This window comes from Pantoea anthophila, from assembly GCF_026104315.1.
Classification (GTDB): domain Bacteria; phylum Pseudomonadota; class Gammaproteobacteria; order Enterobacterales; family Enterobacteriaceae; genus Pantoea; species Pantoea anthophila.
Map to the genome: position 1 here is coordinate 2,063,092 of NZ_CP110473.1, position 113,125 is coordinate 2,176,216.

At 57.7% G+C, this 113,125-nt stretch carries 108 protein-coding genes and 3 tRNA genes (2 of these 111 running past the window's edge); 64 read left to right on the plus strand and 47 right to left on the minus strand.

Features of this window, described 5'->3' with window-relative positions:
- The 3 genes in view from OJ965_RS12130 to OJ965_RS12140 are tightly spaced (at most 2 nt apart) and all read left to right on the plus strand, a layout consistent with a single transcriptional unit that may run on beyond the window.
- On the plus strand, positions 1 to 836 hold the 3' portion of the coding sequence (locus tag OJ965_RS12130; protein ID WP_265135917.1) for an SrfA family protein. It extends 586 nt beyond the left edge of the window; the window shows 836 of its 1,422 coding nt (coding positions 587–1,422); its start codon lies beyond the left edge, outside the window; the stop codon is at positions 834 to 836.
- A 2-nt stretch (positions 837 to 838) separates the two neighbouring features.
- Positions 839 to 3,802 carry a virulence factor SrfB gene (locus tag OJ965_RS12135; protein ID WP_265135919.1) on the plus strand — a complete coding sequence of 988 codons (2,964 nt, stop codon included), beginning with the start codon at positions 839 to 841 and terminating at the stop codon, positions 3,800 to 3,802.
- Positions 3,799 to 6,162: a virulence factor SrfC family protein gene (locus OJ965_RS12140; RefSeq protein WP_265135921.1), complete on the plus strand. Its 2,364-nt coding sequence runs from the start codon at positions 3,799 to 3,801 to the stop codon at positions 6,160 to 6,162. The genes OJ965_RS12135 and OJ965_RS12140 overlap by 4 nt, the downstream gene beginning before the upstream one ends.
- Before the next feature lie 89 nt (positions 6,163 to 6,251).
- Here the strand turns inward: OJ965_RS12140 and OJ965_RS12145 are convergent, their stop codons facing one another.
- The 3 genes from OJ965_RS12145 to OJ965_RS12155 all read right to left on the minus strand — a co-directional run bounded on the left by OJ965_RS12145 (position 6,252) and on the right by OJ965_RS12155 (position 7,377).
- Complete coding sequence (locus OJ965_RS12145; RefSeq protein ID WP_009090295.1) at positions 6,252 to 6,515, minus strand: barstar family protein; 264 nt, start codon at positions 6,513 to 6,515, stop codon at positions 6,252 to 6,254.
- On the minus strand, positions 6,515 to 6,949 hold the full coding sequence (locus OJ965_RS12150) for a ribonuclease domain-containing protein (RefSeq protein ID WP_009090297.1): 435 nt from the start codon (positions 6,947 to 6,949) through the stop codon (positions 6,515 to 6,517). Before OJ965_RS12150 ends, OJ965_RS12145 begins: the two co-directional genes overlap by 1 nt.
- Positions 6,950 to 7,035: 86 nt before the next feature.
- Positions 7,036 to 7,377, minus strand: a complete 342-nt coding sequence (locus tag OJ965_RS12155; RefSeq protein ID WP_009090299.1) for a helix-turn-helix domain-containing protein — start codon at positions 7,375 to 7,377, stop codon at positions 7,036 to 7,038.
- 301 nt (positions 7,378 to 7,678) lie between these two features.
- Between OJ965_RS12155 and OJ965_RS12160 the strand changes: the two genes are divergently transcribed.
- Both OJ965_RS12160 and oqxB read left to right on the plus strand, forming a co-directional pair.
- Positions 7,679 to 8,833, plus strand: a complete 1,155-nt coding sequence (locus OJ965_RS12160) for an efflux RND transporter periplasmic adaptor subunit (protein WP_265135960.1) — start codon at positions 7,679 to 7,681, stop codon at positions 8,831 to 8,833.
- Between the two features lie 12 nt (positions 8,834 to 8,845).
- The gene (oqxB, locus tag OJ965_RS12165) at positions 8,846 to 11,998 is read left to right on the plus strand and encodes a multidrug efflux RND transporter permease subunit OqxB (protein ID WP_154928142.1); all 3,153 of its coding nucleotides are present in this window, start codon (positions 8,846 to 8,848) and stop codon (positions 11,996 to 11,998) included.
- A 144-nt stretch (positions 11,999 to 12,142) separates the two neighbouring features.
- Here the strand turns inward: oqxB and OJ965_RS12170 are convergent, their stop codons facing one another.
- From OJ965_RS12170 to OJ965_RS12185, 4 genes are all read right to left on the minus strand, one after another.
- Positions 12,143 to 12,442, minus strand: a complete 300-nt coding sequence (locus tag OJ965_RS12170; protein ID WP_111208458.1) for a contact-dependent growth inhibition system immunity protein — start codon at positions 12,440 to 12,442, stop codon at positions 12,143 to 12,145.
- An 8-nt stretch (positions 12,443 to 12,450) separates the two neighbouring features.
- Positions 12,451 to 13,269, minus strand: a complete 819-nt coding sequence (locus OJ965_RS12175; protein WP_111208459.1) for an RNase A-like domain-containing protein — start codon at positions 13,267 to 13,269, stop codon at positions 12,451 to 12,453.
- Between the two features lie 256 nt (positions 13,270 to 13,525).
- Positions 13,526 to 14,020, minus strand: coding sequence for an RrF2 family transcriptional regulator (locus tag OJ965_RS12180; RefSeq protein ID WP_046101782.1), 495 nt, complete (start codon positions 14,018 to 14,020; stop codon positions 13,526 to 13,528).
- 207 nt (positions 14,021 to 14,227) lie between these two features.
- Positions 14,228 to 15,412, minus strand: coding sequence for an MFS transporter (locus tag OJ965_RS12185; protein WP_265135964.1), 1,185 nt, complete (start codon positions 15,410 to 15,412; stop codon positions 14,228 to 14,230).
- A gap of 199 nt (positions 15,413 to 15,611) precedes the next feature.
- Here OJ965_RS12185 and tus point away from each other — a divergent pair, with 199 nt between their 5' ends.
- Positions 15,612 to 16,541, plus strand: a complete 930-nt coding sequence (gene tus / locus OJ965_RS12190; RefSeq protein WP_058958386.1) for a DNA replication terminus site-binding protein — start codon at positions 15,612 to 15,614, stop codon at positions 16,539 to 16,541.
- 39 nt (positions 16,542 to 16,580) lie between these two features.
- Here the strand turns inward: tus and fumC are convergent, their stop codons facing one another.
- On the minus strand, positions 16,581 to 17,978 hold the full coding sequence (gene fumC / locus OJ965_RS12195; RefSeq protein ID WP_009090312.1) for a class II fumarate hydratase: 1,398 nt from the start codon (positions 17,976 to 17,978) through the stop codon (positions 16,581 to 16,583).
- Between the two features lie 197 nt (positions 17,979 to 18,175).
- Here fumC and manA point away from each other — a divergent pair, with 197 nt between their 5' ends.
- The 3 genes from manA to add all read left to right on the plus strand — a co-directional run bounded on the left by manA (position 18,176) and on the right by add (position 22,167).
- Positions 18,176 to 19,351 carry a mannose-6-phosphate isomerase gene (manA, locus tag OJ965_RS12200; protein WP_265135969.1) on the plus strand — a complete coding sequence of 392 codons (1,176 nt, stop codon included), beginning with the start codon at positions 18,176 to 18,178 and terminating at the stop codon, positions 19,349 to 19,351.
- A gap of 131 nt (positions 19,352 to 19,482) precedes the next feature.
- Complete coding sequence (locus tag OJ965_RS12205; RefSeq protein ID WP_046101779.1) at positions 19,483 to 20,982, plus strand: YdgA family protein; 1,500 nt, start codon at positions 19,483 to 19,485, stop codon at positions 20,980 to 20,982.
- Positions 20,983 to 21,171: 189 nt separating this feature from the next.
- Positions 21,172 to 22,167, plus strand: coding sequence for an adenosine deaminase (gene add / locus OJ965_RS12210; protein WP_265135972.1), 996 nt, complete (start codon positions 21,172 to 21,174; stop codon positions 22,165 to 22,167).
- Between the two features lie 70 nt (positions 22,168 to 22,237).
- On the opposite strand, the gene OJ965_RS12215 is transcribed toward add, so the two are convergent.
- From OJ965_RS12215 to OJ965_RS12235, 5 genes are all read right to left on the minus strand, one after another.
- The gene (locus OJ965_RS12215) at positions 22,238 to 23,284 is read right to left on the minus strand and encodes an oxidoreductase (protein WP_009090319.1); all 1,047 of its coding nucleotides are present in this window, start codon (positions 23,282 to 23,284) and stop codon (positions 22,238 to 22,240) included.
- 79 nt (positions 23,285 to 23,363) lie between these two features.
- Positions 23,364 to 24,281 (minus strand): arabinose operon transcriptional regulator AraC, encoded by a 918-nt coding sequence (gene araC / locus OJ965_RS12220; RefSeq protein ID WP_265135976.1) that lies wholly within the window; start codon positions 24,279 to 24,281, stop codon positions 23,364 to 23,366.
- A 76-nt stretch (positions 24,282 to 24,357) separates the two neighbouring features.
- A complete protein-coding gene (gene araH, locus OJ965_RS12225) occupies positions 24,358 to 25,341 on the minus strand; it encodes an L-arabinose ABC transporter permease AraH (protein ID WP_009090322.1) in 984 nt (327 codons plus the stop codon).
- Between the two features lie 12 nt (positions 25,342 to 25,353).
- Positions 25,354 to 26,874: an L-arabinose ABC transporter ATP-binding protein AraG gene (araG, locus tag OJ965_RS12230; protein WP_058958391.1), complete on the minus strand. Its 1,521-nt coding sequence runs from the start codon at positions 26,872 to 26,874 to the stop codon at positions 25,354 to 25,356.
- A gap of 99 nt (positions 26,875 to 26,973) precedes the next feature.
- A complete protein-coding gene (locus OJ965_RS12235; RefSeq protein ID WP_009090326.1) occupies positions 26,974 to 27,957 on the minus strand; it encodes an arabinose ABC transporter substrate-binding protein in 984 nt (327 codons plus the stop codon).
- A gap of 365 nt (positions 27,958 to 28,322) precedes the next feature.
- Here OJ965_RS12235 and OJ965_RS12240 point away from each other — a divergent pair, with 365 nt between their 5' ends.
- The 3 genes from OJ965_RS12240 to OJ965_RS12250 all read left to right on the plus strand — a co-directional run bounded on the left by OJ965_RS12240 (position 28,323) and on the right by OJ965_RS12250 (position 33,166).
- Positions 28,323 to 30,026 carry a ribulokinase gene (locus tag OJ965_RS12240; RefSeq protein ID WP_265135981.1) on the plus strand — a complete coding sequence of 568 codons (1,704 nt, stop codon included), beginning with the start codon at positions 28,323 to 28,325 and terminating at the stop codon, positions 30,024 to 30,026.
- 202 nt (positions 30,027 to 30,228) lie between these two features.
- Positions 30,229 to 31,728, plus strand: a complete 1,500-nt coding sequence (gene araA, locus OJ965_RS12245) for an L-arabinose isomerase (RefSeq protein WP_265135983.1) — start codon at positions 30,229 to 30,231, stop codon at positions 31,726 to 31,728.
- Between the two features lie 1,174 nt (positions 31,729 to 32,902).
- Positions 32,903 to 33,166, plus strand: coding sequence for a GNAT family N-acetyltransferase (locus tag OJ965_RS12250; RefSeq protein WP_338117908.1), 264 nt, complete (start codon positions 32,903 to 32,905; stop codon positions 33,164 to 33,166).
- 30 nt (positions 33,167 to 33,196) lie between these two features.
- On the opposite strand, the gene yjfF is transcribed toward OJ965_RS12250, so the two are convergent.
- From yjfF to ytfQ, 4 genes are all read right to left on the minus strand, one after another.
- Positions 33,197 to 34,183, minus strand: coding sequence for a galactofuranose ABC transporter, permease protein YjfF (yjfF, locus tag OJ965_RS12255; protein WP_265135985.1), 987 nt, complete (start codon positions 34,181 to 34,183; stop codon positions 33,197 to 33,199).
- On the minus strand, positions 34,180 to 35,196 hold the full coding sequence (gene ytfT, locus OJ965_RS12260) for a galactofuranose ABC transporter, ATP-binding protein YtfT (protein WP_009090336.1): 1,017 nt from the start codon (positions 35,194 to 35,196) through the stop codon (positions 34,180 to 34,182). The genes yjfF and ytfT overlap by 4 nt, the downstream gene beginning before the upstream one ends.
- The gene (locus OJ965_RS12265; RefSeq protein WP_009090337.1) at positions 35,189 to 36,709 is read right to left on the minus strand and encodes a sugar ABC transporter ATP-binding protein; all 1,521 of its coding nucleotides are present in this window, start codon (positions 36,707 to 36,709) and stop codon (positions 35,189 to 35,191) included. Before OJ965_RS12265 ends, ytfT begins: the two co-directional genes overlap by 8 nt.
- A gap of 63 nt (positions 36,710 to 36,772) precedes the next feature.
- The gene (gene ytfQ, locus OJ965_RS12270) at positions 36,773 to 37,729 is read right to left on the minus strand and encodes a galactofuranose ABC transporter, galactofuranose-binding protein YtfQ (protein WP_046101772.1); all 957 of its coding nucleotides are present in this window, start codon (positions 37,727 to 37,729) and stop codon (positions 36,773 to 36,775) included.
- Positions 37,730 to 38,415: 686 nt separating this feature from the next.
- On the opposite strand from ytfQ, the gene ydgT reads away from it, so the two are divergent.
- From ydgT to OJ965_RS12320, 10 genes are all read left to right on the plus strand, one after another.
- The gene (gene ydgT / locus OJ965_RS12275) at positions 38,416 to 38,631 is read left to right on the plus strand and encodes a transcription modulator YdgT (protein ID WP_046101771.1); all 216 of its coding nucleotides are present in this window, start codon (positions 38,416 to 38,418) and stop codon (positions 38,629 to 38,631) included.
- Positions 38,632 to 38,740: 109 nt separating this feature from the next.
- Positions 38,741 to 39,184 (plus strand): DUF2569 domain-containing protein, encoded by a 444-nt coding sequence (locus OJ965_RS12280; RefSeq protein ID WP_009090340.1) that lies wholly within the window; start codon positions 38,741 to 38,743, stop codon positions 39,182 to 39,184.
- Between the two features lie 123 nt (positions 39,185 to 39,307).
- Complete coding sequence (rsxA, locus tag OJ965_RS12285; RefSeq protein ID WP_003853423.1) at positions 39,308 to 39,889, plus strand: electron transport complex subunit RsxA; 582 nt, start codon at positions 39,308 to 39,310, stop codon at positions 39,887 to 39,889.
- Positions 39,889 to 40,467 (plus strand): electron transport complex subunit RsxB, encoded by a 579-nt coding sequence (gene rsxB / locus OJ965_RS12290; protein ID WP_009090345.1) that lies wholly within the window; start codon positions 39,889 to 39,891, stop codon positions 40,465 to 40,467. Before rsxA ends, rsxB begins: the two co-directional genes overlap by 1 nt.
- On the plus strand, positions 40,460 to 43,081 hold the full coding sequence (gene rsxC / locus OJ965_RS12295; protein WP_265136012.1) for an electron transport complex subunit RsxC: 2,622 nt from the start codon (positions 40,460 to 40,462) through the stop codon (positions 43,079 to 43,081). The genes rsxB and rsxC overlap by 8 nt, the downstream gene beginning before the upstream one ends.
- Positions 43,082 to 44,140, plus strand: coding sequence for an electron transport complex subunit RsxD (rsxD, locus tag OJ965_RS12300; RefSeq protein ID WP_265136014.1), 1,059 nt, complete (start codon positions 43,082 to 43,084; stop codon positions 44,138 to 44,140).
- A 3-nt stretch (positions 44,141 to 44,143) separates the two neighbouring features.
- Complete coding sequence (gene rsxG / locus OJ965_RS12305) at positions 44,144 to 44,776, plus strand: electron transport complex subunit RsxG (protein ID WP_058956538.1); 633 nt, start codon at positions 44,144 to 44,146, stop codon at positions 44,774 to 44,776.
- Entirely contained in the window at positions 44,769 to 45,473 is a 705-nt protein-coding gene (locus OJ965_RS12310) for an electron transport complex subunit E (protein WP_265136019.1), read from the plus strand. The genes rsxG and OJ965_RS12310 overlap by 8 nt, the downstream gene beginning before the upstream one ends.
- A complete protein-coding gene (gene nth, locus OJ965_RS12315) occupies positions 45,470 to 46,102 on the plus strand; it encodes an endonuclease III (RefSeq protein WP_009090357.1) in 633 nt (210 codons plus the stop codon). The genes OJ965_RS12310 and nth overlap by 4 nt, the downstream gene beginning before the upstream one ends.
- Positions 46,103 to 46,264: 162 nt before the next feature.
- Positions 46,265 to 46,996, plus strand: coding sequence for an HPP family protein (locus tag OJ965_RS12320; protein ID WP_009090358.1), 732 nt, complete (start codon positions 46,265 to 46,267; stop codon positions 46,994 to 46,996).
- 55 nt (positions 46,997 to 47,051) lie between these two features.
- Here OJ965_RS12320 and OJ965_RS12325 read toward each other — a convergent pair whose 3' ends face one another.
- Complete coding sequence (locus tag OJ965_RS12325; RefSeq protein WP_046101764.1) at positions 47,052 to 47,747, minus strand: CTP synthase C-terminal region-related (seleno)protein; 696 nt, start codon at positions 47,745 to 47,747, stop codon at positions 47,052 to 47,054.
- Between the two features lie 578 nt (positions 47,748 to 48,325).
- On the opposite strand from OJ965_RS12325, the gene dtpA reads away from it, so the two are divergent.
- Both dtpA and gstA read left to right on the plus strand, forming a co-directional pair.
- On the plus strand, positions 48,326 to 49,822 hold the full coding sequence (gene dtpA / locus OJ965_RS12330; protein WP_009090360.1) for a dipeptide/tripeptide permease DtpA: 1,497 nt from the start codon (positions 48,326 to 48,328) through the stop codon (positions 49,820 to 49,822).
- A 147-nt stretch (positions 49,823 to 49,969) separates the two neighbouring features.
- Positions 49,970 to 50,575 carry a glutathione transferase GstA gene (gene gstA, locus OJ965_RS12335; RefSeq protein WP_009090361.1) on the plus strand — a complete coding sequence of 202 codons (606 nt, stop codon included), beginning with the start codon at positions 49,970 to 49,972 and terminating at the stop codon, positions 50,573 to 50,575.
- Between the two features lie 32 nt (positions 50,576 to 50,607).
- On the opposite strand, the gene pdxY is transcribed toward gstA, so the two are convergent.
- From pdxY to OJ965_RS12355, 4 genes are all read right to left on the minus strand, one after another.
- Positions 50,608 to 51,468: a pyridoxal kinase PdxY gene (gene pdxY, locus OJ965_RS12340; protein ID WP_009090363.1), complete on the minus strand. Its 861-nt coding sequence runs from the start codon at positions 51,466 to 51,468 to the stop codon at positions 50,608 to 50,610.
- A 56-nt stretch (positions 51,469 to 51,524) separates the two neighbouring features.
- Entirely contained in the window at positions 51,525 to 52,799 is a 1,275-nt protein-coding gene (gene tyrS, locus OJ965_RS12345) for a tyrosine--tRNA ligase (protein ID WP_009090365.1), read from the minus strand.
- 140 nt (positions 52,800 to 52,939) lie between these two features.
- Positions 52,940 to 53,596, minus strand: coding sequence for a pyridoxamine 5'-phosphate oxidase (pdxH, locus tag OJ965_RS12350; protein WP_009090367.1), 657 nt, complete (start codon positions 53,594 to 53,596; stop codon positions 52,940 to 52,942).
- A gap of 25 nt (positions 53,597 to 53,621) precedes the next feature.
- On the minus strand, positions 53,622 to 53,936 hold the full coding sequence (locus OJ965_RS12355) for an MliC family protein (RefSeq protein ID WP_009090369.1): 315 nt from the start codon (positions 53,934 to 53,936) through the stop codon (positions 53,622 to 53,624).
- Between the two features lie 189 nt (positions 53,937 to 54,125).
- Between OJ965_RS12355 and OJ965_RS12360 the strand changes: the two genes are divergently transcribed.
- From OJ965_RS12360 to ycgZ, 5 genes are all read left to right on the plus strand, one after another.
- Entirely contained in the window at positions 54,126 to 54,329 is a 204-nt protein-coding gene (locus OJ965_RS12360) for a hypothetical protein (protein ID WP_009090370.1), read from the plus strand.
- 384 nt (positions 54,330 to 54,713) lie between these two features.
- The gene (locus OJ965_RS12365; protein WP_009090372.1) at positions 54,714 to 54,947 is read left to right on the plus strand and encodes a YgdI/YgdR family lipoprotein; all 234 of its coding nucleotides are present in this window, start codon (positions 54,714 to 54,716) and stop codon (positions 54,945 to 54,947) included.
- 15 nt (positions 54,948 to 54,962) lie between these two features.
- Entirely contained in the window at positions 54,963 to 55,193 is a 231-nt protein-coding gene (locus OJ965_RS12370; protein WP_009090374.1) for a YgdI/YgdR family lipoprotein, read from the plus strand.
- Between the two features lie 378 nt (positions 55,194 to 55,571).
- Complete coding sequence (locus OJ965_RS12375) at positions 55,572 to 55,844, plus strand: hypothetical protein (protein ID WP_009090376.1); 273 nt, start codon at positions 55,572 to 55,574, stop codon at positions 55,842 to 55,844.
- A 225-nt stretch (positions 55,845 to 56,069) separates the two neighbouring features.
- Positions 56,070 to 56,309 (plus strand): regulatory protein YcgZ, encoded by a 240-nt coding sequence (gene ycgZ, locus OJ965_RS12380; protein ID WP_009090377.1) that lies wholly within the window; start codon positions 56,070 to 56,072, stop codon positions 56,307 to 56,309.
- A gap of 74 nt (positions 56,310 to 56,383) precedes the next feature.
- Here ycgZ and OJ965_RS12385 read toward each other — a convergent pair whose 3' ends face one another.
- Positions 56,384 to 56,998: a TetR/AcrR family transcriptional regulator gene (locus OJ965_RS12385; protein WP_058956544.1), complete on the minus strand. Its 615-nt coding sequence runs from the start codon at positions 56,996 to 56,998 to the stop codon at positions 56,384 to 56,386.
- 197 nt (positions 56,999 to 57,195) lie between these two features.
- Positions 57,196 to 58,437: an MFS transporter gene (locus tag OJ965_RS12390; protein WP_420874786.1), complete on the minus strand. Its 1,242-nt coding sequence runs from the start codon at positions 58,435 to 58,437 to the stop codon at positions 57,196 to 57,198.
- A 346-nt stretch (positions 58,438 to 58,783) separates the two neighbouring features.
- Here OJ965_RS12390 and OJ965_RS12395 point away from each other — a divergent pair, with 346 nt between their 5' ends.
- Positions 58,784 to 59,665, plus strand: a complete 882-nt coding sequence (locus tag OJ965_RS12395; protein WP_265136034.1) for a LysR family transcriptional regulator — start codon at positions 58,784 to 58,786, stop codon at positions 59,663 to 59,665.
- Between the two features lie 120 nt (positions 59,666 to 59,785).
- Here OJ965_RS12395 and umuC read toward each other — a convergent pair whose 3' ends face one another.
- From umuC to OJ965_RS12410, 3 genes are all read right to left on the minus strand, one after another.
- Complete coding sequence (gene umuC / locus OJ965_RS12400) at positions 59,786 to 61,054, minus strand: translesion error-prone DNA polymerase V subunit UmuC (RefSeq protein ID WP_046101759.1); 1,269 nt, start codon at positions 61,052 to 61,054, stop codon at positions 59,786 to 59,788.
- Between the two features lie 2 nt (positions 61,055 to 61,056).
- On the minus strand, positions 61,057 to 61,476 hold the full coding sequence (gene umuD, locus OJ965_RS12405; RefSeq protein ID WP_009090412.1) for a translesion error-prone DNA polymerase V autoproteolytic subunit: 420 nt from the start codon (positions 61,474 to 61,476) through the stop codon (positions 61,057 to 61,059).
- A 651-nt stretch (positions 61,477 to 62,127) separates the two neighbouring features.
- Positions 62,128 to 62,352, minus strand: a complete 225-nt coding sequence (locus OJ965_RS12410; protein ID WP_009090413.1) for a hypothetical protein — start codon at positions 62,350 to 62,352, stop codon at positions 62,128 to 62,130.
- Positions 62,353 to 62,903: 551 nt separating this feature from the next.
- On the opposite strand from OJ965_RS12410, the gene OJ965_RS12415 reads away from it, so the two are divergent.
- The 3 genes from OJ965_RS12415 (at position 62,904) to OJ965_RS12425 (ending at position 65,222) form a co-directional block, all read left to right on the plus strand.
- On the plus strand, positions 62,904 to 63,161 hold the full coding sequence (locus OJ965_RS12415; RefSeq protein WP_033736266.1) for a biofilm development regulator YmgB/AriR family protein: 258 nt from the start codon (positions 62,904 to 62,906) through the stop codon (positions 63,159 to 63,161).
- Positions 63,162 to 63,438: 277 nt separating this feature from the next.
- Positions 63,439 to 64,287 carry a manganese catalase family protein gene (locus tag OJ965_RS12420; RefSeq protein WP_009090415.1) on the plus strand — a complete coding sequence of 283 codons (849 nt, stop codon included), beginning with the start codon at positions 63,439 to 63,441 and terminating at the stop codon, positions 64,285 to 64,287.
- 71 nt (positions 64,288 to 64,358) lie between these two features.
- Complete coding sequence (locus OJ965_RS12425) at positions 64,359 to 65,222, plus strand: SDR family oxidoreductase (protein WP_265136040.1); 864 nt, start codon at positions 64,359 to 64,361, stop codon at positions 65,220 to 65,222.
- Here OJ965_RS12425 and OJ965_RS12430 read toward each other — a convergent pair.
- Positions 65,219 to 66,223: an apurinic/apyrimidinic endonuclease family protein gene (locus OJ965_RS12430; RefSeq protein WP_265136042.1), complete on the minus strand. Its 1,005-nt coding sequence runs from the start codon at positions 66,221 to 66,223 to the stop codon at positions 65,219 to 65,221. The genes OJ965_RS12425 and OJ965_RS12430 overlap by 4 nt on opposite strands.
- Before the next feature lie 102 nt (positions 66,224 to 66,325).
- On the opposite strand from OJ965_RS12430, the gene OJ965_RS12435 reads away from it, so the two are divergent.
- Positions 66,326 to 66,691: an MmcQ/YjbR family DNA-binding protein gene (locus tag OJ965_RS12435; RefSeq protein WP_009090418.1), complete on the plus strand. Its 366-nt coding sequence runs from the start codon at positions 66,326 to 66,328 to the stop codon at positions 66,689 to 66,691.
- Positions 66,692 to 66,770: 79 nt separating this feature from the next.
- On the opposite strand, the gene zinT is transcribed toward OJ965_RS12435, so the two are convergent.
- Positions 66,771 to 67,421, minus strand: a complete 651-nt coding sequence (gene zinT, locus OJ965_RS12440; protein ID WP_420874787.1) for a metal-binding protein ZinT — start codon at positions 67,419 to 67,421, stop codon at positions 66,771 to 66,773.
- A 386-nt stretch (positions 67,422 to 67,807) separates the two neighbouring features.
- Here zinT and katE point away from each other — a divergent pair, with 386 nt between their 5' ends.
- Complete coding sequence (gene katE, locus OJ965_RS12445; protein ID WP_140028490.1) at positions 67,808 to 70,072, plus strand: catalase HPII; 2,265 nt, start codon at positions 67,808 to 67,810, stop codon at positions 70,070 to 70,072.
- Positions 70,073 to 70,157: 85 nt separating this feature from the next.
- Here katE and OJ965_RS12450 read toward each other — a convergent pair whose 3' ends face one another.
- Positions 70,158 to 71,816: a methyl-accepting chemotaxis protein gene (locus OJ965_RS12450; protein WP_009090421.1), complete on the minus strand. Its 1,659-nt coding sequence runs from the start codon at positions 71,814 to 71,816 to the stop codon at positions 70,158 to 70,160.
- Between the two features lie 214 nt (positions 71,817 to 72,030).
- On the opposite strand from OJ965_RS12450, the gene OJ965_RS12455 reads away from it, so the two are divergent.
- Positions 72,031 to 73,287: a mechanosensitive ion channel family protein gene (locus tag OJ965_RS12455; protein WP_009090423.1), complete on the plus strand. Its 1,257-nt coding sequence runs from the start codon at positions 72,031 to 72,033 to the stop codon at positions 73,285 to 73,287.
- Positions 73,288 to 73,323: 36 nt separating this feature from the next.
- Here OJ965_RS12455 and OJ965_RS12460 read toward each other — a convergent pair whose 3' ends face one another.
- Positions 73,324 to 73,617 carry a hypothetical protein gene (locus OJ965_RS12460; RefSeq protein WP_009090426.1) on the minus strand — a complete coding sequence of 98 codons (294 nt, stop codon included), beginning with the start codon at positions 73,615 to 73,617 and terminating at the stop codon, positions 73,324 to 73,326.
- Positions 73,618 to 74,030: 413 nt separating this feature from the next.
- Between OJ965_RS12460 and treZ the strand changes: the two genes are divergently transcribed.
- The 4 genes from treZ to budC all read left to right on the plus strand — a co-directional run bounded on the left by treZ (position 74,031) and on the right by budC (position 81,351).
- The gene (gene treZ, locus OJ965_RS12465; RefSeq protein ID WP_140028487.1) at positions 74,031 to 75,815 is read left to right on the plus strand and encodes a malto-oligosyltrehalose trehalohydrolase; all 1,785 of its coding nucleotides are present in this window, start codon (positions 74,031 to 74,033) and stop codon (positions 75,813 to 75,815) included.
- Positions 75,812 to 78,340, plus strand: coding sequence for a malto-oligosyltrehalose synthase (gene treY / locus OJ965_RS12470; RefSeq protein ID WP_265136052.1), 2,529 nt, complete (start codon positions 75,812 to 75,814; stop codon positions 78,338 to 78,340). Before treZ ends, treY begins: the two co-directional genes overlap by 4 nt.
- Positions 78,341 to 78,390: 50 nt before the next feature.
- Positions 78,391 to 80,466, plus strand: coding sequence for a glycogen debranching protein GlgX (gene glgX, locus OJ965_RS12475; protein WP_058956644.1), 2,076 nt, complete (start codon positions 78,391 to 78,393; stop codon positions 80,464 to 80,466).
- A gap of 120 nt (positions 80,467 to 80,586) precedes the next feature.
- Positions 80,587 to 81,351 (plus strand): meso-2,3-butanediol dehydrogenase, encoded by a 765-nt coding sequence (gene budC, locus OJ965_RS12480; RefSeq protein WP_154928127.1) that lies wholly within the window; start codon positions 80,587 to 80,589, stop codon positions 81,349 to 81,351.
- A 99-nt stretch (positions 81,352 to 81,450) separates the two neighbouring features.
- Here the strand turns inward: budC and OJ965_RS12485 are convergent, their stop codons facing one another.
- On the minus strand, positions 81,451 to 81,723 hold the full coding sequence (locus OJ965_RS12485; protein ID WP_009090436.1) for a hypothetical protein: 273 nt from the start codon (positions 81,721 to 81,723) through the stop codon (positions 81,451 to 81,453).
- Positions 81,724 to 82,104: 381 nt separating this feature from the next.
- Between OJ965_RS12485 and OJ965_RS12490 the strand changes: the two genes are divergently transcribed.
- The 3 genes from OJ965_RS12490 to OJ965_RS12500 are packed head-to-tail and all read left to right on the plus strand — an operon-like array spanning position 82,105 to position 83,966.
- On the plus strand, positions 82,105 to 82,263 hold the full coding sequence (locus OJ965_RS12490) for a hypothetical protein (protein ID WP_265136058.1): 159 nt from the start codon (positions 82,105 to 82,107) through the stop codon (positions 82,261 to 82,263).
- Positions 82,264 to 82,266: 3 nt separating this feature from the next.
- Positions 82,267 to 82,806 carry a TetR/AcrR family transcriptional regulator gene (locus OJ965_RS12495; protein ID WP_046101747.1) on the plus strand — a complete coding sequence of 180 codons (540 nt, stop codon included), beginning with the start codon at positions 82,267 to 82,269 and terminating at the stop codon, positions 82,804 to 82,806.
- Positions 82,806 to 83,966 (plus strand): MFS transporter, encoded by a 1,161-nt coding sequence (locus tag OJ965_RS12500; RefSeq protein WP_154928126.1) that lies wholly within the window; start codon positions 82,806 to 82,808, stop codon positions 83,964 to 83,966. Before OJ965_RS12495 ends, OJ965_RS12500 begins: the two co-directional genes overlap by 1 nt.
- 96 nt (positions 83,967 to 84,062) lie before the next feature.
- Here OJ965_RS12500 and OJ965_RS12505 read toward each other — a convergent pair whose 3' ends face one another.
- Positions 84,063 to 84,299, minus strand: coding sequence for a hypothetical protein (locus OJ965_RS12505; RefSeq protein ID WP_009090441.1), 237 nt, complete (start codon positions 84,297 to 84,299; stop codon positions 84,063 to 84,065).
- 296 nt (positions 84,300 to 84,595) lie between these two features.
- Between OJ965_RS12505 and OJ965_RS12510 the strand changes: the two genes are divergently transcribed.
- The 3 genes from OJ965_RS12510 (at position 84,596) to OJ965_RS12520 (ending at position 86,890) form a co-directional block, all read left to right on the plus strand.
- Complete coding sequence (locus tag OJ965_RS12510) at positions 84,596 to 85,117, plus strand: GNAT family N-acetyltransferase (RefSeq protein WP_009090443.1); 522 nt, start codon at positions 84,596 to 84,598, stop codon at positions 85,115 to 85,117.
- 100 nt (positions 85,118 to 85,217) lie between these two features.
- Positions 85,218 to 86,429 (plus strand): diguanylate phosphodiesterase, encoded by a 1,212-nt coding sequence (locus tag OJ965_RS12515; RefSeq protein ID WP_009090445.1) that lies wholly within the window; start codon positions 85,218 to 85,220, stop codon positions 86,427 to 86,429.
- A 227-nt stretch (positions 86,430 to 86,656) separates the two neighbouring features.
- Positions 86,657 to 86,890 (plus strand): DUF4060 family protein, encoded by a 234-nt coding sequence (locus OJ965_RS12520; RefSeq protein ID WP_009090450.1) that lies wholly within the window; start codon positions 86,657 to 86,659, stop codon positions 86,888 to 86,890.
- 46 nt (positions 86,891 to 86,936) lie between these two features.
- Here OJ965_RS12520 and anmK read toward each other — a convergent pair whose 3' ends face one another.
- Positions 86,937 to 88,058 (minus strand): anhydro-N-acetylmuramic acid kinase, encoded by a 1,122-nt coding sequence (gene anmK, locus OJ965_RS12525; RefSeq protein WP_046101745.1) that lies wholly within the window; start codon positions 88,056 to 88,058, stop codon positions 86,937 to 86,939.
- 282 nt (positions 88,059 to 88,340) lie between these two features.
- Here anmK and slyB point away from each other — a divergent pair, with 282 nt between their 5' ends.
- Complete coding sequence (gene slyB / locus OJ965_RS12530; protein ID WP_009090452.1) at positions 88,341 to 88,808, plus strand: outer membrane lipoprotein SlyB; 468 nt, start codon at positions 88,341 to 88,343, stop codon at positions 88,806 to 88,808.
- A 36-nt stretch (positions 88,809 to 88,844) separates the two neighbouring features.
- Here the strand turns inward: slyB and slyA are convergent, their stop codons facing one another.
- The gene (slyA, locus tag OJ965_RS12535; protein ID WP_009090453.1) at positions 88,845 to 89,282 is read right to left on the minus strand and encodes a transcriptional regulator SlyA; all 438 of its coding nucleotides are present in this window, start codon (positions 89,280 to 89,282) and stop codon (positions 88,845 to 88,847) included.
- Between the two features lie 150 nt (positions 89,283 to 89,432).
- On the opposite strand from slyA, the gene OJ965_RS12540 reads away from it, so the two are divergent.
- The 3 genes from OJ965_RS12540 to OJ965_RS12550 are packed head-to-tail and all read left to right on the plus strand — an operon-like array spanning position 89,433 to position 92,529.
- A complete protein-coding gene (locus OJ965_RS12540) occupies positions 89,433 to 89,669 on the plus strand; it encodes a DUF1656 domain-containing protein (RefSeq protein WP_046101744.1) in 237 nt (78 codons plus the stop codon).
- 5 nt (positions 89,670 to 89,674) lie between these two features.
- Positions 89,675 to 90,532, plus strand: a complete 858-nt coding sequence (locus OJ965_RS12545; protein ID WP_154928124.1) for an efflux RND transporter periplasmic adaptor subunit — start codon at positions 89,675 to 89,677, stop codon at positions 90,530 to 90,532.
- Entirely contained in the window at positions 90,529 to 92,529 is a 2,001-nt protein-coding gene (locus OJ965_RS12550; RefSeq protein ID WP_265136071.1) for an FUSC family protein, read from the plus strand. The genes OJ965_RS12545 and OJ965_RS12550 overlap by 4 nt, the downstream gene beginning before the upstream one ends.
- On the opposite strand, the gene OJ965_RS12555 is transcribed toward OJ965_RS12550, so the two are convergent.
- The 4 genes from OJ965_RS12555 to OJ965_RS12570 form a co-directional block, all read right to left on the minus strand.
- Positions 92,530 to 92,997 (minus strand): hypothetical protein, encoded by a 468-nt coding sequence (locus OJ965_RS12555; RefSeq protein ID WP_154928122.1) that lies wholly within the window; start codon positions 92,995 to 92,997, stop codon positions 92,530 to 92,532. It abuts the gene before it with no gap.
- A gap of 130 nt (positions 92,998 to 93,127) precedes the next feature.
- Positions 93,128 to 93,646 carry a superoxide dismutase [Cu-Zn] SodC gene (sodC, locus tag OJ965_RS12560; protein ID WP_265136074.1) on the minus strand — a complete coding sequence of 173 codons (519 nt, stop codon included), beginning with the start codon at positions 93,644 to 93,646 and terminating at the stop codon, positions 93,128 to 93,130.
- Positions 93,647 to 93,729: 83 nt separating this feature from the next.
- A complete protein-coding gene (locus tag OJ965_RS12565; protein ID WP_111207411.1) occupies positions 93,730 to 94,626 on the minus strand; it encodes an aldo/keto reductase in 897 nt (298 codons plus the stop codon).
- A gap of 68 nt (positions 94,627 to 94,694) precedes the next feature.
- Complete coding sequence (locus OJ965_RS12570) at positions 94,695 to 94,934, minus strand: DUF1289 domain-containing protein (protein WP_009090473.1); 240 nt, start codon at positions 94,932 to 94,934, stop codon at positions 94,695 to 94,697.
- A gap of 174 nt (positions 94,935 to 95,108) precedes the next feature.
- Here OJ965_RS12570 and OJ965_RS12575 point away from each other — a divergent pair, with 174 nt between their 5' ends.
- The 4 genes from OJ965_RS12575 (at position 95,109) to rnt (ending at position 98,165) form a co-directional block, all read left to right on the plus strand.
- Positions 95,109 to 95,705, plus strand: coding sequence for a TetR/AcrR family transcriptional regulator (locus OJ965_RS12575; protein WP_033736271.1), 597 nt, complete (start codon positions 95,109 to 95,111; stop codon positions 95,703 to 95,705).
- Between the two features lie 50 nt (positions 95,706 to 95,755).
- Positions 95,756 to 96,853: an alkene reductase gene (nemA, locus tag OJ965_RS12580; protein WP_265136079.1), complete on the plus strand. Its 1,098-nt coding sequence runs from the start codon at positions 95,756 to 95,758 to the stop codon at positions 96,851 to 96,853.
- A 116-nt stretch (positions 96,854 to 96,969) separates the two neighbouring features.
- The gene (gene gloA, locus OJ965_RS12585; protein WP_009090478.1) at positions 96,970 to 97,377 is read left to right on the plus strand and encodes a lactoylglutathione lyase; all 408 of its coding nucleotides are present in this window, start codon (positions 96,970 to 96,972) and stop codon (positions 97,375 to 97,377) included.
- A gap of 119 nt (positions 97,378 to 97,496) precedes the next feature.
- Complete coding sequence (gene rnt, locus OJ965_RS12590; protein WP_265136082.1) at positions 97,497 to 98,165, plus strand: ribonuclease T; 669 nt, start codon at positions 97,497 to 97,499, stop codon at positions 98,163 to 98,165.
- Positions 98,166 to 98,208: 43 nt separating this feature from the next.
- On the opposite strand, the gene OJ965_RS12595 is transcribed toward rnt, so the two are convergent.
- Entirely contained in the window at positions 98,209 to 98,544 is a 336-nt protein-coding gene (locus OJ965_RS12595; RefSeq protein ID WP_179291196.1) for a Grx4 family monothiol glutaredoxin, read from the minus strand.
- Between the two features lie 365 nt (positions 98,545 to 98,909).
- Here OJ965_RS12595 and OJ965_RS12600 point away from each other — a divergent pair, with 365 nt between their 5' ends.
- Positions 98,910 to 99,698, plus strand: a complete 789-nt coding sequence (locus OJ965_RS12600) for a C40 family peptidase (RefSeq protein ID WP_058956560.1) — start codon at positions 98,910 to 98,912, stop codon at positions 99,696 to 99,698.
- 47 nt (positions 99,699 to 99,745) lie between these two features.
- Here OJ965_RS12600 and cydH read toward each other — a convergent pair whose 3' ends face one another.
- Positions 99,746 to 99,835 (minus strand): cytochrome bd-I oxidase subunit CydH, encoded by a 90-nt coding sequence (gene cydH / locus OJ965_RS12605; RefSeq protein WP_122983609.1) that lies wholly within the window; start codon positions 99,833 to 99,835, stop codon positions 99,746 to 99,748.
- A 281-nt stretch (positions 99,836 to 100,116) separates the two neighbouring features.
- Between cydH and purR the strand changes: the two genes are divergently transcribed.
- Complete coding sequence (purR, locus tag OJ965_RS12610) at positions 100,117 to 101,142, plus strand: HTH-type transcriptional repressor PurR (protein WP_009090485.1); 1,026 nt, start codon at positions 100,117 to 100,119, stop codon at positions 101,140 to 101,142.
- Here the strand turns inward: purR and punR are convergent.
- Positions 101,139 to 102,044, minus strand: coding sequence for a DNA-binding transcriptional activator PunR (punR, locus tag OJ965_RS12615; RefSeq protein ID WP_140925201.1), 906 nt, complete (start codon positions 102,042 to 102,044; stop codon positions 101,139 to 101,141). The two genes, purR and punR, sit on opposite strands and share 4 nt — an antisense overlap.
- A 106-nt stretch (positions 102,045 to 102,150) precedes the next feature.
- On the opposite strand from punR, the gene punC reads away from it, so the two are divergent.
- Together punC and cfa are read left to right on the plus strand one after the other, a co-directional pair.
- Positions 102,151 to 103,353 (plus strand): purine nucleoside transporter PunC, encoded by a 1,203-nt coding sequence (gene punC, locus OJ965_RS12620; RefSeq protein WP_265136086.1) that lies wholly within the window; start codon positions 102,151 to 102,153, stop codon positions 103,351 to 103,353.
- Positions 103,354 to 103,661: 308 nt separating this feature from the next.
- A complete protein-coding gene (cfa, locus tag OJ965_RS12625; protein ID WP_009090488.1) occupies positions 103,662 to 104,810 on the plus strand; it encodes a cyclopropane fatty acyl phospholipid synthase in 1,149 nt (382 codons plus the stop codon).
- Positions 104,811 to 105,038: 228 nt separating this feature from the next.
- Here cfa and OJ965_RS12630 read toward each other — a convergent pair whose 3' ends face one another.
- Positions 105,039 to 105,698: a riboflavin synthase gene (locus OJ965_RS12630; RefSeq protein WP_009090489.1), complete on the minus strand. Its 660-nt coding sequence runs from the start codon at positions 105,696 to 105,698 to the stop codon at positions 105,039 to 105,041.
- A gap of 208 nt (positions 105,699 to 105,906) precedes the next feature.
- Here OJ965_RS12630 and OJ965_RS12635 point away from each other — a divergent pair, with 208 nt between their 5' ends.
- The 6 genes from OJ965_RS12635 to OJ965_RS12660 all read left to right on the plus strand — a co-directional run bounded on the left by OJ965_RS12635 (position 105,907) and on the right by OJ965_RS12660 (position 109,982).
- A complete protein-coding gene (locus OJ965_RS12635) occupies positions 105,907 to 107,280 on the plus strand; it encodes an MATE family efflux transporter (RefSeq protein WP_046101733.1) in 1,374 nt (457 codons plus the stop codon).
- 153 nt (positions 107,281 to 107,433) lie between these two features.
- Positions 107,434 to 107,510, plus strand: a tRNA-Val gene (locus OJ965_RS12640).
- Positions 107,511 to 107,513: 3 nt separating this feature from the next.
- Positions 107,514 to 107,590: transfer RNA gene (locus OJ965_RS12645), tRNA-Val, on the plus strand.
- A gap of 11 nt (positions 107,591 to 107,601) precedes the next feature.
- A tRNA-Val gene (locus tag OJ965_RS12650) sits at positions 107,602 to 107,678 on the plus strand.
- Positions 107,679 to 108,029: 351 nt separating this feature from the next.
- Positions 108,030 to 109,442: a pyruvate kinase PykF gene (gene pykF / locus OJ965_RS12655; RefSeq protein ID WP_009090491.1), complete on the plus strand. Its 1,413-nt coding sequence runs from the start codon at positions 108,030 to 108,032 to the stop codon at positions 109,440 to 109,442.
- Between the two features lie 303 nt (positions 109,443 to 109,745).
- Positions 109,746 to 109,982 carry a major outer membrane lipoprotein gene (locus OJ965_RS12660; RefSeq protein WP_009090492.1) on the plus strand — a complete coding sequence of 79 codons (237 nt, stop codon included), beginning with the start codon at positions 109,746 to 109,748 and terminating at the stop codon, positions 109,980 to 109,982.
- A gap of 76 nt (positions 109,983 to 110,058) precedes the next feature.
- On the opposite strand, the gene OJ965_RS12665 is transcribed toward OJ965_RS12660, so the two are convergent.
- The 4 genes in view from OJ965_RS12665 to sufD are tightly spaced (at most 56 nt apart) and all read right to left on the minus strand, a layout consistent with a single transcriptional unit that may run on beyond the window.
- Positions 110,059 to 111,084 (minus strand): L,D-transpeptidase family protein, encoded by a 1,026-nt coding sequence (locus tag OJ965_RS12665; protein WP_265136096.1) that lies wholly within the window; start codon positions 111,082 to 111,084, stop codon positions 110,059 to 110,061.
- A gap of 56 nt (positions 111,085 to 111,140) precedes the next feature.
- Positions 111,141 to 111,557 (minus strand): cysteine desulfuration protein SufE, encoded by a 417-nt coding sequence (sufE, locus tag OJ965_RS12670; RefSeq protein WP_009090494.1) that lies wholly within the window; start codon positions 111,555 to 111,557, stop codon positions 111,141 to 111,143.
- 21 nt (positions 111,558 to 111,578) lie between these two features.
- Positions 111,579 to 112,802 carry a cysteine desulfurase SufS gene (gene sufS, locus OJ965_RS12675; RefSeq protein WP_265139275.1) on the minus strand — a complete coding sequence of 408 codons (1,224 nt, stop codon included), beginning with the start codon at positions 112,800 to 112,802 and terminating at the stop codon, positions 111,579 to 111,581.
- Positions 112,802 to 113,125, minus strand: the 3' end of a protein-coding gene (gene sufD / locus OJ965_RS12680; RefSeq protein ID WP_046101731.1) for a Fe-S cluster assembly protein SufD. 957 nt of this gene lie beyond the right edge of the window; the window shows 324 of its 1,281 coding nt (coding positions 958–1,281); the start codon falls outside the window, past its right edge; it ends in the stop codon at positions 112,802 to 112,804. Before sufD ends, sufS begins: the two co-directional genes overlap by 1 nt.

Sequence of the window (113,125 nt, forward strand, 5' to 3'; positions counted from 1 at the left end):
AACCTGAGATCCTGCCTGAACCGGAACCCCAGCCTGCTGCGCCTGTCGACACTCAGCCCGTTGCGCCTCTCCCGGCGCGTCGCCGTTTCCGCGTCTGGTATCTGCTCCCACCGGTCGCGATTGCCGCCGCCGTCATGGTGGCCGTGCTGCTGCATCGTCAACCCTCTGAGTCCACCCCGGTGGCAACGGCGAAGCCAGCGGCGACCCCGGCGACGGTGCCTGCTCCCGCCACGCCGGCAGTCACGGCGAGCCAGCCTCCGGTGGCTGCTGCACCGACCGAGACCGCCAGCGCGCCCGCGGTGACGACGCCGGCCACCCTCACCCCGCCAGCGGTGACGGCCACGGCTGAAGCGCGCCCGGACACACAGCCGCAGACAGCGGCCAGCACCACAGAGACGCCGCCTGCCGCCGCGTCTGCTACCCTTGCCAGTGAAGCGACCCCGACGGTACCGGCGAAGCCAGACGATCTGATTGTGACGCCGGATGCGGTGCGTGACGGGCAGGTGCAGGTGATCGATGGCCGCTGGCGGGTCACCATCAACCAGATGCCGACGCCAACCGGTAAGCCACCTGTAATGCGCTTCCAGTTTAAGAATGGTAAAGGCAGCGTGCAGGTCACCCAGGGTAATACCAGCTGTAAAGCCGATGTCAGCGCCGCCATGACCAGCGCCGGTAATCTGGTGATTGAGAGCCGCTACACCGCGAAGTGCCAGAACAATTCGCGCTACCGTATGCCGCTGCTTGTCTGCCACGCCAGCATTGGCGCCGCGCAGTGCGAAGCGCAGTTTGCTGAAGACCGGGTCTTCCCGATGACGATTAAGCGTGAGAGTAAATAACGATGCTGGCTCCCCTGATCGATGACAAACAAAAAATTTCGCTGATTGAAAACAGCGGCGTGCAGTTCCTGGATTTTGGCCTGCAACTCTCAGATACCCCGGCGCGCCGTCAGTTTGTGCGCCAGACGGCCAACGGCCCGCTGCTGCGCCTGAACGTCGATGGCAACAGCGGAAAATTCCTGCTCTATCCGGAAGATGGCGGCGCTGCCGAAGTGGTGCGCCCGGAATCCGATATCGCGCTGGCGGACTCCCTGACGCTGCTGTCAGCCTGCTGGCTGCCGCTGCCCATGCTGCGCTGCGCCAGCGGACGTCGTTTTATCGGTGGCCCTGAAAACTGGGCGCGGATGCGTCTGGTTGCCCTGCCCGCACCGGACGCGGCGGGCAATACCCATCGCGTTACCCTTGCCTTTGATACCCGCTGCGTGGCGGAAGAGGATGGCGGCGAGCAGCTGGGCCTTACCCCGGCGGATGCGCAGAATGGGGTCACCTTTGCCCTCGCCTGGCACAACTACGAGCTGGGCGACTTTCTCGATCTGACCTGGGTCGATGGCTGGCTGCGCGAATCCTTTACCGACCTCGTCAGCGACCGCCGCGAGCAGGCGATCAAACAGGCGCTGCGTGAATTTGAGTATCAGGCGCACTACCTGAATCTGCTGGAGCTGCTGGGCCAGCAGCTCGACCTCAGCGAGATCCACATTCAGGCCGCCACACTGCAGACCCCGGCGGTTAACGTCGATATCATCCTTGATGTGGGCAACTCCCACACCTGCGGCATCCTGGTGGAAGATCACCCGGAAGAGAGCAACGGCCTGAAGCAGACCTATGAATTGCAGCTGCGCGACCTCTCTCAGCCGCATCAGGTTTACAACGAGCTGTTTGACAGCCGTCTGGAATTTGCCGAAACCCGCTTTGGTAAAGCGAACTTTTCGCTGGAGAGCGGGCGCGAACAGGCGTTTATGTGGCCGTCGCTGACGCGTGTCGGTCGTGAGGCGAGCCGTCTGGCCCTGCAGCGTGCGGGACTGGAAGGCAGCACCGGCCTCTCCAGCCCGCGCCGTTATCTGTGGGATGAGGCACGCTATCAGCCGGGCTGGCGCTTTAATACGCCAGGCGAGCAGGCGGAACCGCTGGCTTATGGCGCCCCCTTTACCACGCTGCTGAACGATGAAGGCCAGCCGCTGTCGACGCTGGCGCCGGACGATCGTCTGCCGGTCTTTTCACCGCACTACAGCCGCAGTTCGCTGATGACCTTTATGCTCTGTGAGCTGCTGGCTCAGGCGCTGATGCAGATGAACAGCGCGGCTCAGCGTCAGCGTATGCCCCAGAGTCACGCGCCGCGTCAGCTGCGCCATGTGATCCTGACGCTGCCGTCCGCGATGCCCAAGCCGGAGCGTGAAATCTTCCGTCGCCGGATGCAGGAGGCGCTGGCGCTGGTCTGGAAAGCCGAAGGCTGGCTCGCGGATGAGGATGACCTGGCACCGGCCGTCCCTCGTCAGAACCCGAAACCTTTGCCGGATGTGCAGATGGAGTGGGATGAAGCCACCTGTGGTCAGATGGTCTGGCTGTTCAATGAGACGCAGGTCAACTTTGCCGGTCGCGCTGAAGACTTTTTCAGCAGCATGGCGCGTCCGGATCGGCCACGCGATGAGGGCGAACTGCCAGGTAAAAGCCTGCGCATCGCCTCGATTGACATCGGCGGCGGCACCACCGACCTGGCGATTACCCAGTATCGTCTGGATGATGGTCAGGGCAACAACGTTAAAATCACGCCGCGCCTGCTGTTTCGCGAAGGCTTTAAGGTGGCGGGCGACGACATCCTGCTGGATGTGATTCAGCTGTGGATCTTACCGGCGCTGCAGCAGCACCTGCAGAAAGCGGGCCTGACGCTGGCGGAACCGCTGATGAATAAGCTGTTTGGTCACGACAGCCGCATGGACGGTCAGGCCACGCTGCGTCAGCAGGTTACGCTGCAGCTGTTTATTCCACTGGCGCAGGCGGTGCTGGAACGCTACGAGAACTGGGATCCGCTGGAGAGCCACGCGGAAATCAACGCCCTGTTCGGCGAACTGGTTGAGCAGACGCCTGGCGAGGCGGTACTTGCCTTTGTCAACGGCGAGATCCAGCGTGAGCTGGGCGGCAACAGCCGCTTTGATCTGCTGCATGTGCCGCTGGTCGTGAGCCTCGCGCAGCTGCACGGCGAGTTTATGCAGCACCGGATGGCCATCATCCCGGCGCTGCGCTCCATGTGTGAGGTGGTCTCGCTCTACCAGTGCGATGTGCTGCTGCTGACCGGGCGTCCGTCACGCTTCCCTGGCATTCAGGCGCTGGTGCGCCATCTGCAGCCGCTGCCGGGCAGCCGCATTCTGTCACTGGAAGGCTATCACACCAGCGACTGGTATCCGTTTAACAAGCATGGCCGCATCGACAACCCGAAATCGACCGCCGCCGTCGGCGCGATGCTCTGCCTGCTGGCGCTGGATCTGCGCCTCAGCAGCTTCTGGTTCCGCGCGGGCGATTTTGAACCTTACTCGACCATCCGCTATCTGGGTATGCTGGATGAAAACCAGGCCCTGACGGATGAGAATCTCTGCTACAGCGACATTGACCTCGACGATCCCGGCTTTGCGCTGGACCGGAAACGCAGTTTCCGTATCCGGGGTAACGTCTGTCTGGGCTTCCGCCAGCTCGATAACGACCGCTGGCCCGCCTCACCGCTTTACAGCCTGACGCTGAACGACCCGACGCTGGCGCGTAAAGTGGCGGGCGAAAGCGTGCTGCGCATCCGCCTGGCGGTCAAAGCCGGCCCCGGTGCGTCCGGCCCGGAAAACCTGGTGCTGAGCGATGCGCAGCTGGATGATGGCACCCGAGTGCCGCTGGAGCAGTTGAGTCTGAAGCTGAATACCCTGTCGGCGACCGGCAACGCCAATGCGCAATACTGGATTGACAGCGGGAGCGTGTGTAAACGATGAAAGCCCTGAAACCCCGCCAGCCTCAGACGCTGGCAAAACGTCTGGGCCTGTTACAGGACGCCCTGAACAACAGTCTGGAATGGATTGAGAACAGCCGTGAGCAGTCGCCGCGTCTGGCGCTGGAGGCGGAAACGCTGACGCTGCAACTGCGTCAGGCACGCGTGCAGACCCAGGCGCTGGCTCAGCAGGTCGCCCGTCCGGTGACGCTGGCACTGTTTGGTCAGTCGCAGGCCGGCAAAGCCTGGCTGCTTAACGAGATGGTGGCCGATGCACAGGGCCAGCTGGTGACCCGCATGGGCGACAAACAGCTCTACTGGTTCCAGCATGTCAATCCCGGCAACCTGGATTTTGCTACCGCCACCCGCTTCAGCCATCAGCGCGAGCCGCTCTCGACTGAGTGGCCGGTTGAACTGACCCTGCTGAATGACGCGGAAGTTATCCGTCTGATACTCGCCTGTTCCGCTGCGGGCACACCCGACGTGGCGCAGATCGACAGCGGGCTGCAGCGTCTGCAGCGCCATCGCCTCGCCTCGCCGCTGGCCGGTCTGGACAGTGATGCGCTGGTCACGCTCTGGTCCTGGTGCCGTCGCCGTCCGCACTACGATGCGCGCCTGGATCGCCACTTCTGGCCACAGGCGGTTGAACTGGCGCCCTGGCTGAGCGTCGACGACCGGGTGCAGCTGTTCTCCCTGCTCTGGCCCGCTGAACCGGCGCTGAGCGAGATGCTGCGCACGCTGCTGCATCTGCGCCATCAGCTGCGTAACAGCAGCCGGGTGCTCGCCCCCTTAAGCCTGCTGGTCGATAATGCTCTGCTGCCTGCTGGCCAGCTGATTGTGCCAGCCAGCGAACAGGATCAGCAGCAGCCGGTGGAAGTCTGCCCGCTGAACGGTAACCGAATTGGCAAGGCCCAGCGCGTCCCGCTGGGCCTGCTGGCCCTGCTGACGCTGGAAGTGCTGGTGCCGCTGAGCTCCACTCCGCGCACCGCGCTCTATGATGATGCTGATATGCTGGAGCTGCCCGCGCCCGGTCACGCCAGTGATGTGGCGACCCAGGAAGATCGTCAGCGCCTGCAGCAGCAGGATCCGCTGCGCGCACAGCTGCTGGAACAGAAACGCGCCCTGCTGCCGGGCTTTTATGCCGCGCGACAGGCGATCGATCTGCTGCTGGTCTGCACGGCGGCCAGCCAGCGTCAGGATGCAGATCGGGTCAGCGAAACGCTACGCGAATGGCAGCGCCAGCAGCCTGCTCAGGAAGCCGCAGAGAAACCGCGCCTCATCTGGGCCATCACCCCTTTCGACGCCCGTCATCAGCAGATTAATGTGGATGAGGCGGTGCAGCGGCAGATGGGACAGCCCGGTCAGCACTGGGGTTCCATGCTGGCCCTGGATCGCGCGGGCGTCGATCGCATGGCGAGCTGGCTGCAGGATGAGATGCAGCCTGACGCCCGCCGCGACATGCTGCTGGCACAGCTCGCGCAGATTCAGCACACCGTCGTAGAGCGGCGTTTACTGCCGTGGACCGAGGCGGGTGCCAGCCCGGAACAGGCGGCACGCAAGCAGAACATCGCCGACACGCTGCTGAAATGTTTACAGCATCGCACCGGCCTGCATGGCGAGCTGCTGGAGCGTCTGCAGCCGCCGCGTGAAGCACTGCGTCAGCTGTGGCTCAATCAGGCGACCCTGCCGGGCAGCAAACCGGCCCATCAGGCACCGGAGAATCAGTTCGGCATCGGGTTTGAATTTGACCTGTTCAGTGACACACCCGCTGACGTACCGGTTCAGCCGCGTCAGAGCCTGCACAGCAGCCAGCAGTTTCCGCGCCAGGTGCTGCTGCTGTGGCTGGATCACCTGCGTCAGCTGCCGGAAAACCGCAGCCTGCTGGCGTTGCTTAACGTGGATAAGGCGACGATGGAGTGGCTGGTAGAAGAGCTGATCACCGCCGGGTTCCGCACCGATATTGCGCAAAAACTGCAGCAGGCGCTGCACGAACCTGACACGCAAAGCGTGACGCACGAATCCCGCGCCGACCGGCAGGTGACGCGGGCGATGACGGTGCTGGGCGATTTTGTGGCCTGGCTCGGCTTTTTACAGCGCCCGGAATCAGAACGTCCCGCCAGCCGCGTCAACCGTGGTCAGGTGATTTTCTCGCGCCCGCCCGCTCCCAGCGTCAGCTTCGGTGCCGGTCAGCGCCTGACCCGACTCTCTGCGGCACCGGCTAATCACACCGCCTATTACATCTACGACTGGCTGGTGGGACTGAATCAGGTGATCGTTGAGAACAACGGCTATACCGGCGGTGGCGATCTGCCTCTGGCGGCCCGTGAGGCACTGATTGCGCTGCTGAAGCCGCTGCGCACGTAATCGATAATCGGGTGCAGTTCGCCTCTGTGCGGCTGCCCCCGCTTCCCGGCCGACCTGAGACTGAAACGGCAATAAAAAACGTTGCCGGCTTACTCCACGATCAGGTGCAGTTCGCCTTCCAGCGACTGCGCCGCCTCTTCCAGCAGCGCCAGTACCGGCGCTAAATCAGCCTGATGCGCCGCGTAATGCTGCAACCGCAGTGTGGCAGGCAGCGCCATGCCGCCCGTCAGCCAGTCCCACAACGCATCCAGGTTATGACCAAAGGTCGGCGGACAGCCGCTCTGCCCGGCAAACTCGCGATAAAAAGCCGCGCGCGTGGTGAGTTCGCGCAGATCAAAGTTCAGTTCAAGCATCAGGGCACCTGTCTGAAGCTGCGGTAGTGATCGGTGGAGAGAAATACCAGCCCGTCAGAGGAGTAGACCAGACGATCGGCGTCGCGATGTCCGCAGCGGTAATTCACATCCGCTTCATACCACTGGCGACCCGCACGCGGGGGCAGCCGCTTTTCGCGGTTAGCAAAACGGTCACCGCCGATGGCCCTGCCAGGCAGAACCTCACACAGGTTACCTTTAGCCGGATTCCAGCCGCGTTGCCGCGCTTCGTTTTTGGTCAGGTAGTAGTCAGGTAACTGCTGATGCTGCAGCACCCAGCGCGCCACGGTGTGGGCATCGGTCAGGGTGGCGATATCGGCCTGAGCCGGCGCAGAAACGGTGTTGAGATAAGGTTTAAGGCCGTAAAAGCAGGCCGCGAGGACAAAGAAAAGTCCAATCCAGAGTTTTTTTGACATGATGGCATCCGTGACGACAGGATGCAGATGATACCAGTTTTGCGCCCGGAGGAAAGCGCGGGCCAGACAGGCTGGCCCTGGCGAAGTTATGCAGCGTGCGAATCACCGCTGTGACGACGCCATGCACCCGGTGCCACACCATACTGGCGTTTAAAGCTGCGGTTGAAAGACTGCTGAGAGTCAAAGCCCAGTGAAATCGCGACGTTCAGAATCGGTTCATCGGTGCTGGTCAGGCGATCGGCAGACTTTTTCAGCTTCTTCACCCGGATGTACTCACCCAATGGATAGCCGGTGTGCTCTTTGAACATGCGCTGCAGGTGCCACTTGGAGTAGCCCGCGCGCTCTGAAACGGTATCCAGGTCCAGACGTGCTTCGATGTTGTTATCAATCCAGTCGATTAAATCGTGAATAAAGGCGTCACTCATCATTCCAGTCTCTCCTGTCGCTGTAGCGAAAAGTATTAGTATCAGTTGCAGTTACACTTAAGGGTGGCTGACTATGCCATTTAATGCAAGTTTTATTGGTACATTAAATGCCGCACTTTTTTCAGGGTTTTTCCCGGATTGCTCAGGCTTTCATCGCCCCGTACTAAACCGCACATAAAGTGTATCTGTTATTCTTGCAGTTGCCCGCGACGCAAGCCTACACTCCCTGCGATTAATTGCAATCTTAAAAGTTGCAAATATTGGCCTGCAGGTCGTCTTTTCTATTTATCGCGGAATAACAACAATGATTACGAACCGGGTTCGTCAGGGGTTGACCCTGTCAGGGATGGTCATATTTATCAGCCTGCTTAGCGGCTGTGATAAGGGTGTGGCGCAGAGCGCCCCGCCGCCACCGCCTGAAGTAAGCGCCGCACCGGTGCTCATCAAGCCGGTGAGCCAGTGGGACAACTTTAATGGTCGCGTTGAAGCGGTGCAGAGCGTGCAGCTGCGTCCGCGCGTCTCTGGCTACATCGAGTCAGTGAACTATCGCGAAGGGGATGAGGTTAAAAAAGGTCAGGTGCTCTTCACCATCGACGACCGGAGTTACCGTGCGGCGCTGGAACAGGCCCGGGCGGAGCTGGCCCGGGCGCGCAGCCAGGCGAGTCTGGCGCGCAGCGAATCGGGTCGCAGCGAGAAGCTGATTGGCACCCAGGCGATTTCGCGTGAGGTGTGGGAACAGCGTCGCGCTGCCGCCAGTCAGGCGCAGGCGGATGTACTGGCCGCCGAAGCCGCTGTCGATATGGCGCAGCTGAACCTGGACTTTACCCGCGTCACCGCGCCGATTGACGGTCGCGCCAGCCGCGCCATGATCACCCCCGGCAATCTGGTGACCGCCGGTGACAGCGCCAGTGTGTTGACCACGCTGGTATCGCAGCAGCAGATGTATGTCTATTTCGACGTCGATGAAAACACCTTCCTGCACTATCAGGCGATGGCGCGTCAGGGCCAGCAGCGTCATGCGCTGCCGGTTGAGATTGCGCTGGTCGGCGATCAGGGTTTCCCGCATCAGGGCAAGGTCGATTTCCTGGATAACCAGCTGACCGCCAGCACCGGCACCATTCGTATGCGCGCCCTGCTCGACAATCAGGCGCGTCAGTTTACGCCCGGTCTGTTTGCCCGCGTGCGTCTGCCAGGCAGCGCGCAGTTCGAGGCCATGCTGATCGATGATAAGGCGGTGCTGACCGACCAGGATCGCAAATATGTCTACGTGGTGGATGGGGAAGGCAAAGCTCAGCGGCGCGATATTCAGCCCGGCGCGATGGTGGAAGGTCTGCGCATCGTCAAAGCGGGTCTGCAATCGGGCGACCGGGTGATCGTCGCCGGACTGCAGAAAGTGTTTATGCCCGGCATGCCGGTCACTGCTCAGCAGGTCGCCATGCGTGCGGCAGCCGCTCACTAATTCGAGGCCGCTATGGACTTTTCCCGCTTTTTTATCGACCGGCCTATTTTTGCGGCGGTGCTGTCAATCCTGATCTTCGTGACCGGGGTGATTGCTATCCCGCTGCTGCCGATCAGCGAATATCCCGACGTGGTGCCACCCAGCGTGCAGGTGCGCGCCGAGTATCCTGGCGCTAACCCGAAAGTGATTGCAGATTCCGTGGCGACGCCGCTGGAAGAGGCGATCAACGGCGTCGAAAACATGATGTACATGAAATCTGTGGCCGGTTCTGACGGCGTGCTGGTGACGACCGTCACCTTCCGTCCCGGCACCGATCCCGATCAGGCGCAGGTTCAGGTGCAGAACCGCGTCGCGCAGGCTGAAGCGCGTCTGCCGGAAGATGTGCGGCGTCTGGGTGTCACCACCCAGAAGATGTCGCCGACCCTGACGCTGGTCGTCCACATGTTCTCACCCAACAATACCTACGATTCACTCTACCTGCGTAACTACGCCACCCTGAAGGTGAAAGATGAGCTGGCCCGCCTGCCGGGCGTCGGTCAGATCCAGATCTTTGGCGCGGGCGAATATGCGATGCGCGTCTGGCTGGACCCGAACAAGGTGGCGGCGCGTGGCTTAACCGCCTCAGACGTAGTGACCGCGATGCAGGAGCAGAACGTGCAGGTTTCTGCCGGTCAGCTCGGCGCCGAGCCGCTGAAAAAGCAGAGCGATTTTCTGCTGTCGATCAACACGCAGGGACGGCTGGAGAGCGAACAGCAGTTTGGCGACATTATCCTGAAAACCTCAGAAGATGGTTCGCTGGTGCGCCTGCGTGATGTGGCGCGTATTGAGATGGGGTCCGGCAGTTACGCCCTGCGCTCACAGCTGAACAACAAAGATGCGGTCGGTATCGGTATCTTCCAGGCTCCGGGTGCCAACGCCATCGATCTCTCCAATGCGGTGCGCGCCAAAATGGATGAGCTGGCAACCCGTTTCCCCAATGATGTGAAATGGGCGGCTCCTTACGATCCGACGGTGTTTGTTCGTGACTCGATCAAAGCGGTGGTGCAGACCCTGCTGGAAGCGGTGATCCTGGTGGTGCTGGTCGTCATTCTGTTCCTGCAGACCTGGCGCGCCTCCATCATTCCCCTGCTGGCGGTGCCGGTGTCGGTGGTCGGAACATTCAGCGTGCTCTATCTGCTCGGCTTCTCGCTCAATACCCTGAGCCTGTTCGGGCTGGTGCTGGCGATCGGGATCGTGGTGGATGACGCCATTGTGGTGGTGGAGAACGTTGAGCGTAACATCGAGATGGGCCTGTCGCCGCGCGCGGCAGCCCATCAGGCGATGCGTGAGGTCTCCGGCCCGATTATCGCCATTGCGCTTGTGCTCTGTGCCGTATTTGTGCCGATGGCGTTCCTTTCCGGCGTGACCGGGCAGTTCTATAAGCAGTTCGCCACCACTATCGCGATCTCCACGGTCATCTCCGCCATTAACTCCCTGACGCTCTCTCCGGCGCTGGCGGCGATGCTGCTGAAAGATCACCACGCGCCGAAAGACCGGCTGACGCGGATTATTGATGCGCTGTTTGGCTGGCTGTTCCGGCCCTTCAACCGCTTCTTCCAGCGCAGCGCACATGGCTATGAGTCGCTGGTTGGCCGGACGCTGCGTCGGCGTGGCGCGGTGTTCGCAGTTTACCTGCTGCTGCTGGCCGGTGCCGGATTTATGTTCCACACCGTGCCGGGCGGCTTTATTCCGACTCAGGATAAGCTCTACCTGATTGGTGGCGTGAAGATGCCGGAAGGCTCCTCGCTGGCGCGCACCGATGAAGTGATCCGTAAGATGAGCGAAATCGGGATGCAGACCGAAGGCGTCGCCTATGCGGTGGCGTTCCCCGGCCTGAATGCCCTGCAGTTCACCAATACGCCTAACAGCGGCACGGTGTTCTTCGGCCTGAAACCGTTCAGCGAGCGTAAGCACACCGCGGCGGAGATTAACGCGGAAATAAATGCTAAGATTGCCCAAATCCAGCAGGGCTTTGGCTTCTCGATTATGCCACCGCCGATTCTGGGGCTGGGTCAGGGCTCAGGCTATTCGCTCTATGTGCAGGACCGCGCGGGTCTGGGTTACGGTGCGTTGCAGACGGCGGTTAATACGCTGTCGGGCAGCATCATGCAGACGCCGGGGATGCACTTCCCTATCTCCTCCTATCAGGCCAATGTGCCACAGCTGGATGTGCAGGTGGATCGGGATAAAGCCAAAGCGCAGGGGGTGTCACTGACGGCGCTGTTCAGCACGCTGCAGACCTATCTCGGCTCCTCCTACGTGAATGACTTTAACCGCTTTGGCCGCACCTGGCGGGTGATGGCGCAGGCCGACGGCGAATTCCGCGACAGCGTCGAGGATATCGCTAACCTGCGCACCCGCAACGACCGCGGAGAGATGGTGCCGATTGGCAGCATGGTCAACATCACCACCACCTACGGCCCCGATCCGGTGATCCGCTACAACGGCTACCCGGCGGCCGATCTGATTGGCGATGCCGATCCGCGCGTGCTCTCTTCAGCGCAGGCGATGCGTCAGCTGGAAACGATGTCCGGTCAGCTGTTACCTAACGGCATGAACATCGAGTGGACCGACCTGAGTTATCAGCAGTCAACGCAGGGCAATACCGCACTGATTGTCTTCCCGATGGCGGTACTGCTGGCCTTCCTGGTGCTGGCCGCGCTGTATGAGAGCTGGACGCTGCCGCTGGCGGTGATTCTGATTGTGCCGATGACCCTGCTCTCTGCCCTGTTTGGCGTCTGGCTGACCGGTGGAGATAATAACGTGTTTGTTCAGGTCGGACTGGTGGTGCTGATGGGGCTGGCCTGTAAGAACGCGATACTGATTGTCGAGTTTGCGCGCGAGCTGGAGATTCAGGGCAAAGGCATTGTAGAGGCGGCGCTGGAAGCCTGTCGTCTGCGTCTGCGTCCGATTGTGATGACCTCCATCGCCTTTATCGCCGGTACGGTGCCGCTGATTCTGGGTGAAGGCGCGGGCGCAGAGGTGCGCGGCGTGACCGGTATTACCGTCTTCTCCGGGATGCTCGGCGTGACGCTGTTCGGCCTGTTCCTGACGCCGGTGTTCTACGTCGCACTGCGTAAGCTGGTGACGCGCCGGTCAGGTGATGCCGAAACCGTGACGGCGTAAACTCTCAACGTTAAAAGGGGCGATCGGATGATCGCCCCTTTTTTTGTCCGTCATTCACAGACCAGTGCAGCACTGCCACACGAATCAACGCTGCCCTGATACCAGGCAAAAGCTCCGGTTAACGTCATGAAACGCCGTTTACCTTTAACGTTGAAGTCTTGCACTCAGATAATTTTTTATCTTTTCCAGGAAGCTTCGTTCGGTTTCTCCCCAGGGTTCAGGATTGAACTCTCCCTGGCTGATGGATTCAAACGTCTCAGTAAGTGATTGTTCATTCAGCGACAGCAAATACTCTGCCTCCAGACATACTTTTTCCGCTGTTTTTGGGTTCTCAGTTTCTAAATAACTGTCCAGCACTTCTTCGACCGTTTCCCCAAACAAATCATAATCCTGACCAAAAAACACCCGAATGAGGGTTCCAATATTTTTATAGCTTGTATTCATTGATAGCCTCAAAAGGACGGATATGCAGTCAGAAGATAATAGGGTTTGCCGTTAAACATTTTACGGTGCAAAACAATCCTGACAGCATAAGCTTCCAGACGGGTTGTACTACTCTGCCTGAAACCATAACCGACTACGGTCCGGGCCTGCCAGGTTAATTCCATTATGCTTTCGCTTTTGGCTGCAGCCCAATACATGATCTTCCAGCGGTTCGCTTTCAAGCCAGCGCTGATGAATCGTTCTGCTTGCTCTATATTAACAAACGAGCTCGCAAGAGGTGTCTTTGGACTTCGTGCAAGACGTGCGAGTAAATCTGCTTCAGGAATGTTTACATGCTTAGCGATAGTATGTCCGCCAGCCTTAATACCTCTGACGGCTTCATGCTCCGCCAGCTTTAACTTACCGAATCGGACAGAGGCGACGCGTGCTGCGCCGGCAGCAAACGCAAACGCCATAGGTACAGAAATATCTACAGTTAAACCTATATTCATTGCAGTCTTATCATCAGCGCCAAGCTTTTGAGCCGTCGCTGATGCAACCTGGAAAGTTGCTGTACGCGTATTTCTGCCAGTCAGTATCTGATTAGCAGCCGCATTAATACTATCAAGGCTGTGTGCACCAACAACAACACATGCCGCTTTTGTCAATCCAGATGGATCTGGCGCGATACACAGCGCGGTTGCTCCGGTTAATTCCAGCGTTCCTAATGCAAGATTCAGCCCACCATACAATCGGTTACTGAGCGTTTCTCCTTCAGTTACCGTTTTATCCGAAATAACAGCGGTGAGCTGAACCGGGGACATCATGATTTTTATGCCATCATCCATAATGAAACCTCATTTGACCATTAGATACACAGCCAGATTGTATCGATCTTTCAGGTTTCAGATCCAACCAAAGTCAGAAAACATATTGACATGAAACTTTTCATAAATGATTTCGGATGACGGGTAAAAATAATATTTTATAATTTTCATAACCTTAAATTATTGATCGTGAAGAACGGTGTCAGGCAGAGAGCTATCAGCTTTAAGTATTTTTGAGGCAGGCATCACTATTTACTGGCATAAAAAAAGCCGCTCATCAGCGGCTTTTTTTGCAGAGATCGTCAATCTCTTCGGGTTCAGGTTCCGGTACGGCGGTGCAGTTACTGGTATCGCGCTTTTTCAACTCATTCAGCGCATCGGCGACGGTGCGTTTTGCCAGCACATCCAGTGACGCCTGCTCGGCTTCATCGGCTATCGATTTAAAGTACCAGCAGAGGTTAGCACTGACCAGACAGCGCGGAGCGACGTCGGGACGCGCAGCCCAGATTTTTTTATCCTCAATGACGGAGACATAGATATCCTTGAGGGTAATCTCCGCAGCCGGACGGCCCAGATGAATCGAGCCGGTACGGCCCAGCGTGGAGACGATAATGCCATCACGGGTCAGCGGGACCATCAATTTTCGTATGAAACTGGGATTCGCTTCCAGCCCGTAGGCCAGAATCGCGCTGGTAGAGCGTTTTCCCATTTGCTCCGCCATCGCTACGCTCAGAACCATTTGCAAAGCTGTCGGGAAGCGGTAATCAAGCATTTATTTATCCTGAGTTGCGGTGCATCTTCTTGTTTTATTGCCGCATAAATGAACAATCAATGAGTAATAAATATAACAAACACTGTTGCTTTTTTGAAGCAAACCGGCAGTCACAAGGCACGTATTCACCAAAGGCAGAGGCCCGATAGCACAAGCTGCTTAGCCTGTTCACTGCCCTGTTCCGGCGGAATCTGAAGCCGGACGCCTTCACGCAGAACGGGTCGATGCCGCCGGTAATTGCTGCTTCAGTGCTATCACCAGTACCACGTTAAAGATTGCCAGGCCGCAAAGCAACCACAGCGTCGCCGTAGCGCCCATACTTTCAAAGACATATCCACCAATCAGCGGCGTCAGTGCCTGCCCCATCAATGCCGGGCGCGCCATTTTACCCATCACGATGGCGTAAGACTCTGGTTTGACCATCGCCAGCGGTAAAGTTCCACGCACGATGGCACGTAAGCCATTTCCTGCGCCATAAAGCACCATACTCAGCAGCGCCATCTGCGGCATTAATGCCAGCAACAGCAGGCCCAGCGCCACCAGCCCGACAGAAAAAAAGGCGGTACGGATAGGATGGCTGCGTTTAAAAGCGACATCGACAATACGGGAGCCCACCTGACACGGGCCGATCACGGCGCTGATCGCCAGCGCCGAAGCCAGCGTGTGACCACTCGCCTGCAACAGCGTAATAAGCTGCACGGAAACGGCGGTCATGATCACTGAAGCCAGAGTAAAAATGGCGCAGAGCAGCCAGAACAGCGCTGGCGCGATCTCTGCCGTAGCTGGCTGCGCCGGACGCTTTTTTAATGACCGGGTGAGATGACCGGCAGGCAAGGCAAACAGATAAGCAGGCAGCACGCATGCCACCATCAGCGCAGCAACGATCAGCGAGGCGTCACGCCAGCCAAAACCGTGGATAAGCAGAGCCGTTCCCGGCCAGGCCAGCGTGGTGCAGAAACCGGAAATCAGCGTGATGCCGGTAATGGCAGCCCGAGCCTGACCGCCATAGCAGGTGCCCAGCGTGGCAAACAGTGCATCATACAGGCCCATCGCCATACCCACGCCGATAATGACCCAGGCAAACAGAAACAGTGGCAACGCGTGGCTGAGCGCCATGATGACCAGCCCCACCGCCATCACCAGCCCACTGAGTGCCAGCAGGAGACGGCCACCGGTACGGGCTATTATTCTGCCTGCCAGCGGTGACAGCAGCCCCGACACCAGAATCCCGAGTGACAGCGCACCATAAATCCACTGCTGGGACCAGCCCGTCTCAGCCGCGATGGGATTCGCCATCACCGCCATCAGGTAGAACGATCCTCCCCAGGAAAGTATCTGCACACAGCCCAGGGTAAAAATGGCGGCGATGCCCGGTTTAATGTTCTGATTCACATCGACTCTCTTCGTTAGCAGGCAAACCGTTTTATAGCATGTTCCGCAGGCAGCCTGCATGCATCACGCACTTCTGACCTGATGACCGGCAGTTCGCACGTTTTTGTATAGCAGATTTAAATTATGTTGTAACTATAAACACTTGCAACTGCCGCTGGCTTCTGCCACATTGTGGACGTTGTAACTATGGAGGCCCATCATGACGCGCTACGACTTAGTGGCTGATATGCATCAATGTGTTAACGACCTGGAGCAGGCGCTGGGTGAACTGCGGGAGCAGCTCGAAGCGCAGCCGCTGCTGATCGCCCGCGTTTTCAGCCTGCCGCCGGTGGTGAAAGGTCGCGAGCATGACGCGATAACCCGCATTGCCGTTGAGCAGCATCTGGGCGACAGCGCGCGGAAGATGGCGCTCGACCACTACTGCCGCCTCTTTATGCAGCATCAGTCAGAGCAACTGAGTACCAAGGCCGCCGTGCGTCTGCCCGGTGCCCTCTGCATTGAATGCGATGCAGAACGGGAAGCGGAGATTGGCGCGCTGGTCGATCTCATTAACCAGCTGAAAGCCCGGCTGGAGCAGCTGATTACGGTGGAGTCCGGCCTGCCGAGTGAGGCGCGATTCGAGTTCGTTCACCAGCATCTGCGCGGGCTGATTACCCTGAATGCCTATCGCACCATCACCCTGCTCAGCGCCCCGGACAGTCTGCGGTTTGGCTGGGCCAACAAACACATCATCAAAAATCTTAAGCGCGAAGAGGTCATTGCCCAGCTGGAAAAAAGCCTGAAGGCGGGACGCGCGCAGGCCCCGTGGTCGCGCGAACAGTGGGCGGAGAAAGTGCAGGAGGAGCTGGCCAGCGTGCGCGCCCTGCCCGCTTCAGCCCGCCTGAAGATCAAGCGTCCGGTTAAAGTCCAGCCCGTGGCGCGCGTCTGGCGCGCAGAGGAGAAAAAGCAGACTCAGCTGGCCTGCCCGTCACCGATTCTGGTGATCTGCCGCGATCGCAGTCAGGTTCCGGTACTGGGCGAGTTGCTCAACTATGACGCCGATAACATTACCTATCGTCATAAACCGGCCGCTGAGCCGCTCAATCTGCTGATCCCCCGGCTGCACCTCTGGGTTGACTGCCCGGTTTAACAGAGAGGCCGGAACGAACCGGCCTCATCGCGCATCACGTTACGACTTCATGCTGCCAACCATCTCTTCCGGCCGCACCCAGGCGTCAAACTCCTCTTCGGTGAGATAGCCGAGCTTCAGCGCTGAGCCTTTCAGGGTCAGCCCCTCTTTATGCGCCTTTTTGGCAATTTCGGCCGCTTTGTCATACCCGATATGGGTATTGAGCGCGGTCACCAGCATCAGTGACTCGTTGAGCAGCTGATCGATTCGCTCGCGCACCGGTTCAATGCCGATCGCACAGTGATGGTTGAAGCTGTCCATGCCATCCGCCAGCAGGCGAATCGACTGCAGGAAGTTATGGATAACCATCGGACGGAAAACGTTCAGCTCGAAGTTACCGGATGCGCCGCCCATGTTGATCGCGACGTCATTCCCCATCACCTGACAGCAGAGCATGGTCATCGCTTCGCACTGCGTCGGGTTCACTTTGCCCGGCATAATTGAGCTGCCAGGTTCATTTTCCGGAATAGCGATTTCACCGATGCCGCAGCGCGGGCCGGATGAGAGCCAGCGAACGTCGTTGGCGATTTTCATCAGGGACGCGGCCAGACCTTTCAGCGCGCCGTGCGCATGCACCAGCGCATCACAGGTGGCCAGTGCCTCAAACTTGTTAGGGGCCGTAACAAACGGCTGCTGCGTCAGTTCGGCCAGCGCCTTCGCCACGCGCACCGCATATTCCGGGTGCGTGTTGAGGCCAGTGCCGACGGCGGTTCCGCCCAGCGCCAGTTCTGCCACGTGCGGAATGCTCTGCTCGATATGCTTCAGGTTGTGCTCCAGCATCGCTACCCAGCCCGAGATCTCCTGCCCCAGGGTCAGCGGCGTGGCATCCTGCAGATGGGTACGGCCAATCTTAACGATATCTTTGAAGGCATCGGACTTCTGGCTCAGGGTAGCTTTCAGCACGTGGATCTGCGGGATCAGCTGTTCACGCAGGGCGATCACGGCGGCAACGTGCATGGCGGTCGGGAAAACGTCGTTGGAGCTCTGGCTCTTGTTCACATCATCATTGGGATGGACCAGGCGCGACATCCCCCGCTCCCCGCCGAGGATCTCACTGGCGCGGTTCGCCAGCACTTCATTCATGTTCATATTGGTCTGGGTGCCGGACCCGGTCTGCCAGATTGCCAGCGGGAACTCATCACCATGTTTGTCAGCCAGCACCTCATCTGCCGCGCTGACAATCGCGTCTGCGCGATCAGCAGGCAGCAGCCCCAGATCCCGGTTAACGCTTGCCGCGGCGCGCTTGGTCAGCGCCAGAGCATGAACCAGTGCCGTCGGCATCTTTTCTGTTGAAATGCGAAAGTGTTCCAGCGAGCGCTGCGTCTGCGCGCCCCACAGTTTGTCTGCCGGTACGTCGATGGGACCCATTGAATCTTTCTCAATGCGGTTGGCTGCCATGAATACGTCTCCTTAGCTTTGGTTTTAAAAATGACCGCCCGGCCGCGCTTTGTGTCTGGCACCAGGGCGTTCAGGATAGTAATACACAATAATTTAACATTATCAGAGCTTAGCGTCCTTTTGCGCTGGATATGTATTTTTACCGGCGGTTTCTGCTTTAATACCGGCAATCATTTCGCGTGAGAAAGGGTTAAACGATGCAAAAAATGAACAACTCGCTGCAGAATTACGCGTGGGGCAGTAAAACGGCGCTGACGGCGCTCTACGGTATCGCGAATCCTGAAGGTCTGCCGATGGCGGAACTCTGGATGGGTGCACACCCTAAAAGCCCCTCTGCCGTCATGGATCAGGGCCGCGAACGTTCGCTGCGCGACGTGATTGATGCTGCGCCTGACGCCATGCTGGGCGAGGCGGTGGCACAGCGTTTTGGTGAGTTACCCTTCCTGTTCAAGGTGCTGTGCGCCGACCAGCCGCTCTCCATTCAGGTTCATCCCAGCAAACACGCCGCGGAAGCGGGCTTCGCCCGTGAGAATACGGCGGGTATTCCACTGACGGCCGCCGAGCGCAATTACAAAGATGCTAACCATAAGCCGGAGCTGGTCTTTGCGCTGACCCCGTTTCAGGCGATGAACGGTTTTCGTCCAATGACGGAGATGGTTTCCCTGCTGGAGCCGGTGGCGGGCGCACATCCGCAGATTGCCCACTTCCTGCAGCATCCCGACAGGGAGACGCTGGCCACCCTCTTCCGGACGCTGCTCTCTCTGGAGGGGGACGCCAAATCGCTGGCGCTGGGCGTGCTGAAATCCGCACTTGACGCTCAACAGGGTGAGCCCTGGCAGACCATCCGCGTTATCGCGGGGGAATACCCGGACGACAGCGGACTGTTTTCCCCGCTGCTGCTGAATGTGATTACCCTGCAGCCGGGCGAAGCGATGTTCCTCTATGCCGAAACTCCGCATGCCTATCTTAACGGCGTGGCGCTGGAGGTGATGGCGAACTCGGATAACGTATTACGCGCCGGGTTGACCCCGAAATATATCGATATTGCTGAGCTGATGGCGAACCTGAAATTTGAGGAGAAGCCTGCCAGCTCGCTACTGACCCAGCCGGTGAAGCAGGGTAACGCGCTGCGCTTCCCAATCCCGGTGGAAGATTTTGCCTTTGCCATTCATACCCTGAGTACAGAACCGCAGCCGCTGGCGCAGCAGAGCGCCGCGGTGCTGTTCTGTATTGAAGGTCAGGCCGTGATCGCCAGCCAGGCACAGCAGCTGACCCTGAAGCCGGGCGAATCATGCTTTATTGCGGCCAGCGAATCGCCGGTTACGGTCGCCGGAACGGGCCGGCTGGCACGGGTATTTAACGAGTTAGGGTGAAGCGGCTGACGGCATCGCGGTTAACTGCTATTATTTCAATCTATTAGCGCTAAACGCCTGCGGGCGTTTTTCTTCGGTCGTCGGGGTTAACCTGCGGCATAAGCGGACTCAAGGATAAGGACGAATCAGCAATGAAAAAGACCAATGTTGCCGTAGGTGTCATCATCGCACTGGGCGTGATCTGGACAGGCGCGGCATGGTTCACCGGCAAGCAAATCGAAAGTCACAGGGATGAGCTGGTACAGAATGCCAATGCTCAGCTGAATGCTTATGCCCCAAACAGCCGACTGAAGATCAGCTATCAGGATTACCAGCGCGGCGTGTTCAGCAGTAAAGTAAACCTGGTGGTGCAGGCTGACTCACAGACGGAAGATAATCCCCTGCTGAAGCCGGGTCAGAGCGTTATCCTGAATGAAACCATCGACCATGGCCCCTTCCCGTTCGCTCAGCTTAAGCACTTCAATCTGATCCCGAGCATGGCGTCGGTGCATACCGAACTGGCTAACACCGATGCGGTGAAGAAGCTGTTTGAGCTGACCGGCAATAAGTCGCTGATTAATGCAGACACCCGCATTGGCTACAGCGGTGCTACCGATACGGCGCTGCGCATACTGCCCGTGGATTATCAGAATGCACAAACCGGTGAGCGTCTGGCGACCAATGGCGGAACCTTCAATGTCAGCGCGGACAACAAGGGCGATAAAGTCTCGCTGGACAGTGACGTCGATAGCCTGGCACTGACCACTAAAAATGAGATGGGCCAGCCGGTTCTGTTTACCGTCAATGGACTGAAACTGAGCGGGAATACGCATCTCAGCCCGGAAGGCGTACGGATTGGTGACCAGGCGGTGGATATTGAGAAGGTCAATGCCAGCATCAACGGTCAGGACGCTCTGACACTTCACAGGATGAAAGGCAGCTCCTCTTTCGATAACAGCAACGGCAAGATTGGCGGCAATATCGATTATAAAGTGGAAAGCGTGCAGCTCCAGAAGCAGGACTTTGGTCAGGCGGCGCTGAAGATGAAGCTGTCACAGTTTGATGCGCAGGCGGTGAAGGCCTTCTCCGATCGTTACAATGCGCAGATGCAGACGTTGCTGAATCAGCCGGGGATTACCGAGGACCCGATGCGTTATCAGGCGGGCGTCCATCAGATTCTGATGAGCAATCTGCCCCTGCTGCTGAAGGGCTCGCCCTCTGTCAGCATCGCGCCACTGAGCTGGAAAAATGATAAAGGCGAGAGCACCTTTAACCTGACGGCGAATTTCAACGATCCGTCGACCGTGACCGGCGAAGCGCAGAGTCTCAGCGCGATGGTGGATCGGGTGCTGAAAACCCTGGACAGCAAGCTGACCATCAATATGCCAATGGCGACTGAAACCATGCATAAAGTGGGTCTGGCCGAAGGTTATCAGGCGGATGACGCGCAGAAGCTGGCCGATCAGCAGGTGAAAGGTCTGGCAGCCATGGGGCAGATGTTCCGTCTTACGCAGCAGCAGGATAACAATATCGTGACCAGCCTGCAGTACGCTAACGGCCAGGTGAACATGAACGGCGATAAGATGACGCTGGAACAGTTCCTCTCCCGCTATATGCTGGGCATGCCAACCAGCGAAGGGATGCCACAGTAATTTTCTGAGCCCCTCTGAGGCGACCTTCGGGTCGCCTTTTTTATGCCTGAAGGCCGCGGCCCCCCTGTTTAACGCCGGTAGTGCGTAATTAAGCAGCATCCGGTGCCGCTGTTGCGCAAATAACTGGCGTGGTTGCGCAAGATATTTTTATAATGCTCTGCACTTCACCGACAACTCAGCGAGTGCGCCATGATCGATTCTAAAATTCCTCTGACTGACATTCATCGCCACCTTGATGGCAACATTCGTGCACAAACCATTCTCGATTTAGGCCGCCAGTTTAACCTTGCCCTGCCCGCCTCAACGCTGGAGACCCTGCGCCCGCATGTGCAGGTTGGCGAGAATGAACCCGATCTGGTGAGCTTTCTGCAAAAGCTCGACTGGGGCGTGAAAGTGCTGGGGGACCTGGATGCCTGCCGCCGGATTGCGCAGGAGAATGTGGAAGATGCGGCCCGTGCAGGCATTCATTATGCGGAACTGCGCTTCTCGCCAGGTTATATGGCGATGACCCACAATCTGCCGATTGCCGGCGTGGTTGAAGCGGTGATCGACGGCGTGCGTGCAGGCCGTCAGCAGCATGATGTTGATGTGCGCCTGATTGGCATCATGAGCCGCACCTTTGGCGAGGAGGCCTGCCTGAGTGAACTGGACGGTCTGCTGGCCCATCGCGATCACATCACGGCGGTCGATCTGGCGGGTGATGAGCTGGGCTTTCCGGGCAGTGAGTTTCTGAGCCACTTTAATCAGGCGCGCGACGCCGGTTTCCGCGTCACGGTGCATGCCGGTGAAGCGGCCGGCCCGGAGAGCATCTGGCAGGCGATTCGGGAGCTGGGCGCGGAGCGTATCGGCCACGGCGTGAAAGCCATTGAAGATCGCGCGCTGATGGATTTCCTCGCGGAGCATCATATCGGCATTGAATCCTGCCTGACCTCCAACATTCAGACCAGCACCGTGTCGTCACTGGCACAGCATCCGCTGAAGACGTTCCTGGAGCATGGCATTCTGGCGACCATCAACACCGATGACCCGGCGGTTCAGGGGATCGAGCTCGCCCACGAGTATCATCATGCCGCCCCGGCAGCGGGACTGAGCGCCGCACAGATCCGTAAGGCGCAGGAAAACGGTCTGACGATTGCGTTCCTCAGCGAAGCAGAGAAAGCGGCTATCCGCGCCCGCGTGCAGTAATCTGCCTGTAAGCCATAAAAAACGGGCCGGAAATCCGGCCCGTTTTCAGTGCTGCGTCACAAGCTGCGGATCAGACGCGCTTCAGCGACATCGTCTGGCGCTTCTCGGCGGATTGCAGCCCCAGTTCGATCAACTCCATCACCTGAATCGCCTCTTCCGCCGTGACCGGATTGTTTCCGCGTCCGGCAATCGCATCCCGGATGCCCGCATAATAGGCCGGATAATTTCCCGGCTGAGTCAGCTGGGTGGTTTCCGTCAGAGCATCGCCCTCGACCAGCGTCAGAGTGCCATCGCGCATGTCGTAGCCCCAATCCTCCTGTGGCGGGAAGTTCCCCGACTTCAGACGATCTTCCTGCGGGTCCAGACCATATTTGATGTAACTGCCTTGCGTGCCGTGAACGGTATAGCGGGCGGATTCCGCTGCCACCAGCATGCTGGCGTGTAACACCACCCGACGCTGCGGATAGGTCAGCGTGGCGTGGAAATAGTCTGTGGTCTGCGCGCCCGGACGCATCTCCGCCAGGTCAACGTTGATGGCGACCGGCGGACCAAACAGCTGCAGCGCCTGATCCAGCAGGTGAGGCCCCAGGTCATACCAGATGCCGCTGCCTGCGCCTTTCATTTCGCGCCAGCGGTTGCGCACTTCCAGACGGAAGCGGTCAAAGTGCGACTCGAAGTAGCGCACCTCGCCCAGCGTGCCTGCCTCCAGCAGGGATTTCAGCGTAAGAAAGTCGCTGTCCCAGCGGCGGTTGTGGAACACGGAGAGCAGCAGCCCTTTGGCTTTCGCCAGCGCATCCAGCTCGCGCGCCTGTGACAACGTCACGGTAAAGGGCTTATCGACGACGACATGCTTACCGGCATTCAGCGCCGCTTTCGCCAGTGGAAAATGCGTGTCGTTCGGGGTAGGAATCACAATTAACTGCAGGGTCGGGTCGTCCAGCAGTGCCTGAGGATCGGACACGACCTGAACGGCGGGCCAGTCGGCGTGGACTTTGCTGGCGTCGCTACTGGAGATGGCGGCCAGCTCAACGTCCGGCGTTCCCGCGATCAGCGGGGCGTGAAACGTTTTACTGGCAAAGCCGTAGCCGATCAGACCAACACGTAATTTATCGCTCATTTTGGTTCCTCGTTGTCGCTAACCTGATTGATTTAAGACCATTAACCAGGTGAGAACAAGGCGGAATTCCCCGAAAAAACTAAGAGATAGCACTTCGGGCCAGCGGCCAGGCGGTCTGAGCGGCCAGACTGTCGTGTGCATCCTGATTGCGACGGCGGAAATCGCTGGGACTGACGCCGACCCGCTTGCGGAATACCCGGGAAAAGTAAAGCTGGTCGTCGTAGCCCACTTCGCGGCCAACCGAAGCGATTGGCTCCTGGGTGGTCTGCAGCAGCAGTTTTGCACGGATGACCCGCTGATCTTCACGCCAGCGCAGCAGGTTAACGCCCATCTGCTCGCGGAACAGGTGCGCCAGCCGCGACGGTGACAGACAGACGTGGCGCGCCACCTCATCTATCCTGACCTCGCTGGCGAGATGATTGGTGACATACTGGCAGGCTTCAATGACGCGCGGATCGCGGATTAACTGATGGCTGCGCGGATCTTCTTCTACCGCACGCAGCAGCAGCCGTTCCAGCAGGTTCATCGCCAGCTCTTCAGCAAAGCGGCGGCCGGAGTTATGTGTCTGTTCGATACTGGCAAACAGGCGGTCGAACTCACCGCGCAGCGATTCCGGCAGCAGCAGGCGGCCGACGCCCTCCTGCTCATCCTGCCAGCGCAGCCAGTCGTGCCAGTAGGCGCGTGGACGGAAGTAAACCCAGCGATGGAACCACTGCGGGCTGTCCGGTGCGCGGCCATAATAGTGGGCGGTCTTAGGCTGAAACAGCAGCATTTCGCCGGGCTCGCAGTCAAAGGCCCGCTCGCCATCAAACACCCGCCCTTTTCCTTTAATGGTGAGATTCAGAATGTAACCTTTCATGCCGTGCGGACGATCGATAAAGAAGTCGAGCGGTCCTTCTGCGGTGATGGGCGTCAGCCCTGCCACCAGCCAGGCATTGAATGAATAGCCGGGCAACAGGGGGTTTTGCTGCCCGGCCGGTAATTCGCGGTGATACATAGCGTCCTCACTCAGTCTGTTATTGTTCAGATAACCCGCAGAGACGTCAGCGTCTGCGGGCCAACGGCTCGCGCAATCAGGCTTTTTTCTGTTTGTAACGGTCGAATATCACCGCAGCTAACAGTATCAGACCGCGCACCACATACTGTGAGAATGGCGAGATATTCAGTAAATTCATCGCATTCTCAACGGTGCCCAGGATCAGGACGCCTGCCACCACGTAGGAGATTTTACCGATGCCGCCCTTCAGCGATACGCCACCCAGAACACAGGCGGAGATCACCACCAGCTCATAGCCGATGGAGGTCATGGGCTGGCCGCTGGTCATACGCGACGCCAGGATGATGCCCGCCGCCGCCGACACCAGGCCGGAGAGAACAAAGATAATGATGCGGGTCCGCACCACCGGCACACCCGCCAGCCGCGCCGCCTCTTCATTGCCACCGATCGCCAGGGTGTTGCGGCCAAAGGTGGTTTTGTTGAGCAGGAAGCCGAAGATCAGCATCGTGGCCAGGGTCAGCCAGATCGGGGCCGGCACGCCAAACCAGTTCGCAAAGCCCAGTTCAAAGAAGCGCTCATCTTCAATGCCGACCGCCTTGCCGTCAGAGAAGATGTAGGCCAGACCGCGCACGATCTGCATGGTGGCCAGCGTGGTGATCAGCGCATTGATTTTAAGACGGGCAATCACAAAGCCGTTGATAAAGCCGGTGATCATGCCGAGCACCAGACCGGCGGCAACGCCAATCCACAGGCTTTCGGTCATGTTGATCACCACCGCGGTAACCACACCTGCGCAGGCGATCACCGAGGCGACCGAGAGATCAAAATCGCCGGAAGCCAGGCAGAAGAGCATGCCGCAGGCGACCATGCCCGACATCGACATCGCCAGGCCCAGGCCTTTCATATTGATAAACGAGCCGAAGTTCGGCACAAAGATCGCACAGACAATAAACAGCAGTGCAAATACCACCAGCATGCCGAAGTTGTCCCAGATGCGACCTAACTGCAGGCCGCCGCGTGATGCAGGCTGCGGCGTATTTGAGGTCGTGGATGAAGCCATGATGATCTCCTGTCAGGCCACGGCGGCCGCTTGAGTGGTTTTGGGCATGGCCAGGCTCAGCGTCTGCTGCTCCGTGGCGTCGTCGTGCAGCAGTTCACCGGCGATAGCACCTTCGCGCATCACCACAATCCGGTCGGCCAGGCCCATCACCTCCGGCAGGTCACTGGAGGCGAACAGCACCGCAATGCCCCGGTTCGCCAGCTGATAAATCAGGTTGTAGATTTCATGCTTGGCGCCGACATCGATACCGCGCGTCGGCTCATCGAGCAGGATCACTTTCATCTCCTCGGAGAGCCAGCGCCCCAGGATCGCCTTCTGCTGGTTGCCGCCGGAAAGGTTCATGATCAGCTGATCGGCGCTGGGCGTTTTAATGTTGAGTGAGCGGATATGGCTGTCGGCGTTTTTACTTTCCCAGCCATTTTTAATCAGGCATCCGGCGGTCAGGTTGTGGCGACGGGCGCTGATGTTGATATTGTCACGCACCGAGTGCACCGGAATGATGCCTTCGGCTTTGCGATCCTCCGGACAGAGCATGATCCCCGCCCGGATGGCGTCGATCGGCTCGCGCAGCGGCAGCGGTTTGCCATCCAGGATCACCTGACCCCCGCGCAGACGGGTGCCGCCAAACAAGCCTTTCAGCAGTTCGCTGCGTCCCGCGCCGACCAGACCAAACAGCCCGACAATTTCCCCGGCATGGACTTTCAGTGAAATCGGTGTCCGCACGCCCTTCGCTTCGACCCGATCCAGCTCCAGCCGCACCGCCCCCACAGGCCGTGGCGCATAGCCATAGATATCGCCAAGGTTACGGCCCACCATCGCCTGCACCAGATCGTCGTGATGGGTATTGGCCATATCCGTAAAGGTGCGCACATACCGGCCATCTTTGAAGACGGTGATGGCGTCGCTGAGGGCAAAAATTTCCTCCATGCGATGCGATACATAGAGCACCACCCTGCCCTCCTGGCGGAGCTGGCGGATGACGCGGAACAGGTTGTCGATTTCACGCGCCGACAGTGAACTGGTCGGCTCATCAAAGGCGATAATGCGCGCGTTGCGCGCCAGCGCTTTGGCAATCTCCACCATCTGCCACTGTCCCAGCGACAGATATTTCAGCGGCATATCGGGGTCGATATCCATGCCGAGGTTTTTCAGTTGCAGGCCGGCTTCATAACGCATCAGCCGGCGGTTGACCAGCCCATGTTTGTGCGGGATCTGACCGAGATAGATGTTCTCCGCCACGCTCATTTCCGGCACCAGATGGAGCTCCTGGTAAATAATGGCCACGCCCGCATCCAGCGCATCGGTAGTGCGCTGAAAGTTCATCGGCTGGCCTTTGATCCGAATCTCACCGCCGCTCGGCTGATAACTGCCGCTGAGTATTTTTAACAGCGTCGATTTGCCTGCGCCGTTCTCGCCCATCAGCGCATGGACTTCACCGCCCCGGCAGTCGAAGGAGATATCCTGCAGCGCTTTCACGCCAGGAAAGGTTTTACTGATGCCATGAAACGACAGAAAAGCTGAATCAGTGTTCATGTTTATCCTCACTCTTGCACGTCGCCGGCCTGTGCGGGCGGGCGACGTGAAGCAGGCTATGCAGGATGCCAGGCGGCGAAACGCCTGGCAGGCTCAGGGTTACATCAGTCCTTTTTTCGCCAGTTCAGTTTTGAAGTTGTCACGGGTGATCAGCACCACATCGGTGACCTCAGTGAATTTCGCTGGCTCTTCGCCTTTGCTCACCCAGTTGTAGAGCATCTGGCTGCTCTTATAACCATGGATATCCGGGCTTGGCAGCAGCGAGCCGTAGAAGCCGGTCGCTTTGTCTTTCGACAGTTCACTGACCGCATCCACGCCGTTAATACCGATGCCGATGACGTCAGCCGCTTTAAAGCCCTGACCTTCCGTCGCGCGCACGCCGCCCAGCACGGTGTTGTCGTTCATGCCAACAATCAGCCAGTGTTTGACCTCAGGATGCTGCACCAGCAGGGAGTTACCGGCGTCAAAGGCGCCAGGGATGTCGTTGGATTTGGTCGGAACCTGATAGATCTGAGCGGCCGGGAAGCCCGCAGCTTTGATGGCGTCCATCGATCCACCGGTACGACGGCGTGCGGTATCCAGTTCGTTGGCGGTAATCGCCATCACGCCGGTGGTTTTCACATCCCAGCCGCGCTTCTGCATCTCTTTATAAAGCTCCTGCCCCTGACGCTCGCCGATTTTGGTGGCGGCCATCATCACCAGCGGCACGGTATCCATCGGTTTGCCTTTGGCGGTCACAAACTGATCGTCCACGGCAATGACTTTCAGGCCGTAGCCCCGCGCTTTCGCCATGATGGCGGAGCCCAGCTTGGGATCGGGCGTACAGATAACGAAGCCTTTCGCGCCGTTTGCGGCAAGGCTGTCGATAGCATTCAGGGTTTTTTCACCATCCGGGACGGCAATTTTGATGACGTCGAAGCCGAGATCTTTGCCGGCTTTATCGGCAAATTTCCACTCCGTCTGGAACCAGGGTTCTTCTGGTTGCTTGACTAAAAAACCCAGCTTCATGGTCTCGGCGATAGCGGATTGTGACATAACCGCTGCCAGGCCGATGGCCGCGAATGCTTTAGTGAATTTATGCATGATGCTCTCCGGTACCAGGTTATTTTTCGCTGCTCATAACGAATCGGTGTAAGCGCTACCAGTTGGTCTTGTTTTGAGGGTACAGCCATAAATCAGTGCGTTAGGTTGCTATGTGTTGTCAGCCTGTCCAGACGCTGGGCTAGTTTTAGCGGTATTGGCGGAGAAAAATGTAGAGCGGTATCACATCTTAAAATCACGACAAAATGATCCATATATTCAGCAAATTTAACCGGAGCTTAACTTTTGCAATGGATCACAAAATCACTGCCGATGGCAGGAAAGTGCATATTGTCAGCCAGCCATGACTAACTGTTCCGGCGCGCCGAACCCAGGATACAGGAGTTAACTAACTACAGGAGATTCCGATGCGTGCTGGAGCCATCACCCTTGGGCTGGACTTTGGTAGTGATTCGGTGCGTGCGCTGGCCGTCGATTGTCACAGCGGCAGCGAGCTGCAGAGTGCGGTGTGCAGCTACCCGCGCTGGCAGCAGGGTCTGTACAGCGATCCGCACACCAATCGTTTTCGTCACCATCCACAGGATTACATCGACGCCATGGAGCAGGCGCTGCTCGGCGTACTGAACGCCCTGAGCGAAGATCAGCGCAACGCCGTCGTCGGCATTGGCGTCGACAGCACCGGTTCGACCCCGGCGCCCATCGATCGCGACGGCAATGTACTGGCGCTGCGCCCGGAGTTCGCTGACAACCCCAACGCGATGTTTGTGCTGTGGAAAGATCACACTGCAATAGAAGAAGCGGAAGAGATCAATCAGCTCTGTCACAGCGGCCGTTTCACGGATTACAGCCGCTATATCGGCGGCATCTACTCCTCTGAATGGTTCTGGGCAAAGATTCTGCACGTGTCGCGGGAAGATGCGGCGGTGCGTGACGCGGCGGTCTCCTGGGTGGAGCTGTGCGACTGGGTGCCTGCCCTGTTAAGCGGCACGACCGCGCCCGACAGGCTGCGCCGTGGCCGCTGTGCAGCCGGGCATAAAGCCCTGTGGCATGGCGACTGGAACGGCCTGCCGGATGTTGATTTCCTTAACGCGCTGGACCCGCTGTTAACGCAACAGCTGGACTCGCCTCTCTTCACTGAGACCTGGACCGCCGATCTGCCGGTCGGCACGCTCAGCCCGGAATGGGCGCAGCGTCTGGGGCTGACGCAGACCGTCACGCTCTCCGGTGGCGCGTTTGACTGCCATATGGGCGCGGTCGGAGGCGGTGCCAGACCTTACACCCTGGTGAAAGTGATCGGCACATCAACCTGCGACATCCTGATCGCTGACAGCGAAAAGGTCGGCGATCGCGATATTAAAGGCATCTGTGGTCAGGTGGATGGCAGCGTGATACCGGGAGCGATTGGGCTGGAGGCGGGTCAGTCCGCCTTTGGTGATATCTACGCCTGGTTCAGCCGGTTACTGGGCTGGCCGCTGCAACAGGCGGCTGAGCGTCACCCTGAGCTGAAACCTCAGCTGGCGGAGATGCAAAAGAGTCTGATTAAAGATCTGACCGATGCCTGGGCTGCTAATCCGCAGCTCGACCATCTGCCGGTGGTGCTGGACTGGTTCAACGGTCGCCGCACGCCGAATGCCAATCAGCGCCTGAAAGGGGTGATTACCGATCTGAATCTGGGTACCGATGCCCCGGCGCTGTTTGGCGGTCTGGTCGCGGCGACGGCATTTGGTGCGCGCGCCATTATGGAGTGCTTCGAGCAGCAGCAGATCCCCGTCGAGAGCATTCTGACGCTGGGCGGCATCGCGCGGAAATCTCCGGCGATTATGCAGGCCTGCTGTGACGTGATGAACCGGCCACTGGATATTGTCGCCTCTGATGAGTGCTGTGCGCTGGGTGCGGCCATTTTCGCCGCCGTCGCTGCCGGAGTTCACGCCAGCGTTGCCGAGGCGCAGCAGGTGATGGCCAGCCCGATCGCCGTCACGCTGCAACCCGATCCGGCGCGTGTCGCCCGCTATCAACAACTCTATCAACGCTATCAACAATGGTGCGTAACGGCTGAACCGCAGTACGCCGCCCGCCCCGCTTCCGCTACGAGCCTGGACCAGCAGGCGTAATTGTTGCAGGCAGTCTGTACCCGGACAGCGCGGAACAAGCAGGGGTACACGGAGTACGTGAGGATTACTCGCTCTGCTCGCCCCTTCAGGGCCGCACTTCAGGGCGTTCAGGTTGCTAAAGCAGCCTGTGTGAGCACTGCCCGGGTTCAGACTGACAAATAAATTAGCCTATTAGGTAGGCGCAAAGTAAAGGAGTGGTTTTATGGAACAGTCAAACAGCTACAGCGTGTGGTTTGTCATCGGCACGCAGCACCTCTACGGGCCGGAAACGTTACGCCAGGTTGAACAGCATGCGCGTCAGGTCGTCGAGGGCCTGAATCAGTCCGGGTTACCGCTGCGCCTTGAGCTTAAGCCGCTGGTGAAATCACCGGATGAAGCGCTGTCCCTGTGTCGCGACGCTAACTATGACCAGCAGTGCGCCGGCATCATTACCTGGCTGCACACGTTCTCTCCGGCCAAAATGTGGATTGGCGGCCTGAGCGTGCTGAATAAGCCTCTGCTGCAATTTCACACCCAGTTCAATGCGGAGATCCCGTGGGACAGCATGGACATGGATTTTATGAACCTGAACCAGACGGCGCACGGCGGTCGTGAGTTCGGTTTTATCGGTGCCCGCATGGGTCTGCAGCACAGCGTGGTGACCGGACACTGGCAGGATAGCGCCAGCCAGCAGCGTCTGGGCAACTGGATGCGTGCGGCCCTGGCGAAACAGACCAGTCAGCAGCTGAAAGTGGCGCGTTTTGGCGACAACATGCGTGAAGTGGCCGTGACCGAAGGCGATAAGGTCGCCGCACAGATTCAGTTCGGCTATTCGGTGAATGGCTGGGGCGTGGGCGATCTGGTTGAGGTGATCAATGGCGTCAGCGATGGCGATGTGAATGCGCTGATCGACGAGTATGAAAGCCTCTACCGCTTTTCCGATGTCGCCGCCGCCGGTGGTGAAAAGCGGCAGAACGTGCTGGATGCGGCTCGTATCGAGCTGGGTCTGAAGCAGTTCCTTGAAGCGGAAGGCTGCCACGCCTTTACCACCAACTTCCAGACCCTGCATGGCATGACCCAGTTACCGGGTCTGGCGGTGCAGCGTTTGATGGGTCAGGGGTATGGTTTTGCGGGTGAAGGCGACTGGAAGACCGCTGCGCTGCTGCGTATTTTCAAGGTACTGGCTGGCGATCGCAAAGGTGGCACCTCATTTATGGAGGATTACACCTATCACTTCTCACCCGGCAACGACCTGGTGCTCGGCTCGCATATGCTGGAGGTCTGTCCGTCGATCGCCATTGAAGAGAAACCGCTGATCGATGTGCAGTTCCTGGGCATTGGTAATAAAGCCGACCCGGCGAGGATGATCTTCTCCACCCCGGCCGGTCGTGCGATTAATGCCAGCGTGATCGATATGGGCGACCGTTTCCGTCTGCTGGTGAATGTGGTCGATGCGATTGAACAGCCGAAACCACTGCCGAAATTGCCGGTTGCCCGTGCACTCTGGAAAGCGCAGCCGTCACTGGCGACCGCATCCGAAGCGTGGATTCTCGGGGGTGGCGCACACCATACGGTGTTCAGCCAGGCGCTGACGCTCGACGACATGTATCTGTACGGCGAGATGAACGATATCGAGGTGCTGGTGATTGATGAGCACACCCGCCTGCCTGCGTTTAAAGACGCGCTGCGCTGGAACGAGGCGTACTACCGGTTAAAACGTTAATGAGTGATTCCTGACGCTTTGCATCTCTTTAAAAGAGAGATGCAGGGGCCGGAAGTCGCCGTATGTCAAAAACCAGTGCTATTCAGTCGGGAATGGCGGGCGTTCCGTAAAGTCGCCGTAAATACATCCCTGTAGGCTCGGCCGCCGGACGACTCGCCTCATCCCTGAGGCTCGCCCGCAAGCGGGCCAACGCTTCGCATTGTTCAAAAACGCTCCGGGCGTTTTTGTCCATGCGGCGGACGCTTTACTCCACTACCCGCCATCCCCTCCTTTTTTCAGTTCCTGAGCGAATTATTTAAAAGCCAGGGTCATCTGGCGAGTAAGCCAAACCTCATATGTTGGATACTTAAGTTCACTACTCGTCATCCCCTCACGCAACGCAATTCCGCACGAATTTTGTACAGCAATGATCAAGCCCGACCGGGAAGGAATGGTATGCCTGAAGAGCAAAGCGTCCGCGCCAGGGATAGCGCGGCCGATTCGCATGGATGCGGGAACCCTTTGCGATCAGGCATACCTTTCCTGACCTTTCACCTGCTACCAACAGCGACGCCTTTTTTGTGCAATTAGCACACAAGCCCGTGCTTTTCAGTCGGGAATGACGGGCGTTCCGTAAAGTCGCCGTAAATACCTCCCTGTAGGCTCGGCCGCCGCATCCATGCGGCGGACGCTTTACTTCACTGCCCGCCCCCCCCCTTTTTGTAGCGCCTGAGCGAATGTTCAGGCACTCAGTGCATCAACAACTGTGAATAAAACACCGAGTCAGATCCGCCTCCGACCCGTTCCTCCTGCCTCACATTCCGATCGATTTTATTACAGCAATGATTAAGCCCGACCGGGAAGGAATGGTATGCCTGAAGAGCAAAGCGTCCGCGCCAGGGATGGCGCGGCCGATCCGCATGGATGCGGGAACCCTTTGCGATCAGGCATACCTTTCCTGACCTTTCACCTGTTACCAACAGCGACACCTTTTTTGTGCAACAAACGCACAATCCCGTGCTTTTCAGTCGGAAATAATGGGCGCTCCGTAAAGTCGCCGTAAATACCTCCCTGTAGGCTCGGCCGCCGCATCCATGCGGCGGACGCTTTACTCCACTGCCCATCATTCCCTCCTTTATGTGGTATTTGAGCTTGTCTTTAAAAGCTAAATACCAGGGCCGCATTCTGTAGCGTTATTCGTTATGAACTGGATGACATTGCGGCAAGGGAATACTGGCTGGGTAAGGTTGTGACAGACAAAAAATTCCGCGGCCAGGGCGTGGCAAAGGCGCTGATTCAGCGGGTGATTGCACGCGCCAGACAACAGCAGATCGGTGAACTCTGGCTCTATACCCCCGATCAGCAGGCGTACTATCAGCGTTCAGGATGGCAGGCGGTGGAGCAGCGGCACATAGCCGGAGAAGAGGTGACCGTGATGGTGCTTAAACTTGCGCAGTAACGGGCGGCTCCTGTGAACCGCCCTCTCATCTCAGGAACTCAATCGCTTAACCGGCGCGTTCTGCTGACGATCCCAGATCACCGTCAGTAACCGCTGCAGGGCGATAAAGGCAAACAGCAGAATCCCGATGGCGATTTTGGTCCACCAGGAACTCAGCGTGCCGTCGAAATTTATCCATGTCTGAATCAGCCCCTGAATCAACACACCAAACAGCGTGCCTAACACCGTGCCGACACCGCCTGACAACAGCGTGCCGCCAATCACTACCGACGCGATCGCATCCAGCTCTACCCCCAGCCCGGCCAGCGCATAGCCTGCTGAGGTATAGATTGAAAACACAATCCCGGCCAGCGTGGCCAGCGTGGTGGAAAGCATATAGATCTTAATGGTGGTGGCGCGCGTCGACACCCCCATCAGCTGCGCCGATGTCAGATTGCCGCCGATGGCGTAAACCCGATTACCAAAGCGGGTGCGGTGCGCCAGAATAATCCCGCCCACCACCACCAGCAGCATAATCACCGCCAGCAGACTCAGCCGCCCGCCGCCCGGTATTTTCCACGCCAGACCCGACAGCGTCGTATAAAACGGATGATCGATGGGAATCGAATTCTCGGACACCAGATAGCTGCATCCGCGCAGGAAAAACATCCCTGCTAACGTAATAATAAAAGCCGGGATCTTCAGCGCATCGATCAGCCAGCCCATCATGGCACCAAACAGCGCCCCCAGCGCCAGAATCAGCGCAAACGCCAGCAGCGGATTGAGATAAAAATCGCCAATTGCGCGCGCCAGAAATACGCCGGTAAAGGCGATCACTGCGCCGACCGACAGATCGATACCCCCCGATAAAATCACGAAGGTCATTCCCACCGCGATAATGCCCAGAAACGCATTGTCGGTCAGAATGTTGCAAATCACCCGGGTTGAGGCAAAGCCCGGAAACTGCGTCAGGCAAAACAGGTAACCCGCCACAAACACCAGCAAGGTGATCATCAGCGGAAGATGACGTTTGATCATGTCGGCCGTCTCCGTTTCAACATCGCAATAAATCGCGGTGACTGCAGCAACAGCACGCACATCACCACCACCGCTTTCACCACCTGGTTCAGCTCAGGCGGGAAACCGGAGAGCAGAATCCCGGTATTCATCGACTGAATGATCAGCGCCCCAATCAGCGACAGCACCAGATTAAAGCGACCGCCCATCAGCGAGGCTCCGCCGATCACCACGGCCAGAATCGCATCCAGCTCCAGCCATAAACCGGCGTTGTTCGCATCCGCTCCGCGAATATCGGCCGCCACAATCAGCCCCGCCACGGCGGCACAGACACCGCTGATCGCGTAGGTCGACATCACCACCAGCCAGCCTGTCACCCCGGCATTGCGGGCCGCGCGCAGGTTGATCCCGACCGCTTCGATGAACAGACCCAGCGCGGTCTTGCGCGTCAGTAGCCACACCGCCAGCGCCACCACCAGCGTAATCCAGACCGGCACCGGCAACATCCACAGTGCGCCGTTGCCAAACCAGCCCAGACTGTCGCTGTCGAAGGTCACAATCTGCCCCTGGGTAATCAACTGGGCGATACCCCGTCCGGCCACCATCAGGATCAGCGTGGCGACAAACGGCTGGATGCGCAGCAACGCCACGAGCACCCCGTTCCACACGCCGCAGGCCAGCCCGGTTCCCAATGTGGCAAGGATGATAAACGGCACCCCGTGACCGGCTACGGTCAGCGTCGCGGCGGTTGCGCCGGCTATCGCCATCACCGCACCCACGGAAAGATCGATGCCGCCGGTTGCGATCACCAGCGTCATACCAATCGCCAGCAAGGCGACGGGCGCCGCGCGGTTCAGGATATCGATCGGGCTGCCGAACAGACGACCCTCCTGCAGATGCACGGCAAAAAAGTTATTCGCCACCAGACTATCAATCAACAGCACCAGCAGCAGCGCCGCAATCTGCGGCATCCCCTGCGGCAGCTTCAGCTTGCGACGCGGCGTTTTTTCAGAAGTCATAGGAGACTCAAGCATGTTTTACTCCTCCGTCAGCGATGGCATTGACAATCGACGCGACCGAAAGCTGCTCCAGGGGGATTTCTGCCACCTGCTTCAGATCGCGCATGATCAACACCCGATCGGCATAGCCCACCAGCTCTTCGAGTTCAGAGGAGATCACCAGCAGCGCCAGACCGTCGGCGCACAGGGATTCGATTAAACGGATAATCTCGGCGTGCGCGCCCACATCAATGCCGCGCGTCGGCTCGTCGAGGATCAAAAACTGCGGTTTCGTCACCAGCCAGCGCGACAGCAGCACCTTCTGCTGGTTGCCGCCCGATAACAGCTCTACCGGCTGCTCCGCGTGCGGTGTGCGGATGCCCAGACTTTTAATGAAACGATCAGCAATCGCCTGCTGCTCGCGCTTTTTAATCGGGCGTAGCCAGCCACGCTGCGCCTGCAACGCCAGGATAATGTTTTCGCGAACCGAGGCCGCGCCAATAATCCCGTCGGTCTTCCGATCCTCCGGGCAAAAACCCATTCCCAGCTGTGAGGCTCTGGCCGGGTTGGTAATGCGCTGCACCTTACCTTTGATCTTCGCCGTGCCGCGATCGGCGCGCCGGATGCCAAACAGCACTTCAGCGGTTTCGGTGCGTCCGGATCCTAACAGCCCCGCCAGCCCGACCACTTCGCCAGGGCGGACCGCCAGGTTAAAGGGTTCAATGGTGCCTTTTCTGCCGTAATCTTCAAACGAGACGACCGGCTGATTGCTGCGCAGCGTACTGCCCTGCCGTTGCAGCGCCGTCTCCAGCAGTTCGCGTCCCAGCATCAGCTTGATCAGCTCAATCTGCGGCAGCGTGGCGGTGTCGCGGGTGGCAATAAACTGCCCGTTGCGCAGCACGGTAATCCGATCGGTAATGCGGTACACCTGGTCCAGAAAGTGGGTAACAAAAATCAGGCTCATCCCGCGGGCTTTCAGCTGCGCCATCAGGGTAAAAAGCATCTCCACCTCGCTGGCGTCCAGGCTGGCCGTTGGCTCATCCAGGATCAGCACCTGCGCCGAGAGATCGACCGCCCGACAGATCGCGATAATCTGCTGCATCGCCACCGAATAGTGGCCCAGCGGACGGGTGACATCGAGCGAAAAACCGTAATTGCGCATCAGCGCATCGGCATCACGCACCATCCGGCGGCGATCGATCATACCGAAACGCCGGGGTTCGCGGCCAATATAGAGATTATCCGCCACCGACATGTTCGGCAGCATATTCACTTCCTGATAGACGGTGCCAATGCCCATCTCCTGCGCCTGCGCGGTGTTGTGCGGCGTAATCGCCTCGCCATTCAGGACGATGGTGCCGGCATCCCGGCTGTAGACGCCGGTCAGCACTTTGATCAGGGTCGATTTACCGGCACCGTTCTCACCCAGCAGCGCCATGATCTCCCCTTTGCGGATATCAAAGGAGACGTTGTTCAGTGCTTTGACGCCGGGAAACCCTTTGCTGACGCCGCTGATGGACAGCAGCGGTGCTTCATTTTGCGTGGTCATTCTGCTCACTCCGCCTGGTCATAAAAAACCGCCCCACAGGGCGGTCTGCGGCTGGTCTGCGGATCAGTAGCCCATGCCTTTTTTCCTCTCCAGCTCCTTCTCAGCGTCAGCAGGCAGGAAAAGTTTCGACTCGGTCTTGATCACTTTTGGCGGCAGCGTGCCATCTTTTTTGAATTTCTCCAGCGCATCAAACGCCGGGCCAGCCATGTTCGGCGTCAGCTCCACGTTGGCATTTGCCTCACCCGCCAGCATCGCTTTGTAGATATCCGGCACCCCGTCAATCGAGCCGGTCAGGATATCTTTGCCCGGTTTCAGACCCGCCTCTTTAATGGCCTGAATGGCACCGATCGCCATATCATCGTTGTGCGCATAGACCATGCAGATATTCTTGCCGTTGTTCTCCGCCTTGATGAAGCTCTCCATCACCTCTTTACCTTTACTGCGGGTAAAGTCACCGGACTGAGAACGGATCACTTTAATGTTTGGATGGTTGCTGATCGCTTCAGCAAAGCCTTTTTTGCGATCGATCGCGACGCTGGCCCCGACGGTGCCCTGCAGCTCCACCACGTTACACTGCTTGTCGCCGACGGTTTTCACCAGCCAGTCACCGATCAGCTTGCCCTCCAGCACGTTATCCGCCGTAACCACCGCCTGATAAAGCGACTTGTCTTTCACAACGATGGCCCGGTCCAGCAGATAGACCGGAATTTTGGCGTCTTTGGCTTCTTCCAGCACCGGTTCCCAGCCCGTCTGCACCACTGGCGCGATGAAGATGGCATCCACGCCCTGCGCGATGAATGAACGTACGGCCTTGATCTGATTCTCCTGCTTCTGCTGTCCGTCGGCGATTTTCAGGGTGATGCCGCGTTTTTTCGCTTCGCTTTTCGCCACATTGGTTTCCGCCGAGCGCCAGCCAGATTCTGAACCGACCTGCGAGAAGCCGACCGTCATGTCTGCCGCGAGCACCGGGCCGGTTAATGCGGCGCTGACCAGCGTGGTCAGAAGTAAACGTTTCCACATAGTTTTCATTCCTCTGAAGGGCGTTTGCTGTTTAGGGTAGAGAGCACGCTTAGCCTGGACTAAAAAAGGGTGCATAATGGCGACGCGCCTCACAAAACAGAGCAATTTAAAGGAGTTACGTGTAACGAGAGGGGGTTACTGGCCGTGGCGTTATGGAGAGAACTGCTGAGAAATAAAAACTTTGCGGTTAAATAATTGTAATAAACAGAATCGCTTATGTGTAATGGCGCTGGAAACGATTACAGCCAGGCGTACAAAACGGGTTATGACGCTGAGCCGCAACAAAAAACAGGTTTTGTGACTGCCCGCACAGTCGCCTGCTGACACCGTCCGGGAGCGAAACGTTTCTCTGACGGCAGCGAAGAGATTCAGGATAATGCTGGAGTAAAAAACCACGAAAAAAAGCCACTGACAGGGGATTCGCGCCGGGAGCGCAAAAACCGGCTTTTATCGTGGCAGGCAAAGCGGTTTTTTGCCGCTTCTGCCGTTGAGGATGAAACATTCACGCGCAGCCAGAGACGGGATAATGGCTCAGGACAGTGGTAAAAAAATAAAACTACGAATTTTCATTACGTTTACGGTGCGTTAGTCTGATTTTCACCTTTTCTTACCTGCCCGATCTGGACAGGCAAGGCCCGCCCCCTATACTGAGCACTCCTTTGTTACTTCTATCTGTTATGGCAATGATGACTGCGCACGATTACCTGCTTAAATTCCGCAAAGTAAATAATTCAGACAGTCTGGAAAAGCTTTTCGACCACCTCAACTACTCACTGACGAATGATATCGAGATCATCAACATGTATCGGGCTGCCGACCATCGGCGTGCTGAGCTGGTCTCCGGCGGACGCCTGTACGATCTCGGCTGTGTCCCGAAAACAGTGTGGCGTTACGTGGTCTGACTTTCTGCTGTTAACCGCTCTTTTACCCCCTGACCTGTCCGGATGGGCGAGCCCTTCCGGACATGTTATCCTGCTGCGCTTCGACTCTCCGAGACAGGAATAACTCCCGATGAATGAACAGGTTGCTGCGCCACGTATTGGCGGCTGGCTTTTGCTGCCGCTGGCCTGGCTGATAATGACTCTGTTAACCACCGTTCTGGTGCTGGCGATGTATCTCACCCCGCTGTTCAATGCTGAATGGCGTGTGGCGCTGTTTTCGCACGGCAGCACGCTCTTCTCCTACTGGGCCATTTCCCTGCTCACGGCCGTAGCGGTCTGGGCCTACAGCCTCTGGATCAGCTGGCTGTTCTTCAAGCGATCGCATCGCCTGCCACGTCACTACCTGCTCTGGCTGCTGATTACGGTGCTGTTAGCGCTGAAAACCTTTGCGTTCACGCCGGTTGCCGACAGCCGTGCGCTGCAGACGCTGCTGTTGTCGCTGCTGGCCGCGGCGGTTTTCGCGCCCTATTTCAAACGTTCAAAACGGGTGAAAGCGACCTTCATTGCGCCGTAACGCTGTGAGTTATGTCAGGAATTTAATTCTGAGTGCGGTCTGCCGCTCTGCCGATGGCGCGGGTGTTGAGATACGCCGCGCTATCAATGATAATAAGCCGCTTTCTGGCTCCCAGGCGAAAAAATGACCGATTATCTGCTTCTCTTTGTTGGCACCGTGCTGGTGAATAACTTCGTTTTAGTGAAGTTTCTCGGCCTCTGTCCTTTTATGGGCGTTTCCAAAAAACTGGAAACGGCGATTGGCATGGGCCTCGCCACGACTTTCGTGATCACGCTGGCCTCGATCTGCGCCTGGCTGGTCAACCATCTGATCCTTCTGCCGCTGGATCTGGTCTATCTGCGTACCATGGCCTATATCCTGGTGATCGCCGTCGTTGTGCAGTTCACCGAGATGGTGGTGCGTAAAACCAGCCCGTCGCTCTATCGTCTGCTGGGGATCTTTCTGCCGCTGATCACCACCAACTGTGCGGTGCTGGGCGTGCCCCTGCTGAGCGTCAACCTCAACCACACCTTTATGCAGGCCGCGCTCTATGGCTTCAGCGCCTCTATCGGCTTCTCGCTGGTCATGGTGCTGTTCGCCGGTATGCGTGAGCGTCTGGTGCTGGCCAATGTTCCCGCCCCGTTTAAAGGTAACTCCATTGCCCTGATTACCGCGGGCCTGATGGCACTGGCCTTTATGGGCTTCAGCGGGCTGGTGAAATTCTGATGACCGCGATCTGGATTGCTATTGCTGTACTGAGTGCGCTGAGCCTGGTGTTCGGCGGCCTGCTGGGTTACGCCTCGCGCCGCTTTGAGGTGGAAGAAGATCCCATTGTTGAGCAGATAGATGCCGTTCTGCCGCAGAGCCAGTGTGGCCAGTGCGGCTATCCTGGCTGCCGTCCCTATGCCGATGCGGTCGGTAACAACGGTGAAGCGATCAACAAGTGCGCGCCGGGCGGTGAGCAGACCATGCTCAAGCTGGCGGCCCTGCTTAACGTTGAACCGCAGCCCATCGATGGCGACGAAACGGCGAAAGAGCCGGTGCGCACCGTGGCCTTTATTGATGAAGCCAACTGTATTGGCTGCACCAAATGTATTCAGGCCTGTCCGGTGGATGCGATTGTCGGGGCCACCCGCGCCATGCACACCGTGCTGAGCGATGTCTGCACCGGCTGCGATCTCTGTGTCGCCCCCTGCCCGACTGACTGCATCGAAATGCGTCCGGTTGCCACCACGCCAGCTAACTGGAAGTGGGATTTGAATACCATTCCTGTACGGGTGATCCCGGTAGAAACTCATGCTTAATCTGTTTAACTTCCTGAAAAAAGAGAAGGTCTGGGATTTTCAGGGCGGCATTCATCCGCCCGAAATGAAAACCCAGTCCAACGGCACGCCGCTGAGCGAACTGCCCCTGCCGGACCGTTTCGTTATTCCGTTAAAACAGCATATCGGCCATGAAGGCGAGATCTGCGTGGCGCCTGGCGATAAAGTGCTGCGCGGTCAGCCGCTGACGTTTGGAACCGGCCGTATGCTGCCGGTTCATGCGCCCACCTCCGGGGTGATTGATGCGATTGGCCAGCACATGACCGCGCATCCTTCCGGTCTGTCCGAACTCTGCATCTTTATGACGCCCGATGGCGAAGATCGCTGGGTGCCGCTCGATCCCCTGCCTGACTATCGCCAGCATCCGCGCGCCGATATTGTGCAGCGCATTCACGATGCGGGTGTGGCGGGCCTGGGTGGCGCGGGCTTCCCGACCGCCACGAAACTGAAAGGCGGCCTGCGCGGGGTAAAAACCCTGATTATCAATGCGGCAGAGTGCGAGCCTTACATCACCGCGGACGATCGCCTGATGCAGGATTATGCCGCCGAGGTGCTGGAAGGCAGCCGCATTCTCGGCTGGGTGCTGCAGGCTGAGCGGGTGCTGATCGGCATCGAAGATAATAAACCCGAAGCGATTGCCGCGCTCAGACAGGCGCTGGGCAGTGAGCGAGATCTGCAAATCCGGGTGATCCCGACCAAATACCCCTCGGGCGGTGCCAAGCAGCTGACCCGCATCCTGACCGGCAAGGAAGTGCCACACGGCGGACGCTCAACCGATATCGGCGTGCTGATGCAGAATGTCGGCACCGCGTGGGCGGTGAAGCGCGCCATTATCAACGGCGAACCGATTACCGAACGCGTGGTCACCCTGACCGGTGAGGCGATTACTCAGCCGCGTAACGTCTGGAGCCGACTGGGTACGCCCATCAGTCATCTGCTGCATCAGGTGGGATTCACCCCTGCGCCGCGCCAGATGGTGATCATGGGCGGTCCGCTGATGGGCTTCACCCTGCCGTCGCTGGATGTGCCGGTGGTGAAGATTACTAACTGTATTCTGGCGCCTTCTGCCAGTGAGATGGGCAACAACGACGAAGAGCAGTCCTGCATTCGCTGTTCAGCCTGCGCCGATGCCTGTCCGGCGAAGCTGCTGCCACAGCAGCTCTACTGGTTCAGCCAGGGCGGCGATCATGATAAAGCGCGCGCTCACCATATCGATGACTGCATTGAGTGCGGTGCCTGCGCCTATGTCTGCCCGAGTAACATCCCGCTGGTGCAATATTACCGGCAGGAAAAAGCGGAACTGCGCGCCATCGATCTGGAAGCCAAACGCACGCTGGAAGCGAAAGCGCGCTTTGAAGCGCGTCAGGCGCGACTGGAGCGTGAAAAGCAGGCCCGCGAAGCACGCCACGAAGAGGCGAAGCAGCGGGTGGCTCGTACGGATAACGGCGAACTGGCCGCCGCAAAAGCGCGGGTGAACGCGCGTCAGGCTGCCCAGCCGGATGAAGCGACGCTTGAGGCGCAGCGTGAAGCCCGCCACGCGCAGGCACGTCTGCGTCAGGCTGAGGCGCAGGCTGAAACCCAGCCGGTCACGCGTCAGACCACCGATCCGCGTAAAGCGGCGGTGGAAGCGGCGATTGCCCGCGCCAGAGCGAAGAAAGCGGCACAGCCGGAGGCTGAAACAACGCAACCATCTGCTGAAGCCACGCCAGATGCACCGGCCGAAACCGACCCGCGCAAGGCCGCCGTACAGGCTGACATTGCCCGCGCCAAAGCGAAGAAAGCCGCGCAGGCGGACAATGCGGAAGCGTCCACGCAGGCTGTCACCGACAGCGCCGCAGACGCACCGGCCGAAACCGACCCGCGCAAGGCCGCCGTACAGGCTGCCATTGCCCGCGCCAAAGCGAAGAAAGCCGCGCAGGCGGACAATGCGGAAGCGTCCACGCAGGCTGTCACCGACAGCGCCGCAGACGCACCGGCTGAAACCGATCCGCGCAAGGCCGCCGTGCAGGCCGCCATCGCCCGCGCCAAAGCGAAGAAAGCCGCGCAGGCGGACAATGCGGAAGCGTCCACGCAGGCTGTCACCGACAGCGCCGCAGATGCACCGGCTGAAACCGACCCGCGCAAGGCCGCCGTGCAGGCCGCCATCGCCCGCGCCAAAGCGAAGAAAGCCGCGCAGGCGGACAATGCGGAAGCGTCCACGCAGGCTGTCACTGACAGCGCCGCAGACGCACCGGCTGAAACCGATCCGCGTAAGGCCGCCGTGCAGGCCGCCATTGCCCGCGCCAAAGCGAAGAAAGCCGCGCAGGCGCAGCACGCTGAACCCGCTACGCCCGCCACCGACAGCGCCCCTGAGCCCTCACAGGCGGAACAGGAGGCGGACGCCGCGTCACGCGACGCCGCCGCGCTGGCGACCGCCGCGCATTTTGCGGTGGAGAAAGCGGAGCAGGCTCAGGAGCAGGCAAACAATGCGAATGCCGAACCTGAACAGGCACCTGAACTGAATCAACCTGATGATGCGCGCAAAGCCGCTATTGCTGCCGCCATCGCCCGTGCCAAAGCGCGTAAAGCGCAGTCGTCTACGACGCTTGAGGATTAAATGGCTTTTCGTATCGCAAGTTCTCCTTACACCCACAATCGCCGCAGCACCGGCAATATCATGCTGCTGGTGGTGCTGGCTGCGCTGCCCGGTTTTGCCGCACAGTGTTATTTCTTTGGCTACGGCACCCTGTTACAGGTTTTACTGGCGACGCTCACCGCCTGGCTGACCGAAGCGGCGATTCTGCGGCTGCGCAAAGCGCCGGTTGCCAGCACGCTGGCAGATAACTCAGCGCTGCTGACCGCCGTGCTGATCGGCATCAGCCTGCCGCCGCTGGCGCCCTGGTGGCTGGTGGTCGTCGGTACGCTTTTTGCCGTGGTCATTGCGAAACAGCTGTATGGCGGGCTGGGTCAGAACCCCTTTAATCCGGCAATGGTTGGCTATGTGGTGCTGCTGATCTCCTTCCCGGTGCAGATGACCAGCTGGCTGCCGCCCGATACCCTTCAGGCGATAAAACCCAGCCTGCTCGACAGCCTTAGCATGGTTTTCCGCGGGCATACCCTGGCGGGCGATACCATGCAGCAGCTGCAGATGGGTGTGGATGGCATCAGCCAGGCGACCCCGCTGGATACCTTTAAAACCGGCTTACGCGCGGGTCACAGCGCTGAACACCTGCTGGCCCAGCCGATTTACAGCGGCGTGCTGGCGGGTCTCGGCTGGCAGTGGGTCAACGTCGGCTATCTGGCGGGCGGCCTGTTCCTGCTGTGGAAAAATGCTATCCGCTGGCATATTCCTGCGGCGATGCTGCTGTCGCTGGCCATCTGCGCCACGCTGGGCTGGTTCTTCTCACCGGACTCGCTCAACAGCCCGCTGATCCACCTGTTCTCCGGTGCCACCATGCTGGGCGCGTTCTTTATTGCGACCGATCCGGTAACAGCCTCAACCACTAACCGGGGCCGCCTGATCTATGGTGCACTGATTGGCCTGCTGGTCTGGCTGATCCGCAGCTTCGGCGGCTATCCCGATGGCGTCGCCTTTGCCGTGCTGCTGGCGAATATCTGCGTGCCGCTTATCGACTACTACACCCAGCCGCGCGTTTACGGCCATCAGAAGGATTAAGCGATGCTGGAGACGATTCGCAAAAATGGGGTAACGCTGGCGATGTTTGCCGCGATCACCACCGCGGCGACCGCCGTGGTGAACACCGTGACCAAACCCACGGTCGAACATCAGACGCAGTTACAGCAGAAAAACCTGCTGGATCAGGTGGTTCCGACCACGCTTTATGACAATAACATTCAGCAGGATTGTTACGTTGTCACCGATCCGGCGCTGGGTAACAGCGCGCCCCATCACCTCTATCTGGCGCGCAAAGGCGATCGGCCGGTGGCTGCCGCACTGGAGACCACCGCGCCTGACGGCTATTCTGGTGCCATACAGATGCTGGTCGGTGCCGATTTCCAGGGTAAAGTACTGGGCGTGCGGGTGATTGAACATCATGAAACGCCCGGTCTGGGCGACAAGATCGAACTGCGGATTTCTGACTGGATCAACAGCTTTAACGGCAAAGTGGTTCAGGGACCCGGCGATAAGGCCTTTGCTGTGAAAAAAGATGGCGGCGAGTTCGATCAGTTTACCGGCGCCACCATTACCCCACGCGCGGTGGTCAATGCGACCAAACGCACCGCGCTGTTAATGAAAACGCTGCCGGAGAAACTTTCTTCGTTACCGCAATGTGGAGACGCAAATGAGTGAAGCTAAAAGTCTGCTGGTTGGCGGATTGTGGAAGAACAACTCGGCGCTGGTGCAGCTGCTGGGCCTCTGTCCGCTGCTGGCGGTCACCGCAACGGCCACCAATGCGCTCGGTCTGGGGCTGGCGACCACGCTGGTGCTGACCCTGACCAACAGTTTTATTTCCGCCTCGCGCCGCTGGGTCCCTTCGGAAATCCGCATCCCGATCTACGTGATGATCATCGCTTCGGTGGTGAGCTGCGTGCAGATGCTGATTAACGCCTATGCCTATGGACTCTATCAGTCGCTGGGGATCTTTATCCCGCTGATCGTGACCAACTGCATCGTGGTGGGCCGTGCCGAAGCCGTGGCCTCTAAAAGCAGCATTCCGCTGGCGGCGCTCGATGGTTTCGCCATCGGCATGGGCGCGACCTGCGCCATGGTGGTGCTGGGCTCGCTGCGCGAAATTATCGGCAGCGGCACCCTGTTCAACGGCGCCGATCAGCTGCTGGGGCCGTGGGCAAAATCGCTGCGCATTGAAGTGGTCCATTTTGATTCGCCGATGCTGCTGGCCATGCTGCCGCCTGGCGCGTTTATTGGCCTCGGCATGATGCTGGCGGGCAAATACCTGATCGATCAGAAGATGAAGCAGCGCGCGGCACTGCGTGCTGAAGCCGCGGCCAGCACCGCACCGCAGGGCTCAGCCGGGAAAGCCGTGTGAATCAGACGAAACGCACCGAGATCCTTCGGCGTCTGCAGGAACATAATCCGCATCCGACCACCGAGCTTCACTTCAGCTCGCCGTTTGAACTGCTGATTGCGGTCCTGCTTTCCGCGCAGGCGACCGATGTCAGCGTCAATAAAGCCACCGCGAAACTCTATCCGGTGGCCAACACCCCTGCCGCCATGCTGGCGCTGGGAGTGGATGGCGTGAAGTCCTACATCAAAACTATCGGCCTGTTTAACAGCAAAGCGGAAAACGTCATCAAGACCTGCCGCATTCTGCTGGAACAGCACAACGGCGAGGTGCCGGAAGATCGCGCGGCGCTGGAAGCGCTGCCGGGCGTCGGCCGCAAAACCGCCAACGTGGTGCTCAACACCGCCTTTGGCTGGCCAACCATCGCTGTCGACACGCATATCTTTCGCGTCAGCAACCGCACCCGGTTTGCTCCCGGTAAAAACGTGGAAGAGGTCGAACAGAAGCTGCTGAAAGTGGTTCCGGCGGCGTATAAGGTCGATTGTCATCACTGGCTGATTCTGCACGGCCGCTACACCTGCGTGGCGCGCAAACCGCGCTGTGGCTCCTGCCTGATTGAGGATCTCTGCGAGTATCCTGAAAAAACGGACTGACCCGCTGCGGCGGGTTTTTTTTATCGTCTGATTGCCCTCTGCGTCTCTCTCTGCCACCGCCCTCCCTGCCGTTCTGAATAACGTCACAGTTTGTCGGGTTGTTACCTCGCTGTTGATGATGGAAAATCGCCGCCCCTGACGATAAGAAAATGTTATGACCCGGTGAGTAAAGCAACGAATGAACGGCCTCCTGCTGCGAGGCATCCTCTGCGCCAGTTCCTGGCGCGACTCTGGCCGCACCCGCTGGCGGTCACGCAAAAGCATATCCTGTTCGCTGCGCTGGGCGCCGGCTGCGGATTGATGCTGACCAGCCTGCTGAGCCACTGGATGCTGGGTGAGCTGAACCTCTGGTTTGTCGCGCCGGTCGGCGCCTCGGCCGTGTTACTGTTTGGTGTGCCCGCCAGTCCGCTGGCGCAGCCGTGGGCCATCGTCGGCGGCAACAGCCTGTCAGCGCTGGCGGGCGTGACCGTCAGCCTGCTGATCCCCGATCCGGCAATCGCCTGCGGCGTGGCAGCCTGTGTGGCGATCCTGCTGATGTTTCAGCTGCGCTGCCTGCATCCGCCTGGCGGCGCGGTGGCGCTGACCGCCATTCTGGGCGGACCTGCGGTGCAGCAGCTGGGCTATCAGTTTGTTCTGACGCCGGTTCTGCTCAACTCCCTGACGCTGGCGCTGCTGGCGCTGCTGTTTAATAATCTGGCCGGTCGCCGCTATCCGCATCCGCTGGCTCCCGCAGAGAGTAAACCTGAGCCGGTGGCGATGCCGGTGCCGCTGACCCGCGCCGATCTGCATCAGGCGATGCAGGGCGGTGAACTGCTGGATATCGATGAAGAGGATTTGCAGGCCCTGCTGCTGCGCGCTGAACAGATCGCGCAGCGCCGCCAGCTGAATCGCTGACGGTTATCATCGCGCCCGCCCGGTTATCCGTGACGGTGTCACCTGATGATGCCTGTCAGCGCTGCGCCAGCGCGGCCTGCATCCACGCCACCACCAGCGGAGCGTCCTTCTCCTGCAGGGCGGCGCGCTCTGACTGAAACAGCGTCGCGACAAAGAAGGGATGGTCGGGCAGCTCTACGCCGCGCACCTCACCCGCCTCGTCCCAGGCGGTAATGCGCAGCGTGTTCTCGCCCAGTGCGGTACTGAATGCCGGGTTGACGCCAAAGTTGCAGTGGTAGCCTTCATCGCTGCTGAGCGCCCCATAGGCCAGGGCGATACGGGAGTTCGCTTCAAATCTTACTGTGCCGCGCTTCTCCACCAGCGAACAACTCAGTGGCGTAATCACCTGTCGCCCGCCCGTTTCCGTTTCGGCGTGACGCGCATCCTGCCAATCCAGCACATTGCGCGCGTATTCGATGACCGCATACTGAAATCCGCCGCAGGAACCGAGGAAAGGTTTGCCGCTTTCCCGCGCCCAGCGAATGGTGTCGAAGACACCCGCGTCATTATGATAAGGACTGCCCGGCACGACCCAGATAGCATCGCTCTGCGCCAGATGCGCCTCGCTAAGCTGTTCAGTGGGGATCCATTCTGCTTCCGCAGTGATATTCAGCCGACGGGCGGCACGTTCAATCGCAAGGGGAATAGCCTGATGGGCAACCGCACTGGCGCGGTAATCACCGACCAGTGATAAACGCAGGGAGGAGGACATAGCGAGTTCCTGTAAGGGGAAATTGAGAGGCTACAGGAATGTGAATATTCTGTCGAGCACGCTCAGCAATACGGGTTTTCATACCCGCCAGCCCCGCGCAATCGATTTCTTGTTTTACTTTCTGAAATAAATCGCCGTTTTGTGTTCCGGATCGTCACCCGGACGCTTTTTCATCAATGCGGCAGGCTTAACGTTTTAAATTTCGGCAGATCGCCTGGGAAATAGCCATCTTCTGCCGGTTAGTGCTGCTGAATTATCATCCGGCAAACGTTTAATCTGCATAAGGCGCCATTAGCAGTTAATATCAATTTCATCCAGTAAGCCGCCCTCATTTAGCATTTTTATACTGAAGTGATATTTCAGATCAATATTAAAATCTGCTTCATCGTTTATTGTAAGATTTTTAACCTGACATTATCAGGTTACACGGGGTGTCAGAAAACTCTTGCCCTGCTGCCCGTAATCAGCCAAATTAGTCGCCGCTCCTCCCTTCTGATAACAATTTTGCGCATGGAACACTCACATGACGCAGACTTAATTCCTGTCCCGAAACAGGATGTGACAAAACTGAGGTACAAGTGTCAACTGCAAACAAACACACTGATGAGGCTGTCAGCCTCAATGCGTTTAAACAGCCAAAGGCGTTCTACTTAATCTTTTCGATTGAGTTATGGGAGCGTTTTGGCTTCTATGGCCTGCAGGCCATTATGGCGGTTTACCTGGTGAAGCAGCTGGGATTGTCTGAATCAGACTCTATTACCCTGTTCTCTTCATTCAGTGCGCTGGTTTATGGTCTGGTCGCCATCGGCGGCTGGCTCGGTGATAAGGTGCTGGGTACTAAACGCGTCATCGTACTGGGTGTGCTGGTGCTGGCGCTGGGTTATGCGCTGGTCGCCTTCTCCGGCCACAACGTCAGTATCGTCTATCTCGGTATGGCGACCATTGCCGTGGGTAGCGGCCTGTTTAAAGCGAATCCCTCTTCGCTGCTTTCGACCTGCTATGAGAAAGATGACCCGCGTCTCGACGGTGCGTTCACCATGTTCTACATGTCGATTAACATCGGTTCGCTGTTCTCGATGATGCTGACACCGTGGTTAGCCGCAAAATATGGCTACAGCGTCGCTTTCTCCCTCTGCGTCATCGGTCTGGTCATCACCCTGTTCAACTTCCTGTTCTGCAAACGCATGGTCAAAGATTACGGTTCTAAACCGGACTTTGCGCCGCTGCAGGTCGGTAAACTGCTGATGACCCTCGTGGGCGTCGTGGTGCTGGTCGCACTGGCAAACTGGATGCTGCATCACCAGGCGATTGCACGCGTGGTGCTGGCGGTGATTGCACTGGGCATCGTGCTGGTGTTTGCCAAAGAGGCCTTTGCGCTGCAGGGCGCGGCGCGTCGTAAGATGATCGTGGCCTTCCTGCTGATGGTTGAAGCGATTCTGTTCTTCGTGCTCTACATGCAGATGCCGACCTCTCTGAACTTCTTCGCTATCCGTAACGTTGAGCACACTATCTTCGGCATTACCTTTGCCCCGGAGCAGTTCCAGGCGCTGAACCCGTTCTGGATCATGCTGGCCAGCCCGCTGCTGGCGTCGCTCTACAACAAGCTGGGCGATAAGCTGCCGATGCCGCACAAATTTGCCTTTGGTATGGTGCTCTGCTCCGCCGCGTTTCTGGTGCTGCCGCTGGGCGCGAAGTTTGCCAGCGATGCCGGTATCGTTTCTGTGAACTGGCTGATCCTGAGCTATGCGCTGCAGAGTATCGGTGAGCTGATGATCTCCGGTCTCGGCCTGGCGATGGTCGCGCAGCTGGTGCCTCAGCGGCTGATGGGCTTTATCATGGGCTCCTGGTTCCTGACCACCGCCGGTGCGGCGGTGATTGCCGGTAAAGTCGCTAACCTGATGGCTGTGCCTGAAAACGTGACCGATCCGCTGATTTCACTGGCAACCTACAGCCGTGTGTTCCAGGAGATTGGTATTACTACGGCAGTGATCGCCGTGCTGATGCTGATTACTGCGCCGCTGCTGAACCGCATGACGCAGGACTCTGAAGCAAAAGCCCGGGATGTGCAGGCCTGACAGCCACCCTGTCATCTATCAGCCGGGCTCTGCCCGGCTTTTTTATGGCTGACGTCTCCCCCTGATTATTCCCTGATCCCTGTCACTGGCAATTCTGCTCTGAGCATTTACTATGCAGTAACCCCATTGCCACAAGGAGACCGGGTTATGAAACTGTTTTGCAAAGCGGGTGCCTGTTCGCTCTCACCTCACATTGTCATGCGCGAATGCGGGCTCGACTTCACCCAGGTCAGCGTTGATCTGGCTACAAAGCTCACCGAACGCGGCGACGACTTTCGCCAGATCAATCCCAAAGGTCAGGTGCCCGCCCTGCAGCTCAGCGATGGCACCGTGCTGACGGAAGGCGTCGCCATTGTGCAGTACCTGGCGGATCTCAAACCCGATCGCCACCTGCTGGCACCGGTTGGCAGCCTGACGCGCTACCAGACCGTTGCGTGGCTCAGCTACGTTGGCAGTGAGCTGCATAAAAGTTTCGGGCCGCTGTTCCGGCCGGGTTACTCTGACGAGGTAAAAGCGCAGACCCGCAGCCAGCTGGAAGCAAAATTTCGTTTTGTCGATGAATCACTGCGTGACAGACAGTGGCTGATGGGGCTGCACTTCAGCGTGGCCGATGCGTATCTCTTCGTGGTGACGCGCTGGGCAAACGCGCTGGGGCTGGATCTGTCTGAGTATACGGCGCTGAAGGCGTGGTTTGAGCGGGTTGCAGAGCGGCCTGCGGTGCAGGCGGCACTCAGGGCCGAAGGATTAGCCTGAGTGAACAGGGCCGGATAACCGGCCCTGATGCGTTACAGCTTTTCAGCCGCGAAGTGCTGGGTAGGATGGGCGATGGCATCCTGTGCCGCCACCAGCTGCAGCTCATACTCACCCATCTGATGGGTTTTCAGCATCACCTCATAAACCGCAGCGGTGACGTGCTCCAGCGCATCCTGCAGCGATTTACCGTGCAGCAGATTAACCAGCAGCAGTCCGCTGGTCAGATCCCCCACGCCGACCGGCTGACGGACGCCAAAGTCCACCAGCGGACGGCTGATGTGCCAGGCATCCTCTGCCGTCACCAGCAGCATCTCAAAGCGATCGCTGCGACGTCCCGCACGCGCCAGATGTTTCACCAGCACCACGCGCGGCCCCTGAGCGATCAGCGCCCGTGCCGCGTCAACCGCCGCGTCCACATCAGTGACGGTGCGTTCGCTCAGCATCTCCAGCTCCAGCAGGTTCGGCGCGATGATGTCGCTGGCAGGCATCGCCATTTTGCAGTGAAACTCTGCCACGCCCGGGGCGACGATACAGCCTTTCTCCGGATGGCCCATCACCGGATCGCAGAAGTACCAGGCGTTCGGGTTGGCCGCTTTGACCTGACGGACAATCTCCAGAATCTGCTCGCCCTGCTCCGCCGAGCCCAGATAGCCGCTCAGCACCGCGTCACAGGTCTTCAGACGGTCGATGTCCGCAATGCCTTTAACGATGTCGGTTAAGTGCGTTGCTGGCATCACCGTGCCGGTCCAGTGGCCATATTGCGTATGGTTGGAAAACTGCACGGTATTCAGCGGCCAGACGTTTGCACCCAGGCGGCGCATCGGAAACTCAGCCGCCGCATTCCCGGCGTGACCAAAAACAACGTGCGACTGAATCGCTAAAATATTTTTCACTTGTTTGCCCTGTCCTGCCTTGCCATAAAAAAGGGCCGGAGACCGGCCCTGAAATCTTACTGCCAGTTAATCAGGCAGTAATGTTTCTTACCGCGACGCAGCAGCGTGAAGCGGTTAAACAGTTTGTCACTGTCGCTGAAGCGGTATTCCGCGTCAGACTGCTTTTCACCGTTCAGAGAGACGGCGTTGGAGCCAATCATGGTGCGAGCCTGACCACGTGACGGCACCAGCTCCGCTTTCACCAGCGCCTGCTGCAGATCGTCTTCAGCGCTCAGGGTGATGGTTGGCATGCCATCCTGCGCCAGCTGCTCGAAATCTGCTTCGGTCATATCGCTCACGGCGCCGGAGAAGAGGCTGGCCGTGATGCGTTTCGCCGCTGACAGACCCGCTTCGCCATGCACCAGACGCGTAACCTGCTCAGCCAGCACATACTGCGCACGTGGCGCGGTGCCGCTGTTTTTGTCCTCTTCTTCCAGCGCGTTGATCTCTTCAATGCTCATGAAGGTGAAGAACTTCAGGAAGCGATAGACATCTGCGTCCGCGGTGTTGATCCAGAACTGATAGAACTTGTACGGACTGGTCTTTTTCGCATCCAGCCAGACTGCGCCGCCTTCGGTTTTACCGAACTTGGTGCCGTCAGACTTGGTGATCAGCGGCACGGTCAGGCCAAACACCTGGTTCTGATGCAGACGACGGGTCAGGTCGATACCGGAGGTGATGTTACCCCACTGATCCGATCCGCCAATCTGCAGCGAGACGCCGTGGCGCTCATTCAGGCAGGCAAAGTCATAGCCCTGCAGCAGATTGTAAGAGAACTCGGTAAAGGAGATGCCCTGATCGTCACGGTTCAGGCGCTGCTTCACCGCTTCTTTGTTGATCATCTGATTGACGGAGAAGTGCTTGCCGATATCGCGCAGGAAGGTCAGCACGTTCATGCTGCCAAACCAGTCGTAGTTATTGGCGGCGATTGCGCTGTTGCTGCCGCAATCGAAGTCGAGGAAGGGAGCCACCTGCTGGCGGATCTTTTCAACCCATTCACCGACGGTTTCGCTGGTATTAAGTTTACGCTCTGCGGCTTTGAAGCTCGGGTCGCCAATCAGGCCGGTTGCGCCACCGACCAGTGCCACCGGCTTGTGGCCGGCATCCTGAAAACGCTTCAGGCAGAGCAGCGGTACCAGATGGCCCAAATGCAAGCTGTCGGCTGTGGGGTCAAAGCCGCAATAGAGCGAAATTGGCCCCTGCGCCAGTTTCTCTGTCAGCGCCTCTTCATCCGTCACCTGGGCGATAAGGCCCCTCTCCTGCAATTGTTGTATCAGGTTACTGCTGGTCATTACTGACTCCAAATTGATCAGACTGCACCTAGGCTGGTACACAGCTTTCCGCCGGGATGCGGAATCGAAAAAAATCAGGGCTATAGCATAAAGCGCTGACGCTCTCTGTGCCAGCGCTGATAGGGGGGAATCGTGCAGATTCAGGGTGCCAGACGGTCGATTTTCCAGCCATCGTGATCGCGCTGGTAGATAAAACGATCGTGCAGGCGATGTTCGCCCCCCTGCCAGAACTCCAGCGTATGAAATTTCACCCGATAGCCGCCCCAGAAACTGGGCAGCGGCACGTCGCCCTGCTGGAACTTCTGCTTAAGCTCAAGGAACTTCCCTTCCAGAATGCCGCGCGCCGAAATACGGCTCGACTGCTTCGACACCCAGGCCCCGATCTGACTGTCACGCGGACGGCTGTGGAAATATTTCAGCACCTCCAGCGGCGAGAGTTTTTCCACTTCGCCCAGCACCATCACCTGACGCTCCAGGTAGTGCCACGGGAAGTGCAGGCAGATGCGCGGATTGTTTGCCAGCTGTAACGCCTTGCGGCTGCCGAGGTTGGTATAGAACACCATGCCCTGCGCATCGAAGTGCTTCAGCAGCACGATACGCTGCCACGGCTGGCCCTGTTCATCCACGGTTGCGACGGTCATGGCCGTCGGATCGGGCAGTTTTGCCTCGCAGGCCTGGCTCAGCCACTGTTCAAACAGGACGACGGGATCGTCCGGCAGATCCTTCCGGCGTAATCCGCCGCGGGTATATTCACGCCGCAGATGGGCAATGGTGTGTAGCGTTTCGCTGTCGCTCATAATGCTCGCCTTTTCAGATAAAGAGTCAGCTGGCAGGTTGCAGCTCACAATCGTTCACGACAATTTTATCGTTCCGTTCAATAAATGCGCCGTTGCCTTTAGACCAGAAAACATAGGTGCCATCGCTGTAACGGGCACCGGACGCCGATACGGTCTGCTTCAGCGTCAGCGGCTGGCCGTCCATAATGAAACTGACCTGCTGCTGACCCTCATCCAGCGTCACGGTCAGCGGCAGCGTCCCACAGCGATAGTGCAGCGTCTGCGGCGCTGGCGGCTGTTTATGCAACAGGCTGCAACCCGACAGCAGCAGCACAGCGGCAACGATTAATCCTTTCGACATAAGCGGGTCCCCTTCACAAGTGAAGCTGGCATTATAAGAAGGATTTGGCGTGAAGTAAGTGGGAATCCGCGCCAATCGGATGAATGGCGTCGGGCAGAGAGAATTATTGTCGCTTTTCAGGCGGTTGTCTGAATGCAGAGGTCGCGTTATCAGGCTACGCTCTATGCATCTTAAGCGAGGGAAACCAACATGAAATTTGATAACGAAGATGCATTCAAGCTGGCCGTGGCGTTTATGAATCACAAAGAGAATGCCACCATTGCCAGCAGCTACTTTAAGACCTTTATCGACACCTACCAGAAGTTTGACCGCTGGCTGAGCGCCTCCGATCCGGTCAGCGCCATGAAGGCGGAAAAAGCGGCCGCCAAAGCGGGCGAAGACTCTGTCCTCTGATAGCCTCTCTCTGGCCCGGGATCGCACCGGCTTCGGGCCACTCATTCTCCCTTGCAGAAGAGCTCACCACAGCGCCCGGGTTCCGCGCTGCGATCTATTCTCCTGCTGACGGTCCGGGCATTAACAAAATAGCGGCCCTTATCACCGATCTTATTTTCGCCTTTGGCTTTGTGCTTATTGTGACGGAAGGCCAGCAGCGCAAAACGTCCGTGCCGACAATACAAAGTTGCAATAAATGCTATTTCCCGGACTCAGTGTCGGAAATAATCACAGCGGCCACTGTTTTTGCTTAAAAAAAACGCAACGGAGCGGGTCAGGGCCAGCAAAATTTATAAAGGCGTCTATGCTGTAAACGTCTGGATATGAATTCATGGAGAACAAAAAATGAAAATGAAATCCCTGTCAGCTATCGCATTGCTGGCTCTCTCTTTAGGCACACTGGCAGGCTGCTCTTCAAATCAATCGATTAAGACCACTGATGGCCGCACCATCGTGACCGATGGTAAACCGCAGATTGATTCAGATACCGGTCTGGTTTCTTATCGCGATGCTCAGACAGGAAAAACTGAGCAAATCAATCGCAATGAGATCAGTAATATGAGTGAACTCGATAACTAATATAAGGTGAATAAGATGAAAAAAGCGCTGATTTTACCGCTCGCCGCATTGATTGGTATGACTGTATTAACTGGCTGCACCCGCACCAGCTATGCGATTCAGACTAACGATGGACGCACCATTATTAGTGATGGCAAACCGTCAGAATCTGATGCAGGCCTGCTGGCTTACACCGATGCAAACGGCGTGAAGCAACAGATTAATAAAGCCGACGTTAAAGCGGTTTCCGAAGTACCGAATAAATAACGCTCTCTGTGGAATAAAGCCGCCTTCGGGCGGCTTTATTCTGTCTGTCAGCCGTCCGCCTCTTTTTATAAACCCCCTCTCCTTTCTCTGTTGCTGAAACAGGCGCGCTTTAATGTGACCCTGTGCCTGGCCAGAGTCGCTGGCTTATCTGAATTTCAGGCATCTCCCTCTCTGTTTAATCGTCAAAATCGCTCAGTTATTTTATGAACAGAGGTATCTGAAATTTTTTATGCTGCAATATTAACAGGTTAGCGCTTCGCTTTGAGGTGCCGTTTATTTTGGGAAAAGACCGATCGTTTTGACCTGCTATTTCTGCTCTTTTAGTCAGAGACGCCATTAACTAAACTGGCGTATGGCTCATTAATCAGGAGATGACATATGGTGTATTATGACAAAAACGTCGGTCATATGATTCTTGGTGAAGCGGCAATTAATCTGGCTTTTACAGAGCAGGAAATCACGCTCGTTTCACTGATTCGCCAGCTGGGTGAAATGGCCGAGCATGAGCGCAGTGATGAACGCGTCGCCCAGATTGCCGATGCGCGAAACTGGCTCAAAAGTTTCACCGAAGCCGCATCGCGCGACCGCGCCGAACTTAACTGGCTGGTTGAGACCGGACAGGCACCGGTTTTCCTGAAAGATTACCGCTAGCTATGCTGCAGGCCAGGCTGTCGGGTGCATTCAGTCTGCGCCCGCCTGCTGGTTTTGCACCCTGCGCCGACTCCGCTCATCCTGTTTTTTACCCTGCCACTGTCAGCGCAGCCGTGCTGAATAAAAAGCAGGCGATTTCTGCCAAAATAGCTGTACAACACAGACAATATTGTATAACTTTGTACCTATTCGTTAGATGCTGAACTATCCGCCAGGAAACGACCCATGTACCCGAACCAGAGGCTGCCACAAACGGCAGACGACATTGCCCGTTATTTTAATGCGGCAAGCCTGCCTTCACAGCAAGAGACGCTGGGACAGGTGGTGGTGGAAATTCTGAATGCCGGTCAGAACGTGAATCGCAAATCGATCTGCACCAAACTGCTGCGCCGCCTTGAAACAGCCTCGTCACAGGAAGAAGAGCGCCACTATCACGCGCTCATCAGCCTGCTGTTCGGCCGTTAATCGTCGGGGGCGTTTCAGCCCCCCGCGTGCCGGAGATGCTCCGGAGGGTGTCGCGTCACACAGCGGGCTCGCTGTTACCCCAGTACCTTTAATGCCAGTGCCAGCGTCTGCTGTTCATTGACCATATCGCCCACCTTGCCTGTCACCCGCATACCAAACGCAATGCAGAGAATCAGACCCGCTGCCGCTTCACTGTCCAGCGTGTTATCGATAGAGCCATCCCGTTGCCCCAGCTCCAGCAGTGAAACCAGGAAGCGCTGATTACGCTGCACAACTTCATTGATGCGCTGCGCCAGCGCCTCATCCATTGTCTGCAACGCAATGGCACTGGCGACAACCAGGCAGCCGCGCCGTCCCTCCGTCGCCCGCGCCGAATCCAGATAGAACTGTAACAGCTCGGTGATCTTCTCCCGCCCGCTCACGCAGGGGGCCAGACGACGGCGCAGATCGGCATTGCGCAGCAGCAGATAGCGCTCGAAGACCAGCAGAAACAGAGAGCGTTTATCTTTAAACGCCTTATAGATACTGCCTGCAGAGAGGTTCATCGCCTCACTCAGATCGCCGATGGAGGCTGCATGGTACCCCTTTTGCCGGAAAACGATCATCGCGTGATCCAGAGCCTGCTCGATGTCGAACTCTCTGGGCCGTCCCCGCTCTCTGCTTTTTTGCGTTGTCGCTGTCGTGATCATTATTACCGGCCTGAAGAGGTGCATTTCGGTCAAATCAACCGGGGATTCTAGCGCAGGCGCAGGCAACAAGTACAGATGGTCAGCACGACAGTGCGTTATACGCCTCCGATAAAAAGCGGTAAGGCTGCAGGAAATGAGGCGCAACAGCCGGTAATGGCCGTCACGGCAGCCATCAGACTACGCCTGATGGCTGAAGATTAGTCGCGTTTTTCCATCTTTATCCAGAACACCGTGATGCTCAGCAGTAAACAGATAAACGCACCGACGCTGAACAGCAGATCAACGGCCAGATTCAGGCTGGCGTGATCCACCACCGCACCTAACAGCACGGGCACCCAGTTAGCGATATAGGCAATGACGTAAAACAGCGAAATCAGTTTTGCGTGACTGGACGCTGGGGAGATCATATTGACCAGCGTCGCGCTTCCCACAAAAATCGCACCATAAGAATATCCGGCCACGAGCAGTCCGGCGCATGCCCCTGTTAAAGAGTGAGTGCTGATAGCCCAGGTAAAAAACATGATAGAAATGACCTGCGTAAGACAGCCTGCCGCGAGAGAGGTGCGAGCGCTAATCCGGCGGCTTAAAATCTGGCTGATACCGGCGACCACCAAATAGACTGCTATTACATAGGCATACACACCCTGACGATGAATGTCGAGGAGATGCTCAGCGACCGCCGGTCCAATCGATAAAATGCTGGCGGCAAATGCCCAGCTCATAAACAACGCACCTGCACACAGAAAAAACCGTATACCCGTCGCTTTCAGTCCGGCTTTTAGTGCTGCATCCGCTGAGATGGCGGACGAGGATGAGACAACCCTGGGCTGGTCATGGTGATGCGCTGGCCAGCTCAGGCGCAATCCAGTAAGGGCGATCGCGGCCGTCATCATAATCAGTACAAACGGCAGCGTCTGGCTGTAGAAATCTGTCTGAATCGCCACGCCGCTGAAAACGGGCCCCAGCGCCAGACCGGTTGTGAAAGAGAGCGTGGCGATCAGAGCCGCAGCTTTACCACCATCTTTCGGGCCAAAACGCAAAAGAGCAATATTGGCTGCGCCGGTTAATGCTCCGGTTCCGAGGCCCGCCAGCAGACGTGCCATAAACAGACAGGCAAACGAGTCGGCCAGGGAAAACAGCAAGGCACCCGCAAAGACGGCCAGCAGCGCAGGTATCATCAGACTGCGCAGGTCAGCCACTTTACCGGCAAGATTTCCCACACTGAATAACGCAATTAAAACCCCTCCCGCATATGCGCCATAGATTATCGTCAGGCTGACAGCGGACAAACCCAACTGCTGCTGATAGAGAGGATAAAGCGGCGTTGGTGCACTGCTGTTTAATAAGGCAGCGACCAGCGCCAGTGCAATAAAGCATAAGGCTCGCATCTTTACAGTGGCGTGATGAGAACTATCCGCCATGAGGTTAACTTCTGACATGTTTATTATCCTGAGCGCATACTTCATAAGCATGACCGGGTCATATTGACGTTCGGGCGTAATGAGAGGCGGGCATCATAGGGCCTGGCAGAGAACCGGTACATCCCCATAACTGCATCACAGGGCTTCAATAATGCTGCTTGTCACATCGGTCCAGGCATGCTCAGGCTTTAAGACTACGCAGCATGGGATAAACCTGTAGCCTGTGTCGTCAGGATACGAATGGAGTCACAAACGTCACGCCGTACCGGCAGATTATTCTGCCGATAAACGATTGATACTGAATCCGTTAACGTTGACACTTGCCGCGGTAAGAACGTGTCCATGTTAAGGAAGAAGGTAAGAGATGAACTGGGATGATGTCCGTTTTTTCCTCGCGCTGGCGAGACAAAAAACGTTGCGGGGTGCTTCAAAATCATTGAACGTCGACCAGGCGACAGTAGGACGACGTATTGCCGCATTTGAAAGCGCACTCGGTTCGCGGTTGTTTATACGCACGCCCCGGGCCTTTACGCTGAGTGAGTTTGGCGATCAGGTGATGACAGAAGCCACGGCTATGGAAAGTGCCATGCAGGCGATGAGTCGTAAAGCCGCCTGCGGCGATAACACCCTTGCAGGTAACGTGCGTATCGCCAGCACAGACACGCTTGCCACTGTATTTGTCATGCCTGCCATTCAACGTCTGCGCGAACAATATCCGGATATTACTGTAACCCTGCTGACCGGAATCGGTTTCTCCGATATCTCATATCGCGGCGCGGATATCGCCATTCGTGGTGCCCGCCCCGATTCAGAAGAGTTAATCGTTAAACGCCTGGCGACCATTGAGATGGGGCTCTATGCCAGCCAGCGTTATCTGGATCGGTTCGGAGATCCGAATCATGAACATGGATTAAGCGGTCATCAGCTGGTCATGTTTCCGGCAGACAAAGTGCCACGTCATCGGCAAAACCTGTGTGGCTTTACAGTTAACAGTCAGCAGGTCGTGCTGGAGTGCAACACGCAGTTGCTGATGCAGTCCGCTATTAAACGCGGGATGGGTATCGGTCTGCTTTCGACATTTTTAGCTAACAGCGATCCGGAATTAATCCCGGTTTTGCCTGAAAAACGCGATCCGGTCGATATCTGGCTGGTGCTCCATCCCGATTTGCAAAAAGTCGCACGCATCAGGGCTGTGATTACGGCGCTGGAGCACTGTTTTGCCGAAGAAATCAGGGCCAGAGACTAAGGGCATCAGATAAATTTCAGGTACATACTACAAGGCACCTGAAATAAATCGGGTCGCGGCGTTATCCGACATTTTTGCCTGGCATTACGACGCGGACCGCATAACTAAACAGGAGAATCTCTATTTAAGCGCCGCCACAGGCAGATCCGTTACCCGTGTGGTATAGGCAGGCGACAACATATCACGCTTCATCGCCCAGGCTTTGTTTACGCCCTGACCTGCAAACCACAGTTTCCCGCTACCGCGCGTGTTAATCCTGTCGATGAGCTGCATCAGCTCTTCACTATTTCGGCGTGGCTGATGTTCATCGAAGAGATCAAGCTGAGCCACTCCCTGACTGAAAAAATCCGTCAGCACAATCCCTGCCTTCATATAGCGATGGCCCTCAATCCAGATATTATCCAGACACGCCATCGCGACACGAATAATGTCGCGGGTGTCGTGAGTCGGGATCAGAAGCTGGGCGGTCGATTGGTTGCCATAAAAAGGCTCATCAGCGGCATGCGGGCTGGTGCGTACGAAGACCCCGACCTGACGACAATATTGCTTCTCGCGACGCAGCTTTTCTGCCGCACGTTCAGCATAGGCACAGACAGCTTCCCGCATCTGATGGTAATCGGAGATGCGGTAGCCGAATGAGCGTGAACACATAATCTGCTGCTTATCAGGCTCGTCCGGTTCCAGATCCAGACAGGACTCGCCGCGTAACTCTCTGACGGTACGCTCCATTACCACACTGAATTGCCTGCGGATCAAATCGGTACTTTGATCCGCCAGATCTTTTGCCGTCATCACGCCCATCGCGTTGAGCCGTTTACTGATACGGTGCCCGACACCCCAGACGTCGGCGACATTAATCAGCGCCAGCAGCTTTCTCTGTCGTTCGGGGTTTGACAGATCAACAATCCCGCCGGTTTTTGTCCACTTTTTAGCCGCAAAATTTGCCAGTTTGGCCAGCGTCTTCGTCGGTGCTATGCCGACACCCACGGTCAGATGGGTCTCTTTACGTATCCGTTCCCGGACCTGTTGACCAAACGTCTCCAGCGCCACAGCGTTCTGCACGCCGGTGAGATCCATAAAGGCTTCATCAATCGAGTAGATCTCCACCGATGGGGCCATCTCTTCCAGTATGGTCATCACCCGATGGCTCATGTCAGCATAGAGCGCGTAATTTGAGCTGAAGACCTGTACCGCGTGACGCGTCAGCTCTTCACGCATTTTAAAATAGGGAGCGCCCATTTTAATGCCGAGTTTCTTTGCCTCAGCACTGCGTGCAATCACACAACCGTCGTTATTAGACAGCACGACAACCGGCTTGCCTTTCAGATCGGGCCGGAAAACTGTTTCACATGACGCGTAAAAGCAGTTCACATCCACCAGCGCAAACATGCTCAGTGCGTCGATTTAATCACAAAGGTGACGACGCCAAACACTTCCAGCACATCTTCAGTCTGGATGGCGATGGGCTTAAATTTGGTGTTCATCGGCATCAGTTGCAGGCAGGGATGAAGCTGCAGGCGTTTCACGGTAAATTCCCCGTCGACGGCAGCTACCACGATGTCCCCATGCCCGGCGGTGAGAGAGCTGTCGACCACCAGCATGTCACCATCATTGATGCCCGCCTCTATCATCGATTCGCCGCTGACCCGGACAAAATAGGTGGCGCTGGGGTGCTGTACCATCAGGGTATTCAGATCGATACGCTGTTCAACATAGTCCTGCGCCGGGGAGGGAAATCCGCACGGGACACGTTCGATATAGAGCGGCAAGGCCATTGCGGCGCGTATGTCCGCAGGTTTGATAAATTCCATCATTGTTCTCCTCTTCCGGATTACTGTATATAAATACAGTAATATCGAATCCCCCTTTTAATCAAGCGAAACGAGGTGTTTTTAAGTAAAGCGCCTGACAACCACACACTTTTTTTAATCTTTCTTTCTGGCTGCCGCGATATTAAGCGAAATCAGATGATTTTCTCCGCAGCGATAAAATAACGCTGAGAGCGACTTACATTCATTCTTCTTATAAATTCACCCGCTGACTTTTTAACTTAAGCACAATCGGATCACGCCCGGCGGCCATTTAAACAGGCAACGCAGCCTGATTATTCCGCTTTTTTAAACGGCAACGCGCGACAGCCTTAATGCGGTGACGCTGGCTGAAGGACATTTATCGCAGGCAGAAAAAGAGAATGTTCAGCCGCGTGCGCTGAATCATTCCGGGAATGAAAAGAGGTCAGATAAGAGAGTGATCGTGCGCAAAAAACAAGAAGAGCGGAGCGGTCGGGAGAAAGGAAATAAGCAGCGCACAGGCTCTTCCACGCTATTCAGTCTGAGCCGGGGGCGATGAGATAACCCCCTTTCCGGCAGTGCTCGACAGTGACCGTTCGCAGGCTGTGCGGGTCGCTGCCACCGCCCTGTTCTCTTCCGTCTCAGCGGCGGCGGTGGCCTCGCCGTCAGCGTTTAAACCGCGCTGTCGCTCTCCAGCGCATCCTGAATCGCGTCGGCCAGATTGCCAATTTCATTGGCCACTGCCTGCAGATCCCAGGAGGCTTTAGAGCCGGTAGCCGAGGTCGAGGCGCTGACGGACTCTTTTGCCACTGACAGGGCAGCCGCCACGGCGACCGAACGTTTGTGTTGCTCCTGAGTGATGCCCGCAGGCGGTATCGCGAAATAGTCGTGAACCATGATCGTTTCCTTGTGATGAATTAGGGGTCAACCTTAGTCTTCTGCCTCCGGCGTGTGAAGTGAATTATGCGTCCTGGCCGGCCGGACGGTCAGGATTCCAGCAGCCGCGCTGCATGCTGATCCTGTGCACCGCAGAAACCTGTACAGGCTGTACAGGTTTCTGGAGAAAAACGGCGTAAAAAAGGCAGTTGTAACGTTTTTACCGGGTGGCCGCAAAATAAACGGGTGCCTTACCCTTCCCGTTACGCTGACCGGGATGATAAATTAACCCACTGTATTTGCTCACATAAAAAAACAAAACCTGCCATTTTCCCGGAAAACTCAACCCGCCAACACCTCCGACCAGTACACTTTTATCAGATTTCATTGTACAAGTTTCTCATTATTGTATAACTTTACTGCGTGACGATAAATCACTTGTAACGAAGGGTGCTTTGCACCGCATCTGAAGGTGTTGTGGATTTCCACCTTCAGATGCAATTTTTTTTTGCGTCTGCCGGTCACCGGATCTGAATCGACGCATCAACCCCCAATTTCTTATGAGGCCTGACATGCAACCTACGATGAATACAGAGTCTCAGATTTCTGATTACTTCATGAACTCTGGCAAGACACTGACGACTGAAAAACAGGTTATCGCGGCTGTCCATGCTGAACTCGCCCGTGCTAAAGCCCACGTTTCCGATAAAGATGTCGTGCTGGGCCTGATTAACCGCCTGGAGAGTGAGCGTGACGTGGTTAAACAGGACGTTTACCGTCAGGCTCTCGAACATGTTCTGCAGCGTGCGCCGGCAGCCAGCGCCAGCTAAAAAACCTGTGTCTGTTACGATGGAACGCGAATTAGCATGGATGCGTTTCCTGTCCGGAATCTGCCCCTGATAAGGGGCTTTTTTTTGTCCTGCAACCCCCTTTCCGTTCCCTCTTTTCCGCCCTCTCTTACAGCCAGATATCGTGCCAGATTTAACCATTTTTGCCGCTTATTTCACCATCAATTGCGGTTAATTGCTCTCGGTTCGCTTTATTTATCCGATATCTGTGTCCAGGCTTTTTCTGCATCTCCTGCAAACACAGACGAGGAAAATAATCATGTTTCATCATTCATCAAAACTTCAATTTCCGGTTCGTGTAGAGAAACCCGATCCAGAGTTTGCCATGCTGTTACAGCAGGCCATCGGCGGCGTCGAAGGTGAAATTCGTGTAGCGATGCAATACTTTTTCCAGGCAATGGGCGCACGCGGTGATGTGCGGATTCGCGATCTGCTGATCTCAACCGCCACCGAAGAGCTGAGCCATATCGAAATGCTGGGCTACGCTGTGGCGCTTAATCTGGAAGGTGCCCCCCTCTCTTACCAGGAAGCCTCCGCGAAAGATCCGGTGGTCAATGCGATTCTGGGTGGCATGAACCCGCGCCATATTCTCTCTTCCGGCCTGGCCGCAATGCCGGTGAACGCCAACGGGATGCCGTTCGACATGAGCCACATCTACGCCTCCGGTAACGTCGCGGCGGATATGCTGGCCAACGTCACCGCAGAGGCCACCGGTCGCGTGCTGGCTACCCGTCTCTACAACATGACCGAAGATAAAGGCATGAAGGATTTCCTCTCGTTCCTGATCGCCAGGGACACCATGCACCAGCAGCAGTGGCTGGCGGTGATTGAGGAGATGGGCGGACTGAACGCCTCGCTGCCGATTCCGAACAGCTTCCCGCAGGAAAATGAGGCGCAGGAACACTCCTACTACTGCCTGAACACCTCACTGGATAAACCGCTGCCGGAAGGCCGCTGGAGCAGCGGTCCGGCTTACGATGGTCAGGGTCAGTTCAGCGCGAAACAGCAGCCCGATATTCTGGGTGACGAACCGCTGCTCGGTAACGCCCGCCCGGGTTCCGGTGCCCAGGCCGAGCAGATTGACGGTATCACGCCGCCAAAACCTTAATCACTCATGCTGCACGCCTGTCGGGGAGTGACGCCCTGACAGGTTTCGCCCCTTTTACTGGAGGAATAGCCATGTCATCCACTCAGCGTCCACAGCCACCTTTCGCCGAACAGCAGCAGACGTGGCCAGGCAGCACTGCCGCGATGCAGCCGCAGCCCGATCATGGCGAAGAGAGCTATCAGGGATCAGGCCGCCTGACGGGTAAAAAAGCCATTATTACCGGTGGCGACTCCGGCATTGGCCGGGCTGTCGCCATTGCGTTTGCCCGCGAAGGTGCCGATGTGCTGATCTCCTACCTCGATGAACATGAAGATGCGCAGGATACGGCCCGGCTGGTAGAGGCCGCCGGTCGCAAAGCCGTGCTGATGCCCGGCGATATTACCGAGGCGTCTCACTGTAACGCGCTGGTCGATCGGGCCGTCGAGGCGTTCGGGGAGGTTAACATTCTGGTCAACAACGCCGCCTTTCAGATGACGCGTATGTCGCTGGATGAGATCAGCGATGAAGAGTTTGACCGCACCATGAAAACCAACCTCTACGCGATGTTTTACCTGACCAAAGCCGCCACCCGGCATATGCCGCCGGGCGGGTCGATCATCAACACCGCCTCAATCAATGCCGATCAGCCAAAACCGAAGCTGCTCGCCTATTCGGCCACGAAAGCCGCCATCGTCAACTTCTCCGGCGGACTGGCCGCTCTGCTGGCTGAAAAAGGTATCCGCGCCAATGCGGTCGCGCCCGGCCCTATCTGGACGCCGCTGATCCCCTCGACCATGCCGGTTGAACAGGTGAAAAACTTTGGCAGTGAGGTGCCGCTGCAGCGGGCCGGTCAGCCTGCTGAGCTGGCACCCACCTATGTGATGCTGGCCAGTGACGAAGGCAGCTACATTTCAGGGGCAACCATCGCCGTCACCGGCGGCGTGGCGATTATTTAACAGGACGATTCCCTGGCACACTCTGCCAGGGGATCGGCTATCCGCTGCTGCGCTATCGCCCAGGCGTAGAGCGGTTCCCGCGCCAGATTCTTCATTTTCACTTCGCACATAATGTCGAAATCCTGAAACGACAGCGCCCATCCATTCAGCGTCGGGTTAAAGAAGTAGTAAGAGTGCGCCCGCAGTTTGCTTTTGCTCACCCCCAGCGCCGCCTGATCGGGCCAGCCCTGCGGCGGAATGATCCCCTCCTGCGAAATCGAGTAGTGCAGCACCGGGCGCACGCCGCGCCAGGAGTCGATGACGCGGGCAACACGCGGATCGTCTGGCTGAATAAACTCACTCTCTTTTACCCAGTGATGGTGAATATCCAGCACCACCGGACAGAGCGGTGCCGCCTGCAGCACGTCATCCAGCGAACAGGAGATCTCATCATTCTCCACCGTCAGCATCCGTTGCGCTTCCGGGCTGAGCTGCTCAAAGGCGCGTTTAAATCCGTCGAACCCCGCCTTGCCGTTCATATGGATGTTGATTTTGAAATCCTGAAACTGTTTGCCGTAGCCCATCAGCGTGGCGCAGAGCGTGTGATACTCCACATCCTCCAGCGCGCGCGTCACCACATCGGGATTGTCGGAGGCCAGCACGGTGTATTGGCCCGGATGGAAGGAGAGCCGGATATCGTTTGCCCGCGCCAGTTCACCACAGCGGGCAAACAGCGGATGGAGCTCGGGCAGAAACGCCGCAAACAGCGGTGTGGCTTCGGGCACGGTGTAAAGCGGCAGCAGATCGCTGCCGATACGCATCATCCGGAGAGGCGCGGGTAAGGTAGCCAGTTGCTCCAGCGTCTGATAAAGATGATTCAGATTGGTCACGCTGATCTCATGGAGCAGCTGATAACGTTCATCATGCGATAAACTCAGAAACCGTTTACGGGTGGTGGCTCGAAACGGGAAAAATTGTTTGCCATCACTGTTGAGATACTTACATGCAAAGCCTAATTTCATGACTGCTCCTGATTGATGCTTATCAGAAGTGTAACAGGCCTCTGGCGACCAGCCAGTCGCGGGGGCGCAGAGGCAGGCTATAGAGTGACAGGGAGAAACGCTATGCAGGGCCATGAAATCCAGCGCATCGCCATCGACGCAGCGGAGCGGCTGCCCGCCGCCGAATGCAGCTATCCGTTCGGGCCGAAACATCAGGTATATAAAGTGTGTGGAAAAGTGTTTTTGCTGCTGACCGAACTGCGCGGGGTGCTCATCATCACGCTGAAATGTGAGCCGCAGCAGGCGGAGCTGCACCGGGTCATCTACCCCTCCATTACCCCCGGCTATCACATGAATAAGCGCCACTGGATTACGGTCTCGCCCGGTGACGGCCTCTCGCCCGGCCTGATTCAGCAACTGGTGGAGGAGGCTTATCGCCGCGTCGTGAAGGGTATCCCCGCTTCGCGCCGCCCGGTCTGGGTGGGCTGACAGCGCGGCCACGGGTCAGGAGAAGGACGGCGGACAGGAGTCCGACCCGCCGTCACCCGTGAGCCATCTTACCCCGCGCTTAGTGGTGCAGCATCTCCTCCACCACCTCAGCATTCATCATCTGGTAGGGATAATAGGTCGGCCAGTTCTCCATCTCCGCCAGCAGCGCCTGCTGAGAGTCGTTGCCCGTGAAGATATGGAAATGGGCAGACTTACGCGGTCCGATGGTGTGGTCGCTGAACTGCACATATTTTGGCGCGCGGCTGTTCGCGTCTTCACAGGTAAAGAGGTAGCGCACCCCTTTTTTGCCAGAGCTGTAGGTCAGGATTTTATAGCCGTCATAGCGGTAGTGACAGGCGCTGACCTGGTCGCCCACGTGAAACTCCATCACGCCATTTTCAATACCGATGGTATCGACGCGGGTGGCATACCCTTTGCGATAATATTCTTTATATTCTGCGGCCGTTTTATGGGGATCCTGCTGCGCTTTTTTCTGCCAGACCGGGTCCAGCTCGCCACTCTGCAGTAGCGGATAGACCGACTGCCACAGCCCATCCCAGTCAGAAAGCGAACGATCTTTCACGTCGCTGTCAGCAAAGATCCCTTCAGCGGCTTTCTGCTCCTGCGCTGACAGCGGTTTGCCATGTGCGTGACTGCCGTGTGCCTGCACCTGCTGCGTGATTAACAGCGCCGCCACGATCCCTATCCATTTACCTGCATGATTCACCACAACCTGACCCTCAGTAAAAGTTACAAAATGAAATGTTATGATATAACATTTCCACATTCAACCCATTTACCGCTTTATCAACATTAAATCTGTTTATGGTTATCTCCCCGGTTCAGCGCCTCAGCGGGGAGAGATGGCAGGTCAGGCCGGCGGAGGAAAAACAGAGCGTATAGCCTGGCGGGCGGGCACTGACCCGCCGATAAGCCAGACGGCACAGGGGGTCAATAAGCGAAGCGACAAGGCGTACCCGCAGATTAGCGTACGTTTTCAGCCGGACGAAAAAGAGGCAGCCATCCGGATTAAATGCCCCGTTTACCCTCAGCATTGTTCAGGTTGTTCTATATTTAGTGTCGTCGAAAATAAAACAACAGCCGGAGCATGGATTAATGTCGAAAGAAACTGAGAAGAAACCCCTGAGCCACCGTGCGCCCACCACCGGACCAGAGTCGTCAGAGCCGGGTCTGGGTTCGCTGGCGCCGAAAGATGGTTCGCATCAGCCACCCGCTGAACCCACTCCGCCAGGCAAGCAGCCTACCGCCCCAGGCAGCCTTAAAGCGCCACAGACCCACAACGCCAAACTCGACCAGCTTGAAGCCAGCCGTAAAAACGGCACGAACCAGCCGCTGACCACCAATCAGGGCACCCGCATCGCCAATGACCAGAACTCCCTGCGAGCCGGTACACGCGGTCCGACCCTGCTGGAAGACTTCATCATGCGTGAGAAGATCACGCACTTTGACCATGAGCGTATTCCTGAGCGTATCGTGCATGCACGCGGCTCAGCGGCACACGGCTACTTTCAGCCTTACCGCTCACTGAAAGATCTGACCAAAGCTCAGTTCCTCAGCGATCCGAATCAGACCACCCCGGTTTTCGTGCGTTTCTCCACCGTACAGGGTGGTGCTGGCTCTGCCGATACCGTGCGTGATATCCGCGGTTTCGCCGCCAAGTTCTATACCGAAGAGGGCGTGTTTGACCTGGTCGGTAACAACACCCCGGTGTTCTTTATTCAGGATGCGCATAAATTCCCTGACTTTGTGCACGCCGTTAAGCCGGAGCCGCACAATGAAATCCCGCAGGGCCAGAGCGCCCATGACACCTTCTGGGATTATGTCTCCCTGCAGCCGGAAACCATGCACAACGTCATCTGGGCGATGTCCGATCGCGGCATTCCGCGCAGCTATCGCACCATGGAAGGCTTCGGGATTCACACCTTTCGCCTGATTAACGCCGAAGGCAAAGCGACCTTTGTCCGCTTCCACTGGAAGCCGGTGGCCGGTAAAGCCTCACTGCTGTGGGATGAGTCGCAGAAACTGACCGGCCGCGATCCGGACTTCCACCGCCGCGATCTGTGGGAAGCCATTGAAGCGGGCGATTTCCCGGAATATGAACTGGGCCTGCAACTGATCCCGGAAGAGGATGAGTTCAAATTTGACTTCGACATTCTCGATGCCACCAAACTGATCCCGGAAGCGCTGGTGCCGGTTGAAATTGTCGGCAAAATGGTGCTGAACCGTAACCCGGACAACTTCTTTGCCGAAACCGAGCAGGTGGCATTCCATCCGGGTCATATCGTGCCGGGGCTCGATTTCTCCAACGATCCGCTGCTGCAGGGTCGCCTGTTCTCCTATACCGACACGCAGATCAGTCGTCTGGGCGGCCCGAACTTCCACGAGATCCCGATTAACCGTCCGACCTGCCCTTACCATAACTTCCAGCGTCAGGGGATGCATCGTCAGGACATCGACACCAACCCGGCTAACTACGAGCCGAACTCGATCAACGACAACTGGCCGCGTGAAACCCCACCGGCGGCGAAAGGCGGCGGCTTCGAGAGCTATCAGGAGCGGATCGAAGGCCACAAGGTGCGCGAGCGCAGCCCCTCCTTCGGCGAATACTATGCCCAGCCGCGCCTGTTCTGGCAGAGCCAGACCGAGGTTGAGCAGCAGCACATCATCGGTGCCTATTCGTTTGAGCTGAGCAAAGTAGGACGTGCCTATATTCGTGAGCGCGTGGTGGATCATCTGGCGCGCATCGATACCAAACTGGCGCAGGGTGTGGCCGATAATCTGGGCATCGCCCTGACCGACGAGCAGCGCAATATCCAGCCGCCGGCACCGGTCAACGGCCTGACCAAAGATGACAGCCTGAGCCTCTATGCCGTGCCGGATGGCGAGATCAAAGGCCGTCAGGTTGCACTGCTGCTGAGCGACGGCGTGAAAGCGGACGGTGTGCTGGCGATCCTGCAGGCGCTGAAAGCGGAAGGTGTGCACGCCAAACTTCTGGCGCCGCACATGGGCCAGGTGCGTGCCGACGATGGTTCCGTACTGCCGATCGACGCCACCTTCGCCGGTCTGCCTTCGCTGACCTTTGATGCGGTGATCGTACCGGATGGCAACATCGATGCGCTGCTGTTAAGTGGTGATGCCCGCTACTTCCTGCTGGAAGCGTACAAGCACCTCAAGGTCATTGGCCTGGTGGGCGACGCGCGCCGCTTCAAAGCGCAGTTCGGTCTGGGTGATGGCGATCAGGAAGAAGGCATCGTGCAGGGTGACTCGGCGGAAAGCGCCCTGACCTCTGAATTTACGCAGGCGATGAAAGCGCACCGCGTCTGGTCCCGCAGCCAGAAGGCGCAGTCTGTTCCGGCCTGATGCGTTAAGTGAATAAAAAAACCGCCCCCCGGGCGGTTTTTTTTATGGCGGAGAAAGCGGAACCCTGACGTAAAAGGCGTTCCCGTCAGAAGCTCTGCCAGTTGTCGTTGTCTGCCACGGCGACAGGCTGACGCTGTGGCGCGGCGATCGCCTTCGCGACCGGTGCGGCTGAAAACGCGGCGTGCAGCGTGCCGGTTTTGAAAACCGCGACCGTTTTACGCAGGTAACTTGCCTGCTCCTCCAGCGAGGCGGCGGCACTGGCAGACTCCTCCACCAGCGCGGCGTTCTGCTGCGTAACGCCATCCATCTCTGAAACGGCGATGCAGACCTGCTCAATGCCACGGGTCTGTTCGGTCGAGGAGGCGGCGATCTCTTCGATCAGCTGCGTGACCCGGCTTACCGATGTCACGATGCTCTCCATCGCGCTGCCCGCCTGCGCGGCGTAACCGGCACCGGTTCTGATCCGCTCAGCAGAGCGGTCAATCAGGCCGCGGATCTCCTGCGCGGCCGTGGCGCTGCGGCCAGCCAGCGATCGCACTTCACCCGCCACCACCGCAAATCCCCGGCCCTGCTCCCCGGCGCGCGCCGCCTCAACGGCCGCATTCAGCGCCAGAATGTTGGTCTGAAACGCGATGCTGTCGATAATAGCGATAATCCCGGCGATCTGGCCGGAACTTTCGCTGATCTGATCCATGTTGGCGATGACCCGGGCCACCGTCTCGCCGCCCTGCACCGCAGTGGTTGACGCCTCTTTTGACACCGTGGTCGCCTGGCGGGCGTTGTCGGCGTTGAGTTTCACCGTCGAGGTGAGCTGCTCCATGCTGGCCGCGGTCTGCTCCAGCGCGGCGGCCTGCTGTTCGGTGCGGGAGGAGAGATCGCTGCTGCCTGCGGAGATCTCCGCCGCACCGGTGAAGATTGAACGGGTAGCGTCATCAACCGAGGTGATGGTCACCACCAGCGCATCGCGCATCTGCTGCAGCTCCTGAACCAGCAGCCCCATCTCATTGCGCCCTTCCTGCTGAATCGCGGAGGTTAAATCACCGCCCGAGATGGCACGCATGTAACCGGTCAGCCTGCCGAGCGGGCCAACCAGCAGTTTTTGCAGCCCGACCCAGACCGCTGCGGCCACCACAACGGTAATCAGCCCGATGGTCAGCAGCGTCCAGAGTGCATCCGTCAGGCTGCGCTGATTATGCTCGGAGGTCGCTTTCATCAGCTGGATGTTCAGCGCACGCCAGGCCTGATAGGCGCTGTCGAGCTGATCCTGGGCGGCCTGCGCCTCCAGGTTGCCGTAGGCCGGGTAGTTGCCCTGCTTCAGAAAGGTGATGGAGGCGAGCATGGTTTCACGCATCTGCTGATAGGCCGCCTTCACCTGCGTCGCCTGCGCGTCGCTCTGTTTCTCCTGCTGCGTCAGCCCCTGCCAGGCGGTGAAGTCGGCGTCGGCCGCCGCCGCAGACTGCCCCGCCTGCTCCAGCAGCGTCGCCATCGCCGCCAGCGATTTCGGGTCCTGCTGATTCTTCAGGAAACGGATCGCCACGCGGTTGATGGTGACGCGGGTTTTGATCAGGGTTTTTACGGCATCGCTCAGGTGCTGCTGCTGCAGCGTCAGCTGCTCAGCGGCCACGAAGTTTTTATCGGCTTTTGCCATGCCGTTGTAGAACAGGAAACCGGTCAGGGTGAGTAAAATGATGAAGACGGCCAGCACCGCCAGAATACCGTGCGTTATTTTAAGATTTTTTATCATGTGAGCAGGCTCATATCAGAGGAGATAGTAGCGTTATCGGCCAGCGCCGCGTTTATCTGAGTGCCTGATGGAAAAGCTTTTTCACGGCGTGATGCCAGGCACATTCAGCCGGACAAAAAAAGCGCTGCGAAGGCCTCTGAGCGCATTCGCCGCTTAACATCCGCCCCTCTGCTGTGGTTGAATTCGCCCCTTACATTTTTTGCACGTGGTTATCATGCATTACATACAGAGTCTGATGCGTTTTATTGAGGGAAACAGCGTGTTGTCGGCCAGCTTCAGCCTGCTGCTGCTGATAATGGCCGGGATGGTCACTCACCTGATCTGCAAATTCTTCATCGTCAAAGTGGTCAGGAAAGTCTTCTTCAGCAGCCACAAGCAGGGCGTGCCGCTGGACAAAGATGTGCGCCTCTCGCAGAAGCTCTCCAATTTTGTGCCGGTCATTGTGGTCTACAATTTCCTGCAGTTCATGCCCGGCCTGCCGGAGCATCTGAAGATCGCCGTGCAGACCATCTGCGGCATCCTGTTCTTTATCTATCTGTCGATCTTCTTCAACGAAGTGCTGGAGATCGTTAACAGCTCCTATTCGCGCAAATCGAAGCGCAAGAATCACTCGATCAAAGGCTACATCCAGATCGGTAAAATCCTGGTGCACATAATCGCCGCGATCATGATTCTGGCGATCATGTCCAACAAGTCACCGGCGATCATCATCTCCTCGCTGGGTGCGGTGGCCGCCGTCCTGATGCTGATCTTTCAGCATACGCTGCTGTCGCTGGTGGCCAATATTCAGCTCTCCTCCAACGACGTGCTGCAGCTGGGCGACTGGATTGAGATGCCGGATAACAATATCAGTGGTGAGGTGATCGATATTGCGCTGCACACCATCACCATCCGCAACTGGGACAACACCATTTCGCGCATCCCGACCAAGAACTTCCTGACCGAGACCTACACGAACTGGCAGGCGATGTTCTCCTCCGGTGCGCGCCGTATCATGCGCAGCTTTTATCTGGATCAGAAGTCGATCACCTTTGTGAATCAGGAGATGTTGCAGTCGATGAGCCAGATCCGCATCGCCAGCGAAGCGATCACCGGGCTGCTGGACGGGCGCGACATCAGCGCTGTGGGCGACCGCTGGTTTATGGAGAACGGCATTACCAATCTGATGGTGTTTCGTAAATTCCTGACCGCCTGGCTCGCCCAGCGTCACGATATTCAGAAAGAGATGTATATCGTGGTGCGGCCGCTGAAACCGTCACCGGATGGGTTACCGGTGGAGATCTACTGCTTCACCTCCTCCATTCTGTGGGTGGACTATGAGAACACCCAGGCGGAAATTTTTGAGTTTATCTATTCGATGGCCCGTCTGTTTGAACTGCAGATCTATCAGCATCCGGCGGGGTCCGATTTCGCCCGGCTGGCTCAGCCGCACCCCGGGAGCCGGGACGCGCAGCAGAGCAGCGAACAGTAATCCCCTCACGCGCGGCGGCCCCTGCTGCCGCGCGGTTCAGCTTTTACTCAGCGCATAGTTCAGCACTCTGTCATTTTTCATCTGCACGGTCAGCGTCTGCCCCTCGGTGGTATTCAGGGTGCGCGCCTCACTGTAGGTCCATTTCAGCAGCCGCTGCCCGTCCGGGTAGGGTGTTTCACTGTCGGGCTGGCCGAACAGGGCGATCAGCTGGGCTTTGGTGGTCTGACCGGCATGAATCTGCTGCAGATGCGAATTGTCCAGCCGGTGTCCGACCCGGTTAGAGCAGGCAGAAAGCAGCAGCAACACGGCTAACAGGGCGTTTTTTCTCACATCCTCTCCTTAAACATTCAGCGTCACGGGCGAGCCTGTCCGGACGTGCCTGAGCTTATAGCGAATCCGCCCCCTCCGTCAGCCTTTTCTGCGCCGCCCCCGCTTTCACTCATCCCGGATCACGCTGATTCAGCGTCATAAACGCAAATTTTGTTCACCAGCCCCTCCGCCGCCCGGCGAGGGCAACATCTTAGTCTATGATTATTCACTGTAGCCGCGTGGAAGCGGTCTCACCGCCCTTTTCCACCGCATCACACTGAATACCAGTCCAGCTTCCTGGCTGAAGAGACGCGCCGGCCCACCCGGCATCCTGGTCTCGCTGGCAGGTTTATGATTTTTGACATTTGCATGATCAACATCCTTTTCGCGCGATGGACGCCATTGCGCATTTCCAGGCTAAATGAGGCAACTGAATGGAATCCAAATCTTTTTCCAAAAGCTGGGGCGCTGAACGGGTTGCCCGTGATGAGGTGCGTTTTCGCCTCTGGGCAACCGGCCAGCAACGTGTGACGCTGCGCCTCTCCGGTAAAGACATAGAGATGACCCCGCAGGCTGACGGCTGGTTTGAGACGCAGGTTGCCGGTGTGGCCGCCGGCGCGGAGTATGACTTTGTGCTGGCCGATGGCACAGCCGTGCCCGATCCCGCCGCCCGCGCCCAGAAAGCGGAGGTCAACGGCCCCTCTCTGGTGATTGATCCTGATGCTTATCAGTGGCAGAACACGGCGTGGCGCGGTCGTCCGTGGACGGAGTCGGTGGTGTATGAACTGCACATCGGCACCTTTACCCCCGAAGGCACTTTCCGGGCCGCGATTGAAAAGCTTCCGGTGCTGGCGGAAACCGGCATTACCATGATCGAGGTGCTCCCGGTGTCGCAGTTTGGCGGCAACCGCGGCTGGGGCTACGACGGCGTGCTGCTCTATGCACCGCACGCCGCCTACGGCACACCCGATGATTTCAAAGCCTTTATCGACGCAGCGCACGGCCACGGTCTGTCGGTGGTGCTCGATATCGTGCTGAACCACTTCGGCCCGGAGGGCAACTATCTGCCCCTGCTCTCGCCTGATTTCTTCCATCAGGAGCGCAAGACGCCGTGGGGCGCAGGCATCGCCTATGACGTTGATGCGGTTCGTCGCTACATTGTGGAGGCGCCGCTCTACTGGCTGCAGGAGTTTAATCTCGACGGCCTGCGTTTTGACGCCATCGATCAGATTGACGATCCCAGCGAAAAGCATGTGCTGATTGAGATTGCCGAGCGTATCCGCTCGACGATTACCGATCGCCCTATCCATCTCACCACCGAAGACTGCCGCAATGTCACCTTCCTTCATCCGCGTGATGAAAAAGGCGACGCTCCGCTGTTCACGGGGGAGTGGAACGATGACTTCCACAACGCCGTGCATGTGCTGGCGACCGGGGAAGATCACGCCTACTACCAGGACTTTGCCGATCATCCGGCGCAGCAGGTGGCGCGGGCGCTGGCAGAAGGCTTTGTCTATCAGGGCGAAGTGTCGAAGCAGTCAGGTGAGCCGCGTGGGGTGAAAAGCAGTAGCCAGCCGCCGGTGGCCTTTGTCGACTTTATCCAGAACCACGATCAGACGGGCAACCGGGCGCAGGGTGAAAGGCTCATCAGCCTGGCTGGCGCCGCGCGCACTCAGGTGCTGCTGGCCACCCTGCTGGTCTCGCCGCATATCCCGCTGCTGTTCATGGGCGAAGAGTATGGCGAAACCCAGCCGTTCCTGTTCTTCACCGATTTCCACGGCGATCTGGCTAAAGCGGTGCGCGAAGGCCGCGCCAGAGAATTTGAAGGCCATGCCGGTCACGGTGAAACCGTGCCGGACCCTAATGATGTGACCACCTTTGAACAGTCGAAACTTAACTGGCAAAAGAGGGAGACGCCGGAAGGCCAGCAGTGGCTGGCACTGACGCGTCAGCTGCTCAGCCTGCGTCAGCAGCATATCGTGCCGCTGCTGCAGAGCGCCGGGGGGGACGCCGGCCAGGTGATCACGACGTCAGAGGGCTTCCTCGCGGTGCGCTGGGACTTCCCGGCGGGCACGCTCTCCCTGGCGCTGAACGTCAGCAACCGCACGCAGCCGATCCCCGATCTGCCGGGTAAGACCCTGTTTGCCTGGCCGCAGGCCGCAACTGAACTCGCGCCTGACTCTATCGTGGTGCGTCTGGCTAAGGGAGAAACCGCATGACTATTCCAACCGCAACCTATCGCATCCAGTTCCGCAACGGCATGACCTTTGACCGCGCCGCGGCGCTGGTGCCCTATCTGAAACAGCTTGGGATCAGCCATCTCTACGCCTCGCCGATCTTCAGCGCGACTGCGGAGTCCACCCACGGCTATGACGTCACCGACGTCAATGAGATCGAGCCCGCCATTGGCGGACGCGAAGGATTTGATCGGATGGTCGCCGCGCTGCAGGCCGCCGGACTGGGCCTGATCCTCGACATTGTGCCGAACCATATGGCCGCGTCGCTTGAGAACCCGTGGTGGCGCGACGTGATCGAACATGGCGAACAGAGTCGCTACGCCAGCTATTTTGATATCGACTGGTCACGTCGCCTGACACTGCCGTTCCTCGGTGACACCTTTGAGGCGGTGCTGGCGAATGGCGAGATCAGCGTGCAGCGCGATCCGCAGAGCGGCAAGCCGGCGCTGGCCTACTTTGACAATTTCTACCCGCTGGCCCCACGGACCTGGCAGGATCGGGAAGAGGCGGTGCTCGCCCTGCGCGATGCCGCAGAGATCGCGGCCCTGCATGACCAGCAGCCGTGGCGACTGATGTCCTGGCGCGATGCGCCGCGCGACCTCTCCTACCGGCGTTTCTTTGAGGTGACCGGTCTGGTGGGCGTGCGCGTGGAGGACAAAACGGTCTTTGACGCAGCGCACCAGCTGATTCTTGAACTGGTTCACAGCGGCGCGGTGCAGGGCTTGCGGGTGGATCACGTCGATGGCCTGGCCGATCCGCGCGGCTATCTGGAGCAGCTGCGCCAGGCGGCGGGTCCCGACTGCTACCTCACCGTGGAGAAGATCCTGGGTGAGGATGAACAGTTGCCGGATGAGTGGCCGGTTTCCGGCACCACCGGCTATGAGTTTATGGCGGCGCTCGCCAACCTGCTGGTCGACAGCGATCGCCTGAGTGGCCTGCGCAAAGCCTATCAGGCGGTGATTGGCAAAACCGTGGACATGAAAGCGGAGCTGCGCGCCGCCAAGCTATTGATGGCGAACCGTAATTTTGCCGGAGAATTTAACCGGTTACTCCAGCTGGCGCTGACGATTGCCGACGCAGAGGGCACGCCACAGCCGGAGCCGGAGCTGAAAAATGCGCTGCGCGAGCTGCTGGTGGCGTTCCCCGTCTATCGCACCTACGGCACCCCGGAGGGCCTGACCCCTGCCGACCAGCAGCTGCTGCAGGAGGTGGTCGGCCAGGTGAAAGCCAGCGCCACGGCACCAGACAGCGCGGCGCTCGACTTTCTGACCCGGATTCTGCGGGCAGAGGTCGCCTCTGCGGCCCGCGAGGATGCCACGCAGTTCCGCACCCGCTTCCAGCAGCTGACCGGCCCGCTGATGGCGAAGTCTGTCGAAGATACGCTGTTCTTCCGTCAGCACATGGCGCTGGCGCTGAACGAGGTCGGCGCTGAACCGCTGGCGCGTCACTTCTCGCTGGCGCAGTTCCACGCCGAAATGCAGGCGCGGCGCGAACATCAGCCCGATGCACTGTCGGGCACCTCAACGCACGACACCAAACGCGGTGAAGATGCGCGTGCGCGGCTCTATACCCTGACCGAAGCGCCGCAGCGCTGGGCGGATTGCGTGAGCCGCTGGCGGGAGATCAATCAGGATCAGATCGTCCGGCTGAAAGATGGCCCGGCACCGGAGCCGGCAGTCGAATGGATGCTCTATGAAGCGCTGGCCGGAGTCTGGCCGACCACCCTGCAACCGGACGACGCAGAAGGTCTGGCGGCGCTGGAAGCCCGCTTTGTGGTTTACGTAGAAAAAGCGCTGCGTGAAGCCAAGCTGCGCACCGACTGGGCCGACAACAATGACGCCTATGAAGAGGCGGTGCTGGGCTATGCCCGTCACCTGCTCTCGCCCGCCAGTCACGCCTTCCTTAATGACTTCTGCGAGGCGCTGCAGCCCTTTATCCGCGCGGGCCTGGTCAACAGTCTGACCCAGACCGTGGTGAAACTCACCGCGCCAGGCGTGCCCGATATTTATCAGGGCAGCGAGGCGCTGGACTTCAGCCTGGTCGACCCCGATAACCGCCGCGAGCCCGACTTTGACGCGCTGGCCGCTATGCTCAGTGCGCCGCAGCACGACGGCAGTGAGGCCCACTGGCGGCGTGGCCAGGTTAATCAGCAGGCGATTGTGAAGCTGCTGGCGCTGCGCCAGCAGCAACCTGACCTGTTCCGCCACGGCGACTATCTGGCGCTGGAAGCCGGGGGTGGGCAGCCGGACAAGGTGCTGGCCTTTGCCCGCACCCATGGGGATCAGGCGGTGATTGTCATTGTGTCGCGCCGGGTCTTTGACGCCCTGCCGGAAAACCTGGATCAGCCGCCTGCGGCGCGCTGGGCAGAGATCAGCCTCGCCCTGCCGGACGGGCTGCGTCAGCGCCATTATGAAGATGTGCTGAGCGGTAACACGCTCGATGCAGGCGATGCGCTGGCGCTGGGCGACCTGGCGTCGCAGTGGTGCGCCGTGCTGGTGGCACGCTGAAACCTTTTTTCTGTTACGCGTCAATCTGTTCACTGAATAACGAGGCATCAATGTCAAACAGTCAGCGTTTTGAAATTACGGCGGGTTACAGCCATTTGCTGGGGGCAAACTTTGATGGTCAGGGCGTAAACTTCGCCCTGTTCAGTGCCCACGCCGAGCGGGTGGAACTCTGTCTGTACGATCCCAGCGGTAAAACGGAAATCGCCCGTCTGGAACTGCCGGAATATACCCATGAAATCTGGCACGGCTATGTGCCGGGTCTGAAGCCAGGTGCGCTGTATGGCTATCGCGTCTATGGTCCCTACGACCCGGAGAATGGTCATCGCTTTAATCCGAACAAGCTGCTGCTCGATCCCTACGCCCGCGAACTGGCGGGCGACATCGCCTGGAACGAGGCGCACTTCGCCTACGATCTCTATCACGACGATAAAGATCTCACTTTTGACAGCCGCGACAGCGCGCCGTTTACACCGAAGTGCCGGGTGGTCGATCCCAACGAGTTTGACTGGCAGGACAGGAACCGTCCGAACGTGCCATGGCCGAAAACGGTGATCTATGAAACCCACGTCAAAGGCTTTACCCAGCTCAACACGGCGCTGCCGCCCGAACTGCGCGGCACCTTTGACGGCATGGGCCATAAAGCGACCGTCGACTACATCAAAAGCTTAGGCATTACCTCGGTCGAGCTGCTGCCGGTGCACTGGTTCCCGGACGATCAGCATCTGCTGGATAAAGGGCTGAAAAACTTCTGGGGCTACAACACGCTGGGCTTCTTTGCGCCCGCGACCCGCTACTTCGGCCCGCGCGGCATTCAGGGCTTCCGCGACATGGTTCGCGCCTTTCATGATGCCGGCATTGAGGTGATCCTCGACGTGGTTTACAACCACACCGCCGAGGGGAATGAGCTGGGGCCGACGCTATCGTTTAAAGGCATCGATAACTTCTCCTACTACCGGACCCTGCCGGACCAGCACCGCTACTACATCAACGACACCGGAACCGGCAATACTGTCAACACCTCGCATCCGCGCGTGCTGCAGATGGTGCTCGATTCGCTGCGCTACTGGTCTGAGTCGATGCATATCGACGGTTTCCGTTTTGACCTCGGCACCATTCTGGGACGCGAACCGGATGGCTTTGACCCGCGCGGCGGCTTCTTCGATGCCGTGATGCAGGACCCGATCCTGTCACAGAAAAAGCTGATTGGTGAACCCTGGGATATCGGACCGGGTGGCTATCAGGTCGGCAGCTTCCCGCCAGGCTGGGCAGAGTGGAACGACCAGTATCGCGACACGGTGCGCGACTACTGGAAAGGCAACAACGTTTCGACCGATTTTGCCGCCCGTCTGCTCGGATCCGGCGATCTTTACGATCAGCACGGCCGTCGCCCGTGGGCCAGCGTCAACTTCGTGACGGCGCACGATGGCTTCACGCTCAACGACCTGGTCTCCTACAACGACAAGCACAACGATGAGAATGGCGAAGATAACAACGACGGTCACAATGACAACCGCTCGTACAACTATGGCGCGGAAGGCCCGACGGACGACGAAGGCATCAACGCCGTACGCGAGCGCCAGAAGCGCAACTTCCTCGCCACCCTGATCTTCTCACACGGCACGCCGATGCTGCTGGCAGGCGATGAGTTTGGCCGCAGCCAGATGGGCAACAACAACGGCTACTGCCAGGACAGTGAAATCTCCTGGGTTCACTGGGATAACCTGCCGGAATCCGCCGAAGCGCTGCGTGCGTTCACCCGCCAGATCCTGAGCCTGCGTGCTCAGCAGCCTCTGCTGCGTCGCGAGAACTGGCGCGACGGCATGGATATCAAATGGTTCAACGCCGGCGGCGGGTTCCAGCAGAGTGAGCAGTGGGATGAAGGCTCCACGCTGGGCGTCTATATCGGGCGGCCCGACCTGCAGACCGAAGAGGGCATCTGGCACGATGTGCTGATGCTGCTTAACCCGTTTGAGGGCAACGTGCCCTTCCGTATCCCGCAGTTTGGTGAAGGGGGCTGGGTGCTGGAGCTGACCACCAGCGACGTGGCGAAACGCGGTCTGGTCATCACCAAAGAGAAGGATTTTGAGCTGGAAGGACGCAGCTTCGCACTGTTCAGACGTCCCTGACTGGGAATAACGGTAAGGCTTCAGGCGCAGCGCCTCTGACGCTGCGCTTGAATTTCTGGCAATCACTGCCAGGCTTAACCGGTTGTTAAACGTGAAAATTGATGCTGATAAGGAGGCATAATGTCCAGATTTACGCAGAAAGTTGTGGTTGTGACAGGTGCCGGGTCCGGCATTGGTGAGGCGAGCGCAAAACGCTTTGCAGAAGAAGGCGCGTCAGTGGTGCTGGTGGGACGCACCGCGCAGAAACTCGAAGAGACGCTGGCCGGACTGACGCCGGGTGACCACCTGGTAGCGGCCTGCGACGTCTCAGACGCTGCCCAGGTTAAACAACTGTCAGAAACCGTGCTGAACAAATATGGCCGGGTTGACGTGCTGGTGAATAATGCTGGCGTGATTGTCCAGGGCCGCATCCATGAAGTGGACCTTGATGACTGGAAAACGCTGATGAAAACCGACCTGGACGGGGTTTTCCACGGCGTTCACTACTTCATGCCTGCCCTGCTGAAGAGCAAAGGTAACGTGGTTAACATCTCCTCGGTCTCCGGCTTAGGCGGTGACTGGGGCATGAGCATCTACAATGCCGCCAAAGGGGCGATCACCAACTTTACGCGTGCCCTGGCGATGGACTACGGCGCGGACGGCGTTCGCATCAATGCGATCTGCCCGGGCTTTACCTTTACCGATCTGACGGAAGATACCAAACAGGATCCGGCGCTGCTTGAGCGCTTTTATGATCGTATTCCACTGCGTCGCGCGGGTGAGGCGGATGATATCGCCAGGGCTATTGTCTTTATTGCCAGCGATGAGGCGAGCTATATTACCGGCGTCAATCTGCCGGTCGATGGCGGGCTGACCGCATCAAACGGACAGCCTAAACAGGCATAATCCTCAGGGCAGCGTCTTAACGCTGCCCTTTTTTAATTCAGACTACCCCCGCTTTTATTCCCGCCCTTATCTGCTTTCCCGGAAAAAAGAGCCCGGCGCTTAATGTTTTGGCGTATGACGGGTTGGCGTGGCAGCGCGTGCCGGTTTAATTACCGTACTGCTGCCCGGACAAATAAAAGTACTCAGGCAGGCATTACAGAGAATGGCATTGGCATGATGTATTTTCGCCACGGCCAGCGCCTGCTGACGGGTATAAAGCGAACCAATAAACACGCGCTTATCGTTCTTTGACAGATTAACGCAACCTTCTTTGTGTAAAATCCATCCACCCATGGGACGCGGGCACAGATAATAATAGCTGGCTTTGAGCATGGTAGTCATCCTGATAGTTGCTGTATGTGTCTTAAAAAAACGAACCAAAATTCGTAAGAGATTTTATTTGTAATCTGAAGCTTTATTAAACTAACTGAGAATTATCCCTAAAACCACTTTATTACAGAGGGCGGACTGACTTTGAGAATATGCCCTTTTTACCCGCCTCACTCGCTTCAGCTATTTATCGCCGCCGATCCCCGCCTGCCGCTTCAGCGCGTCATAAGCATTTACCGTGCTAATGCATGCCAGAACAGCATATAATCTAAATTATACATATAAAACAATCGCTTAAAATGAAATCCTTCAGGAATAAAAGCTTCTGCCGTCCGGGTCATATCAGACGCAGCGCTGAAATCACTTACCCCCGCAGGGGTAATTATGAGTATTAATGAACTGAAGCTGAAAAAGTGTGAAAGCGACAGAGGGCGCGCCTCTAAGCGGAACGCTAAATCCCCTGGCTTCGCGGATTTATCAATACCGGTGGACGCATCCAGCCGTGCCCGGTTTGCAAAAGTAAAACGAACGGTTTACTTTTAAAGGATGAAAAAACGCGATGACATCATTCAGGCTGCCGAGCGGCTGTTTTACACTCACGGGTTCCACGCCACCAGTACCGACCAGCTCTGTCGGGAAGCGGGCGTCTCCACCCGAACCTTCTATCATCACTTTCCCTCACGCGAGGCGATGACCGCTGCGGTGATGGCGGCGCGTGAGCAGCGCTTTATGGCTGAGCTGCTGCCGGCCCACCAGCCGGAGGCGATCGCGCAGCTGTTTAGCGTGCTGGCCAGCTGGACAGAGGCAAACGGTGCGCACGGCTGCTTCTTCCTTAAAGCCTGGGGAGAATATGCCGGACGGGATCAGGCGCTGGCAGAGCAGGCGCTGGCATTCCGCGCCGCCATGCGCCGCTACATCACCGACTGTGTAACCTGCCTGCACGGTGCCGAAGATCAATCATTGAGCGATGCCATCTGGATGCTCTTTGAAGGGGCGATTACCACCGCGCTGATTACCGGCCCCGCCGCCGCGCAGCATGCGGCGCAGATCGCCAGCCAGCTGCTGCTCCAGAAAGGGGCTTCCTGATGAGGTCGCCTGCTGCGCTGGCTCTGACCGGCTTCAGCCTGATCGCGGTAACCTATGGCATGGCCCGCTTCTCATGGGGGCTGATGCTGCCCGCCATATCGGCAGCGATCCCGTTAAGCCCGCAGCAGACGGGTCTGCTCTCCGCCTGCAGCTTTGTCTCTTACTGTCTGACCATTCTCAGCGCCGCGACGCTGGCCCGGCGCTACGGTGCGCGGCTGACGGCGCTACTCGCCTCACTCTGTGCGACGGCAGGTCTGCTGCTGCTTGCCCTCGCCACCTCGCCGCTGCTGCTGGCGGCCGGGCTCTTTATCGCCGGATTCAGTTCCGGCCTGGCGTCTCCCGCCCTGGCGGCGGCAGTCAGTGCCTGTGTGCCCGCGGCGCGCCAGCCGCGCATCAACACCCTGATCAATGCCGGTACCAGCGCGGGGATTATCCTCTCCGTTATCATTCTCGGCACGCTGCCGGGCGGCTGGCGCGCCGCCTGCGGGCTGTTCGCCCTGCTCGCTCTGGCCTGTGCGCTGCCGGTGATGCGTCACATATCCTCTCACACCGCTGCTCAGAGGCCGCAGAGGCGTCACGGGCAGCCGCGCCTGTACTGCCGCGCACTGCGGCGGCTGATGGGCATTGCGCTTGTTTCAGGCCTGATCAGTGCGGCCTGGTGGAGTTTTGGATCGGTGCTGCTGCGTCAGCACGTCGGCGTGGATGCGGAGAGTGCCCGTTTGCTCTGGCTGATTGCCGGAGGAGCGGGTATTGCCGGTGTGCTTACCGGCCCGCTGGCTGCCCGTATCGGACTGAATGGGGTCTACCGGCTCGCGCTGTGCGGAATGGCCGTGCCGCTGCTGGTGCTGGCTTTGAGCCGGGGCGACTCTGCGGGCTTAATGGTGGCGGTGGCCTGTTGTGGCGCAGGCTATGTCACGCTGTCAGGGGTGTTGCTGGTCTGGGGCGCGCAGGCCACCGCTGACGATCCGGCAACCGGCGTCGGGATGCTGTTCTTTATGCTGGCAGCAGGTCAGGTGGTGGGATCGCTGCTGTTTGGCCAGCTCTATGCCGCGCTGGGCGCCGTTACGGCTTTGACGCTGTTTGCTGCCAGTGCCCTGCTGCTGCTGTTTGTTGTTCCGCGCCGTGTGAAAGCGCCACAAAGCGATCGGCGGCAGCCGTGAACAGAGCGAAAAGAGGGATAACGCACATTTTCTGGCGAATAAATATAACCTCCGCACGCGGAGGTTATTAAGCGTGGCGGGCGAGAGCGGAATTAATCAGTTCAGCGCCCGGATATTATTAATGCGCGGATTAATCGTCTGCTCAGTTAAATCGTCATCAGCACCAAGATAATAAGGCACGACGCAATGCCTGCCATCTTTGGTAAAAATAATCTGGTTATCGTGCAGAAATAGCGCAGTGAAATGACCGAGCACCACACCATTTAATTCAAAGCAGTGATTTCTCGCGGCGCGCAGCCCCTGCTTACTTTTCAGAAAATCAACAAATCGCATCACGCCGCACCCCCGGATATTAAATCAGCTCAACCGAAACCGCAGAGATAATAGCCCTAACCCCGGAATGAATCATCCGGCTGGCGCGGTTTTCAGAAAAGGCTTAATACCCCCGGATATCGCCTCTTTCATGCTGTCTGGCATTCTGCCCTCCGATTTGCCAGGATTAATCCTGGTAAGCGAGCCGACAGGAGAGAATGCGCACCCGCAAGATTTTCATTGCGTCCCCTGACGACCCGCTATACCGTTGTTTTTTCACCGGGTAAAGCCGTTAAAGATAATACCGGAGCGTGACAATGGAAATTTTTGCAGCAGAGGATGTTCATATCCCGGCGATTCAGCAGATTTACGCCTGGCATGTTCTTAATGGCACCGGCTCCTTTGAGACGGTTCCGCCTGACGTCGCCGAAATCGCCGGGCGGATGCACAAGATTCAGCAGGCGGGCCTGCCGTGGTTTATCGCCGTCAGCGACGGTGAGGTGCGCGGTTTCTGCTATCTGGCCCCCTATCGTCCGCGCCATGCGTACCGGCACACGCTGGAAGATTCGATCTATATCGATCCGGGATTTCAGCAGCGTGGCGTCGGGTCACGCCTGTTACATCATGCGATTGCCTGGGCAGAGCAGGCGGGGTTTCGTCAGCTGATCGCTAACGTGGGCGACAGCGGGAACCAGGGCTCCATTGCGCTGCATCGCGCAGCGGGCTTTGAGATGACCGGCATCCTGCGTTCGGTCGGGTTCAAACAGGGCCGCTGGCTGGATACGGTTTTTATGCAGCGTGCGCTGGGAAAAGGTGATTCAGCGCTTCCTGTCGACTAAAATAGTTCCAGAGTAAGAAAGGCGCACTCCCCCTCGTTCTCCCCAGGAGAACCTTCTGGTAAGGTGTGTTAACAAAAAATAAAAAATCCCGGAAATCTTTATGTTGTCGACAATCATCTACAGAAGCCACATCACTGAAAATGTGTCACTGGGGCTTCTGCATGATTTGGCATTAAAAGCGAACAAAATCAACAAATCATCCAGCGTCACCGGGATTCTGTTGTTCAATGGAACACACTTTTTTCAGCTGCTGGAAGGTCCGGAAGCGGCCGTAAAAGCGGTCTATAACCGGATTTGCCAGGATCCGCGCCATCATAATCTGGTTGAACTGTTGCGCGACTACGCGCCAGCGCGACGGTTTGGTCACGTCGGTATGGAACTGTTCGATCTCCGTCTGCACGATAAAGAGACGGTACTGGAAGCGGTGCTGGAGAAATGCACCACCCGCTACCAGATGACCTATTCCGACCGCGCTCTGCAGTTCCTGCGTACCTTTGTCGAAGCGCGGGAAAAAGAGAACTATTTTGAGATCCCTTCCGCCAGCGGCTGGACCTTTATCCGCGACGAGTCAGAGCAGCGTGAAGGCGATGCCGCACTGATGGCGACGGATGAGGTCAGCTTCGCGTTTCAGCCAATCGTCGATCCCTTTGCCTGTGAAATCGTTTCACTGGAGGCACTGCTGCGCGGCCCGCAGGGTGAACCGCCACTGGATTATTTTGCCGGACTGTCACGTGAACAGCTCTATCAGACCGATCTGCAGTCGAAAAAAATCGCGTTTGCTCAGGCAAAACAGCTGGGGATTGAGGGGATGACCCTGTCGATCAACCTGCTGCCGATGACCCTGGTAGAAGTGCCCGATGCGGTTCCGTTTTTGCTGGAGGCGATCGCGGCCCAGGGGCTGGTGCCGGAGCAGATCATGGTGGAGTTCACCGAGAATGAAATTATCTCGCAGCCGGATGCCTTTGAAGCGGCCCTTCGCCAGCTGAAGGCGGCGGGCATCAGCCTCGCGCTGGACGATTTTGGCGCTGGCTTCGCCGGGCTGTCGCTGCTGACCCGCATTCAGCCCGACAAGATCAAGATTGACCGGGCGATTATCTCAGGCGTGCATAAAAGCGGACCGAAGCAGGCGATCATTCATGCCATTCTGAAATGCTGCTCGTCACTGGAGATCGGCGTGATCGCGGAGGGCATCGAACAGCCCGAAGAGTGGATGTGGCTCGAAGCGGCAGGCGTGACCCAGTTTCAGGGCTTCCTCTTCTCAAAACCTGAGCTGAACCGCATTGCGGCCGTCGCCTGGCCAGAGCTGCTTTAACCCCCTGCGATTTGGATGATTTTGCGCTTCCCTGCCTTGCCGGATCCCCTGGCGACTGCTAAATAATAAACAGCGCCGGGCGATCATTTTTCTGTCATCTTCGCCCGGCAGAGTCAGTTATTGCCCAGTCTGTGATTACCGATTTAGCAGTCAGATGTTCAGTGTTTAGGCCAGCGCAACGCGCCATGCGTGCGACGTGACTCCAGGGACAGCATTTGAGGAACTGAATGAAGCAAATCATCCGCGGTGATAAAGAACCCTCCCATATCCTGGCAGCAACCCGTGCGCTCGAAGCGCACTACGCCCGCTACGGAGAAGGCAATAAGTATCATCCCATCATCTACTCCATCGCCTACCGCAGCCGTTTTTATCAGGTCGAAGTCATTACCCGACGCGAAACCATGGTGGCAACCGTGATTACCGGCGTCCGTAACCTCACTCATCTCCCTGGTGCCGCCTGACGGTCACCCCTTACCCAGCGGGGGCTGACCGCCCCCGGTTCGCAGGTTAACGCCGGTAGAGCGCATTGGCCGGATAGATGGCGCCAATCACGCTTTTCTCCCGCGCGCCCGTTACCGCAGGCAGATTGCCCGGCAGCCCGGAGAGCGTGCGAAACGCCAGCCAGGCAAACGCCAGCGCTTCCATATCGTCCCCGCTGATACCCGCCGCATCGGTAGTGGTCACCTCGGTGCCGGGAAGATGAGCAGCCAGGCGCGCCATCAGCAGCGGATTACGGCTGCCGCCGCCGCACACCAGCAGACGGTCACAGCCATCGTTGAGCAATATCTGCTGGGTGATGGTTATGGCGGTCAGCTCCACCAGCGTCGCCTGCACATCCTGCGGAGCCAGCCCCGGGAAATAGCGCAGATGCTGCTCCAGCCAGCCCAGATTAAAGTGCTCGCGCCCGGTGCTTTTGGGTGGCGGCAGCGCAAACCAGGGCTCCCTTAAGAGCGCCTCCAGCAGCGCCGGAACCCGCGTACCGCTTCGCGCCCACTGTGCATCTTTGTCATACGGCAGGCCCTGATTCCGCCAGATCCAGGCATCCAGCAGCATATTACCGGGACCGGTATCGAAACCCCGCACCGGCTGCCCCGGTATCAGCAGCGAAAGGTTGGCGATGCCGCCAATATTCAGCACCATGCGGCGTTCCGTGGCATCCATCAGCAGGGCCTGATGAAAAGCCGGCACCAGCGGCGCGCCCTGCCCGCCCAGCGCCATGTCACGGCGACGGAAATCGCCCACCACCGTGACGCCGGTCGCCGCCACAATCTGGTTGTTGTCGCCAATCTGCAGGGTGTTGGGCGCGTCGCTCTGCGGCTCATGCCAGACGGTCTGACCATGACAGCCAATCGCCGTGATATCGCTGGCCTCAAGGGATTCGCGCTTCATCAGCGTGACGACCGCCTCGGCAAACAGCTGGCCGAGACGGGTGTCCAGTTGCCCCAGCTGCGACAGCGTCAGGGATTGTCCCTGACAGATCGCGAGGATCGCCTGGCGCAGCCCGGCGGGGATAGGATGCGAATAGCTCGCCTGCTGAGCCACCATATTTTCGTCAATGGCCGCCAGCACCACATCCACTCCATCCAGGCTGGTGCCTGACATTACTCCGATATAGCGTCCTGATTTCATAGCCATTCCTTACATCCGGCGGGAGGTGCAATTTATCTGCGGCTAGCCTGACAAATTACACCCGCTAATTCTATGATTAATTTGTTTTTATCCAAATGTGCTGACCGGTAACGCCGCGGAACTATTTTTGATCCACGATTGAATTATTGTTGATCTTACATAGTCTATGCTTCGTTCAACCGTGTTTTATTCGGACAGGGATTAATTTGCCAGGTTTGTGTCTTATACTGTGAGCAGGATACAGCGGTAAACGTGGCGCCTTCTCGACTAAAGGAGTTTCAGATGATTAAGCGTGTAATTGTGGTCGCTCTGACCGGTGTCATGCTGGCAGGTTGTAGCAATACCAGTACGCTGTCGGGTGATACCTACAGTGCCAGTGAAGCCAAGCAGGTGCAGAGCGTCTCTTACGGTACGTTAGTTTCCGTTCGCCCGGTGAAAATTCAGGGTGGCGATGAGAGTAACGTTATCGGTGCCATCGGCGGTGCCGTGCTGGGTGGCTTCCTGGGTAACACGATTGGCGGCGGCGCAGGTCGTAGCCTGGCGACAGCCGGTGGTGCGGTGCTGGGCGGCGTTGCGGGCCAGGGCGTTCAGGGCGCAATCAATAAAACCGATGGCGTTGAGCTGGAAATCCGCAAGGATGACGGCAACACCATCATGGTGGTTCAGAAACAGGCCGCCTCACGCTACTCCGTTGGTCAGCGTGTCGTGATGGCCTCTAACGGCAGCCAGGTCACCGTTTCACCTCGCTGAGATAGCAAAAAAAACCGACGCCTGGGCGTCGGTTTTTTATTTCTCTTTGTTCTGCAGTTCGAGAATGTTTTTCTCAAGCCGGGCGATAAGCGTCACCATCTGGCTGATCTCTTCCCGACTGATGCCGGACAAAATGTCGTCCCGCGTCTCATCAATCACGCTCTCCACCTGCTCAATGATAGGCTCCGCCTGCTGCGTGAGTTTGATGCGCTTGGCGCGACGATCGCTGGCACAGGTCGAGCGGGTAATTAACCCTTTTTCTTCCAGCTGATCCAGCGTGCGGACCAGGGAGGGCTGTTCAATGCCAATCGCCTTGGCTAACTGGATCTGCGACTGTTCGGGCGGCAGTTGATGAATATTGTGCAGCGTCACCCAGTGAGTCTGAGTCAGCTCAAGCGGCTTCAGCCGCTGATCAATCAACGCGCGCCAGATGCGCACCAGGCGAGATAAATCCGTTCCGAGGGGCGTATCCATTTCATCTCCTTATAATTAGCTTGCTAGCTATCAAGCCAGATTCTACACTATTCTGCGAGTTTACAGGACAAATTACAAATCCCGGGCCAGGCCAGGAAATCGCGGCAGCGCTCTCCCCCTGCCGTTTGGGTTAACGAGGGATGTTATCACGTGCTCACCTCCGCTTTTTCAGGCGCGAAACCGCTGACCGATCTGGTCGTGGGCGCCTCACTGTTTTTTCCGCCGCTATTCAAGGCGGTGCTTCTTGGCTTCTTTTTCTGGCTGCTGATCCACCCCCTGGTGCGCGGCTGGATCTACTCCGGCGACGTCTGGCATCCCACCCTGTTTGATCTCTCCCTGTTTGTGCTGTGCGTTACCGCCGCACTCTGGCTCATCGGTCACGGATAATCGATATGAAATTTAACGCGGTAAAATATTTTTCCACCCTCATCGTCTTCGCCCTGGCGCTGCTGGCGGGGGGCTGGCTCTGGAACTACTACATGCAGTCCCCGTGGACCCGCGACGGTAAGGTGCGGGCAGAGCTGGTGGATATTACGCCTCAGGTGTCGGGCCGGATTGCTCAGCTCAGCGTCACCGATAATCAGTTTGTCCATCAGGGCCAGCAGCTGCTGACGCTCGACCCGGTGCCGTGGCAGATTGCGCTCGACAACGCCGCCGCCCAGCTGAGCAAAGCGCAGGCGGATCTGGCGAAAGCGCAGCATGAATTTAACCGGCGCGCTCATCTGCCGCGTAACATTATCTCTGCAGAAGATCTCGATGCGGCGCGCCTCAGCGCCGGGGCCGCGGCTGCCAGTGCCAAAGCGGCGCAGGCGGAATGGGAGCGGGCACGCTGGAACCTGCAGCAGACGACGCTGACCGCCCCGACAGATGGCTGGATCACCAATCTGACGCTGCGGCCGGGCAACTATGCCGCGGCGGGAACGCCCCTGTTTGCGCTGGTGGACAGTCACTCTTACTACGTGATGGGCTATTTTGAAGAGACCAAGCTGCGCCATATTCAACCGGGCGCCGCAGCACAGGTGGTGCTCTACAGCAATGGCGCACAGCTGCAGGGCCAGGTGGAGAGCATAGGTCGCGCCATTTACGACCAGAGTATTGAGACGGACAGCGGTCTGGTGCCCGATATCAAACCCAATGTGCCCTGGGTACGGCTGGCGCAGCGGGTGCCGGTGCGCATTCGTCTCGACCCGCTTCCGGCACACACTGAGCTGATTGCCGGTACCAGCTGCACCATCTCCATCCAGCCATGAATATGCAGTGGCTGGCCTGGGATCAGCTGCCCTGGATTAAGGCGACGGGTGGACAGTGGCGCTACGCGTTGCGCAACGCGATATCAATGTGTCTGGCGCTGAGTATCGCCTATGGTCTGGATCTCGATGAACCTTACTGGGCGATGACCTCTGCCGCCGTCATCAGCTTTCCCACGGTCGGCGGGGCAATCAGTAAAAGCCTTGGCCGCATCGCCGGCAGCCTGGTCGGGGCGAGCGCCGCCCTGCTGATTGCCGGTCACACGCTGAATGAACCGTGGCTGTTCACCTTTGCCATCGCTGGCTGGCTGGCGCTCTGCACCGGCATTGCCAGCCACTATCAGAATAATGTCGCCTACGCCTTCTCCCTGGCCGGTTATACCGCCGCCATCATCGCCTTCAGCAGCGTCAATATTACGGACATTACCGCATTGTGGACTATCGCTCAGGCGCGCGTCTGCGAAGTGATCTCCGGCATCCTGTGCGCCGGATTGATGATGATGGTGCTGCCGAGCACTTCCGATGGTGAGACGCTGATTACCTCGCTGAAACAGATGCACGCCCGACTGCTGGAACATGCGGTCCTGCTGCTGCAGCCTTCCGCCAGCGAGGGGATCCGCACCGCGCATGAGACGGTCATCAGCCAGATCCTGACCATGAATCTGCTGCGCATTCAGGCGTTCTGGAGTCACTATCGCTTTCGCCGCCAGAACAACGTCCTGAACTACGTGCTGCACCAGCAGCTGCGTCTTACCAGCGTGCTCTCCAGTCTGCGCCGCATGCTGCTGAACTGGCCCGACGCCCCTGCCGCGCTGTTTGAGGCGCTGCAACAGCTGCTGGCGGAGCTGGCGAAACCGGACTGCGACAAATACCGGCTGGCACAGATCCTGCGCAGCGTGACACCGGCGGCGTCGGGCGACTATCGCCAGCGCGCGTTCTCTCACCGGCTGCGCTACTTCTGCTGGATGTACCTCAACGTGCTGCGCTGGATCAGGCTGCTGGATCGTGCCGATGCGGATACCCGCTTTCAGCCTCCGCCGGTTCCGGCGCTGGCGCGCGACAGTGACAGCGCCGAAGCGGGCTGGAGCGCCCTGCGCACCTTCTGCGTTATCGTGCTGGGCTGCGCCTTCTGGATCAACACGCAGTGGTCTTCAGGCGCTTCAGCCCTGACTCTGACCGCGATCGCCTGTGTGCTCTACGCCTCTGCGCCCTCACCCGGCGGCAGCGTGACGCTGCTGCTGAAAACGCTGCTCTGGCTGTTTGCCTTCAGTTTTGTGATGAAGTTCGGCCTGATGGTGCAGATCAGCCTGCTGTGGCCCTTTTTACTGGTTCTGTTTCCGCTGCTGGTGACGCTGCAACTCTTTAAGTTACAGCAGAAACAGCATGCCGGGATGTGGGGACAGTTTATCGTCTTTATGGGCTCGTTTATCGCGGTCACTAACCCGCCCGTCTGGGACTATCAGGCGTTCTTCAACGATAATATTGCCAAAGTGTGCGGGGTACTGCTCGCCTGGCTGGCTTTCCAGATCCTGCGCCCCAGCTCCGATGCCCGGCGCAGCCGGCGGCATATCCGGGCACTGCGGCTGGCGTTCCTCGATCAGCTGCGGCGACAGCCCCGGCTCAGCGAGAGTCGCTTTGAATCGCAGATCTACCATCGCATCAGCCAGCTCAGTCACAGCCGGGATGAACAGGCGCGGGTCTGGCTGCTGCGCTGGGGGGTGGTGCTGCTCAACTGCTCGCATATTGTCTGGCAGCTGCGTGACTGGGGTGCCGGTCCGGCGTCGCTGCTGCGGTTTCGCGATGAGAGCCTGCAGAATTTACAGCAGATTATCAGCAGCCGTGGCGTGCAGCACAGCTCGCTTGATCGGATGCTGCTGGAACTGGAGGAGACGATCGCCTCGCTGCTGGCGCAGGGCAGCAACGAGGCCAGTGAACTGGCGGGGATTATCTGGCGCCTGCGCTGTTCGCTGGCACAGCTGAAACAGGCGGTACCGGCCTGACTACTGACAATACTGCTGCTGCTGGCGGTTAAAATCGTCCTGCAGCTGTTGCAGCGTTTTGTGCCCCTCAAAACGGGTCTTATCCATCTCGGTCATCGGTTCGATCACCAGCGCTTTCTCATCCGGTGAGAAGATAAAGCGGCGCGTCAGTTCGCTGCCGGTGAAACTCTGACCGTGAATGCCGCCGCACACCATGGTCATGGTGCGGCGATAAATCGTGGTTTCAGTGAAATTGGTTTCCGTGGCGCTGCGGAAGACCTGATCGCACCCTTTCGCTTCCAGCTTGCGCACCGTGCTGCGGCTCAGCCATTCACGACCTTTGGCAATCTTTTCGCAGGTGACACGCATCGGGCTGGTATCGATGGTGCGCTGAAGTTCCCGCCCGGTTTCAGTAACCAGTTGCGTATCATTGGGTTTATCGCATCCCACCAGCAGCAGACTCAGCAGTAATGCGCCCTTGAATTTCATGTTCCTGCTCCTTTCCCCATCACGCTTTCGTACCTGAATCAATATCATAGGGGGGAAATGCAGGGGATGGTACAACAATTAATAAACCGGCAGGAGAAAAGCGGGCGGCTGGCATGGGCCGCCCGGAAATTCAGATAACGCCGCAGGCGTAACGTGCCCCGCCACCGCCCAGAGGTTTGGGATGGTCGGCATGGTTGTCACCGCCGACATGGACCATCAGCGCTTTGCCTTTAATCTCACTCAGCGACTTCAGTCGCGGTGCCAGTACCGGATAGGTTGCGTTACCCTGGTCATCAACATAGACCGCAGGCAGGTCGCCCAGATGACCTTCCGCATACGGCCCCAGATGTTTGCCGGTGTTAGCCGGATCGAGATGCCCACCGGCCGCCCCGGCAGCCACCACTTTGCCCTCAGACTCGCCCGGCTCACAGCTGCCTTTGGCATGGACATGGAATCCATGAATGCCCGGCGTCAGCCCTTTCACATCCGGTGTGAACTTCAGACCATACTCTGTCTCATCAATCTTTACGGTGCCCAGCGATTTCCCTATGCCCTCAGCGGTGACCTGATGAACCGTCACCTGTTCATTGGCGGCGTGGGCTGACCCACAGGCGATCAGCGCGAATAGCGCGACTGCTTTCATTTTCATGATGACTCCGTTTGCATACCAGGGTGTGCAATAAGTCTGGCCGCTGTTGCGCTAGTTTGCTGAAAATTGACGCACTTTTACGCTCAGGGCACATCGTAGCCCAGCGCGGCCTTACGAATGCGGAACCACTGCTGACGTGACAGCGTCACGCTCAGCGCACCGACCGCGTCGCTGACCCGCGCCGTTTTGCCCGACCCGATGATCGGCAGCGGACGCGACGGCAGCATCAGAATCCAGGCATAGACCACCTGATCCAGGCTGCTCGCCCCGGTCTCCTGACGCACCCGCTCCAGTTCATCGCGCAGTGGCTGGAAATGGGGATCGTTAAACAGGCGACCGCCCCCCAGACAGGACCAGGCCATCGGCCGGATACGCAGTTGCTGACACTGATCCAGCGATCCATCCAGCAGTCCGCTCTGCTGCACAGGGGAGATCTCGAGCTGGTTAGTGACCAGCGAGAACGGCAGGCGGGACTGCAGCAGGGAGAACTGGGCCGGGGTAAAGTTGGAGACGCCAAAGTGCAGTACCTTGCCGCTCTGGTGCAGAGCCATAAAGGCATCGGCGACCTGATCCGCGTCCATCAGCGGATCGGGACGATGGATCAGCAGCAGGTCGAGACGATCGGTGTGGAGGTGACGCAGCGAGTTTTCTGCGCTCTGGACGATATGCTGTTTATCGGTGATGTAGTGACCAATCTGGTTTTCCGGGCGGGCACGGGTAGCGATGCCGCATTTGGTCACAATCTGCAGCCGATCGCGCAGGCCAGGAGCCAGCTTCAGCGCCTCACCAAACGCCGCTTCACACTGATAGTCACCATAGATATCGGCGTGATCAACGGTGGTAATACCGAGGCTGAGGTGATGCTCAATAAATGCGAGCCGCTCCTGAGGCGACATGCCCCACTCCATCAGACGCCAGTACCCCATAACCAGCGGTGAAAAATCGGGCCCCTGCAGAGCAATGGCTTGCGGTTGTGACATGACGATCTCCCTGTTGCACGTTGGCTGACATTAGCGTGTCAGAGAGTATAACGGAAAGCGCCAGGCCGTCAGAATAACTCCGGCTGCTGCGGTGCGGGTGGCTCTTCGCCCTTTTGCTGGCGCAGCAGACGCTGACGCCGCATCTGGCACAGGCGAATCACCTCGCGCTTCTGGGCATCACTGAAGCGCAGCCAGTTAAACCGCTCATCGCGGCTGCGTAAACATCCCAGACAGTAGCCGCGCGCATCGCTCTCGCAGATGCCGCGACAGGGGCTGGGAACCGGGAAAAACTCAAGCTGCTCGGCCACTACGTCTCCGGAGTCACAGAATAACCAGTCAAAGTAACAGCGTAGCCTGGTTGCACAGGAAATGAGCCTCAGCCGGTCACAATAATGTCGCTGTCGCGCGTACGGGTGAACACTCTGTGCCATCGTGTGGGCCGATCGTTGCAACCGACCGACTGGTCTACTACTCTCAATGCCATGAATAAGACGCCACAACGCAACGAAACCCGCGAGCACCTGCTTCAGACAGGTGAGCAACTCTGTCTGCAACGCGGGTTCACCGGAATGGGCTTAAGCGAACTGCTGTCACAGGCGGCCGTACCGAAAGGCTCCTTCTACTATTACTTCCGTTCCAAGGAGGCGTTTGGCGTGGCGTTACTGGAACGCTACTTTGCACGCTTCCTGCAGGATGTGGAATTACAGCTCAGCCGGACGGATGGCACCCCGCGCGAACGCCTGCTCAACCACTTCCGTTTAGCGGTCGATCTGTTCGTTCAGCAGGGCCACATTGTGGGTTGCCTGGGCGTGAAAGTCTCTGCGGAAGTCTGCGATCTCTCTGAGCCGATGCGCGATGCCCTGCAGCAGGGTGCGGCGAAAATCACCGCGCTCTATGCGCGGACGCTGACTGAAGCTGTGCAGCAGGAGTCGCTGAACCTGCCGCAGCCGCCTGCACAGATGGCGGAGTTGCTGTCGCTGCTCTGGCTGGGTGCCAGCCTGCAGAGCAAAATTTCCCGCGAGGCGCAGCCCCTGCGCCTCGCACTGAGTACCATCGAACAGTGGCTAGAACGCCACTGATTTTTAAAAAACGTGTTTGTAGACGACTGGTCTACTAATCAGGAGCTATTATGGCGAGTACCCAGCTGTTTCGTCCGCTGAAAGTTGGCGCAATTACCGTCCCAAACCGCGTCTTTATGGCACCGCTGACCCGTCTGCGCAGCATTGAGCCAGGCGATATTCCGACGCCAATGATGGCGGAATATTACCGTCAGCGCGCCAGCGCCGGTCTGATCATCACCGAAGCCACGCAGGTCTCTTTCCAGGCCAAAGGCTATGCCGGTGCGCCGGGTTTACATACGCAGCCGCAGATTGCGGCGTGGAAACGCATTAACGAAGGCGTACATCAGGCGGGCGGCCACACCGCCGTGCAGCTGTGGCACACCGGTCGTATTTCCCACAACAGCGTTCAGCCGGAAGGTAAAGCCCCGGTCGCCCCGTCGGCGATTGCGGCGGGTACCCGAACCTCACTGCGTGCTGAAGATGGCAGCGTCTACCGCGAAGAGACCTCAGAGCCACGCGAACTGACGATTCCTGAGATCCAGCAGATCGTAGCTGATTTCGGTCAGGCGGCTGCGAATGCGCGTGAAGCGGATTTTGACCTGCTTGAGCTGCACTCGGCACACGGTTACCTGATTCATCAGTTCCTGGCCCCGGATTCCAACCAGCGTACCGACGAATATGGCGGCAGCATCGAAAAACGCGGTCGTTTCGCGCTGGAAGTGGTGGATGCGGTCATTGCAAACTGGTCAGCCGATCGTATCGGTATCCGCGTCTCGCCGATCGGCAGCTTCCAGAATCTGGATAACGGCCCGGATGAAGAAGAAGCGGCGCTGTGGTACATCGGCGAGCTGGCGAAACGCAACATCGCCTACCTGCACCTTTCAGAACCAGACTGGGCCGGCGGCAAGCCTTACACGGATGCCTTCCGTCAGAAAGTACGTGACCTGTTCCCGGGTGCCATTATCGGTGCCGGTGCCTACACGGTCGAGAAAGCGGACGATTTGATTAGTCGCGGTCTGATCGATGCCGTCGCGTTTGGTCGCGACTACATCGCGAACCCGGATCTGGTTGAGCGTCTGCAGCAGGATGCCCCTCTGAATCCTCAGCGTCCGGAAAGCTTCTATGGCGGCGGCGCGGAAGGCTACATCGACTACCCGACACTGTAAACCTGTCTGGCTGCCGTCCGGGACGATGACGGCGGCCATTATTCAATGGCGATTTTCATCGCTATACTTAGCGCCTGGGTCATCCGGCGATGGCGTTTTACTTCAAAGAGGATGTTATGCGTTTACTACATACCATGCTGCGCGTTGGCGATCTGCAACGTTCAATTGATTTCTACACCCGTGTGCTGGGCATGCGCGTGCTGCGTCAGAGCGAAAACACCGAATATAAATATACCCTGGCTTTTGTGGGCTACACCGACGAAAGCGAAGGGGCGGTTATCGAACTGACCTATAACTGGGGCGTGGACAAGTATGATCTCGGCAACGCCTATGGTCATATCGCGCTGGGCGTGGATGACGCGGCTGCCGCCTGCGAACGTATCCGTCAGAATGGCGGTAACGTGACGCGTGAAGCGGGCCCGGTGAAGGGTGGCTCCACCATTATCGCTTTTGTTGAAGATCCGGACGGCTACAAAATCGAGCTGATCGAAAACAAAGATGCCGGTAAAGGCCTCGGCAACTGATCCTGCCGCCAGCCTGCCCTCCCGGGCGGGCTGAATCCCCTTCTCTGCGCTTCATCTGCTGCACCCGGCCCCGTTTTTTGCCATAATGCGCGCTGCCCTTTTCCTGCAACGAGATCCTGATGTCTGAATCGAATTCCCCTAATGCACTCAATCAACGTTTCCGTGGCTTCTATCCGGTGGTCATCGACGTGGAAACCGCCGGTTTCAACGCACAAACCGATGCGTTACTGGAAATTGCCGCTATCACGCTGAAAATGGATGAAGAGGGATGGATTCAGACAGACCAGACGCTGCATTTTAACGTCGAACCTTTTGTCGGATCGCTGCTGCACCCTGAAGCGCTGGCCTTTACCGGTATCGATCCCGCTAATCCGCTGCGCGGTGCCGTCAGTGAATATGAAGCGCTGCACGCCATTTTTAAAATGGTGCGCAAGGGGATCAAGGACAGCGGCTGCAATCGCGCCATCATGGTGGCGCACAACGCCACGTTTGACCTGAACTTTATGTCTGCGGCGGCTGAGCGTGCCAGCCTGAAACGTAATCCGTTTCACCCCTTTGCGACCTTTGACACGGCAGCCCTGAGCGGGCTGGTGCTGGGTCAGACCGTGCTGGCGAAGGCGTGTATCGCTGCGGGAATGGAGTTTGACAGCAGTCAGGCACACTCGGCGCTATATGATACGCAGCAGACCGCAACGCTGTTCTGTGAGCTGGTGAACCGCTGGAAGCGGCTAGGTGGCTGGCCCCTGCCCTTTGCCGAAGGCGATGCAGACGCCAGCGCCTCCGTCTGAGGAATGCCACAACGAAAAAGGCCGACATTGCGTCGGCCTTTTTTTATTCTGCTTCTTTAAATTTTTCTGCGGTCTCTTTAATCAGCGACTGCAGTTCACCACGCTGTAACATCTCAACGATGATGTCGCATCCACCGACCAGTTCACCGTCTACCCACAGCTGCGGGAAGGTTGGCCAGTTGGCGTACTTTGGCAGCTCTGCACGAATGTCCGGGTTCTGCAGAATATCCACGTAAGCAAAACGCTCACCGCAGGCTGACAGTGCCTGCACCGCCTGTGCAGAGAAGCCGCAGCTTGGCAGCTTCGGAGAACCTTTCATGTACAGCAGGATCGGGTTTTCTGCGATCTGGCGCTGAATTTTTTCTACAGTACTCATAATTGCCTTCCTTAATTCGTCACTTCGTGTTTGTTTATTGTAGCGACTTCGCAGCGTGACTGAAAACGAGATTTTGATCGCTGCCTGCTGAAATCGCCATCCTGGTTAAGTCATGACAGGCACAGCGTGAATTTCTGATTATTAACAGCCGGTAACAGATTAATAATTCGTAATAATTTCGTTGATATAAGACGCTGAAAATGTTCATTTTCAGCACAATCGCGTGGGTTGCAAAGATTAACAATAAAAGGCATTACAGTTTTTAAAAGAACTGGACTAGAATGGCTTCGGCGCTGATCCTGGATCAGATTAATCTCAACTTTGTCGCGGTGCGTAGTGGCCCTGACAACTTAACTACTTAATGGACTATGCGTTTAATCATTACGCTTTTTATGCTGGCCTTTGCGCAACTGTTCTTCAACATCGCCGCCGCGTCTCCGCACGCTCCGGTGAACGTCAGTACGCATAAAGCAGAGAAAAAGAGTGCGCGCGAGGATGAGCGCCGCAAACGTCGCGTGGTGAAAACCACGACAAAAAAAACCCGTCTCAGCCCGGTTCAGAAACTCAAAACGAAAAAACAGAAAAAAGTTGAACTGACCGCTAAACAGACACCTGCCAAAAAAACCTCGCTTAAGACCGCCCGACTCAGCACCAAAGAGAAAAAACGCTACGGCCACCAGCGCCTGCTGAAAAACGCCGATGCCAGCGAGACCGGCACCATTAAAATGAGCAAATCTCACCGTCAGCGCTACCAGAAAGCGCGTGAAACGGCGATGACCAAGCTCATGGGCCAGCTGGGCAAACCTTATCAGTGGGGCGGCACCTCCCCCCACACCGGCTTCGACTGCAGCGGTCTGGTCTGGTACGCCTATAAAGATCTGGTGAAGTTTAAAATTCCGCGCACCGCTAACGAGATGTATCACCTGCGTGACGCTGCCCCTATCAAACGTGAGTCACTGGAAAAAGGCGATCTGGTCTTCTTCCGCATTAATGGCCGCGGAACCGCGGATCACGTCGGGGTTTACCTGGGTGACGGCAAGTTTATTCAGTCACCGCGTACCGGCAAAGATATTCAGATCAGTGCGTTAGGGGAAGATTACTGGCAGCGTCACTACATAGGTGCGCGTCGTGTAATGACGCCGAAAACCATTCGCTGAGCTGATGCAGCGTCAGAAAAAAGCCGGGAGAAGTCCCGGCTTTTTTATCAGTGCAGTACAGCGGTAAAACTAAAGGCCACAATCATCAGCAGGCAGCCGACAGTGGTCATTAACGCCAGTTTAAGATCGGTACTCATGGGTTGCTCCTTAACCACATAATCATTGTGGTTATTCTATTTTCCCACAGCTGTGGGTAAAAATCTCGTTTTATCCGTTCAGCCTTGTTAGAATCCCGCCCTTGTTGCGCAACGCGCGCAGCCCTGATTCCGTTTGCGCACTTTTTCAGGCATTTATTCTCCGTCGGCCGCCGGTTTAATGCGCCATAACACGGCATTTTTGCGGAAAATACCCTGAGCAGACGCAAACGTTTAACACTACGCTTATCATACAGTTAGATAAGTCCTGGAGTCCGATTTTCATGGCAACAATTAAAGATGTGGCAAAACGCGCTGGCGTCTCCACGACCACGGTTTCGCACGTCATCAATAAAACCCGCTTCGTGGCTGAAGAGACGCGCGATGCGGTCTGGCAGGCGATCAAGGAACTGCACTACTCGCCGAGCGCCGTGGCGCGCAGCCTGAAGGTGAATCACACCCGGACGCTGGGGCTGCTGGCCACCTCCAGCGAAGCGCCCTATTTCGCTGAGATTATCGAAGCGGTCGAGAATCACTGTTTTGACAAAGGCTATACGCTGATTCTGGGGAATGCGCATAACGATCTGCAAAAACAGCGCGCCTACCTCAGCATGATGGCGCAGAAGCGCGTCGATGGTCTGCTGGTCATGTGCTCTGAATACCCGGACGACCTGCTGCAGATGCTGGAAGAGAACCGCAATATCCCGATGGTGGTGATGGACTGGGGCGAGTCGCGCGCCGACTTCACCGATACGGTGCTGGATAACGCCTTCCAGGGTGGCTATCTGGCGGGACGCTATCTGATTGAGCGCGGCCACCGCGACATCGGCGCCATCCCCGGTCAGATGGAGCGCAACACCGGGGGCGGACGTCATGCCGGTTTCCTTAAGGCGCTGGAAGAGGCGGGCATTCAGCCGCGCGCCGAGTGGATCGTGCAGGGTGACTTTGAGCCGGAGTCGGGCTATCAGGCGATGCAGCAGATCCTGTCGCAGAAGCAGCGCCCGACGGCGGTGTTCTGCGGTGGCGACATCATGGCGATGGGGGCGATTTGCGCCGCTGACGAGATGGGTCTGCGGGTTCCACAGGACATTTCGGTGATCGGTTATGACAATGTGCGCAACGCGCGCTATTTTGCGCCCGCACTGACCACCGTCCATCAGCCCAAGGCTCAGCTGGGTGAGAAGGCGCTGGATATGCTGCTTGATCGCATTACCAGCAAGCGCGAAGTGTCGCAAACGATTGAAGTCCATCCCACGCTGATTGAACGCCGTTCAGTTGCGGATGGTCCGTTCCGCGACTATCGCCGTTAATCCTCGCTTAACCACTCCTGATTAAGCGTTTGCGCATCACCCAGATAGCTGAGTAACCAGCCTGTTGCCGGTGATGCGCGATCCTCTGCCCAGCTGACACAGCAGGGGCTGTCCGGAAACGCCTGCGGCAGCGTGAGCTCCACCAGCGCGCCGCTGTCGAGCAGTGGCCGGGCCAGATGGCCTGGCACCATCGCCACGCACAATCCCGCCTGCACACACTCCAGCCCGGTTTGCCATTCCGGCACCACCAGCCTGCGCTGATTGTCCAGCGTCCACGTCATGCGCCGCGGCAGCGCCCGTGACGTATCCTCCAGCACCAGCGACGGCCAGTGACGCAGCGTGTCATCATCAATCCGGGTTGCCTGCGTCAGAGGATGATCGGGTGCAACCACGCAGCGCCAGTTGAGCTTCCCCATATCCCGAAACGCAAACCGTCCGCCAACCGGTATCGCCTGGGTCGCACCAATCGCGACATCGACCCGGCCATCGGCCAGGGCATCCCAGACCCCGTTGAAGACCTCATAGCTGATGTGCAGCTCCATGTCCGGGAAGTGGCGATAAAAATCTTTAACCAGCTGCCGGGTACGCTGCGGTTTGGCGATGCGGTCAACGGCAATGCTTAGCTGTCCGCGCCAGCCGTTAGCCAGCTGCTGACACTGCTGCCGGGTTGCGAGCATTTTTTTGATGACGCTGCGCCCTTCCCTGACAAAATGCTCTCCCGCCGGGGTCAGTACCACTTCACGGTGCTGACGCTCAAACAGCGGCACCGCCAGCCAGGTTTCCAGCTGGCGAACCGTATAGCTGATGGCAGACGGCACCCGATGTAACTCCTGCGCGGCGGCGCTGAAACTGCCCCCGCGTGCAACCGCGTCAACCACTTCCAGTGCATACTCTGACCACATAATCTGCCTTCAAAAATTTTAACAGCAACCGGCAAATATTACCGTTTCACAGCCGCAAACGCACCTTTTACACTCTGCCGCGTTTACCCTGCAAAATGAGAATCTGATGTTGTCGAATATAGGATTTATGCCCTACCTCGCTCTGCTCAGCATGCTGGGCTTTTTAGCCACCGATATGTACCTGCCCGCCTTTGGCGCGATGCAGGAGACGTTCCGCACCTCGCCCGGCCTGATCAGCGCCAGCATGAGTCTGTTTCTGGCCGGCTTCGCCTGTGGTCAGCTCTTCTGGGGCCCGCTCTCCGATCGCATCGGCCGTAAACCCGTGCTGCTGGCCGGGCTGGCACTGTTCGCCGCTGGCTGTGCGGGTATGCTGTGGGTGAATGATATCTTTCTGATGCTGGCGCTGCGCTTCATTCAGGCGATTGGTGTCTGTGCTGCCGCCGTAAGCTGGCAGGCGCTGGTCATCGACCGCTATCCGGCGGCGCGCGCCAGCAAAGTGTTCGCCACGATCATGCCGCTGGTGGCCCTCTCACCGGCGCTGGCACCGCTGCTCGGGGCATGGCTGATCGGCCATTTCCACTGGCGTTCGATTTTCCTGGTGCTGACCCTGATTGCGGTGGCGCTGATTCTGGTCACGCTGCGTCTGCCCGCGGTGAAACCCGCTCCGCAGGAGAAAGGGGCACAGCCGGGCTTCTTCACGCTGCTTAAATCCCGCGTCTACAGCGGTAACGTACTGATCTACTCCGCCTGCTCCGCCAGCTTTTTTGCCTGGCTGACCGGCTCACCCTTTATTCTGGCGGGCCTGGGCCTTTCCCCCGCCGACATTGGCCTGAGCTATCTGCCACAGACGCTCGCCTTTTTAATCGGTGGCTTCGGCTGTCGCGCCCTGCTCAACCGCTTTAACGGCGCACAGCTGCTGCCCTGGCTGCTGGGGGTCTACAGCCTGAGCATTCTGGCACTGTTTGCGGTCGCGCTTTCGGGTCAGGGAACGCTGCTCAGCCTCATGGTGCCGTTCTGCGGAATGGCGCTGGCTAACGGAGCGATCTATCCGATTGTGGTCTCCAGTGCGCTGATGCCCTTCCCGCACGCTACCGGCAAAGCCGCCGCGTTGCAGAATACGCTGCAGTTAGGCCTCTGCTTCCTCGCCAGCCTGGCGGTGTCGGCGGGATTAACTCAGGCACTGCTGACCACCACGCTGATTATGACAGTGACGATTCTGCTCGCCCTGATCGGGTACGTCATGCAGCGCGCCGCAAGCGCACAAACTGTTGTTGCCACTGCGCAACCTGCCTGCCAGGATAATCATTAAGACGCTAACTTTTTAGTTAGCGCCCTAACAATAAGTCATTGAATATTGACCCGCGTGAGAATATACTCATCCGGGTCAACAAATCTGTAATAAATCAACAATATAATAACGTAATAATCTGATTGGCACGCTGTTGCCGGGACGGTATTCGCACGCGTTATTCCCTCTTACCGGCCCTGCTTCAGCCTGTTCCAGTCCTCTGTATCTTACAGATAATCGGTTTGCGGAATCCTCCGTGACGTTTCTCAATGCCTGACGAATTGGCTATTCTTTGTTCAGGTTCAGATTGGACAGGTGGTGGAAAAGCTATGAGTTCATCTTACGCAGAAGCAGTGACTCCTGAAGATAATCATTGGTATCGCATCGTTCACGAACTGCTGGAAAAAGCGGACATCGAAATAAATGGCTCACGTCCATGGGATATCCGCATTCATCATCCCGGTTTTTTTAAGCGTGTTCTGCAGGAGGGATCGCTGGGGCTGGGCGAAAGCTATATGGAGGGGTGGTGGGACTGCGACCGTCTGGATATGTTCTTCCACCAGGTGCTTAAACATAAACTGGATCAGCAGCTCCCGCACCATTTCAAAGATACCCTGCGCATCGCCGCCGCCCGCTTAACCAACCTGCAGTCCCGCAAGCGGGCCTGGATCGTGGGCAAAGAGCACTACGATCTCGGCAACGATCTTTTTTCACTGATGCTTGACCCTTACATGCAGTACTCCTGTGGCTACTGGAAAGAGGCCACGACGCTGGCGTCGGCGCAGGAAGCCAAGCTGGATATGATTTGTCGTAAATTAGCGCTGGAACCCGGGATGTCGCTGCTGGATATCGGCTGCGGCTGGGGCGGACTGGCGGAATTTGCCGCACGTCATTATGGCGTCAGCGTGCATGGCGTGACTATCTCGGCCGAGCAGCAGAAGCTGGCGCAGCAGCGCTGTGAAGGGCTGGATGTGACGATTCTGCTGCAGGACTATCGCGATCTGAACGAGCAGTTTGACCGCGTGGTGTCGGTCGGTATGTTTGAGCATGTCGGGCCTAAAAACTACGCGACCTATTTCGACGTGGTCGATCGTAATCTTAAGCCTGACGGGATTTTCCTGCTTCACACCATCGGCGCGATTAAAACCGATATGCGCGTTGACCCCTGGATCGATAAGTATATTTTCCCGAACGGCTGCCTGCCTTCGGTGCGTCAGGTGGCCGATGCCAGCGAGCCCCATTTTATTCTGGAGGACTGGCACAACTTTGGCGCAGATTACGACAGGACGCTGATGGCATGGCATGAACGCTTTTTGCAGGCCTGGCCTCAGCTGGCTGAGAGTTATGGCGATCGCTTTAAGCGTATGTTCGCCTACTATCTCAACGCCTGTGCCGGTGCGTTTCGCGCGCGCGATATTCAGCTGTGGCAGATCGTCTTCAGTCGTGGCGTAGAGGGGGGATTGCGCGTGGCGCGGTAGAGGATTCGAAGGCCTGCCGAAGTCAGACCCGCGTTAACCGCAACGGAGAAGTTAAAGGCACAGGGAACAGGGTCAGAAGAGGAAAGCGTCACGCGCCAGGGAGGGCGCGTGTCGAGCGTGTCAGGGATGACGGCTTTTGCGTCTTTCCGATCTGACCCTGTTTCCTGCGCAGGTGCAATCTCACAGCGAATCGGGTCAGCGGTTCAACAGGCGCTGTCACGCCTGATATTAACTCTCTGCGGCAGGTTGTCCGGTCAGCGCGCTCATGGCTGCCGCGGCATCACGCTGGGCGAGCACGCGCTCCACGGTCTCGACGATCGCCTGAGTATGTGGATCGATCTCAATATTGACCCGCTGTCCAAAGGTCTTCGCCCCCAGCGTGGTGCGTTCCAGCGTTTCCGGGATCAGATAGACGCAGAACTTCGTTCTGGTCACATCCCCGACCGTCAGGCTGATGCCGTCGATACCGACGAACCCTTTATGCAGAATATATTTCATCTGCGCCGGGTCCTGGATTTTAAACCAGACTTCGCGGTTATGTTCTGACTGGATAATTTTGCAGATCTCAGCCGTGGTCATAATGTGACCCGACATCAGATGCCCGCCGATTTCATCGCTGAATTTTGCTGCCCGCTCGATATTGACCACGTCGCCCTCACGCAAATCGCCGAGGTTCGTCACCCGCAGCGTCTCTTTAATCAGATCAAAGCTGACGCGATCGCCGTCGATTGCCGTCACGGTTAAGCAGCAGCCGTTATGCGCGACGGATGCGCCCAGCGCCAGACCCGGCAGGAGTTCTTCCGGCAGCCGGACAGTATGGGTACGAAACAGCTCTTTCTCTTCGATGGACACGATCTCTGCCATGCCCTGCACAATTCCGGTAAACATATTCTTTGCCTCTGAAAATCCGACGTTTGTGCCAGTTTACCACAGCTCAGGCCCGCTGTTAGATTTCAGCCCCTGCCACGGCGTTGAGTCAGTGCAAACCGCATTGTGTGACAAAGATTGGCGAATGGGGTTACGCCAGTTACACTAACTCACGAAATTCCCCGGGCTTTTTGCCCCTTTTCTTTCCTATAACTCGTCAGGTGTTAACGTGCAGAAGTATTTAACAGAAGCGCGTCAATTGCTGGCCCTTGCGATTCCGGTCATCCTTGCTCAGGTGGCCCAGACCGCAATGGGATTTGTGGATACCATTATGGCCGGCGCCGTCAGCGCCACGGATATGGCCGCCGTTGCTGTCGGCACCTCTGTCTGGCTTCCGGCCATCCTGTTTGGTCATGGTCTCCTGCTTGCATTGACGCCCACCGTTGCGCAACTCAACGGTTCAGGTCGCCGCGAACGCATCGGTGAACAGATTCGCCAGGCATACTGGCTCGCCTTTTTTGTCTCCCTGCTGATTATGGTGCTGCTGTGGCACGCGGGTTACCTCATCCGCGCAATGCACGATATCGATCCCCGGCTGGCCCTGAAGGCAGAAGGCTATCTGCATGCCCTGCTGTTCGGCGCACCCGGCTACCTCTTCTTCCAGGTGCTGCGCAACCAGTGTGAGGGATTGTCGAAAACTAAGCCGGGTATGGTGCTGGGCTTTCTCGGCCTGATGTTTAACATCCCGCTCAACTATGTCTTTATTTATGGTCACTTCGGGATGCCGGCACTGGGCGGGGTGGGTTGTGGTGTGGCAACCGCTTCGGTCTACTGGGTAATGTTTATCTGCATGCGCTTCTGGGTGCGCCGGATGGGTTCGATGCGTGATATCCGCATGGAGAGCCGCTGGTCGCCGCCTTCGCGTGTCATTCTCACCCGCCTGATGGCGCTGGGATTGCCGGTGGCGCTGGCGCTCTTTTTTGAGGTCACCCTGTTTGCCGTGGTGGCGCTGCTGGTGTCGCCGCTGGGCATCGTCAATGTCGCCGGCCACCAGATCGCGCTCAATTTCAGTTCACTGATGTTCGTGTTACCGCTGTCGCTGGGTGTCGCGACCACTATCCGCGTCGGCTACCGCCTGGGTCAGGGCTCCACCGAGCAGGCCCGGGTCGCCGCGTGGACGGCGCAGGGTGTCGGCATCAGCATGGCGGCGCTGACCGCGATTTTTACCGTGACGTTCCGTCACCAGATCGCCCTGCTCTACAACGACAATCCTGAGGTGGTGACGCTGGCCGCACAGCTGATGCTGCTGGCGGCGATTTATCAGTTCTCCGATTCGATTCAGGTGATCGGCAGCGGCATTCTGCGCGGCTATAAAGATACGCGATCCATTTTCTTCATCACCTTTATTGCCTACTGGCTGCTCGGTCTGCCTGCCGGGTATCTGCTGGCACTGACCGACTGGCTGGTGCCGCGTATGGGACCTGCGGGCTTCTGGTGCGGTTTCATTATCGGCCTCACCTCGGCAGCGGTGATGATGATCTGGCGCATCAGACGCTTACAGCGTTCACCGGCGGCCATTATCCTCGCCCGCGCGGCGCGATAATCCACAAAAGCGGGCCATTTATGGCCCGCAGCGCCGAAAAAAACGACGGTTAGCACAGTTGCTGCGCAGTCACAGTGAAAAAACGATTTTCCCCTTGCCAGCCTCACACGCTGCCGTTAATATTCGTCCCCGCTGTCGCCCTGACAGCATGTTGCGCTCTTAGCTCAGTTGGTTAGAGCACCACCTTGACATGGTGGGGGTCGATGGTTCGAGTCCATTAGAGCGCACCAAGTGCGTCCGTAGCTCAGTTGGTTAGAGCACCACCTTGACATGGTGGGGGTCGGTGGTTCGAGTCCACTCGGACGCACCAATATTCAGTATGCGCTCTTAGCTCAGTTGGTTAGAGCACCACCTTGACATGGTGGGGGTCGATGGTTCGAGTCCATTAGAGCGCACCACTTTCAGAATTCCTTCAGCTTGCGCAACTCCCTTTATATTGATCTGCATCGCGTCCCTCTTCTGCTTTTTGATTGGTTTTCGCATACTTAGCGTCTATACTGTCCCCCGTTGTTTACTTGAAAGGTTTCAGCGATCACGTGCTTACTGCGATAACTCAAATGATTTGCGCAACAACAGCGTGGTGGTTACCAACCGTAGCCGCACAACTTCCCTGCACGCCTGGCCTTCGTCACCTATTCTTATTCAGTACTGCCCTTTTCAGTTTCAGTCTCAAATCAGAAATTTCACTTCGATGCGCTGCCATCGGATTCCGCCCTTATTCATCCATCACAACTTACAGATAATCCGTCATGAAAAAGACTAAAATCGTTTGTACTATCGGCCCGAAAACCGAATCCGAAGAGATGCTGACTCAGCTGCTTGAAGCTGGCATGAATGTTATGCGTCTGAACTTTTCTCACGGCGACTACGCTGAGCACGGCCAGCGCATTACCAATATGCGCGCCGTGATGCAGAAAACCGGTCGTCAGGCCGCTATCCTGCTGGACACCAAAGGCCCTGAAATCCGCACCATGAAACTGGAAGGCGGTAACGACGCGGCGCTGAAAGCGGGCCAGACCTTTACCTTCACCACCGATCAGAGCGTGATCGGCAACAGCGAGCGCGTTGCCGTCACCTACCCGGGCTTCACGGCTGACCTGAAGATCGGCAACACCGTGCTGGTCGATGATGGCCTGATTGGGATGGAAGTGACCGAAGTCACCGAAAACACCGTAGTCTGTAAAGTACTGAACAACGGCGACCTGGGTGAGAACAAAGGCGTTAACCTGCCAGGCGTCTCAATCCAGCTGCCTGCGCTGGCTGAAAAAGACAAACGCGATCTGATTTTTGGCTGTGAGCAGGGTGTGGACTTTGTCGCGGCTTCGTTCATCCGTAAGCGTTCAGACGTGCTGGAGATTCGTGAGCACCTGAAACAGCACGGCGGTGAGCACATCCAGATCATCTCCAAAATCGAAAACCAGGAAGGCCTGAACAACTTCGACGAAATTCTCGAAGCGTCAGACGGCATCATGGTTGCGCGTGGCGATCTGGGTGTTGAGATCCCGGTTGAAGAAGTGATCTTCGCGCAGAAGATGATGATCAAGAAATGTAATAAAGCGCGTAAAGTGGTCATCACGGCGACCCAGATGCTCGACTCCATGATCAAAAACCCACGCCCTACCCGCGCAGAAGCCGGCGACGTGGCGAACGCCATCCTGGATGGCACCGATGCGGTCATGCTGTCAGGTGAGAGCGCCAAAGGTCGCTATCCGCTGGAGTCGGTCACCATCATGGCGACCATCTGTGAGCGTACCGACCGCGTGATGAAATCGCGCATCGACAGCCAGAACGATACCCGTAAGCTGCGTATCACCGAAGCCGTCTGCCGCGGTGCGGTTGAGACCGCTGAGAAGCTGGAAGCGCCACTGATTGTGGTGGCGACCGAAGGCGGCAAATCGGCTAAAGCGGTGCGTAAATACTTCCCGAACGCCACCATCCTGGCCCTGACCACCAATCAGACCACTGCACGCCAGCTGATCCTGAGTAAGGGCATTGAGACACGCCTGGTGTCTGAGATCGCGTCGACCGATGATTTCTATCGTCTGGGTAAAGAAGCGGCGCTGGAAAGCGGCTACGCTCAGAAAGGGGATGTCGTAGTGCTGGTTTCCGGTGCATTAGTACCAAGCGGAACTACCAACACCGCGTCCGTACACGTCCTGTAAAACCTGCGTCAGCGGTTATTTAGAAGCGCCTTTAAGAGGCGCTTTTTTTATTTCCTCTTAAACCAAATACCAGAAAATTCCAATCGAAAATAACTATTCAAATACTCTTAATATTAAGGTTAATCCGATTAAATCTCTCTGTTTTCGCTAAATTTTTTTATCATATTCTGGGATTCGCTGCTTCTTTGAGCGAACGATCAAATTTAAGCATCTTCTCATCAAAAATTTATTCTCAACTTAAAAAGCTTTGTGTAATACTTGTATTGCTACATGGAGATTAACTCAATCTAGAGGGTATAAATAATGAATCGTACTAAACTGGTACTGGGCGCGGTAGTTCTGGCTTCAACTCTGCTGGCTGGTTGCTCAAGCAACGCTAAAATCGACCAGCTGTCTTCAGACGTTCAGACTCTGAACGCGAAAGTTGACCAGCTGAGCAACGACGTGAACGCAGTGCGTTCAGACGTTCAGGCTGCTAAAGATGACGCAGCACGCGCTAACCAGCGTCTGGACAACCAGGCTCACTCTTACCGTAAGTAAGAGTTCTGGTTTAAAAATGGCGCCTTTATGGCGCCATTTTTTTTGCCCATGCCAGGCTCTATCCGGCACCTTTCTGTCAGGGTTTAACGTTCTTTATCTCCTTCCCTGCTGCCGCACTCTCTGCCGGCACCGCGGCACTTTCCAGCCCTTCGGGCAGCACGGTATCACTCTCTACCGGTTCACCACTGCTGACCAGTACAGGCATGCCTGAGCGTCGTGCGATGCTGGCTTTAATCAGCGCCCGGTCACTCTTCTCACTTTTCATAAACTGCCTGAGTCCGTCGCTGAGCGCAATGGTCTGCGTCTGCGGATCATCTTTGTCACTGCGTGACAGCGGCTGGTGCACTTCAACGTAGCGTTTACCATCCGGCTCGATGGCGTACTTCACCGGCTGATTGATAATCTGCACCCGTGTCCCCTCTGGAACGGCGTTAAACAACGCTTCGATATCTTCGGAACGCAGACGGATGCAGCCGGAGCTGACGCGCATGCCGATGCCAAACTTCGCATTGGTGCCGTGGATCAGATACTGGCCCGTGCCGCGCGCCAGACGCATGGCAAACTGCCCCATCGGGTTATCCGGTCCCGCAGGCACCACGGCGGGCAGCGTGACCCCCTCTTTCGCGTAGCGTTTGCGGATGTTCGGGGTTGGCGTCCAGGTAGGATTAGGGATCTTCTGGCTGATACGGGTGACCATCACGGGAGTGGCTGCCCCTAACTGGCCAATGCCGATGGGATAGACGATGACTTTATTTTCGCCTTTGGGATAGTAGTAGAGACGCAGCTCGGCAAGATTCACCACAATGTCTTCGCGTGGTGTATCGGGCAGGATCATCTGTAGCGGTATCGTCAGTTGCGTGCCCGCCTTTGGCAGCCAGGGATCGGTGCCGGGATTCGCCTCCAGCATCCCCAGCAGACCAACCTGGTAGCGGGCCGCAATCGCTTCCAGCGGCTGTTTGTTATCGGGAACCTGAGTCAGGACGTTTTCGCCAATCAGGCGACTGTCAGGTGGCGGCAGCGGATATTCCGTGGCGAATGCGGGTGCAGAGAGCCCAAAACAGGTCAGCAGCAATGCACCGGCTAAACGTAAAGCTGGTTTCATGCAATTTTCTCGTCAGATAAAAAAACAGACGCCGGATGGCGTCTGTCGAGTGTAGCTTAGCTGAGGTTCTGAGCGGTATGGCGAATAGACCGAATCATCGCCTCCAGCCCCTGCGACCGGGTGGGCGTCAGGTGCTGCATCAGGGCCAGTTCGCCAAACCAGTGGCGGACATCCAGCGCCAGAATCTCGGCAGGTGGCAGGTTCTGATAGAGACTAATTACGATAGCAATCAGGCCCTTAACGATAGCGGCATCGCTGTCACCTTCGAAGGCGATGGTGCCATCGGCCTGCGGCGTCATTCTGATCCACACCTGGCTCTGGCATCCCGAGATGACGTTTTCCGGCTGGTGCAGGGTTTCAGAGGATTCCGGAAGTTTCGAACCCAGTTCAATGATGTACAGGTACTTCTCTTCCCAGTTGGCGCAACGGTTAAAGTTACGCACCAGTTTCTCTTTTTCAGGCAAATTCGCCATCAGTCACTCCGTTAAAACTGTTCAGCCGCCCAGCAGACGATGAATGCGCGTCAGACCCGCAGCCAGACGATCCACCTCTTCTTCACTGTTGTAGAAGGTGAAGGAGGCGCGGCACATCGCAGGCACGTTGTAGTGCTGCATCAGCGGCATGGCGCAGTGATGGCCGGTGCGGATGGCAATACCATACTGATCCAGGAAGCTGCCGACATCGTAAGCGTGGTGCTTACCGAGATTGAAGGCGATAACACCGGCGCGCGACTGCGGGCCATAGATGCGGATGTCCGGGACGGTGCCCAGCTTATCCAGGGCATAGTTCATGAGCGCCGTTTCACGCGCATGAATAGTATCGAGTCCCAGCGCCTGCACGTAGGCCAGTGCCGCACCAAAGCCGATAATGCCGCCGGTATTAGGGGTGCCGGCTTCAAAACGCCACGGCGCGCTGTTCCAGGTGGTGCCCGTCGGCAGCATGACGCGGTCAATCATCGAACCGCCGCCCTCCCAGGGTGGCATCTGGTCCAGCAACGCTTTGCGTCCATAAAGGATACCCACGCCGTTCGGGCCGTAGAGTTTATGGCTGGAGAAAACATAGAAATCACAGCCGGTATCCTGCACGTCAACTTTGTCATGCATTACCGCCTGCGCACCATCCACCAGAGTAACAACACCCGCGGCTTTGGCCTGCGCCACGATCGCTTTGACCGGGTTAACCGTGCCGAGCACGTTTGAAACATGCGTCACGGCCAGCAGGCGCGTGCGGCTGTCAATCAGCCCCGCCAGCTGCTCAAGCGCCAGCTCACCGTTGTCATTCAACGGCAGCACACGCACTTCGGCTCCGGTGCGCTCAGCCAGCATCTGCCATGGAACGATATTGGCGTGATGTTCCATCTCAGTAATGATCAGGTTATCGCCAGACCGGAGCTGACTGCTGCCCCAGCTGTTGGCCACCAGATTGATGCCTTCGGTGGTTCCTTTGACGAAAACAATCTCTTCCTGCGACGAGGCGTTCAGGAAACGGGCGGCCTGATCGCGCACGTTCTCCATATCACTGGTTGCCTGCTGGCTCAGCGTATGGATGCCGCGATGCACGGCCGCATAGCCGTGTTGGTAAAAATGACTCTCGGCATTGATCACCGAGAGGGGACGTTGTGCGCTGGCGGCGCTGTCAAGGTAGGCCAGCGGATGACCGTTGACCTCTCGCTTCAGGATAGGAAAATCAGCCCTGATGCGGTCGAGATCGAAGTTCATCATACGTCGCCTCCGGGAAAACGTTGCGCGATACGCTGCAGTACGGCCTGACGCATCACCGGATTTTCCAGTGTTTCGGTCAGTTCTGCCGCAAAGGCGTGGATAATCATGGTCTGCGCAGCATCCTGCTCAATACCGCGCGAACGCAGATAGAACATCTGCTCGTCATCGATACGGCCGATGGTGGCGCCGTGGCTGCACTTAACGTCATCCGCATAGATTTCCAGCTGCGGCTTGGTATCGACCTCTGCCAGCTTGCCCAGCAACAGGTTGTTGTTGGTCATCTGCCCGTCTGTCTTCAGTGCATGCTGTGCCACTTTGAT

Bases quoted from the DNA above. Each gene is read 5' to 3' on its own strand.
- OJ965_RS12135 (WP_265135919.1), top strand. From the start codon at position 839: ATGCTGGCTCCCCTGATCGATGACAAACAAAAAATTTCGCTGATTGAA.
- OJ965_RS12140 (WP_265135921.1), top strand. From the start codon at position 3,799: ATGAAAGCCCTGAAACCCCGCCAGCCTCAGACGCTGGCAAAACGTCTG.
- OJ965_RS12145 (WP_009090295.1), bottom strand. From the start codon at position 6,515: ATGCTTGAACTGAACTTTGATCTGCGCGAACTCACCACGCGCGCGGCT.
- OJ965_RS12150 (WP_009090297.1), bottom strand. From the start codon at position 6,949: ATGTCAAAAAAACTCTGGATTGGACTTTTCTTTGTCCTCGCGGCCTGC.
- OJ965_RS12155 (WP_009090299.1), bottom strand. From the start codon at position 7,377: ATGATGAGTGACGCCTTTATTCACGATTTAATCGACTGGATTGATAAC.
- OJ965_RS12160 (WP_265135960.1), top strand. From the start codon at position 7,679: ATGATTACGAACCGGGTTCGTCAGGGGTTGACCCTGTCAGGGATGGTC.
- oqxB (WP_154928142.1), top strand. From the start codon at position 8,846: ATGGACTTTTCCCGCTTTTTTATCGACCGGCCTATTTTTGCGGCGGTG.
- OJ965_RS12170 (WP_111208458.1), bottom strand. From the start codon at position 12,442: ATGAATACAAGCTATAAAAATATTGGAACCCTCATTCGGGTGTTTTTT.
- OJ965_RS12175 (WP_111208459.1), bottom strand. From the start codon at position 13,269: ATGGATGATGGCATAAAAATCATGATGTCCCCGGTTCAGCTCACCGCT.
- OJ965_RS12180 (WP_046101782.1), bottom strand. From the start codon at position 14,020: ATGCTTGATTACCGCTTCCCGACAGCTTTGCAAATGGTTCTGAGCGTA.
- tus (WP_058958386.1), top strand. From the start codon at position 15,612: ATGACGCGCTACGACTTAGTGGCTGATATGCATCAATGTGTTAACGAC.
- fumC (WP_009090312.1), bottom strand. From the start codon at position 17,978: ATGGCAGCCAACCGCATTGAGAAAGATTCAATGGGTCCCATCGACGTA.
- manA (WP_265135969.1), top strand. From the start codon at position 18,176: ATGCAAAAAATGAACAACTCGCTGCAGAATTACGCGTGGGGCAGTAAA.
- OJ965_RS12205 (WP_046101779.1), top strand. From the start codon at position 19,483: ATGAAAAAGACCAATGTTGCCGTAGGTGTCATCATCGCACTGGGCGTG.
- add (WP_265135972.1), top strand. From the start codon at position 21,172: ATGATCGATTCTAAAATTCCTCTGACTGACATTCATCGCCACCTTGAT.
- OJ965_RS12215 (WP_009090319.1), bottom strand. From the start codon at position 23,284: ATGAGCGATAAATTACGTGTTGGTCTGATCGGCTACGGCTTTGCCAGT.
- araC (WP_265135976.1), bottom strand. From the start codon at position 24,281: ATGTATCACCGCGAATTACCGGCCGGGCAGCAAAACCCCCTGTTGCCC.
- araH (WP_009090322.1), bottom strand. From the start codon at position 25,341: ATGGCTTCATCCACGACCTCAAATACGCCGCAGCCTGCATCACGCGGC.
- araG (WP_058958391.1), bottom strand. From the start codon at position 26,874: ATGAACACTGATTCAGCTTTTCTGTCGTTTCATGGCATCAGTAAAACC.
- OJ965_RS12235 (WP_009090326.1), bottom strand. From the start codon at position 27,957: ATGCATAAATTCACTAAAGCATTCGCGGCCATCGGCCTGGCAGCGGTT.
- OJ965_RS12240 (WP_265135981.1), top strand. From the start codon at position 28,323: ATGCGTGCTGGAGCCATCACCCTTGGGCTGGACTTTGGTAGTGATTCG.
- araA (WP_265135983.1), top strand. From the start codon at position 30,229: ATGGAACAGTCAAACAGCTACAGCGTGTGGTTTGTCATCGGCACGCAG.
- yjfF (WP_265135985.1), bottom strand. From the start codon at position 34,183: ATGATCAAACGTCATCTTCCGCTGATGATCACCTTGCTGGTGTTTGTG.
- ytfT (WP_009090336.1), bottom strand. From the start codon at position 35,196: ATGCTTGAGTCTCCTATGACTTCTGAAAAAACGCCGCGTCGCAAGCTG.
- OJ965_RS12265 (WP_009090337.1), bottom strand. From the start codon at position 36,709: ATGACCACGCAAAATGAAGCACCGCTGCTGTCCATCAGCGGCGTCAGC.
- ytfQ (WP_046101772.1), bottom strand. From the start codon at position 37,729: ATGTGGAAACGTTTACTTCTGACCACGCTGGTCAGCGCCGCATTAACC.
- ydgT (WP_046101771.1), top strand. From the start codon at position 38,416: ATGACTGCGCACGATTACCTGCTTAAATTCCGCAAAGTAAATAATTCA.
- OJ965_RS12280 (WP_009090340.1), top strand. From the start codon at position 38,741: ATGAATGAACAGGTTGCTGCGCCACGTATTGGCGGCTGGCTTTTGCTG.
- rsxA (WP_003853423.1), top strand. From the start codon at position 39,308: ATGACCGATTATCTGCTTCTCTTTGTTGGCACCGTGCTGGTGAATAAC.
- rsxB (WP_009090345.1), top strand. From the start codon at position 39,889: ATGACCGCGATCTGGATTGCTATTGCTGTACTGAGTGCGCTGAGCCTG.
- rsxC (WP_265136012.1), top strand. From the start codon at position 40,460: ATGCTTAATCTGTTTAACTTCCTGAAAAAAGAGAAGGTCTGGGATTTT.
- rsxD (WP_265136014.1), top strand. From the start codon at position 43,082: ATGGCTTTTCGTATCGCAAGTTCTCCTTACACCCACAATCGCCGCAGC.
- rsxG (WP_058956538.1), top strand. From the start codon at position 44,144: ATGCTGGAGACGATTCGCAAAAATGGGGTAACGCTGGCGATGTTTGCC.
- OJ965_RS12310 (WP_265136019.1), top strand. From the start codon at position 44,769: ATGAGTGAAGCTAAAAGTCTGCTGGTTGGCGGATTGTGGAAGAACAAC.
- OJ965_RS12325 (WP_046101764.1), bottom strand. From the start codon at position 47,747: ATGTCCTCCTCCCTGCGTTTATCACTGGTCGGTGATTACCGCGCCAGT.
- gstA (WP_009090361.1), top strand. From the start codon at position 49,970: ATGAAACTGTTTTGCAAAGCGGGTGCCTGTTCGCTCTCACCTCACATT.
- tyrS (WP_009090365.1), bottom strand. From the start codon at position 52,799: ATGACCAGCAGTAACCTGATACAACAATTGCAGGAGAGGGGCCTTATC.
- pdxH (WP_009090367.1), bottom strand. From the start codon at position 53,596: ATGAGCGACAGCGAAACGCTACACACCATTGCCCATCTGCGGCGTGAA.
- OJ965_RS12355 (WP_009090369.1), bottom strand. From the start codon at position 53,936: ATGTCGAAAGGATTAATCGTTGCCGCTGTGCTGCTGCTGTCGGGTTGC.
- OJ965_RS12360 (WP_009090370.1), top strand. From the start codon at position 54,126: ATGAAATTTGATAACGAAGATGCATTCAAGCTGGCCGTGGCGTTTATG.
- OJ965_RS12365 (WP_009090372.1), top strand. From the start codon at position 54,714: ATGAAAATGAAATCCCTGTCAGCTATCGCATTGCTGGCTCTCTCTTTA.
- OJ965_RS12370 (WP_009090374.1), top strand. From the start codon at position 54,963: ATGAAAAAAGCGCTGATTTTACCGCTCGCCGCATTGATTGGTATGACT.
- OJ965_RS12375 (WP_009090376.1), top strand. From the start codon at position 55,572: ATGGTGTATTATGACAAAAACGTCGGTCATATGATTCTTGGTGAAGCG.
- ycgZ (WP_009090377.1), top strand. From the start codon at position 56,070: ATGTACCCGAACCAGAGGCTGCCACAAACGGCAGACGACATTGCCCGT.
- OJ965_RS12385 (WP_058956544.1), bottom strand. From the start codon at position 56,998: ATGATCACGACAGCGACAACGCAAAAAAGCAGAGAGCGGGGACGGCCC.
- OJ965_RS12390 (WP_420874786.1), bottom strand. From the start codon at position 58,437: ATGTCAGAAGTTAACCTCATGGCGGATAGTTCTCATCACGCCACTGTA.
- OJ965_RS12395 (WP_265136034.1), top strand. From the start codon at position 58,784: ATGAACTGGGATGATGTCCGTTTTTTCCTCGCGCTGGCGAGACAAAAA.
- umuC (WP_046101759.1), bottom strand. From the start codon at position 61,054: ATGTTTGCGCTGGTGGATGTGAACTGCTTTTACGCGTCATGTGAAACA.
- umuD (WP_009090412.1), bottom strand. From the start codon at position 61,476: ATGGAATTTATCAAACCTGCGGACATACGCGCCGCAATGGCCTTGCCG.
- OJ965_RS12410 (WP_009090413.1), bottom strand. From the start codon at position 62,352: ATGGTTCACGACTATTTCGCGATACCGCCTGCGGGCATCACTCAGGAG.
- OJ965_RS12415 (WP_033736266.1), top strand. From the start codon at position 62,904: ATGCAACCTACGATGAATACAGAGTCTCAGATTTCTGATTACTTCATG.
- OJ965_RS12420 (WP_009090415.1), top strand. From the start codon at position 63,439: ATGTTTCATCATTCATCAAAACTTCAATTTCCGGTTCGTGTAGAGAAA.
- OJ965_RS12425 (WP_265136040.1), top strand. From the start codon at position 64,359: ATGTCATCCACTCAGCGTCCACAGCCACCTTTCGCCGAACAGCAGCAG.
- OJ965_RS12430 (WP_265136042.1), bottom strand. From the start codon at position 66,223: ATGAAATTAGGCTTTGCATGTAAGTATCTCAACAGTGATGGCAAACAA.
- OJ965_RS12435 (WP_009090418.1), top strand. From the start codon at position 66,326: ATGCAGGGCCATGAAATCCAGCGCATCGCCATCGACGCAGCGGAGCGG.
- katE (WP_140028490.1), top strand. From the start codon at position 67,808: ATGTCGAAAGAAACTGAGAAGAAACCCCTGAGCCACCGTGCGCCCACC.
- OJ965_RS12450 (WP_009090421.1), bottom strand. From the start codon at position 71,816: ATGATAAAAAATCTTAAAATAACGCACGGTATTCTGGCGGTGCTGGCC.
- OJ965_RS12455 (WP_009090423.1), top strand. From the start codon at position 72,031: ATGCATTACATACAGAGTCTGATGCGTTTTATTGAGGGAAACAGCGTG.
- treZ (WP_140028487.1), top strand. From the start codon at position 74,031: ATGGAATCCAAATCTTTTTCCAAAAGCTGGGGCGCTGAACGGGTTGCC.
- treY (WP_265136052.1), top strand. From the start codon at position 75,812: ATGACTATTCCAACCGCAACCTATCGCATCCAGTTCCGCAACGGCATG.
- glgX (WP_058956644.1), top strand. From the start codon at position 78,391: ATGTCAAACAGTCAGCGTTTTGAAATTACGGCGGGTTACAGCCATTTG.
- budC (WP_154928127.1), top strand. From the start codon at position 80,587: ATGTCCAGATTTACGCAGAAAGTTGTGGTTGTGACAGGTGCCGGGTCC.
- OJ965_RS12485 (WP_009090436.1), bottom strand. From the start codon at position 81,723: ATGCTCAAAGCCAGCTATTATTATCTGTGCCCGCGTCCCATGGGTGGA.
- OJ965_RS12490 (WP_265136058.1), top strand. From the start codon at position 82,105: ATGAGTATTAATGAACTGAAGCTGAAAAAGTGTGAAAGCGACAGAGGG.
- OJ965_RS12495 (WP_046101747.1), top strand. From the start codon at position 82,267: ATGAAAAAACGCGATGACATCATTCAGGCTGCCGAGCGGCTGTTTTAC.
- OJ965_RS12500 (WP_154928126.1), top strand. From the start codon at position 82,806: ATGAGGTCGCCTGCTGCGCTGGCTCTGACCGGCTTCAGCCTGATCGCG.
- OJ965_RS12505 (WP_009090441.1), bottom strand. From the start codon at position 84,299: ATGCGATTTGTTGATTTTCTGAAAAGTAAGCAGGGGCTGCGCGCCGCG.
- OJ965_RS12510 (WP_009090443.1), top strand. From the start codon at position 84,596: ATGGAAATTTTTGCAGCAGAGGATGTTCATATCCCGGCGATTCAGCAG.
- OJ965_RS12515 (WP_009090445.1), top strand. From the start codon at position 85,218: ATGTTGTCGACAATCATCTACAGAAGCCACATCACTGAAAATGTGTCA.
- OJ965_RS12520 (WP_009090450.1), top strand. From the start codon at position 86,657: ATGAAGCAAATCATCCGCGGTGATAAAGAACCCTCCCATATCCTGGCA.
- anmK (WP_046101745.1), bottom strand. From the start codon at position 88,058: ATGAAATCAGGACGCTATATCGGAGTAATGTCAGGCACCAGCCTGGAT.
- slyB (WP_009090452.1), top strand. From the start codon at position 88,341: ATGATTAAGCGTGTAATTGTGGTCGCTCTGACCGGTGTCATGCTGGCA.
- slyA (WP_009090453.1), bottom strand. From the start codon at position 89,282: ATGGATACGCCCCTCGGAACGGATTTATCTCGCCTGGTGCGCATCTGG.
- OJ965_RS12545 (WP_154928124.1), top strand. From the start codon at position 89,675: ATGAAATTTAACGCGGTAAAATATTTTTCCACCCTCATCGTCTTCGCC.
- OJ965_RS12550 (WP_265136071.1), top strand. From the start codon at position 90,529: ATGAATATGCAGTGGCTGGCCTGGGATCAGCTGCCCTGGATTAAGGCG.
- OJ965_RS12555 (WP_154928122.1), bottom strand. From the start codon at position 92,997: ATGAAATTCAAGGGCGCATTACTGCTGAGTCTGCTGCTGGTGGGATGC.
- sodC (WP_265136074.1), bottom strand. From the start codon at position 93,646: ATGAAAATGAAAGCAGTCGCGCTATTCGCGCTGATCGCCTGTGGGTCA.
- OJ965_RS12565 (WP_111207411.1), bottom strand. From the start codon at position 94,626: ATGTCACAACCGCAAGCCATTGCTCTGCAGGGGCCCGATTTTTCACCG.
- OJ965_RS12575 (WP_033736271.1), top strand. From the start codon at position 95,109: ATGAATAAGACGCCACAACGCAACGAAACCCGCGAGCACCTGCTTCAG.
- nemA (WP_265136079.1), top strand. From the start codon at position 95,756: ATGGCGAGTACCCAGCTGTTTCGTCCGCTGAAAGTTGGCGCAATTACC.
- gloA (WP_009090478.1), top strand. From the start codon at position 96,970: ATGCGTTTACTACATACCATGCTGCGCGTTGGCGATCTGCAACGTTCA.
- rnt (WP_265136082.1), top strand. From the start codon at position 97,497: ATGTCTGAATCGAATTCCCCTAATGCACTCAATCAACGTTTCCGTGGC.
- OJ965_RS12600 (WP_058956560.1), top strand. From the start codon at position 98,910: ATGCGTTTAATCATTACGCTTTTTATGCTGGCCTTTGCGCAACTGTTC.
- cydH (WP_122983609.1), bottom strand. From the start codon at position 99,835: ATGAGTACCGATCTTAAACTGGCGTTAATGACCACTGTCGGCTGCCTG.
- purR (WP_009090485.1), top strand. From the start codon at position 100,117: ATGGCAACAATTAAAGATGTGGCAAAACGCGCTGGCGTCTCCACGACC.
- punR (WP_140925201.1), bottom strand. From the start codon at position 102,044: ATGTGGTCAGAGTATGCACTGGAAGTGGTTGACGCGGTTGCACGCGGG.
- punC (WP_265136086.1), top strand. From the start codon at position 102,151: ATGTTGTCGAATATAGGATTTATGCCCTACCTCGCTCTGCTCAGCATG.
- cfa (WP_009090488.1), top strand. From the start codon at position 103,662: ATGAGTTCATCTTACGCAGAAGCAGTGACTCCTGAAGATAATCATTGG.
- OJ965_RS12630 (WP_009090489.1), bottom strand. From the start codon at position 105,698: ATGTTTACCGGAATTGTGCAGGGCATGGCAGAGATCGTGTCCATCGAA.
- pykF (WP_009090491.1), top strand. From the start codon at position 108,030: ATGAAAAAGACTAAAATCGTTTGTACTATCGGCCCGAAAACCGAATCC.
- OJ965_RS12660 (WP_009090492.1), top strand. From the start codon at position 109,746: ATGAATCGTACTAAACTGGTACTGGGCGCGGTAGTTCTGGCTTCAACT.
- OJ965_RS12665 (WP_265136096.1), bottom strand. From the start codon at position 111,084: ATGAAACCAGCTTTACGTTTAGCCGGTGCATTGCTGCTGACCTGTTTT.
- sufE (WP_009090494.1), bottom strand. From the start codon at position 111,557: ATGGCGAATTTGCCTGAAAAAGAGAAACTGGTGCGTAACTTTAACCGT.
- sufS (WP_265139275.1), bottom strand. From the start codon at position 112,802: ATGAACTTCGATCTCGACCGCATCAGGGCTGATTTTCCTATCCTGAAG.